Below are 80,758 nucleotides of genomic sequence, written 5' to 3'. Positions count from 1 at the left end.
CGTTTCGGTGAGGCGGTATCTAGGCCCCGCAGACAGAACCCGCAAGGGAAAAAATGAACTTCATGACGTTTTTTTGTCAGACGCCAATAAAATAAGGCCGCCACGCAAACACATGCTCAATCCAAAATCAGACTTATCCCCAGGACAGAACCCAAAATGGGGATAACTTCGGCAAATCAACCCCATCCGCATCAGAATCAAACAGCCGATTCCCAAAGATTCGCCCCCAAAGCGCCAGGAGAAGCGCCCAGATTCGGACGACCAGAGCCAGAATCGCGGCGTATCCCCTCATCTTCACTGCACTCTGCCAGGCGCGATGACACGCGAAGCGCATGGAGATTGCCAAGGCAAAAGGCCCGGGCGATGCCGGGCACAATCCGACAGGAGCAGAACCTCCCCGCTGGCGCCCCATTATATATACAGGACAACCTGCTCCATGACCCAGCCTCGCTGAAGATCCGGGCGCAACACCGCGTCGGCCTGTCGTCTGGGCAGCAGGCTGCCGCCCGCACCGCCATGAAAGTGCGCTCCTTAAGAATAGAAGCGCTACCTTATAGCCAGGTGCAGCCGCTTCACTGCCGGGACATAAGACCTGCCCTGCCAGCCCTGCGCCTGTTTGGCATTATAGTCAGGACAGACACGATCACGCCGCAGGATCTGCGGCAGGCGTCAGAACACCCTGCGGGCAGGCCGCTTTTGACTGAGCGGCAGGCTGCATCATCTGCTTATATATAGAGCGACTTCAGACCCCAGGGCGGCCCTGCTCGCCCTGAAGCGCTTTGCTGTCGGGCGAAGCAAGGCAGCGCCCCCTGGCTTCCGGCCCATCAGCCGCGCTGCGCCTGTCAGGCAAGATAGACAGCCAGAGGCGCGCATATTATCTATAGTTATGAGCACCCCAAAGAACACACTCGCCGAACAGATCAGCCGCGAACTTGCCAACCGGATCATCTCTGGAACCATCGGACCGGGCGAGCGGCTGCGGCAAGACCATATCGCCACCGAATTCGGGGCCAGTCATGTGCCCGTGCGCGAGGCCTTTCGCAGGCTGGAGGCACAGGGCCTTGCGATCAGCGAGCCGCGCAAGGGGGTGCGCGTGGCAGGCTTCAGCAAGGCCGAGGTCCGCGAGGTCGCCGGCATGCGCGCTGCACTGGAAACCCTTGCCCTGCGCAATGCCGCATCCCGCCTGACCCCTGCCATCCTTGATCGCGCCGAAGAGGCCATGAAAGCAGGCGACCATGCCAAAGATGTATGGGCATGGGAAGAAACCAACCGGGCCTTTCATCGCATCCTTCTTGAACCCTGCGCGATGCCACGGCTGATGCGCAGCATCGACGATCTTCACGCGGCCAGCGCCCGCTTTCTCTTCTCGGGCTGGCGCGCGGAATGGGAGGCGCCGACCGATCGCGACCACCGCGCGATCCTTTCAGCCCTGCGCGGCGGCGATATCATCAGCGCCTGTGCGGTCCTCGCCCGGCATGTTCAGTGGAGCGGGCCGAAAGGGGCCACCCTTGGCAACAAGAGCCGCGCGGGCCAGTCACCAGCAGATAATCTATAATATTTGATTGAAGGTTGCCAATTTTCCGCCCTGCACCATCAATGCCGGGACGGATTCGTCATATTATCTATAATATGGAGGCAGCCTTGATCCTGCAAACCTATCAAAGCACTCGCGCCGCTCGGGCTATACCCAATATCCTTGTGGTGATCATGGGCGTTGCGCTTATGACGCTGGCGGCCCGGACACAGGTGCCGTTCTGGCCAGTGCCAATGACGCTGCACACCCTGGCGGTGATGGGCTTCGCGGTGGCACTTGGGCCCCGCATGGCCGTGGCAATCGTCTCGGCCTATCTGGCAGCCGGGGCGATGGGGGTGCCGGTGTTCTCGGGCTCGCCCGAGCGCGGCATCGGCCTTGCCTATATGGTGGGCCCAACCGGCGGCTATCTGCTGGGCTATCTTCTGGCCGCAGGACTGACAGGTTATCTGGCCCGGGGGCGCGGCACTTTGGGCCGGTTTGGCGCGATGGGGCTGGGGCTGGTTGTGGTCTATGCGGCGGGGGCGGCCTGGCTTGCCACGCTGCTTCCGGCCAACCAGATCCTGGCGGTCGGGGTGCTGCCCTTTGTGATCGGCGATCTGGCGAAAATCGCGCTGGTGGCGATGGGGGCCGCATTGATCCCTGCGCTTATCACCCGACTGCGGGGGCGGATTTGATGGGAACGCCCAGGCTGCGGCATGACTGGAGCATTGCCGAAATCACCGACCTGCTGGAACTGCCGCTGCTGGAGCTGGTCAGCAAGGCCAATGCAGTCCACAGTGCCTTTCACGATCCGAACCGGCTGCAAAAAGCCAGCCTTCTGTCGATCAAGACCGGGGGCTGCCCGGAAAACTGCGCCTATTGCCCGCAATCCGCCCATCATAAAGAGGTAAAACTGTCGCGTGAGCGCCTGATGGACCCCGATAAGGTGATCGCCATGGCCGCGACCGCCAAAGCCGCCGGGGCCGAACGCTTTTGCATGGGCGCCGCCTGGCGGCAAGTGCGCGACGGGCAGGAATTCGACGCGGTACTGCGCATGATTGAGGGCGTTCGCGCCCTGGAGATGGAGGCCTGCGTTACGCTCGGCATGCTGAAACCCCATCAGGCGCAGCGCCTGGCCGAGGCCGGGCTGACCGCCTATAACCACAACCTCGACACCAGCCCCGAGTTCTACGACCAGATCATCACCACCCGCACCTATGCAGACCGCCTTGATACGCTGGCGACAGTGCGCGCCTTTGGCATAGAGCTGTGCTGCGGCGGCATCATCGGCATGGGGGAAACGATCAGGGACCGCGCCTCGATGCTGCAGGTGGTGGCGGCCATGACGCCCCATCCCGAAAGCTTTCCGATCAATGCGCTGGTTCCGGTCGCGGGCACGCCGCTTAGCCATCGGGACCGGATTGATCCGCTGGAGATGGTGCGGATGGTGGCGACCGCGCGCATCGTGCTGCCCGCCTCGATGGTGCGGCTTTCGGCGGGACGGTCCAGCCTGAACCGCGAGGCGCAGATCCTGTGCCTGATCGCCGGGGCCAACTCTATCTTCTATGGCGATACGCTGCTGACCACCCCGAATGCGGGGATCGGCGAGGATGCCGCGCTGCTTGATGCGCTGGCGGGGCAGTCATCCGCTTTCACCCAGGCGGGCGATGATCCTGCGCAAGCCCCTGTCAGCACGCCGGAGCTGGCACCCTTATGATGTGAAAACAGCGCCGCCCCAGGGAAAGGGGGCGGCGCTGCATCCTGTCGCGCAGAACCCGGCAAAACGCCGGATGCGCCTGGCGGCGCTTATTCCGCTTTCAGGCGGATGCGCCAGATATTGTCGCCGGTCGGGTCATCTTCGCCGCGGGCTTTGTTGACCGCCCAGACATTGCCCTCACCATCGGCACGCAGCTGGTTCGGCATATTGCCCGCATCCAGGTTTGCAACGATCTCACCGCTGGTATTGACCACCGTGATCGTGCCCGCACCGCGATTGGCAACATAGGCCAGGCGCGAAACCGGCTCGAAGGTCACGTTCAGCGGCTGTGCGCCAACGGGAACGTCATGCAGCACCTCGCCGCTTTCGGCGCTGACGATCAGCAGATTGTCGCTGCCCTGCGAGCCCACAAAAATCAGCCCGTCCTTCGCGTCATAGGCCACGCCCGAGGCAGCTTTCGCCCCCGGCAGCGCGATCACTTTCGTCTCATGGGTTTTCAGATCGATGACCGCCGCCTCATTGGTGCTCATCGAGACGTTGATCAGCCTGGAGCCGGTCGGGTCGATATCCAGCGCCATCGCCGACCATTCGCCGCCGCGCTGCGCCGAGGTCACCACGATCGGCTCCAGCTTTTCCAGCGTGGCGGTGTCAAAGACCTCGATATTGCCGGTGCGGGTGGCCGAGGCATAGGCGCGCCCGTTCACCTGGTCGATCACCACGTCGCGGGCATGGTTGACGGTGCCCGGCTCGAACTGCTTCACCAGCGACAGATCATCCTGCTTATAGACCGAGATGGTGTTCTGGCGGGTATTGGTGACCCAGACATTGCCATTGGCATCATCAACACCAACGCCATAGGCCGCGAAAACGCCACCATCCGAGCCATCCTCACGCGCCGGGGCCGCCTCTGGGGTGATCTGCGCCAGCGCATTCAGCGTATCGGCATCCAGTTTGGTCAGCGCCGATTGCGCAACCGGCGGCCGGCCCACGGCCGAGGTCACAAAGACCGCATTATTCGCCTTGCTATAGGCCACCTGATACAGACCCCGGGTGACCGGACCATTGACGATGTCGAATTTCTCAGCCCCCGACAGCGGCACATCGGGCGAGATCTTCAGCGTGACGATCTGCGCGCCTGCGGGCTTTTCGGCGATGACCAGGATCGGCTGCTGGCCAACTGCCGCATCGGCATCGACCGCGATCTCAAAGCTGAACTTGCCCTCGGCATCGACCACAATCGGGCCCTCTGCGTTCAGCACGTTCGGGCCGCGCATCAGGGTGATTTCCTGCCCCGGCACCAGATCCTGGCCCGAGATCACCGCTTTGCTGCCCTTCAGAACCGGGGCGCCGCGCTCGGCCGAGGCCGCGCTGACGCGACCGGCGAAATCAGCCGTCGGCGTGAATACGGTATCGGCATGGGCCGCAGCCGCGCTGATTGCCAGCGCCGCAACCGAGGCGGCAAGCGTCAGACGGATCGTTTTGAAAGCCATGTGTAACTCCTTCAGGCCTTTTCAGTCTCAGTTCTCACGGGCACGCAGATCGGCGCGGCCATGTTCTTTGTGGCGAAAGGCGATGCTCCATTCCCTGCGGTCGGCATCGCGTTTGACCTCGGCGCGGGCGGTGCTGCCATCGCTGCATTTCAGGCGCAGCGACGCGGCTTTGCCCGAGCCAGATTTGCCCCCGGACTTCCCCGCGCTTTTGCCGCCGGATTTCTTGCTCTGCTCGGGGATTTTTGCCCGGCCCGAGCAGACCCAGCCCGCCTGGCTGGTCACCTCGATCAGCGCGTTCTGGCCCTGATGGGTGACATCGGCACGAAGGCTGGATGAGATCTCGTCTTTCGGCCCGGCCTGCGCCAGCCCCGGGCTGAGGCAGCCAAGCACGAGACAGGCCAGCACGAGGCGGGCAATCGCGGTAAGATGTGTTTTCATATCTTCTCCTCATCACGCCGGCTGAGGAGAGTGGCTGCGTGTGTTTTCAGATGCCATTTGTGCAGCCGGCAAAAGAAGACCGGATGCAGCTTCTACGGTGGCGCCGGTGTTTTCCGGCGCTGCAAATGGGGGAAAAGCTGTCTTCTCCCCCAGATCACCCGCCCTTTGTCAGCCGGGCGGCAGGCTTTCGGCCAGGGCAAAGGCCGGGCCAAAGGATTCGACAAAGGTCTGGCCATGCCCAAGCCCTTCAAACACGGTGACGCTGACGCTGAGATCGTCGCGGGCTTTCAGGATCCCGGCCAGCTCCATCGTGCCGGGATTGGGGCGCGGTTCGGTCGGGGCATCGGTGCCGCGGCGATGCTCGCTGTCGCCCAGCATGATCAGAACCGGCGCATGATGGCGGCCATGGGGCGCGTGATCTGCCATCGCCCGCAGCACGCCGCCGCCAAACCCGGTCGAGGCGCTGACAGGGGCCCAGGCCGCGAAACTGTCAGGCTCGGCCAGAAGCGTATTCAGGGTAAAGAGCCCGCCATAGGAATGCCCCCAAAGCGTGCGACGGGCCGGATCCAATGCAGCGCGGGTGGAAACCGCCTCACGGATCGGCCCGGTCAGGCGGCTGCGAAAAGCCTCGGCGCCACCTGTGGGGCGCGCGGTCTCACGCGAGGGGGCCGCAGCCGGATCTGCGGATTCCAGCCGCACCGGCGTATAGTCAAGCGAGCGCGAGAGCGAGTCGATCGTCATATCGACCGGATAGCCAATCGCCACCACCGCAAGGCCGGGGTGCTGCTCCAGCAGGGCGGGGGTCAGGCGGTCAAAGACGGAATTCCCGTCCAGCATCCAGATTGAGGGCCAGCCGCTTGCCGGGGCCTCTGCCGTCGGGATGGCCAGAAAGGTGCGATAGCCACGCCCGTCAATATCCAGATCAAAGCGCGACAGGCTATGGCTGGCGGGCGGCGCGTCGAAGATCCGGTATTCCGGGACTTTGGCACCGCGTGCGGGGGGGGCCTGCTGGGCGACAAGCGCGGCAGGCATAAGCCATGCGAGGGCTGCACCCAACAATATCGTGCGGCGATTGGCGGTTGTCATAGGCAGATCCTTCGTTTCGGTATCAGGCCGGCGCAGAGGGGCCAGTTCAGACGGGGCAGTTCGGGCGGGCCAATTCGGGCGGACCAGCGCCAGATGCCCCCGCATATCGTCACTGACCGGAATCGGGGGCTGTTCCCCGGGCGGGCATCATGACCATTCGGCCAGCAAAGAGGCATTGGCGACTGAATTTAAGGGGATGGCGAACCAGAAATCCCGAAGGCTCTGATTGGGCTGATGTCTGAATAGTGATCCTGCCGCCACAGTCCAGAGAACTTCCCGGTCACGCGCCCGTGATGTCCGGCTTTGCGACAATTTGCGACACAATTTCCATCGCCGCCCAGAATGGACAGTGATTGATGAGCCGCAGAAGCGAGCGCCGGGCCAGCCAGAAACCCAAACCAAACATTGGGGACTGTCATGGCGCAATCCAGATCAGCACTCACTTCAGGGTCCGCACTCGGGCTGTTGCTCGCCGCCGGATTCCTTTCTTTTGCAGCTCAGGCACAGACAACTGAAGACGATACGACCGAGCAGGCCGAATCCGTCGCACTCGGCACGATAATTCTTTCGGCCGAGGATCAGATCAAACAGGCGCTTGGCGTGTCGAATATCTCGGCCGAGGACATCGCCAAACAGCCGATCGTCAATGACATCGCCCAGATCATCCGCAAGCAGCCGGGCGTCAACCTGACCGGCACCACCGCAAGCGGCGCTTATGGCAACAACCGCCAGATCGACATTCGCGGCATGGGGCCGGAAAACACCCTGATCCTGATCGACGGCAAGCCGGTGAACTCGCGCAGCTCGGCCATGATGGGCCGCTCGGGCGAGCGTGACACCAAAGGCGACAGCAACTGGGTGCCCGCCGAGCTGGTCGAGCGGATCGAGGTCATCCGTGGCCCGGCCGCCGCCCGCTATGGATCGGGCGCTTCGGGTGGTGTGGTCAATATCATCACCAAAAAGCCGACCGAGGCCACCGGCGCCATCAATCTGAACTACAATATCCCGCAGTCGAACAAAGAAGGCTCGGGCCAGCGCGCGAACTTCATGTATGCGACGCCCATCGGTGAGAATTTCGTGCTGCGGCTGAACGGCAACTACAACAAGACCGAGCCCGACGACCCCGATATCAACACCTCTGAGATCGACCCGAACGACCGCGCCACGAACCCGGCTGGCCGCTCTGGCACGATCAACAAGGATCTGGGCGTGCTTTTGTCCTGGACCCCGGTCGATGGCCATAAGATCGACTTTGATCTCGCCTTCTCGCGCCAGAGCACGATCTATACCGGCGAGGCCGAGAACTCGAACGCAGGCGTCTCGACGCCCGGCTCTGTGCCAGAGCAACTGCTGAACACCGAAAGCCGCGTCATCCACCGCCGCAACCTCGCCATCACCCATGAGGGCGAATATGATTTCGGGAAATCCTTCAGCTATCTGCAATGGGAAAGAACCCGGAACGCGACAGTTCCCGTGGGCCAGGCGGGCGCGGGCACGGGTCAGCCCAGCAGCACCGAAAAATACACAAACGAGCTGGACAGCATCAATCTGAAATCCGAATGGGTGCTGCCCTTCGCCGTTTACGGGCGCGACCAAAGCCTGACACTGGGGGCCGAATTCCGCTATGAAAAGCTGAGCGACCCGCGGAACTTCGGTCGGCCTGGCGATGGCAGCCTGCCCAATGTTGACCCCAACAACCTGACCGATCAGCTGTCGCAAAAGACCTACAGCCTTTATGCGGAAAGCAATCTCTACTGGACGGAAAAGCTGACGCTGACGCCTGCGGTTCGCTATGATTACAACTCGAATTTCGGCGGCGGCTTCTCGCCCAGCCTGAATGCGACCTATGATTTCACCGATGAATGGCAGATGAAAGTGGGGATCGGCCGGGCCTTCAAAGCGCCGAACCTTTATCAGCTGAACCCGACCTACTACTGGAACACGATGGGCAATGGCTGCCCGATCGATCCCGCAACCGGCGTTCGGATCCCCGGCCCCTGCTATGTGGTCGGCAACCCCGATCTGCAGGCCGAATATTCGATCAACAAAGAGATCGGCTTTGCCTATACCAATGACAGCGGCCTGACCGGCAGCCTGACCTGGTTCCGCAACGACTATAAGAACCGGATCGCGCAAAGCCGCTTCCCGATCACGGCACCGGGCGTGCGTCCTGCGGTTCTGGTCTGGGAAAACACCCCCAAAGCGCTGGTCGAGGGTCTTGAGGGCAATTTCGCAACCCCGCTGGGCGAGAGCTTCTTCTTCAACGCCAATGCGACCTATATGATCGAGTCGAAGGAAAAGCAGACCGGCCAGCCGCTCAGCCTGATCCCGGAATATACGATCAACGCCTCGCTGGACTGGTATGCCAATGATGATCTGACGGTCACGCTGTCTGCCACCCATTACGGCAAGATCGAAGCGCCAACCTTCAACACCTCGAACGGGGCGGCCTATGCCTATCCCGATGTCCGCGAGGCCTATACGCTTTTCGGGCTGAATGCGAACTGGCAGATCAACGATACCGTCACCCTGAATGGCGGCATCGACAACCTGTTCGACAAAAAACTGTTCCGCACCGGCCGCAGCGGTGACGCAAACAGCTATAACGAGCCGGGCCGCCAGTTCTACATCTCGCTGAACACCACGTTCTGAGTGTAGATCAGACCCGATCTCACCGTCCGGCGCAAAGGCTCCGGGCGGTGAATCCGCCCGAACCCGCCCGAACCCGGAGAGCGCCCGTGGCCACGTCCTACGACTACCCTGCCTTCTTCCACCCCGAGCAAAGCCCACTCTGGCTGGCCTCGGTGCTGGCCGCGCTTGGCCGCCCAGGCCCCGCCCCCGACAGCGCCATCTGCGAGATCGGCTGCGGCCAGGGTTTCGGGCTTTGCCTTCTCGCCGCCGCCAATCCGGGGCGGCAGTTCATCGGCATCGACCTGTCGGGGGCTGCAATCGCGCAGGCGCGCCACAGGGCCCGGGCCGCTGATCTGCAGAACATCGACTTTATCTGTGCCGACATCCGCGACAGTGCCGCCCTGCCCGACCAGGACTTCGGCATCATCCTGAACCACGGCATGCTGTCCTGGGTCGAGCCCCCGGCCCGCGAGGCGCTTTTCGCCTTCATCGGCACGCATCTGGCAGCGGGCGGCGTGGCACAGACCCAGTATATGAGCGCCCCTGGCGGCGAGGCCTTCCGCCCTTTCCGCCAGCTGTTCCAGACCCTGGCCGGACGCGCGGATCCGGTGGCGGACGGCCTTGCCCTGCTGCGCCAGCTGCGCGACGGGGGGGCCGGTTTTTTCCAGCTGCATCCCCATGCGTCCCAAACGCTGGACAATCTTCTGCGCGAGCCGGCGGGCTATGTGGCGCAGGAATATCTCAGCCCGGCCTTCGATCCTCTGCCCTTTGCCAGCCTGGCCGACTATGCCACACGCCACGGCCTGGAATTCGTCGGCAGCGCCACGCCCATGGAGAATATCGACGCGATCTCCCTGCCCGAGGGGCTGAAATCCGCGATTGCCGCCAGCGCGGATGACCTGATCCTGACCGAGACGCTGAAGGATCTCGTGCGCAATCAGGCGGCGCGCTATGATCTGTGGCAACGCCCCGCTGCGGCGCTGGCCCCGCAGGATCATATGCGGGCGCTGGCCGATATGTGGTGGGGCCTGCTGCCCGCTGCCCCGAAACTGGACGCAGCCTCAAAGGCGCTGGCCTTCCCCACCCGCATCGGCACGATTGAGGGCGATCCCGCCATTTTCCGCCCGCTGCTTGACCGACTGGGCGAAGGCCCGGCGCGGTTCGATCAGCTGATGGAGCTTGCGGTTTTCGACAAACGCCCGGGGCTTTTGAACCAGGTGCTGCAAATGGGGCTGCATGCCCGGATCCTGCATCCGGTACAGGGCTTTGACACCCCCGAAGCCGCCGCCCGGCTGAACCGGCATCTGCTGGCCGAGGCAAAGGCGGGGCTGGAGATCCCCGCCCTGGCTGCACCGCCGCTGGGATCTGGCCTTGTGGTGGCGGGCGGCGATTTACAGACACTGGCAGCGGGAACCGCCCCGGCCTGGCTGCGCGGCCTCTTCGCGCTTGGCAGCACCTGAAAGCAGCGCGTCGGGGCATTTGGCACGGAGCGTTTCGCATGGGACTTTTGGCACGGGGCGTTTGACACGGGTCGCGCGACCCCGAAGCGGTTCCGCCCCGCGGGGGCTGCGGCATAAGATGTGCCAGACGACCTCTTTCGGCGTCTGGCCATAGAAGGCCGCAGCCCCGGCATCGGTCAAACCCCTGCCCTGGTTCGTCGTGCCGAAGGGCAGATCAGGGTGCGACAGAAAGAGCGATACTTGTATCCAGTGCCTCAAACGCGTTCAGGCCAATGGTGTCGTAAAGCTCGGTCCGGGTCTGCATTTCGGGGATCATGGCGGTGGTCGCGCCGTCACGCGCCAGCGTGGCGTAAAGCTTCGCCTGCGCCTTATTGGCAACCCTGAGCGAAGAGACCGGCCAGATCACCATATCATAGCCGAGATCCTGAAACTCCTGCGCGGTCAGCGCGGGCGTCCGGCCGAACTCGGTCATATTGGCCAGCAGCCTGACGCCCGGCAGCGCAGCGCGGACCTCTTTGAACATCTCAACGGATGTCAGCGCCTCGGGGAAAATCGCATCGGCCCCGGCCTCGACATAGAGTTTCGCGCGGGCAACCGCCCCTTCGATCCCTTCGGAGGCTGCCGCATCGGTGCGGGCGATGATCACCATATCGCGGCGTGCGCGGGCGGCCGCGGCAACCCTGGCCGCCATATCCTGCGGCGAGGCCAGCTTTTTGTCGTTCAGATGGCCGCATTTCTTGGGCAAAAGCTGGTCTTCCAGATGCACGGCCCCCGCTCCGGCCTCTTCGAAGGTGCGAACCATATGCATGACATTCAGCGCCTCGCCATAGCCGGTATCGCCATCAACCAGCAGCGGCAGCCCCGATGCCCGCGCGATCTGGCGGATGAAGAAGGCGACCTCATCGACGGTGATGATGCCAAGGTCGGGCAGGCCCATGCTGGCCGTCATCGCAGCCCCCGACAGGTAAAGCGCATCAAACCCCGCAGCCCTGGCCTGCAGCGCGGCCTGGCCGTTATGGGCACCAGGCAGGCGCAGAATGCCAGGGCGCGAAAGAGCCGCACGGAAGCGTTGTCCCGCCGGGGCCAGCGGCAGGTCGTCTGCGATAAGATAGGGCATGGATCAGGCCTCCGCCTGCTGATTTGGTTTAGGCGGCGCCAGCAGACCGCGCTTTTCAATAGGGGTGAAGGCGCGGTTATCCGGGCCGGTGTAATGCGCCGAGGGGCGGATGATCCTGTTGTCCTGACGCTGTTCCACCACATGCGCCCCCCAGCCAGAGGTGCGCGAGATGACAAAAATCGGCGTGAACATCGCGGTCGGCACGCCCAGCAGGTGATAGGAAACGGCGGAATACCAGTCGAGGTTCGGGAACATCCGTTTTTCCTCCATCATCACCGCCTCGATCCGTTCGGCGATGTCGAACATTTTCGGGCTGCCCGCCGCATCAGACAGCTGTTTCGCCACCCGTTTGATCACCACATTGCGCGGATCGGCGATGGTATAGACCGGATGGCCAAAACCGATGATGACCTCGCGTGCCGCCATCCGGGCACGGATATCGGCTTCGGCCTCATCAGGGTCGGCGTAGCGCTTCTGGATTTCAAACGCGGCTTCATTGGCCCCGCCATGTTTTGGCCCGCGCAGGGCACCGATGGCGCCCGCGATGGCGGAATAGACATCCGAGCCAGTCCCCGCGATGGTGCGGGCCGTGAAGGTCGAGGCGTTGAACTCATGCTCGGCATAGAGGTTCAGCGTGGTCTGCATCGCCCTGATCTCGACCTCGCTGGGCGCGATCCCGTGCAAAAGGTGCAGGAAGTGTCCCGCGATGGTGTCATCGTCAGACACGACCTCGATCCGGCGGCCGTTTTGCGCAAAGTGATGCCAGTAAAGCAGCATCGAGCCCTGAACAGCCAACAGCCGGTCGATAATATCCCGCGCACCGGGGATGTTGTGGTCATGCGCCTCGGGCAGCACACAGCCAAGCGCCGAGACGCCCGAGCGCAGCACATCCATCGGATGGGCGGCGGCGGGGATCGCCTCAAGCGTCTCTAAGACAGCTTTCGGCAGGCCCCGCAGCGCCTTCAGCTTCGCCTTATAGGCCCGCAGCTCCGGCGCGGTCGGCAGGCTGCCATGCACCAGCAGATGCGCGACCTCTTCAAAGGTGCAGGCCTCGGCCAGATCGAGGATGTCATAGCCGCGATAATGCAGATCATTGCCCGACTGCCCCACAGAACAAAGGGCGGTATTCCCGGCCACCACACCGGAAAGAGCCACGGATTTCTTGGGTTTAAGAACTGTGCCGCTCATCCTTGCCTCCTTATGCCCAGTCGAAAATGCCGCTCGGGCGGGGGGCGCCCAGGCGATCCGCGCCGACCGCAAAGTTCAGCGCCGCCAGATCGCCCGCCTTCAGCGTGGCCAGCGCCTCTGCCGCCTGCAGGAAGCGGGTCTGCTCCGCAGTTGCGATGATGCCATCCGAGAGGGTCAGGAATTTTTTGACGTAATTCTCGCGGCCAAACGGACGAGCACCGTCGGGATGCGCATCGGCCAGCGCCAGCTCATCGGTGATCACCGTGCCGTTCTTCAGCCTGACCTCGACCCGACCGCCAAAGGCTTTCACCTTCGGATCCTGCGCATGATAGCGCCGCGTCCACTCGGGGTCTTCGAGGGTGCTGATCTTATGCCAAAGCGCCACGGTTCCGGGGCGACTGGCCCGCGCTGGCGCATAGGACGTCTCATGGTGCCAGCCGCCGTCCTCCAGCGCGACCGCAAAGATATACATGATCGAGTGATCCAGCGTTTCGCGGCTGGCCTTCGGGTCCATCTTTTGCGGGTCATTCGCGCCGGTGCCGATCACGTAATGGGTGTGATGGCTGGTGTGGATGACAATGCTCTCGACCTGGCTCAGATCACCGATCTGCGGCCTCATGCGGCGGGCAAGGTCGATCAGCGCCTGGCTTTGGTATTCCGCCGAATGCTCTTTGGTATAGGTGCCAAGGATGGCCCGCTTGGCCTCGCCCGGACCGGGCAGCGGCACCTGGTAGCGGGCGTTCGGACCAGAGAGCAGCCAGGCGATAAAGCCGTCCTCGCCTTCCCAGGCCGGGCTGGGGGCCCCTTCGCCACGCATCACCCGGTCAACCGCCTCGATCGCCATTTTCCCGGCAAAACCGGGGGCAAAGGCCTTCCAGCTGGAAATCTCTCCCTTGCGGCTTTGGCGGGTGGTGGTGGTGACATGCAGCGCCTGCTGCACCGCCTGATAGATCACCTCGGTGGGCAGGTTCAGCAGCGTGCCGATCCCGGCGGCAGCCGATGGCCCCAGATGGGCGATATGGTCGATCTTATGCTCATGCAGGCAGATGCCGCGCACAAGGTTCACCTGGATCTCATAGCCCGTGGCCAGCCCCCGGATCAGATCGACACCGGATTTGCCGGTATGCTGCGCCACCGCCAGGATCGGCGGGATATTGTCGCCCGGATGCGAGTAATCGGCGGCAAGGAAAGTGTCGTGGAAATCCAGCTCACGCACCGCCGCGCCATTGGCCCAGGCGGCCCATTCCGGGCTGACACGGTCATTGGCCAGGCCGAAAACCGTGGCGCCGGGCCGCATCGGATGGGCCAGCGCCTGCGCCCGTGCCGAGGCCACAGGGCGCCGCGCGACCGAAGCCGCCGCCACGGCGGCATTGTCGATGATCCGGTTGATGATCATCTCGGTCACTTCCGGCAGCACCGCGACCGGATCGGCGGCCACCTCGGCGATCTTCCAGGCCAGCTGATCCTCGCGCGGCAGATGTTCGGCGGATTTCCAGGTCCGCAGGTCGTGGGTGATCATGTCTTTTCCCTTTTCATGAAACGTCCGGTCCAACGGGCCGGGGGCGACCGCCCCCATCGACCGCGACCATCTCGAAAGCGCCCGAAAGCGCACAGCGTTCGCGGGCACCGCCGATCGAGCGGGCGGAGCCCTTCACCTCGACCGTCATCGAGGATCGCCCGGTGCGGCTGACGCGGGCCACCAGTTCAAGCATCTCGCCCACTTTGATCGGCGTGGTGAAATCCACCCGCTCGGACCGCGCCATGACGACGGCGGCCCCCGCGTGGCGGCTGGCGGCGACGAAGGCCGCCTTCGCCATCAGCGCCAGCGCATTGCCGCCAAACAGCGTCCCGTAATGGTTCGCCTGCTCGGGAAAGATCATCTCGATCATGCGGATTTCAGACTCGGGCGTCATGGCGGGCCTTTACAAGATTGGCAAAGGCATCTTTCCACACCGGACATTCACCGATAAACTACTGAAAATGCGATGATTTGCGAACGAATAGCCTGCCAATTGCGAAGGTTGCGAATATGAGCAAGACCTATCTCGGTGTCCGCTTGCGGCGCCTGCGTGAAGAACGCGGCCTGACCCAGGCCGCGCTGGCCCGCGCGCTGGAGATCAGTCCCAGCTATCTGAACCAGATCGAGCAGAATGCGCGCCCCCTGACCGTGCCGGTGCTTTTGAAGCTGAACGCGGCCTTTGGCCTTGATGTGCAGCTTTTCTCGGATGAGGGCGAGGCGCGGCTGATCACCGATCTGCGTGCAGCGCTTGCCGATCAGGGGGCGGGGATCTCGCTGGCCGAGGTCCGCGAACTGGCCGCCAATATGCCCGAGGTCGCGCGCTCAATCGTTGCGATGCAGGCCCGGCTGCGCGAAACCACCGAACGGGCTGATCTTTTCGCGGGGCAGATCACCGGCGGCCCCGGCCATTCCCCGGCGGCCTTTGAGGCGGTCCGCGACTGGTTCTATACGCGGCGCAACCATGTGCCCGAACTGGATATGGCAGCCGAGGCCATCGGCGACAGCCTGCCCCTGGGCCGGATGGCGGCCGGGCTGACCGACAGGCTGGCCGGGCGGCACGGGATCCGCATCGCGCAAAGCACGGGCGATATGCTGCGCCATTATGATCCGGCCGGGCGCATCCTGGCGCTTGCCGCCCATCTCAACCCGGGCCAGATCGCCTTTCAGATCGCAACGCAGCTGGCCTTTCTGGAGCAGGGCGAGACCATCGCCCGCCTGTCCGATGACCCGGCGCTTGGGCCCGACGCCCGCAGCCTGCTGCGGATCGGGCTGGCAAACTACTTTGCCGGGGCCCTGATCCTGCCCTATCGCGCCTTCCTCGCCACCGCCGAGGCCACGCGGTATGACATAGACCTGATCGCCCGCCGCTTTGGCGTGGGGTTTGAGACCACCTGCCACCGCCTCTCGACGCTGCAGCGGCCAGACGCGCGGGGGGTGCCATTCTTCTTCATCCGGGTCGATCGGGCCGGCAATATCTCGAAACGGCAATCGGCGACGGATTTCCATTTCTCGCGCATCGGTGGCTCTTGCCCGCTTTGGAACATCTACGAGGCCTTTGCCCGCCCCGGCGAGATCATCCGCCAGGTGGCGCAGATGCCCGATGGGCGCAGCTATCTGTGGATCGCGCGGATGGTCACAAGTGGTCAGGGCGGCTTTGGTGCCCCGGTCAAGACCTTCGCGGTCGCGCTTGGCTGCGACCTCGCGCATGCAGAGCGGCTGGTCTATGCCAAAGGGATGGATCTGAAAAACCCGGATATGGCCACAAGGATCGGCCCGGGATGCAAGATCTGCGAGCGCCCGAACTGTCCGCAACGGGCGTTTCCGATGGTAGGGCGCGCCCCTGGCACCAGCACGACCGGGGCCCGCTTTGCCCCCTATTCGGGAAGTGCAGAGGCGGGCTGAAATCCCCCCATGATCCGGGCCATTGATGGGGGCCGCAGGAAAGCGGCCACCCGGTTTTCCCCGATCTCAGGGCAGGGGAACCGCCGGGTCGATCAGGCCTTCGCTGCGCAGATCCGACCAGAAGGCTGCGGGGATATCCGCCGCGAAATGGGCGATATTCGCCCGCACCTCTTCTGGCGTGACCGCGCCGAAAACCACTGCGCAGACCTCAGGCGCGGCCAGCGGGAACTGCAACGCCGCCGCGGCCAGCGCCACGCCATGCGACTGCGCCACCCGTGTCAGATGCTGCACCCTGGCGATCACCTCTGGCGGTGCGGCGCCATATTCATATTTCGCGTCCCCGGTGATGCCGGTGGCCAGAATGCCGGAATTGAACGCCCCACCGACAACGACCGAGGCCCCGCGTTGCCCCGCCAGCGCGATCTCATCGGCATAGATGCCATGCTCAAGCAGCGTATAGCGCGAGGCGACAAGGAAAAGATCCAGATCGGTTGCCTCCAGGAAACGGCGGATCATGCCGCGCTCATTGATCCCGGCACCGATGGCGCTGATCTCGCCCGCGCTTTTCAGCTCTGCAAGGGCGCGATAGCCGCCGCCCTGATCCAGCTCGCGCAGTTTGGCATCCAGCGCCTCGGGGGTGCGGAAATAGCCGCTGTCGAGATCATGGATATAAAGCGCATCGACCCTGTTGATCCCCAGGCGCTGCAGGCTGTCTTCATAAGAGCGCATCACCGCATCATAGGTGAAAACATGATGCGCCTCGAAGGAAAGCGGGCCTTTCCAGGCGGGGGGCACAAAGGTGGCCCGGTCGCGGGGGGCCCGCAGCACCCGGCCGACCTTGGTGGTCAGGGTAAAGCTGTCACGCGGCAGATCATAAAGCGCCCGGCCCGTGCGGTGTTCGGCCTGGCCCAGCCCATACCAGGGCGCGGTGTCGTAAAAGCGGATCCCGCCCTCCCAGGCGGCGCTGTAGGTGGCGCGGGCCTGGGCCTCGTCGATTGCGACATAGACGCCGCCAAGCGGGCAGGTGCCAAGGCCCAGGATCGGGATTTGCAGATCGGTCCGCCCGACGGGGCGCAGCGTTTGCGCGTGCATCTCAGATATCCTTCAGCAGATCAGCGGTTTTCACCACCGCACCAGAGGCGGCAGAGCGATAGGCGGCCTCGGCCAGGGCATAGGTCTGCAGGCTGTCCCGGGCCGAGGTCTCAAAGGCGGTTCCCGCCCTGAGCGCGTCGATGAAATGCTGCTGGGTGCGTGGCACTGAATCCTGGATCTGCGTCCAGGGGGCCGAGGTCCAGCTGCGCTGATCGGGGGCAATCACCTCATCGCGCAGCCCTGCGGGGCTATGGATGCGCAGCACCTGGCCGTCGAGGATCTGCACCGTGCCAAGGCGCCCCTCAATCTCGCCCAGGGTCTGGGGGAAGGTGTTCGGGGTCTTATGCGTCGCATAGCTGATATCGACCACCGAGACCGCGCGATTGTCGTGGCGCAGCATCAGCGTGGCCGCATCCTCGCCCGCCAGCCCCTCTTTGACGGATTGGTTGAAGCAACTGACGGCATGGGCATCGCCCAGCAAAAACCGCGCCAGATCAAGCATATGGATGCCGACATCCATGATCATGAAACGCTCGGTTTTCAAAAGGTAGGGCTGGTTCGTATAGACGTCGATGTCATTGCGCCAGTTCAGCCGCCCGAAGGTGACCTCGCCGATCTCGCCCGCATCAAGGATCTCGCGCAAGCGGCGGAAGATCTTCTGGAAGCGGAAATTCTCATGCAGCATAACCGGAACCCCGGCGGCGCGGGCACCCGCCTCGATGCGCAGGCAGGTGGCGATATCGGGGGCGAAGGGCTTTTGCACGATCACCGGAACCCGCGCCGCCACGGCCAGGGCGACCAGCTCTTCGTGGGTTTCCATCGTGGTGCAGATATCAACGAAATCGAACCGCCCGGAATGCAGGACCGCAGCGTCGGTATGCCATTCACCGATGCCGAATTCCTTCGCCGCAGCCTCGGCGCGGGCGGGATCGCGGTCGCAGATGGCGGTGATCTCTGCGCCCCTGACCTCGGCCCAGGCGTGAAGATGGTTGCGCGAGAAAAACCCCGCGCCGATGAAAAGCCCTTTCAGCGGTTGGCTCATGCTGCGCCCTCCTCTTCGCTTTGAAAGATCACCGCCCAGGCATCAAGCGTCGCAGGCCGTGCATGAATGGGGACAGGTGCCGTGATGTGATCGGCATCAAGCAGCCAGCCCGTGCCTGGGGCAGATGCAGGCGCAGACTGAAACAGCGACTGTGACAAAGGCTGTGACAAAGGCTGGGGCCCGGCAGTCAGATTGGCCGCCAACAGATGCCTGCGACCGTCCTTGCGCCATGACAGATACGCGATGCCCGCCCTGGTTTCGGCCTGCACCAGACTGCCGCCCGCCGCCAGGGCCAGCACATGGGCGATATGCCAAAGCGGATAGGGCGTGCCGTCAGGCTGATCTTCCCACCAGGGGCGCGGGTAATCGGTGCCCTCTGAGACCAGACCGAAAGGCCCTGTCGCGCCGCCAAAGGCAAAGCGCAGCGGCGCAAAGGGCGCGATCCGCACCAGATAGCCCACCGTCCAGGCGGCGGCATAAAGCCCGCGCTGACGCGGATCACGCGCGGCCATGCCCTCACGCGCCTCGGGCGCATTTTGCACCGGCCCCGTGCCATAGGGGTTGATCCGCGCCCCGATCCCGGTCGGCCCGATCAACAGCGGCAGCCCGGCCGCCAGGGCGGTGGCCGAGGTCAGGATATGCGGCAACGCCTGCAGCGTCTCCATCACCGAGGCGTCATCGGCGGCGTGAACCACCGGAGTCGTTGCAAAGCTCAGCCCCCGCCACAGCGCCGGATCGGGGCGTTTGCGGTTGAACTCGGTGAAAAAGGCGGGCGAGCCGCCGATATGTGCGGCCTGGGGGAAGTGCTGCGCAAGGCTTTGCGCCAGAGCGGCCTCGGCGGGATGGGGCGGACGGGGCTGACCGGGCTGAAAACTTTGCTCGTCGATCTTTGCAAAAGCGCTGATCCGCGCGGGCGTGATCCCGGCGCGGGCCAGATGCGCGGCCAAAGCGGCAAGCTGCGCCGCCCCTGCCGCATCAGAGGCCGCGTCCAGAATGGCCTGGACTTCCAGCCGCGCCCCCGTTTGCGACAAAAGCCGGGCCATCGGGGCAAAATCGGGATCGCTGGCCTCGTTCGCGGTGTCATAGCGCAAAAGAAACCAGCCCGGTTTCAGCGCGGCGATGGCCTTGCTTTGCAGCGCCGCCCCGGCATCGGCCAGCCGATCCAGCGGCAGGGCATAATCAGGCAGGCGCTGGCCCGCGATCTCTGGCACCGCAACCGCAGACCCCACCGCGCCCCCGTGACCATCATCGGTCAGGGCAACCGTCACGGCCTGAAAAAGGGGCTGGGCGGGCTGCAACAGATAGGGGAAAGGCAGAGCGATCGGGCGGCTATAGGTCTTGAACGAGGCATCAGACCAGTTGCGATGATCCTCCATCTCGAAGATATCGCCCTCAAACCGGGTCTCGACATGCAGGCCGGGCGCGGGATGATGGGTGATGGCGCGGATATCCATCACCGGCTGGCCGGGCGAAATCTGTGCCGGGATCACCAGATCGCGGGTTGAACCAGAGGCATGATCCACCCGCACCTCTGTGCCCGCAAACCCATCCAGGGGATGCAGGATCACAAATCCGGTGCGATTGGTTTCAAACGGGGCCTCAGCAGTGATATGGGCCTCGGCCCGGATCTGGCCGCCGCCTTTCCCCATAGACGCGCCGCTCAGGCGGATGGCGACCTGGACGCCGGCCCCCGGCGCCCCGTAATGCGCGAGGTAGCTGACGGTAAAACCATCTGCCCGGCTGTCAACCGAAAGCCCGCTTACTTTGGGAAAGGGCGTGCCCCAGCCCGGGGTGCGCAGCAGGAAAAGGACGCCGCGCAGCACCTCGACCCCGTTCCAGCGGATCCAGCGCAGGGCGCCTGAATCAAGCGTGGCCTCCAGCGCGCCTGCCCGCAAAACACGGCTGGCGGTTTCGGTGACGGGGGTGCCGGTCAGCAGGATGTCGGTCAGCAGGATGTCACGGCTCATCGGCTTTGCCTCTTGATGAAATGGTCAAAGGCCACGGCGGCCACGATGATCAGCCCAACAAGAACCTGCTGGGTGTAGGGCGAGACGTTCAGAATGACGAGGCCATTGAGCAAAACACCCGTCAGCAGCGCCCCGATCACCGTGCCGCCGACGCCGCCGGTGCCGCCTTGCAGGCTGGTGCCGCCGATCACCACCGCCGCGATGGCGGTCAGCTCATATCCGGTGCCCGCCACCGCCTCGGCCGAGTTCAGCCGCGAGGCCAGCACAAAGCCGCCAAGGCCAGAGCAAAAGCCGATCAGCCCGTAAACCGCGATGGTGACACCGCTGACATTGATGCCGGAAAGCCGGGCGGCCTCGGGGTTTGAACCCACCGCATAGACCGCGCGGCCAAAGCGGGTCTGGGTCAGCACCACCCAGGCAATGGCGGCCACGGCGGCGAAAATCAGCACCGGAACCGGGACCGGGCCAATCATACCGCGCCCCCACCAGCCGAAAGCCTCGTCAAAGCCGGAAATCGGCCCGCCATTGCCGATGCTGAGGGCAAGGCCACGAAACACCGTCATGCCGCCCAGGGTGACGACAAAGGCCGGCACTGAAAGCCAGGCCACCGCCATGCCCTGCAAAAGCCCGGCGGCGCTGCCCGCCAGAATGGCCGCCAGCGCCGCCAGCTGCCAGGAAAAGCCGCTGCCATCAGCGCTGAGCACCAGCCGCCCCTCGATGCCGCCCCTGGCGATCACCGCCGCGCAAAGCCCCGACATTGCAACCAGCGCCCCGACCGACAGGTCGATGCCCCGGATCAGGATCACGAAGGTCATCCCCACCGCGATAATGCCATAGATCGAGACCTGGCGCAGGATATTGAACAGGTTCAGCGGCATCAGAAAACGCGGCTGCAGGCTGGCGAAGATGATCACCAGCGCCAGCAGAAAAATCAGCGGGGCCAGCCTGCCCAGCAGGGCAAAAAGACGGGCGCGATCAGGGGGGGTGGTGGCACTCATGGTCGTATATCCTGGATTCGGTCGCGTATCGGCATGTCAGGCGTGCCGGGTCATATGGGTCATCAGCGCCTCGGCGGTGATGCCTGCTGCAGGCTGGTCAGAGGATGTCACCCCTTCGCGCAGGGTGATAATGCGGTGGGACAGGCTCATCACTTCGGGCAGGTCGGATGAGATGAGCAGGACGGCGACGCCACTTGCTGCAATCTCGCGGATCAGCGCGTGGACATCCTCTTTGGCGCCGACATCGATGCCGCGCGTCGGCTCGTCGATGATCAGCAGCTTTGGCTTCAGCGCGATCCAGCGGGCCAGGATCACCTTTTGCTGATTGCCGCCCGAAAGGGTTGTGATCGCCGCCCCGGGGCTGGCGGCCCGGATGCCCAGCTTCTGCCAGAACCCGGCCAACAGCCGCGCCTCTGCACGCCGGTCATTGCGGCCAAAGCGGGCGGGAACCGCCCCGGTCAGGGCAAAATTCTCATGGACCGAGCGGCCCGGCAGCAGGGAAAGGCCCTTGCGGTCCTCGGGGACATAGCCGATGCCCGCCGCGATCGCCGCTGCGGGCGAGGCAAAGCGGACAGGCTGACCAAAAAGCCGGATCTCACCCTGGCCAACCGGGTCAAGGCCGAAGATCATCCGGGCCGTCTCGGTGCGCCCGGCACCAACGATACCTGCAAGGCCAAGGATCTCGCCCTGGCGCAGCGCAAACGAGACATCCTTCACCCGCTGTCCGCCCCGCAACCCCTGAGGTGATGCCAGATGGCGGATCTGCAGCAGCGGCTCGCCCGTGCCCTGGTCCGCGACGGGGGCAGGCGGCGCCTTCTGTGCGGCCGCAATCTCGCGCCCTGCCATGGCGCGGATCAGCGCGGGAATATCGGTGTCTGCGACCCGCCCCCCGGCCACGGCCTTGCCGTCGCGCAGCACGGTATAGGTCTGGCAAAAGGCCCGTATCTCATCGAGCCGATGGCTGACATAAAGCACCGCCACCCCCTCCCGTGAGAGATCGGCGATGATACGGCCCAGATGTGCCACCTCATTTGGCGACAGCGAGGCGGTCGGCTCATCCATGATGACAACCCGCGCCTTGCGGGTCAGGGCGCGGGCGATCTCGACCATCTGCTGCCGGGCAATCGACAGGCTGGCGACCGGCGCATTGATGTCGATATCCGGGGCCAGCTGGCTGAGCGCGGCGCTTGCCGCCCGGCGCATCCGGGGCCAGTCGACCAGCCCAAACCTGTTCAGCGGCAGATGCCCGGCAAAGATCGCCTCGGCCACCGAAAGATCGGGAAAAAGCGAAAGCTCCTGCCGGATGACGCTGATCCCGGCGTGATCCGCATCCAGCGGCCGGGCAAACCGCACCGGGCTGCCATCAAGGCGCAGCTGCCCGCCATCGGGCTGATGCACCCCCGACAGCAGGTTGATCATGGTTGATTTCCCCGCCCCGTTTTCACCCAGCAGGGCCCGCACCTCGCCCGCCGCCAGCGAAAGCGAGACGCCATCCAGAACGGTGACGCCGAAGAAACGCCTGACCAGACCCTCTGCCTCAAGAATGACAGGGCCGAAAGCGGGCGCGGGGGCAGAGCCTGCGGGCTCATGCGGAGCGGGGACGAAAAATTCGTGGGCGGGGCCGTTGTCTGGCCCCGCCCCGGCTTGCGCCACCCCCCCGAGGGAGGAGGCAGATGTCATTCGCCGATCAACCCCACGCGCTCTGCCTGGTCGAGAGTGTCGGCAGTGATGGCAACCGGGGCCACCAGAACCTCAGACGAGGCAGGGCGGGTGCCCTCGCGGACATAGTCGACCAGGGTTTTGACGGCGGTGCGGCCCTGCAGACCCGGGAACTGGTCAACGGTTGCGGCCAGCGTGCCCGATTTCACCGCCTTAAGCGCCTCTTCCGAACCGTCATAGCCATAGATCGCAACCTTGCCCGCAAGCCCCCGCGCCTCAACGGCCTGGGCGGCCCCAAGCGCCATATCGTCATTGCCGGCGATGATGACCTGCGGCACCTCGGCAAGGCCGGTGAGGATGTTCTCGGTCACCTCAAGCCCCTTGTCGCGCGAGAAATTGCCCGCCTGCTCGGCCACGAAAACATATTTCCCGCCGGCCGCATCCAGCACCTTATGGGCGCCGCCGCTGCGGTCATTGGCGGTTTTGTCGCCCGGGATGCCCTGCAGGTTCACGATGGTCGCCCCATCGGGAAAGGCGCGGACAACCGCTTCGCCCTGGGCCTCGGCCCCTTTGAAATTATCGGCGCTGACATTGGCCAGCACATCGGGCACGCCATTCACGGGGCGGTCGATGGTAACCACGGTGATCCCCGCATCAATCGCCTGCTGCACCACCGGGGCCAGGGCATCGGCCTCGACCGGGGCGAGAATGATCCCGTCCACGCCCTGAACAATCGCGGCCTCGATATCGGCGATTTGCTTGGGCGCCGAAAGCTGACCATCGGCCACATTGATCGTGACCCCGCCAAGCGCCTCGGCCTCGGCCTTCAGCTCATCGGTAAGGAACACGAAATGCGGGAAGGCAAAGGTCAGCGGCGACACGAGGATGGTAACCTCGGCATCCTTGCCCTTTGGTTCGGCCAGGGCGGGCAGCCCGAATGCGCCCGACAGCGCAATCGCCGAGGCCGCAAGAAGGAAGGAACGTTTCAGCATTTGTCTGATTCCTGATCTGCAAAACTGTATGCAGTTTGCGCCATGCTGCAGCGCAGTAAAGTGGAAGAAATTGTTTCTTTTACACGCAGCGGGAGAAGGAAAATACTGCAGGGCCACGGGGCAATAGCATAATAATTTCCTTTAATTTTCAGTCTGGAAGGCGCTAATCTGTGGACAGCGTGGCAAAAGGCCTGCTGCGGTCTGCCAGAAGTGGATTTCCGCTTTGCAATGCAGCACAGAAAGCAAATCCTGCCTTTCTGTATCCTGAAACAAGATAACTTCACCCCGCTTTCTGCTTCGGGCAGAGCGGGGCAACAGCCGGGAAAGACCCAGACATGTCCGCCTATCTTTCAGATCTTTTTTCGCTGGCGGGCAAAACCGCTCTTGTTGCCGGGGGGGCGGGGGCCATCGGCTCTGCGGTTTCCGAGGGGCTGGCCCGTGCGGGTGCGCAGGTCATCGTCCATGATCTGGCGCAGGACAGGCTGGATCGGCTGGCCCAGGATTTCACCGCCAAAGGGCTGGAGTTCGTCGGGCTGCAGGCCGATCTTAGCAGCGCCGGGGCCGCCGCCGACCTGGTTGCCCGCGCGAAGGCGATCACCGGGCGGATCGACATTCTGGTCAACCTGCAGGGCGCCAACCGTCGCAAGCCGATCACCGAGGTCACGCCGGAAGACTTCGATCTGATCACCTCGGTCAATCTGCGTTCGGTCTATTTCCTGTCGCAGGCGGTGCATCCGGTGATGAAGGCGCAAGGCGGCGGCAAGATCCTGCATTTCAGCTCGCTTTCGGCGAGTATCTCTTTCGACACGATCTCGGTCTATGCGGCGACCAAGGCGGCGGTGACCTCGCTGACGCGCAGCCAAGCGCATGAATGGGCGGGTGACAATATCCAGGTGAACGCGATCGAGCCGGGCTTTGTGCAGACCGAATTCACCCGCCCGCTGTGGGATGACGACTATCGCGCAGAGTGGTTTGCGAATTTCATCCCCCAGGCGCGGCTGGCGGTGCCCGAAGATCTGGTCACGACCGCGCTTTACCTGGTCGCCCCCGCCACCCGCTATGTCACCGGGCAAAACCTGGTGATTGATGGCGGCGTCCTGAGCGGCGCAAGCTGGGTCGAAGCCCCGCGCCGCCCTGGCATTCAGCGCTGAGGGATGAAATCATGAGTAAATGGCTGATTGAGACGGATGAGCTGGCGGCGCTGCCTGAGGGCGGCGACCATGTGGTGCTGGATTGTTCCTGGTATGTGCCCGATGCCGGGCGCGATGCGCATGATGAGTTTCGGGCAGGCCATATTCCCGGTGCCCGTTTTCTGGATCTGAATGCGGTCTCGGATCCGGATTCGCCCTATGTGAACATGCTGCCAAAGGCAGAGGTTTTTGCGCGGGTGATCGGCGGGCTGGGCATCGGGGCTGAAACCGAAGTGATCCTTTATGATGCGGGCTATGTCTCGGCCCGGCTGTGGTGGATGTTGCGCACCTTCGGGCATGATCGGGTCAGGATCCTGAACGGCGGCTGGCGCAAATGGCTGGCCGAGGGCCGCGCCGTTGAGACCGGCGATTTCGCCGCGCCCGCCCCCCGCGTCTTCCCGGCCCGCCTGACCGAAGGCCGCGTCGTCGCATTGCCAGAGATGCGCCGCCTGGTCGCCGACGGGGCCAGCATCATCGACGCCCGCACCGCCGCCCGCTTTGACGGGCATGAGGGCTCGGGCTATCCCGGCGTTGCCTCGGGCTATATGCCGGGCGCGATCAATACCCCCTGGGCGCTGTTTTATGAGCCAGCCCCCTCTTACCGCTTCGTCAGCCCCGAACGCGCGGCGCAGATCTTTGTCGCCAATGGCGTCGATCTGTCGGGCCAGGTGATCACCACCTGCGGCTCTGGCGTCACCGCCTCGATCCTTGGCTTCATGCTTGAGGCCATCGGCCATTCCGACTGGCGTCTTTATGACGGGTCATGGCATGAATGGGGTCAGCAGGCCGATACGCCAAAAGAGATCAAGCCGCTGTGAGCCGCCAGGCACCACGCCCCGCGCGCGGGTCTGGCCCATCATCCCTGCCAACAAAGGGGGCCAGCTGATGCCAGACCCGGTTTCACCGCAGACGAACCAGGCAGATACGCTGCCCGAGGCCGCGCCCGGCATCCGCATGACGGATGCCTATCTGCGCATTCGCCAGGCGATACTGGAGGGCGAGCTGCCGCCCGGCGGCCGCCTTAGCCAGGTCAGGATCGCCGACCGGCTTGGCCTCAGCCGCACCCCCGTGCGCGAGGCTTTGCGGCTGATCGAGAAAGAGGGGCTGATCACCTCAGAACGCGGGCGTCAGGTGGTGATCTCGCCAACCTCGATGGATGATCTGGATGAGCTTTACGCCCTGAGGATCAAGCTGGACACCACCACAGTTCGCAGCACCGTGCCCGATCTGACCGAGGCTGACATTGCCGGCATGCGTGACTGCCTCGCGCAGATGAAGGCCAGCGCCGACCCCGCACATTTCGCCGAATTTGATGCCGCGCACCGGGCCTTCCACATGATCCCGATCCGGCTGGCCGGGGCGCGCCATGTCGATTTCTCGACCCGCCTCAACGAGCATGCCGGGCGCTATCGGCGGCTTTATCTGACCCAGCCCCGCTCTTATCAGCAGTCTGGCGAAGAGCATGAGGCGATCATGGAGGCCTGCGCCGCGCGTGACGGCGAAAGGGTGGCGCTTTTGCTGGCCGATCACTTTGCCCGCATCGCCCTGACGATCATCGCCCAGATCGACCCCGCCTTCGAGCCGCGCCAGGTTCGCTCGGCGCTGCGGGTGGCGCGGGGGGGGACTGCTGGGCCAAGATCCGCGCCGGAAAAACCCGCAGCCGGGCTGGCTGCCCCGCTCTGGCCGCCGCTTTGATCCCGGATCCGGGCCAGCGCCCCGATCTCATGCCGCATACCAAAGGAACCACCATGTCTGTCACCGTCAATCACACCGGCATCACCGTAAAGGATCTTGACCGCGCCGAGGCGCTGTTTCGGGATCTCTTTGGCTTTGAGCGTTTCTCGCGGGCGCCGCGCGATCCTGAGATAATCGAGGCGGTGACAGGGGTTCCGGGCGCCGAGGTCGAGATTGTCTATATGCGCAACGGCCCCGCCAATATCGAACTGCTGTGCTATTCCGGCCCGGCGGATCGCCAGGATTACAGGCCCCGCCCCGTGGATCTGGGGTCTTTGCATATGGCGATGAATGTCAGCGATATGGACAGCATGCTGACCCGCGCCCGCGCCTGGCCGCTGGAACAGGTCGGCGAGGTCATCGTCATCGACCAGGGGCCGAATACCGGCCTGCGCATCGTCTACTTCCGCAGCCCGGAAGAGGGGCTGATCATCGAGCTGATCGAAATGCGGGGCGGCTGATAAGGGGCCTGTTCAGCCCCGGATCAGCAAAAACAGGCTGTAACACAGCGCGGTAAGCAGCGCCGAAAGCAGCATGCCGCAGCTGGCCAGCGACAGCGCCCGGGGCGAGACAGACAGCGCCCTGGCAATCCCCATGGCATGCGAGGTGACGCCCAGGGCAAAAGCGCGCTCTTCAGGCCCGGTGCGCCCGGCCCCCAGCCGGAAGGCCAGATCCGAAATCAGCATGCCGCCGATCCCGTTGAACATCACCGCAGCCATTGCCAGCGCGTCAATGCCACCTGTCGCCTGCGACAAAGGCAGCGCCACGGCCAGCGTGGTGGCCTTTGGCCCGGCACTTGCGATCAGCGCCGGGTCAATCTGCAGCAGCCAGCCGCCCAGCAGCACCGTCCCGATCCCGGTCACGGCCGAGGCCAGACAGGCCAGCGACATCGCCGCCGCATTGGCCTGGATCAGCCGTCTTTGCTCCCACAAAGGCAGGGCCAGGGCGACGGTCGCAATCGGGATGAAAATCGTCAGCGCCCTGACATTGGCCAGATAGGCCCCGGGCGCGATACGTGCAGCGCTTAGCCCAAGGCACAGCAGGATGCCGCCGATCACCAGCGGATTGCTGAAAGGCGCCACCGGGATACGCGCTGCGATCGCCCTGGCCACGACCCAGAGCATAAGGGTCGCCAGAACTGTGCCGGCCTGAAGGGCAAGATCAGCGATCATCACGGCTCATCATGTGAAAAATACGCACACAAACAAGCATCGACACGATCAGCGAGGCGCAAAGCACCAGCAGCAGCTTCAGCAGATCTGCAAAGCCGATCGGCGGCAGGGTCAGAAACCCCGCCGTTACCGGGTAAAGAAACAAAGGCAGCCTTTTCAAAAGCCCCTGTCCTGCGGGCCGGATGGCCAAAACCAGCGCCGGGCGCAGAACGATCATCATGAAAAGCAGCCCCATACCGACAATCGCCGGCGGCAGCGGCAGGCCGGTTGCGCTGACCAGCGCCTCGGCTGCCGCCCAGGCGATGACGATCAGGCAGGCCCCGCCTGCGGCATGAATCCAGCCCGCCAGGGACAGGCTTTCAGGCCCGGCCTCTTCAACACCGCGCCTGGTTGTCGACGGACGATCATCTTGCGCCAAGTTCCACCCCTCCGGGGGTTTGTATTGCAGCCGGGGCCTAGCAGGTCACCCGGCCAAAGCGCAAGATCTGTCATAATTCGATGCAAATACCGCCCCCCTGGCGGGGGCACAGGGCAGAAAAACCCCCGGCGGGCTGTCGCGCCGCCGGGGGTTTTTGTTCAGACGATCCGGTCAAGGTCTGGGCAGGTGCCCGCCCTACGCCTCAGCCCTTTTCTTCCGTGCTGCGGATCATCTTTTCATCCTCTTTCAGCTCCAGCCACATTGCGTTCATCACCGCGAAAATCGCGGCCAGCGGCAGGCCGAGCATCCAGGCAAAATACCACATTTGCAGTCCTTTCCGTCAGTAAAGAGAGTGAGAGTTTTCAGCCACGTCTTTCTCGGTCACCTTGCCCCACAGGACTTTGTAAACCCAGGCGGTATAGGCCAGGATCAGCGGCATGAAGATCGCCGCACAGACCAGCATGATGAAAAGCGTCAGATGCGAGGAAGAGGCATTCCACACCAAAAGCGAGGATTGCGGATCAATCGACGAGGGCAGGATGAAAGGAAACATCATCAGCCCAACCGAGGAAATCACCCCAAGGATCGAGAGTTTCGAGAAGATCAGCGTCGAGACCTCGCGCCCGGCGCGCAGGCCAAGAAAGGTCAAAAGCCCGCCGATGATCCCCAGTGCCGGGGCAATCGTGATCCAGGGGCGTTCCGCATAGGCGGAAAGCCAGCTTGCGCTGCGCTCTACATTGAAATGCAACGGGTTCGAGGGGCCGCCGGTCACGTAATCACCAATGATCCGGTAGCCCTCAATCCCATAGGCCAGCCATAGCCCGGCCAGGATATAGCCCGCCACCGAGATCAGCGCGAAGACCGATCCGATCGCCCGCGCCCGCGCCTGAACCGCACCATCGGTCTTGACCGACAGCCAGGCCGCGCCATGGGTGACCAGCATCGCCAGCGAAACCAGCCCGGCAAGGATCGAGAACGGATCCAGCAGCCCGATGAATTTGGTGTACCAGGCGCCCTGATAGACCGAGTGCAGATCATCGGTAAAACTGAAGGGCACGCCCTGGATCACATTGCCCACCGCCACACCGAACAAAAGCGCAGGCGCCGCACCCGAGACGAAAAGCGCCCAGTCCCAGCGGCTGCGCCATTTCGGATCATCCTTTTTCGAGCGATATTTGAACGCCACCGGCCGCACGATAAAGCAGGCCAGCACCGCAAACATCGCCAGGTAAAACCCCGAGAAGCTGACCGCATAAAGCGGCGGCCAGGCGGCAAAGATCGCGCCGCCGCCCAGGATGAACCAGACCTGGTTGCCCTCCCATACCGGGCCTACGGTATTGATGACGACGCGGCGCTCCAGGTCGGTTTTGCCCGCGAAAGGCAAAAGCGCCGCGACCCCCATGTCGAAGCCATCCGTCATCGCAAAGCCGATCAGCAGGATGCCCAAAAGCCCCCACCAGATCACCCGCAGGATCTCATAGCTGAGAAGTTCATGCAAAATCATGGCTGTTCACTCCGCAGGCTGGGCAATGGCATCGGCATTCCGCCGGCCGACAAGACGGTTCTGATGGCGCTGCATCCAGGCCTCGGTCTCTTCGACATCCTGGAAGGGGCCTTTGCGGATATATTTCAGCATCAGCCCCATCTCGATGATGAAGAGAACCGTGTAAAAGGCGATGAACCCGGCCAGCGTCAGCGCGACCTCGGTGACCGACAGCGCCGAGACCGACATCGCGGTCGGCAGCACCCCATCCACCGTCCAGGGCTGGCGACCGAACTCGGCGACGATCCAGCCCATCTCGGCCGCGATCCAGGGCGCGGGGATCATCCAGACCGCCACATGCAGCGACCATCTGGGATAGCGCATGCCCCTGAAAGAAGTGCGCCAGAAGAAGTAGGCCATGGTCACGATGAAGCCCATCCCAAGCGCCACCATGATCCGGAACGCCCAGAACAGCGGCCAGACCGTCGGCACCGTATCATTGGCGGCGGCCCTGATCTGGTCCTCGCTGGCGGTGCGGGGGTCATCGACATATTTGCGCAACAGGAAGGCAAAGCCCAGATCGGCGGAATGCTCCTCGAACGTCGCCATGACGGCGGGATCGGTGGCCTCGCGCTGTTCACGCACCACCATCAGCGCATCATAGGCAATCAGCCCCGAGCGGATGCGCCCCTCGGCCTGTTCCACCAGCTGCGCGATGCCGGGGATTTCCTCGGTCAGGCTGCGGGTGCCGATCAGGCCCATGACATAGGGCACATGGATCGCCCATTTCGTCTCGCGGGCTTCCTGATCGGGGAAGCCGAACAGGGTAAAGCTGGCGGGCGCGGGCTCGGTCTCCCACATGGCCTCGATTGCGGCCATTTTCATCTTCTGGTTCAGCGAGGTGTCATAGCCCGACTCGTCGCCCAGCAGCACAACCGAGAAAGCCGAGGCCAGACCAAAGGCCGAAGCCACGGTGATCGAACGGCGCGCAAGTTCAGTATGGCGGCCGCGCAGCAGATACCAGGCCGAGACGCCGATCACAAAGACCGAGGCCGTCACATAGCCCGCCGAGACGGTATGCACGAACTTCGCCTGGGCGACCTCGTTGAACAGCACGGCGAAGAAATCGGTCATCTCCATCCGCATGGTCATCGGGTTGAATTCCGCGCCGACCGGATTTTGCATCCAGCCATTGGCGATCAGGATCCACAAAGCCGAGAAGTTCGAGCCGATCGCAACCAGCCAGGCCACAACCAGATGCGCGACTTTGGACAGGCGGTCCCAGCCAAAGAAGAACAGCCCGACGAAAGTGGCCTCAAGGAAGAAGGCCATCAGCCCCTCGATCGCCAGCGGCGCACCAAAGACGTCGCCGACATAATGGCTGTAATAGCTCCAGTTCATGCCGAACTGGAACTCCATGGTGATGCCGGTCGCCACGCCAAGCGCAAAGTTGATCCCGAACAGCATGCCCCAGAATTTTGTCATCTGTCGCCAGATCGGGCGATTGGTCATGACATAGACCGTCTCCATGATCGCAACCAGGATCGACAGACCCAGTGTCAGCGGCACGAAGAGAAAGTGGTACATCGCGGTCAGGGCAAATTGCAGCCGTGACAGCTCGACGATGCCGAATTCCATTTCTTCAGCTCCATAGATTCGGATCCCCGGTGCCGGGAATGATCCATCCAGGCGCGGTGTAATACCGACCGCACCGGGCCGGGATGATCTGGATCAATATTCGGCATTCAGAATATGACTTATTGGCGCAGTGCGACGATCTGCTGCGCCATTTCCCGCTCTGCCCCCCGATGCGAGGCCATCAGCACCGCCGTGCGGGGCAATCTGTCGCAGAGCGCCGCCAGCACCTGGCGGGCGGTTGCATCATCCAGCCCCTCGGTCGGCTCATCCAGCAGCAAAAGGCGCGGCTGGCGCAGAACGGCGCGGGCCAGCGCCAGCCGCCGCCCCTCGCCGCCCGAAAGCCCCGCGCCCCGGCTGCCCAGCCGATAGTCCAGCCCGCCGCGCCCCTGCAGCTGCGGCCAAAGCGCGACCGTCTGCAGCGCGGCCACCAGGGCGCTGTCAGGGGCCTCCGGTGCTGCCAGCCGCAGATTGTCGCGGATCGTGCCCGCCAGCAAAGCCGGGCGCTGCGGCACCAGCGTGACCAGCTGGCGCAGCGTGCTTTCCTCGTATGAGGCCAGCGGCTGACCCGCCAGCAGGATCTGGCCATGGAAAGGGTGCAGCCCCGCAATCGCCAGCAAAAGCGTCGATTTTCCCGATCCGCTGGCCCCGGTCAGAGCCATACGCGCCCCCGACATCAGGCGCAGATCAAAGCCCGAAAGCAGCTGTCGCCCCTGGCCATCTGCGGCCCGCAGCGCAAGGGCCCGGATCTCAAGCACCGGCTGGCCATCAGAGATCCCGGCCAGGGGCTTTCCGACATCAGGCCCCGCTTTCAGACAAGAGCGGGCCGAAGAAACCGCGCGGCCCGCCACCACCCGCCGCGCCGCGTCGCGCATCTGGCCGATATCGGCGCAAGCGCGGCGCAAAGGGTGCAGCGTCTCGGCCAGGGCCAGCGCGGCAAAAAACCCAAGCGCCGCCCGGGCTGGGCTGATCTGCCCCGCCTGCGCCAGATCCAGCCCCAGCCAAAGCGCCCCCGCCGCCGAGACCAGCGCGACCAGCGACAGCGCGGCCCCCGCATTGCGGCCCCTTTGCATCAGGATCTGCGCCAGATCGCGGCGGCGGGCCTCGGCCCGGGTCACCGCTTCGGCCTGGACGGGCAGCCGCCCGCTGACCGCCAGATCATCGCGGGCGCGGATCAGGTCGATCAGGCGCATCCGCATCGCCTCGGCCGCTGCCGCCATACGCCGCGACAGGGGCGCGGTGCGCCGGGCCTCGATGGCCACGATCAGCATGGCCCCCGCCAGCGCAGGCAGCACCACGACCAGCGCCATCCGCAGATCGACCAGCCACCAAAGCGCCAGAAAGGCCAGCGCCTGCGTCAGCAGCGCCGCCAGAACCGGCAGCAGCAGGCGCAAAACCAGCCCATCCAGCGCGTCAATATCGCCGATCAGCCGATGCACCGCACGACTGCTGCGCAGCCTGACAACCCGCGACCAGGGCGCAACCAGAAACCCCGCCAGCACCTCAAGCCGCAGGCTTTGCAGGGCGCGTAAAGTGGCGTCATGGGTCAGCATCCGCTCGCCATAGCGGGCGGCGGTGCGGCCAAGCGCCAGGAACCGCACCCCGGCCGAGGGGCGAAACACATCGAAAACCGCGCCTGCCCCCGCCAGCCCCGCCGCCGCTGCCGCCGTGATGAACCAGCCCGAAAGGCCCAAAAGCGCCACCCCCATCACCAGGACCAGCACCGAGAGCGCCGCGCCCCGCAACAGGCTGCGGCGCTGCCCGGCCTGCATCAGGCACAGGATCTGCCAAAGCGCCCTCATGCCGCACCCCCGATCCGGATGATCCGGTCCATCCGCGCGGCAAGCCCGGCATCATGGGTCGCCACCACCAGCGTCACATGCGGCCCCGCCGCCGCCAGCAGCCCCTTTGTCACCGCATCCGCTGTCTCAGCGTCCAGATCCGCCGTCGGCTCATCCGCAAGGATCACATCCGGTGCTCCGAAAAGCGCCCGCGCCAGGGTGAGCCGCCGCGCCTCGCCGCCCGAAAGCCCGGCGCCGTTTTCGCCAGGCCGGGTCAAAAGCCCGTCCGGCAGCCCCGCCACCACCTGATCCGCCGCCGCCAGCCGCAGCGCAGGCCAGGGATCGCCCTCGCGCCCCAGATGCAGATTGGCCGCAAGGCTTTCATTGGTGAAATGCACCGCCTGCGGCATCCAGCCGATCCGCGCCCGCCAGGCATCTGCGGTCGCATCGTTCAGCCTTTGCCCGGCGACCAGCACCTCGCCCAGAGCAATCGGGTCCAGCCCCGCCAGCTGCCGCAAGATCGTGGTTTTGCCCGCCCCCGATGGCCCGACCAGCGCCACTTTCTCGCCCGCCCTGATCCCGATATCGGGCAGCGCAGCGCCTTGCGGTGTCACACCGCCACGCAGCGACAGGGTGGCAGGCCCCGGCAAGGGCGCTACCCGCGCCCCCTGCCCCATGATGGCCGGGCCCTCATCCGTCTCTGCCAGCGCCAACTCTGCCGCCACCGCTTCGGCATCGGCGCGGTCATGCCAGGCCGCGGCCAGATCGCGCATCGGCTGATAGAAATCGGGGGCCAGCAGCAAAAGAAACATCCCCGCCGCCGGGCTGATCTGCCCCTCCCCCCAGCTGCCGAAACCGATCTGCCCCAGCAAAGAGAATCCGACCCAGACCGCCACCATCGCCACGCCAATGGCCGAGAACAGCTCAAGCACGGTCGAGGACAGGAAGGCGATCGCCAGCACCTTCATACTGCCTTTGCGCAGCCCCTCGGCCCCGGTGGCGAAATCATCCGCGACCCGGCCCGAGGCCCCCAAAAGCCGGATATCGGCCAGCGCAGCCAGCCGCTCGACCAGCGCCTCGCTCATGCTGCCCAGCTGGTTCAGCTGCGCCGCGCTGGCATCGCGGGCCGCCATGCCAACCAGCGCCATAAAGACCGGGATCAGCGGGCCTGAGATCAGAAAGATCAGCGCCACCGCCCAGGAAAACCACAGCGCAATCAGCAAGATGACCAGCGGCATCACCATCATCCGCGCCCGCGCAGGCGCATAGCGCAGGGTGAAAGCGCCCAGCCGCTCCAGCTTATCGCCGGCCAGTGAGGCCAGCGCACCCGCACCAGCAAAGGCCCCACCAGAGGCGCCGTGCCCCGCGCGCCGCGCCTCACGCGCCAGGATGCGGGCGCGGGCGGTGGCGATCACATTCAGCGCCGCCGCCTCGGCCGCACGCTCGCCCGCCCAGCCAAGGCCGATGCGCAACAGACCCAGGGCCAGAAAACCCGGCACGTAAAGCCAGCTGATACCGCCCCCTGCCAGCAGCTGCGCGAAGGCCAGCGCCACCAGCCCGGCCTGCAGCGGCCATAAAAGCGCCTGGCCACACGACAGCGCCGCCGCGATCCGCAAAGATGCAGCCCCCGGCAGCATCAGCCGCGACAGCGCCGCCCTGGCCGGTGCTTTTTCAGGTTCTGTCGCTGTCACATCGTCCTCAAACGCGAATCACAGATGCAGGTTAACGGCGCTTTCGCAGGCCCGATCTGATCTGGATCAGATATGACAGCCCCGACAGATGGCAAATTGCCCCGCCTCTTTGCTGATCCGCACTGTCTGCGCCGCAGTCAGGGGATGCCCTCAGCCGGTCTCGGCCAGCCGGAACCCCATTTCGACGCGCAGCCCATCGGGGGTGCTGTCAAACCGCAGACTGCCCTCATTGAGCGTGACAATCTCCTGGACCAGGGCAAGGCCCAGACCATCGCTGCCCGCCTCATCCCTGAGGCTGACCCCGCGTCTTGTGACCAGCGCAATCTGCGCATCGGGAATGCCCGGCCCGTCATCGGTGACCACCAGCAAAAGCATCGCCCCCGCTGGCTCTGACCGGATCGAGACGGTGCTTCGCGCATGGGCCAGCGCATTCTCGGCCAGAGCGCCAAGCGCTTCGGCCAGATCCTGGGCGTCGATGCGCAAGGGCCTCACGGCCACATCAACCGTGATTGCAACCTCTGCCCCCCTGGCGGTCCGGCGCAGCACATCGACCACGCCACGCGCCACGCGGGCGGGATCGCTGACGCCTTTACCGGCGATGCGGTCGCGGCCCAGCTCGTGATCGACGCGCTGGCGGATGGTGTGGGTGATCTGGGTAATCGCGCGGGCCGGGGCGCTTTGCCCGGCGGCCTCCAGCCGGCCGGCCTCGCCCATCAGCGCCTGCAGGGGAGTTTTCAGCGTATGGGCCAGATCTGCGGCGCGGTGGCGGGCGCGGGTGATACGGGCGTCGCGCTCGTCCAGCAGCGCGTCGATCTCGCGGGCCAGGGGCTCTACTTCCTGAGGCATGTCATAGCCCAGCCGCTGTTCTGTGCCCTGGCCCAGCCGCGTGACCTGCTGGCGGATGCGCCGGAACGGGCGCAGCCCGACCGCGATCTGGATCACCGAGGCCAGCAACAACAACGCCCCCAGCACCGCCAGAAACGGCACCAGATCGCGCTGGAACAGGCTCTGCGCCTCGATCTGGCTGCGCAGATCCAGCGCAACCGAGATCCGCACCGGAACAGCATCCGGCCCGACCAGGATCAGCCGGTCATGGATCATCAGCTGCTGCCCGTCAGGCCCAGGCCCGGTGGTGATCACCGCCTCGCCGGGCGCACCCTCGGGCGGCAGCGGCAGCACCGCATCCCACAGCGATTGCGCGCGATAGCTGCGCCCCCCGACCTCAAGCTGCCAGTAATAGCCCGAATAGGGCCGCAGATAGCGCGGATCGCCCCCGAGCCCGGGATCGGGCTCGGGCTCTGCCCCCGGATCAGCAACCAGCGGGCGCAGCCCCGCCATCAGCATGACCGAGCGTTCACCCAGATCAAGCCCAGCCAGGCGCTTGATCTGGCGGTCAAACATCGCCGAGAGCACCAGCCCGCCCACCACCAGCGCCAGCGTGATGGTCAGGACCGCCGCCAGCCCCAACCGCAGACGGATCGAGCGGCTGAACCTCATGCGGCGGCTTCCAGGAAATAGCCAAAGCCGCGCCGCGTGCCGATCACGCCCTGGCCGGTCTTGCGCCGCAGCCTTGCGATCAGCGCCTCAAGCGCGTTGACCTCGCGCGAGGCGTCATCGCCGTAAAGATGTTCCAGCAGCTCGCCGGGCGAGACCACCCGCCCCGCCTGCATCATCAGATAGGCCAGCAGCCGAAATTCCAGCGCCGTGACCGCCACCGCCCGCCCCGCCACCGCGGCCGTCTGGTGGTTGGTGTCCAGCGCCAGAAGCCCCATCTCCTGGACAGGGCCAGGCTTGCCGCCCGCACGACGCACCAGCGCCCGCGCCCGCGCCACCAGCTCTTCCATCCGAAACGGCTTTGGCAGGTAGTCATCGGCCCCCGAGTCGATCCCCTCGACCCGCTCATGCCAGCTGCCGCGCGCCGTCAGCACCAGCACCGGCATATCGCGCCCCTCGGCCCGCCAGCGTTTCAGCACGCTCAGCCCGTCAAGGCGCGGCAGCCCCAGATCCAGCACCACCAGATCATAATCCTCGGTGCCGCCGCGAAACCAGGCGGTTTCACCATCCCCGACATGCTCGGTCAGAAACCCGGCCCCGCCAAGCGCCGCCGCAAGATCACGCGCAATCGCGGGGTCATCCTCGACGATCAGACAGCGCATCTGCCGCCCCGCATGAAATCAAAGCCGCTGGCACCGGCACGGGCAGCATCAGTCATCATCATCGCCCTCTTCGATCTCGATCACCTGGCCGGTGGCTGCATCCAGCTCTACCTCAAAAAGGCGGCCATCGGGGCTGAGGATGTCAAACTCATAGACGAAACTGCCATCCTCCAGCTCCAGCTGGATTTCAATGATCTCACCGGGAAAGGCGGCGCGCAACTGCGCCAGGATGCGGTCCAGCGGCAGGATCTCGCCGCGCAGCATCGCGGCCCGCGCCACACCCGCATCCAGCCCGTCATCAAAGCCGATCTGCGGCAAAAAGCCGGGCGCCCGTGGCGTTTCGGCCAGGGCAGGCGTGCCCAGCGGCAGCCAGAGCAGCACAGAGAAAATGAGGGCGGGGCGGATCTGCATGGCCTTTCTTAGCTGCCCGTTCCTGACAATTCCCTGACAGAGCCTGTCAGCCAGGCGTCAGCGCGGTTGTGATCAAAGGGCCAGGCCACAGGGGTAAGCCCCCTGCTCGCTGACCCGATGAAAGGACATCTTACCATGTTTCGCCTGCCGCTTTTCGCCATCACCCTGACCCTTATCACCCCGATCAGTGCCAACGCGCAACAAAAGCCCATCCGCCCGCTGTCAGAGACCGTACTGGCCTTTGAGGCCCGCGGCTATGTCGTGCGCAGCGCCGAGGATGACGGGCGCACCCATGAAATCGAGGCGATCAACCCCCAGGGCCGCCGCATCGAAGCGCTGGTCGAGGCCGCCACCGGCGAAGTCCTCACCGAGCGCAATGACGACTGACCACAGACCCCCTGACCGAAAGGACCAACCCGGATGAGCTTCTATCTGCGTATCCCTGCCGCGCTTGCGGTGCTTTCTCTGATGACGGCCTGCTCTGGCGGCGGCGGCGATGACAGCCCGACGGTGGAATATGCCAGCGATGCGGCCAATGCCGCGCGGCTGGTTGCTGAGACCGCCAACCTCTCGCAGACCTCGGCCAGCTCGATGCCGGTCACGGGCCGTGCCGAATATGATGGCGTGGTCGGCATGGCCTTTGGCGGCGCGCCCGCCTCTATTGCCTCGGCGCAGATGCTGGGCGAGATGGATCTGACCGCGAATTTCGCCACCGGCCAGATCAGCGGCGAGTTTGACGACTTCAACACCGCCGCCGGACAAGAGCTGAATGGCGCATTGCGGGTGACCAATGGCCGGATCACCGGAAACGGCTTTGCCGCCGATATCAACGGCAATCTGACCGGGGCGGGCACCGCCCCCGGCGCGGTCACGGGCGCGATCAATGGCGATTTCCTCGGCACGAATGCTGCCGCTATTGAGGGCACCGGCTCTGCTACCAGCACCGCAGGCAATCTGGGCCTCGTCTTTGTCGGCACGCTGGATCGTGACTGAATTCGGAAAATGGGGGCGTCGCATCTGCGGCGCCCTTTGCGGCGGCCTGATGGGGCTGGCGGCAGGTCTGATGCCTCTGGCCGCTCAGGACCTGCGGCTGCCTTTGCAACAGGGCCAGCCCGACCTGGCGCTTTTCGCCCTCAGCCGCAGCGAGACGCAGATCTCGCAGCTGGGCCAGTTTCTGCTGGCCCGCCAGGGCTTTCGCCATCAGCCAGGCGGCCCTGCGCTGCAAACCCTCAGCCGCGGGCGGCTGCTGGTGCCAACCCTGCGCCATGATCCGAATATCAATGACGGCATCCCCGCCGACCGGATCACCCTGGGCGGGCTGGCCTTCATCGTCACACCGGAATCGCGGGCCAAAGAGGCGCTGCTGATCGGGGTGCAATATAGCGGCTGGCAAAGCTGGTCTTACGCGCCCGGTGCCAGGCTGCGCCTTTCGCAAAGCCTGAGCGCAGAGCTGGAACCCACCCATGGCTATCACCATGCGGGCGCGGGCCTGCGCCTTTGCGCAGAGCACCCCGTAGCCGCCTGGACCTGGACCGATGCCTGCCTTGCGGCCTCGGCGCAATATGACGGCCGCGATACCCAGGGCGCATTCACCGCCACCCTGGGCGCGCGTCACCTGTTTCAAAGCGGCGCGGGTTCGCACCAGATCGGGTTCAGCCTGGGCACAACTGCGACCGAGGGCTACCGCAAAGAGGTGGTGCAGCTTTCGCATCAGGTGCTGACCGATCACGCCGGAATGTGGAGCCTTGGCTATGCCTGGGGCGAAGAGATCCAGGGCGAGAATACCATGCGCCGCCGTCTCTCGCTTGACTGGACGGGCGAGGTCGCCGGACGGCTGGTCACGCTTTCACTCAGCGAGACCCACTTCGGCGGCGGGGCACTGTTTGGCATGGCCCGCGATGAGCGCCGCACCCGGGCCGGGGTAACGCTGCCCGTCGGTCCCCTTGATATCGGCAGCTGGATCGAGACCCGCGATGCAAGTATCGACGCCTGGCGCGGCACGGATATGGGGCTTTCGGTCAGCTTTCGGATGAACCTGCTATAGCGGGATCTGCAGCCCGGATCCGGACACTGACAGGCTGGCCGCTATTCGGCGGTCCAGCCCCCATCAAGCACGATCGAATTGCCGGTCATCAGCGACGAGGCCTCTGACGCCAGGTAAAGCGCCGCCCCGGTGATGTCCTCCACCTGACCCAGCCGCCCCAGCTTGATCATCCGCATCACATGCTGGCCAAATTCCGGCTTTTCGAAATAGGGTTTGGTCAGCGGCGTGTCGATGAAGGTCGGGCAGATCGTATTGACCCGGATCTGATGCGGGGCCAGCTCGATGGCGGTGGCTTTGGTCATGCCCTCGATCCCCCATTTCGTCGCGCAATAGACCGAGCGGTCCGCCGCGCCGATATGGCCCAGCATCGAGGACATATTGATCACCGAGCCGCCCTGCCCCAGCTCGATCATGCGCCGCGCCACGGCGGCCTGGGCAAAGAAAGCCGCCTTCAGGTTCAGCCCGACGATCAGGTCGAAATCCTCTTCGGTCACCTCAAGCTGCGGTTTCGGGCGGTTGGTGCCAGCGTTGTTGACGAAGATATCCAGCGCAGGCAGCGTGGATACCAGGGCCTCAAATCCCTGGCGGTCGGTGACATCCGCCGGGCGGGCCTCGGCGCTGTGGCCCGCCGCCGTCAGCCTGTCTGCGACCGCCGCAATCTCGGCCCCGGTGCGGGCGCAAAGCACGACATGCGCGCCCGCCTGGGCGAAAACCTCGGCAATCGCCTGGCCGATCCCGCGCCCGGCGCCGGTAATCAGGGCCGTGCGTCCGGCAAGCGAGAAACTGGGAAGCGGGCTGAGAGACATGATCAATCCTTGCAAAAGCGGGGCAGGTGAGAAAAGCGCCCCGCACCCTGGCAGGGCGCGGGGCGGAAAGAGAGAGGGGGCGTCAGAATGCGACGCGGTCTGCCCCTTTCAGCGCGAGGATCTCGCGGGCCTCATCCGGGGTTGCGACCTCAAGGCCCAGACCCTCGATGATCTGGCGGGCGGCGCGAACCTGCTGGGCATTGCTTTCGGCAAGGCGGCCCTTCCCGGCCCAGAGGTTGTCTTCCAGGCCCACGCGCACATGGCCGCCCATCGCCGCCGCCATCGCCGCGATATTCAGCTGATTGCGCCCCGCGCCCAGCACCGACCAGCGGTAATTGTCGCCAAACAGCCGGTCTGCGGTGCGCTTCATATGCAGGACATCGTCAGGATGCGCCCCGATCCCGCCCATCAGGCCAAAGACGGTCTGGATGAACAGCGGCCCCGTTACCAGCCCGCGATCATAGAAGTGCCTGAGGTTGTAAAGATGCGAGGTGTCATAGCATTCGAACTCGAACCGGGTGCCGCCTGCGCCCAGCGTCGTCATCACATGTTCCACATCGCCAAAGGTATTGCGGAAGATGATGTCTTTATTGCCCAGATAATCGCGTTCCCATTGATGTTTCAGCGCGGCGTCATAGCGGTTCAGCATCGGGAAAAGGCCGAAATTCATCGTGCCCATGTTCAGCGAGGCCAGCTCTGGCCTGTAATGCTGCGCGGGCTGGATGCGCTCGGCGATTGACATGGTGGGGGCGCCGCCGGTGGTGATGTTCAGAACCGCTGCGCTTTGCTGTTTGATCACGCCCAGGATCGGCGCGAATGCGGCCACCGACTGATCGGGGCGGCCATCGGATTCATCACGTGCATGCAGGTGGATGACCGCCGCGCCCGCCTCGGCAGCCCCAAGGGCGGCATCGACGATCTCAGCCGCCGAGACCGGCAGATACTGCGACATCGAGGGGGTATGGATCGCGCCCGTCACGGCGCAGGTGATAACGACTTTTCCCTGAAGGCTCATTGTCCTGTCCTTAATTGACCGATGGGGTGGCGCGCTGCGCCAGGTGTTGTGCCAGGGCGGCAAGCTCGCTGTCGCGCCAGTTCTGACGCGCCCGCACGGTTTCGGGGGTTGAGGTTTCGCTGAAGGCAGCCGCGACTTTGGCGGCGGCCTCGGGCGTGAAGGCCTCTTCGCGGCCAGAGGTGCGGGCCAGCGCGGCCATCATCGGCCCATAGCGGTTCAGATAATCCGCAGCCCCCCCCGGCGCGTTCAGGCTGATCGTCTCCATCGGGCCCATGAAGGCCCAGCGACGGCCCAGCCCGTGGCGGATGGTGTCATCAAGGCCCTGCACATCGACATAGCCCTCAGAGATCAGCCGCAGGCTTTCGGCCAGCACCACCGCCTGCAGACGGTTCAGGATAAAGCCGTCAATCTCTTTCGCCATCATCACCGGGACCTGGCCCGCCTGGGCATAGATCTCACGCGCCCGCGCCGTCACGGCCGGATCGGTAAAGGGCGCGGGCGAGATTTCAACCACCGGCACCAGATGCGGCGGGTTGACCGGATGGCCAACCAGACAGCGGGCCTGACCGGGCAGACCGCTGGCAAAGACCGAGGCCAGCAGCGCCGATGAGGACGAGGCCAGCACCGCCCCCGGATCCGCCAGAAGGTCAAGCTCGGCGAAAAGCGCGCGCTTGATTTCCAGCACTTCGGGGCCGCTTTCCTGCACAAGGCCCGCGCCCTGCAGCGCCAGCGCCAGATCGGGCACCGCGTGGATGCGGGCCCTGGTCGCCTCGGGGTCGGGGCCGGCCTGGCCGAAGGCCGCGGTCTGGGCGATCATGGCCGCCACATCCTCATCCAGCCGGGCCAGAACCGCCGGATCCTTGTCCCAGACCCTGACGCTGAACCCGGCGCGGGCAAAGACAAAGGCCCAGCCACGCCCGATCAGCCCGGCGCCGACAATTGCGATTTCTGTCATCGCGTTCTTCCTTACATCCAGAGCATTTCGCGCCGCAGATCCAGATCCTGCGCGATTTTCGCCGATTCCACCTGATGCAGCACCCGGCCCCGTTCCAGCACCACCGTCCGGTCAGACAGCGCCAGCGCCAGGTCTAGGTTGTGGTCAACAATCACAATCGCCAGGCGGTCGCGCAGACGGTCAAAGGTGCGGAAAAGCTGCTCGACCACCGCAGGGGCCAGGCCCTCGAATGGCTCATCCAGCAAAAGCACCCGGATATCGCCCGACAGCGCCCGCGCCACGGCGGCCATCTGCTGCTCGCCGCCCGACATGCGATCGGCGGGGGTATCCAGACGCTCGCCAAGGCGGGGGAAATATTCGAGGATTTCCTCAAGCGACCAATGGCTGCCCTCGCCGGTCTGGCGGCGGATGCGGCCCAGTTCCAGGTTTTCGCGCACGGTCATGCCCGCGAAAAGCCCGCGCCCCTGGGGCACATAGCCGATCCCCTTGCGCGAAATCTGCGCACTGGAAAGGCCGACCAGCTCTGTCCCCATCAGTTTGACAGAGCCGGACGAGGGCGTAACGATCCCCGTCACCCCCTTCAGCACCGAGGATTTCCCCGCCCCATTGCGCCCCAAGAGCGCAAGGATCTCGCCCTTGTGCAGATCAAAGGTCACATCATTGAGGATATGGCTTTTGCCATAATGCAGATTGACCCGGTCGAGGCTGAGGATCTTTTCGTCCGAGAACTGCCCCTGCCGCGCCGAGGCCGCAACCTCAGAGGTGCCCGAGCCGATATAGATCTCACGCACCTTTTCCGAATTGCGGGCATCATCGACAGTGCCATCAACCAGCACCTGGCCATCGGCCATGACGGTAACATGATCGGCCAGATCAAAGACCCGGTCGATATCATGTTCGACCAGCAAAACCGGGATCGCGGTCGAAACATCCTTGATCAAAAGGCCGACCCGCTCGCGTTCGGCGACCGACAGACCGGCCAGCGGCTCATCCGCCAGCAGGACTTTCGGCTCTGTCGCCAGCGCAAGGCCCAGATCCAGCAGCCGCTGCCCGCCATAGGACAGCGAGCTGGCCTTTGCCTCTTCCATGCCGGAAAGGCCAACCCAGTTCAGCATCTCGCCGACCTTTTCCTGCACCTCGGAAACGCTTTCGGTGCTGCGGAAGGCGGCGCTGCGGCTGTCATGCTGGGCCTGAACGGCCAGGCGGACATTCTCGCGCACGCTGAGGTCGGGGAAAAGGCTGGTGATCTGGAACGAGCGCCCCAGCCCAAGCCCGGCGATCCGGTCCGGCGTCTGGCCCGAAATCTCCTGGCCCAGGAAGGTCACGCGCCCCTCACTGGTCGGGATGATGCCCGACAAGAGGTTGAAGGCGGTGGTTTTCCCCGCGCCATTCGGCCCGATCAGCGCGTGAAGCGTCTTGTCCTTCACCCGGATCGAGACACCGCTGACCGCCTTCAGCGCCCCGAAATTGCGCGAGATGCCATCGGCCACCAGCACATCGCCGCCGCCCGCATCGCGGTTGGCAATCGCCGCCGGCAGCGGATGCTTTTCGGCCTTGCGGTCCTGCATCGCCGCCCCGGTGGTTTTGCCCGGGAACAGCTTTTGCGCGATCTGATTGCCGATGCCGATCATGCCCTGACGGGCGAAAAGCACGAAGCCAAGGAAGATCAGCCCGAACCAGAACAGCCAGTTCTCGGTATACATCGAGAGATATTCGCGGAAGAGGATATAGAACAGCGCGCCAAGGGCCGGGCCCAGATAGCCGCGCATCCCCCCGATCACCACCATGGCCAAAAGCTCGCCCGAGAAGATCAGCGACATCGGCTCGGCCGAGGTCAGGCGGTTCTTGTAAAGCAGCAGCGCCCCCGCCAGCGATGTGACCGAGGCCGAAAGCACAAAGGCCAGCAGCTTGTAGCGCTGGACGTGATAGCCAAGCGCCTGGGCGCGGCCCTCATTCTCGCGGATAGCGGCCAGCACGCTGCCCGCAGGCGATTTCAGCACCCGCAGCACCAGCGCCACCACCAGGAAAACAATCACCGAAACGGCGATGTAAAAGTTCATGTTGTTGTCAAGCAGCGCAGGGCGCTCGATGCCGCCCAGGCCGTTTTCGCCGCCGGTGACCTCGGTCCAGCGGAAGGCAAGCTGGAAGCCCATCGCCGACAGCGCCAGCGTCATCAGCGAGAAATAGACGCCGCGCCTGCGCAGCACCAGAAAGCCGATCCCGGTGGCGACAATCGCGGTGAAAACCACGCCTGCCACAACCGCAACCGTCATCGAGCCATTGCCAAGGCGCAGCGCCGTCAGCCCGGCCACATAGGCCCCCAGGCCAAACCAGGCGCCATGGCCGAAGGAAACAAGGCCGGTATAGCCTGCAAGGATATTCAGCCCGATTGCCGCCAGCGCGAAGATCACGACTTCGGCGGCACTGCTTGCCCCGAGCCCCAGAAAGGACAGCACGACCGGCAGAAGGACCAGGGCGGCTGCCGCCGCCGCGAGTGTTTTGACGTTCTGCATTTGAGACCTATTCGAAACGGGTGATGCGTTCGCCAAACAGGCCACGCGGGCGCAGCAGCAGGATCACGAACATCAGAAGATAGATGGCAAGCATCGAGAATTGTGACAGGCCGAGGCCGATCATGATGCCCTTCACAAGCCCGACCAGCAGCGCCGCAACCACAACGCCCCAGAAAGAGCCAAGGCCGCCGATCACCACGACCACAAAGGCGGCGGTGCCGACCTCAACCCCCATCAGGGGATGCACGGGCTGGATCGGCGCCATCAGCACCCCGGCAAGGGCCGCAATGCCAATGGCCAGCGCAACCACGGTGGACAGATAGGGCCTGAGCGAGATCCCCAGCGTACCAAGGATATCAGGGTTCTGGATGCCCGCTCGCACGATCCGGCCAAAGGGGGTGCGGTTCAGCAGATACCAGACCGCACCGACAGTCAGAACCGCGACCACGATCAGGAAGACCCGATAGCGCGAATAGACGAAATCGCCCAGGAAAACCTGGCCGCGCAGCGCGTCGGGCATCGCAAAGGCCCGTGGTGTCGCGCCGAAATACCAGCGCAGGCTTTGCTCGATGATCATGGCCAGCGCGAAGGTCAGCAGCAGCGAATAAAGCGGATCGACCCGGTAGAAACGGGTAAAGAGGAACCGCTCGACGATCACCGCCACCAGGGCCGCAATCAGCGGCGCGATGATCAATGCGCCGAAAAACCCGGTATGAGGCGCGATCACAAAGGCCAGATAGGCCCCCAGGGTGAAAAACGCCCCATGCGCCAGGTTGACGATACCGCCGAGCGAAAAGATCAGCGACAGGCCAAGCGCGATCAGCATGTAATAGAACCCGTCAAGCAGGCCGTTCAGAAGTTGAGACAGAAAGACGAATTCCATCAGAGTGTCCTGTCCGTGCGAATTGGGCCGGAGCACAGGGCATCTGTGCTCCGGGGTTGGCAGCTGGGACGGGGTCAGCCCCGCCTGCGGTTTTGGTCAGAAGTGGCGGGCGTGCTCAGAGCACGCAGGCGCCGCCGACCGCATCCTCGATCAGGATATCAAGCGGCTGATCGGGGCCGGGCAGCGGGCCGGATGTGGTGAAGATATCCCACTCGTTCTGCACCTCGGATTCGGGCAGGGCGGTGACGGCATAGGCCTCTTGCAGCAGCTGGTTGTTGACCGGACTGAAGCGGCCCTTGCGCTCTTTCAGGATCTCGAACTCGGTGGCCGGGTCGGTCATATAGTCGCGCAAAGCCGTGGTATCGGTGCCGCCGACCGCCGCGATGGCATCGGCCATGATCTTCAGCCCGACATAGTCAAGATAGGCCTGGTTGTCCGAGGGCTTGCCATATTTCTCAAGGAAAGCCTTCGCATAGGCCTGCGAGGCATCGGTCTGCACCTGATGGGTCCAGACGCAGGGCCAGGTGCCGCGGAAGTCGCGCGCGCCGATCGCCCAGGCGATGACGGTGTTATAGTCAAAGCCGCCCAGCGGGATCTCCATGCCGAACTCGGCATATTGCTTGAAGAAGCTGGCGGTCTGGGTGCCTGCAAGGTTCGAGATGACCAGATCGGGCTGCGCCGCCCGGATCGCCAGCAGATAAGACGAGAAATCGGTCGCATCGGTCGGGATCAGCTGATCGCCGACGGCGGTGCCGCCGTGGCGGTCCAGGAAGGCCAGCGCCCCGTGGCGCAGGTCATGACCAAAGGCGTAATCGGCCGAAAGGATGAACCATTTCTTGCCTTTGACCATGTCATTTTGCAGGAAATAGGCGCCTTCGGTGTTCACGATGATCGCGTTCTGCGCCTCGACATGGAACATATTGCGCTTGCAGTCAGAGCCGCGCAGCGTGTCGGAATTCGCGCCGGTATTGATGAAAAGCTTGTCGGCCCGCGTCGCAACCTGGGCAATCGACAGCGCCGAGGCGGAAGAAATCTCGCCCATCAAAAGCGCAACATCGCTGCGCTCGGCCAGGCGTTCGGCCTTGGTGGTGGCGGTTTGCGGGTTGACGGAATCCTCTTTGATCACCTGCAGCGGGCGGCCGTTTATGCCCCCTGCGGCATTGATATGCTCGACCGCGAGATCAACGCCCATGATCGCATATTCGCCCATCGGCCCCAAAAAGCCCGTCCGCGGCGTCAGATGCGCAATCACCACCGGATCGCTTGAGGCACGCACCAAAGACGGGGCCGCAAGGCCCGCCAGTCCGAATGCTGTGCCTGACTGCAGAAAACGGCGTCTGCCGATGTTCTTAAGCATATGATCTCCTCCCCGAGATACCGCTTGTGATTTTGGTCAATGTTGGGATTGACTTCGGATCACTGTCAGTGTGATCTCAGATCATACTGCAAAGTTTGCCCGACCTGTCAACGCTGGAATCGTATGAATGAGTGACTTGCATCTGCAACCTTTACCGGGCCAGGGCCCATCACTGACGGAACAGGTCTATAGCGCGGTGGCGCGAATGCTGCTGGACAGCACACTGAAACCCGACAGCCGAACCTCAATTCGTGAGCTGGCAGAAGAGCTTGGCGTCTCGACCATGCCCGTGCGTGAGGCGGTCGGCCGCCTGGTGGCGCAGGGGGCGCTGGCGATCCGCAAAAATCGCGCCGTCGAAGTGCCGCGCATGACCCCCGAAGACTTCCGCGAGCTGACCCGCACCCGCCTTTTGCTGGAATGCGAGGCCGCCCGCCTGGCCGTGGCCCGTATCACCGATCAAGAGGTCGAGCAGATCCGCGCCTTCCATTTCCGCTTTCGTGACGAGATGGAACAGGGCAATCGCGGCCCGGCGCTGATGCTGAACCGCCAGCTGCATTTCGCGCTTTATGACGCCGCCAAGGCCGCCACCATGTCGCAGATGATCGCCATGGCCTGGCTCAGGGCCGGGCCGCTGATTTCGCTGGATATAGAGCCCTCGGCCGGGGGCGGGCGCATCGCCCATTCGGTCACCGCACATGAACAGCTGGTCGCGGCGCTGGATCTGCGTGATGGCGAAGCCGCAGCGACGGCGATCCGCAGCGATATCTCGGGGGCGGCAAAGACCATCCTCGAGCAACGGAAATATTTCCGGGAATAGGGAGAGAGACATGGATCTGGGCCTCAGCGGAGCCAGGGTTCTGGTGACGGCAGGCGCGGCTGGCATAGGGCGCGCGATTGTCGATGGATTTCTTGCGCAAGGGGCCAGGGTCGCCACCTGCGACATCAGCGAAGAGGCGCTGGCCACCCTGCCGCCAGGGGTGCTGGCGCGGCGCGTCGATGTGGCTGATGCCACGGCGCTGGCCGCCTTTACCGATGAGGCCATCGACGGGCTGGGCGGGCTTGACTGTCTTGTGAACAATGCGGGCATTGCCGGGCCAACCGCCCCGGTCGAGCATGTCGATATCGCCGCCTGGCGTCAGACGCTGGATGTGGTGCTGACCAGCCAGTTCGTCACGGTCGGGCGGGCGGTTCCGGCGCTCAGGGCCAGCAAAAACCCCTCGATTGCCAATCTTTCCTCGCTGGCGGGGCGGATGGGCTTTGCCATGCGCACCCCCTATGCGGCGGCGAAATGGGGGGTGATCGGGCTGACCAAATCGCTGTCGATAGAACTTGGCCCCGATGGGATCCGGGTCAATGCGATCCTGCCCGGCCTTGTCGCGGGCGACCGCCAGCGCCGCGTTCTTGAGGCCCGCGCCCAGCGTCAGGGCATCAGCTTTGACGAGGCCGAGGCCGAGGCCTTCCGCTATACATCGCTGCGCGAATATGTGCCGCCAGAGGCGATTGCCTCGCAGATCCTTTATCTCGCCTCGCATCAGGGCCGCCATGTCTCGGGGCAAAGCCTGTCGGTCTGCGGCGACACCAGGATGCTGGGCTAACCCCATTTGCGACAAAAGACCGGGCAGCCGCGCGCGGCTGTCCCCAGTTCCGTTACGGAGGATTTCGGAATGGCCATTCACTATCTGAAAACCGGCAAGCCCGACACCGAGCGCTCGCAAGAGGATGCGAAGGTGCGGGCCACCGTCGAATCGATCCTGGGCGATATCGGGGCCAGGGGCGATGCGGCGGTGCGCGAGCTGTCAGAGAAATTCGACAGCTTCTCGCCCGCCTCTTTCCGCCTGTCCGCCGATGAGATCCAGGCGCTGATCGCCCGCGTGCCCGCACGCGACCTGGAGGATATCCGCTTCGCCCAGGATCAGGTGCGCAACTTCGCCCAGGCGCAGCGCGATTCCATGACCGATATCGAGGTCGAGACCCTGCCCGGCGTCTTTCTGGGCCATAAGAATATCCCGCTGCGCTCGGTCGGCTGCTATGTGCCCGGCGGCAAGTTTCCGATGGTGGCCTCGGCGCATATGTCGGTACTGACGGCGGCGGTGGCGGGTGTTGGCCGCATCATCGCCGCGACGCCGCCGTTCCGGGGGGCGCCCAATCCGGCGGTGATTGCTGCGATGCATATGGCCGGGGCGCATGAGATCTACGTCATGGGCGGCATCCAGGCGATTGGCGCGATGGCGCTTGGGACAGAGACGATTGCGCCCGTCGATATGCTGGTCGGCCCCGGCAATGCCTTTGTCGCCGAGGCCAAGCGTCAGCTTTATGGCCGGGTCGGCATCGACCTTTTCGCCGGCCCGACCGAGACGATGGTCATCGCCGATGACACCGTCGACGCCGAGCTTTGCGCCACCGATCTGCTGGGCCAGGCCGAACACGGCTATAACTCGCCCGCGGTTTTGCTGACCACCAGCCGCGCCCTGGCCGAAGCCACCCTGGCTGAGATTGCCCGCCTGCTGCAGATCCTGCCCACCGCCGAGACCGCCCGCAAAAGCTGGGAGGATTACGGCGAGGTGATCCTTTGCGACAGCCATGACGAGATGCTGGCCGTCGCCAATGACATCGCAAGCGAGCATGTCCAGGTCATGACCGACCGCGATGACTGGTATCTGGAAAACATGCACAGCTATGGGGCGCTGTTTCTGGGGCCGCGCACCAATGTGGCGAATGGCGACAAGGTGATCGGCACCAACCACACGCTGCCGACCAAAAAGGCCGGGCGTTATACCGGCGGGCTTTGGGTGGGCAAGTTCCTGAAAACGCATTCTTATCAGCGGATCACCACCGATGAGGCGGCAGCCCGGATCGGCGCCTATGGCTCGCGGCTTTGCATGCTGGAAGGCTTTGTCGGCCATGCCGAGCAATGCAATATCCGGGTGCGCCGCTATGGCAAACGCAACATCCCCTATGGCGAGGCCGCCGAATGACCGGAACCGAAATCTTCTCGCTTGCGGGCAAGCGGGCGCTGGTGACCGGGGCAGGCCGGGGGCTTGGCCTGGCGATTGCCCTGGGCATGGCAAAGGCGGGCGCGGCCCTGACCCTTTGCGCCCGCAGCGAAACCGAGCTTGAGGCCGCCGCCGGGGCGATCCGGGCAGCGGGCGGCCAGGCGGATACCCTTGCCTGCGATATCACCGATACCCAGGCTTTTGAGGCGGCGATCACCGCCCGCCCGGCCTATGACATCTTCGTCAACAATGCCGGAACCAACCGCCCCAAACCCCTCAGCGCGGTCAGCGAAGAGGATTATGACGCGGTGATGGGGCTGAACCTGCGGGCCGCGATCTTTGCCGCCCGCGCGGTAACGATGCGGATGGCGGCGGCGGGGGTTGCGGGCTCGGTGATCAATGTCTCATCGCAGATGGGGCATGTGGGGGCTGCGAACCGCACGCTGTACTGCGCCTCGAAATGGGCGCTGGAGGGGTTCACGAAGGCGCTGGCGGTAGAGCTGGGGCCGCAGCGGATCCGCGTCAACACGATCTGCCCGACCTTTATCGAGACGCCCCTGACCCGCCCGTTCTTTGAGGATGAAACCTTCCGCGAGCAGGTTCTGGCAAAGATCAAACTGGGGCGGATCGGTCAGCCCGATGATGTGGTGGGCGCCGCGATCTTTCTGGCCTCGGAGGCCTCTTCGCTGATGACGGGCAGCGCGCTGATGCTGGATGGCGGCTGGACCGCCGACTAGCAGCGCCGCGCTCAGGCCTGGGCCCGCGCCGTCAGAATGGCGCCAAGCGCGCGCATTTGCACAGATACGGCGGCCCAGGCGATACCGCTGCCTGCGGTGGCGGTCATCTCGGGCGCGGCAGGGGCAGAGCCGATCATCCGCGCCCGGCAGCTGGCGGCAAGGCTGCGCAGATCGGCATCCAGCCCGGCGGGGGGCGGGTCGCCCTCGCGTATCGCAACCAGCAGCGCATCGCCCAGCAAAAGCGCCGAGGCCCCCAGCCGGATCGCATCATGTTCGACCCGCTCGGCCTCGCGCCGGACCCGGTTGGCGGCGATACGGCCGCGCAACGACCAGCGCGCTTCATAGCGGGCGCTGTCGATGCCGTTTTGCAAGGCGCCAATGGTTTCCTGCACGCGCGACAGATGGCTTTGCGCAATTTCAGCGCGACGCGGGCTGGCCTCTTCGACGGCCTGGGCCGCCAGATCCAGCCCCGCGGCGATCCGGGTCAACAGCTCGCCCATGGCGCGGTCGATCAGGCGCAGAGGGTCGGGCGTCAGCAGGATCTGGCTGAAGAACAGCCCGACGCCCGCGCCGATGATCACATCCTGCATCCGGTGCCAGCCGGCGCTTTCGGCCCCCATGGCCAGCACCAGCACCGCCGAGACCCCGGCCTGAATCGGCACCACCGCAGGCAGGCCGAAAGAGGCCCCGACCATCATCGACAGCAAAATCGCGATGATCATGCGCAACAGCGCCATGCCAGGGCCGCCGGTCCCGATCAGCGGGAATTGCAGCGCCGCCTCGCCGACAAGAATGCCGATTGTGACGCCAAGGATGATCCCCATCGCCTGCCGCCCGTGATTGGGCAGACCCGGCGCAAGACAGACAATCGACGTCACCATCGCAAAGACCGGATGCGTATGGCCGAACAGCCAGCTGGCCAGGGCCCAGGCAATCGCCCCGGCGGTTGCAGCGGCAAGCGCGTCGCGCCCCGCCGCCATCATGCGCTGAAGCTGCAGAGGCAGTCGATCCATCGGCTATGCCTTTTCCTGTGACGGCAGAAAACGAAACGGCGCGCAGGTTGCCCTGCGCGCCAGTCATCATATCAGAGGGATCACTCCAGCGTATAGGCCAGCACAGAATCCCCCGGTGTGGTGCCAAGCGAGCCATGCCCCCCCGCCGCGACGACGATATATTGCTTACCGTCGGCGCCACGATAGGTCATCGGCGTGGCCTGGCCACCTGCGGGAAGTTTGACCTTCCAGAGCGTCTCGCCGGTCTGCATGTCATAGGCGCGCATGATGTCATCCAGCGCCGCTGCGGTGAAGGCCACGCCCCCCGCCGTCGTCAGCGTGCCGCCATGCGCCAGCATCCCCATCTCAAACGGGATCGGGAAGCTGACACCCATGAACTTTTGCCCGGCCACGGTGCCGTTGCGGTATTTCCAGGCGGTCTGGCCATTCGTCAGATCAACCCCAACCCGCACGCCCCAGGGCGGCGTATTGCAGGGCACCCCAAGCGCCGAACGGAAATGCTGGATCGAGACCGCATAGGGCCCGCCAAGGTTTTCGTTGCCCGGCTTCGATTCCCCGCCCGAATTGTCGCCACCAAACATCCGCTTGTTCAGATCCCCCTCGGGGCGCGGGTAAAGCTGGTAGAGATAGGGCAGATATTGCGGCGTGCCGATCAGCCATTTGTTGACCGGATCCACCGCGACCGAACCCCAGTTGAACAAGCCGATATTGCCCGGCCAGACCAGGCTGCCCGTCGTGGTCGGCGGCGTCCAGGGATTGCCGTCATAGCGGTTCGACACAAAGGTCGTGCGGCACTGGATCTGGTCGATCGGCGATGCCCCCCACATATCCGCCTCACGCAAAGGCGCGGGCGTGAAGGTCAGGGACGACATCGGCTGCACCGGCGAAAGCTTCTCGCCGGGGATATCACTGTCGGTCGAGACAGCCACCTCAGAGACCGGCAGGATCGGCGTGCCATCGCGGCGATCCAGCACCCAGAGATTGCCGATCTTCGTCGGGATGATGATCGCAGGCGTATCCACCCCATCCTTCGGCAGGTTCAGCAGAACCGGCTGCGAGGGGTTATCGCGGTCCCAGAGGTCATGATAGCTGGTCTGGAACTTCCAGATCAGGCGGCCCGTCTTCAGATCAAGCGCGGCCAGCGCATCGACGAAAGCCTCTTGCTCTGGCGTGCGGCTGACCCCCACCTGGTCGGGCGAGGCATTGCCGAAGGGGATATAGACCTGGCCCAGGGCCTCATCGGCGGCAAACTGCGTCCAGGCCACGTTCGAGTTCGGCACATAGGTCTCGCCGGGTTTCAGCGGTGCGGTCTCATCGGGCTTGCCCGCGTCGAACTTCCACACGACCTTGCCGGTGCGCACATCATAGGCGCGGATCACGCCCGAAGGGTTGTTCTCATAATAATTGTCGGCAATCGCCGAGCCCAGGATGATCAGATCTTTGGTCACCAGCGGCGCCGAGGTCTGCTGATAGGTCGCACGCTCGGTATCGGTCATGCCGTCCAGCAGGTTCACATAGCCATTCTCACCAAAGGTGGTGCAAAGCGCCCCGGTATCGGCATTGACCGTGTAAAGCCGCGCATCAACCGAAGAGGCCACGATGCGTTTCGGGCATTCGGCCACGGCTGCGGCAATCGCGGCCTGATCCTCGGGCGTATCCGAGGCAGGCGCGGCAAATCCCGTTGAGTCATTCCAGGACACACCGCGGCAGGTCTGGTGCTGGTAGAAAGGATCGCGCTGCATCATCGGGTCAAACGACCATTTCAGCGCGCCGGTCTCCGGCACCAGGGCCTGGATGATGTTATGCGGCGTGCAGAAATACAAAAGCCCGTTCACTTTGATCGGCGTCGCCTCGAAGGTATATTCCTTGGAATCTTCATCCGCCTTGCGCAGATCGCCGGTGTGATGCTCCCAGGCCAGTTTCAGCCCTTTGACATTCGCGGTGTCGATATCCTTCAGCGCCGAATAGCGCTGGCCCAGATTGGTGCCGCCGTAAGCGGTCCAGTCATCGGCCGGATAGGCCACGCCCGAGGGATCCACCAGCGCGTCACCGGCATTGGCCTGCTTCGTCAGCTCGCCCTTGATCTGGGCCGGGTCGATGAACCAGGAGACCAGCGCCAGCCCGATAATCACCACCATCGTGCCGCCCAGCAGCGGATAACCAGGCGTTGATTTGCCCGAGCTTGCGCGGATTTCGCGCGCGAAGATCGGGATGCACAGGATCAGGCCAAAGGCCACCAGCAGCGCCCCGCGCGGGATCCACTGCCATTTGTCAAAGCCCACCTCGTAAAGCGTCCAGATGAAGGTGACGATCAGCGTGACCGCATAGATCCCCAGACCCGTCTGATGCCGCCGCATCAGCCCGATCGCCGAAAGGATCAGCCCAAGCGCCATGACGATGTAAAACCAGCTGCCCCCGGCAGCCGCCAGCCCATAGCCCAGCCATAAGACCCACAGGCCAAAAAGCCCGCAGATCACGCCCATAATAGCAGAAAACACGACGCATCCCCCTGATTGATCGCAATCGGAAACCTGCGGAGCCGAACTGGCAGACAATCCCGGTATCAAAGGTAAGATGGTGCCGCTGCACCGAAGAAACCATTGCACCAAGAAAACCATTGCGCTGGCGGACCTCGCAAAACGGCAACGCAGCTGCAGCATAAATGGTTCCGTCAAAGAACGCAGTTTTGGTGATATTGTCCCGCGCAGCTGCAAAAAGACCATCTGCGCCCCCGGCCCAGTAAGGGTCGGCGCATGCTTTATCCCTGTACTGTTGAGACATGCAGACGCACGTCGATATTGTTGCGCCTGGCGCTGGAATAGGGACATACCCTGTGTGTCGCCTCAACCAGACCCTGCGCGGCGGCCTCATCCAGGCCCGCGATCTCGACACAGAGATCAATATCCAGCCTGAAACCACCATCAGGCAGCTGACCGATACCGATCTCTGCAGAGATTTCGCTGCTCTTCACATCCAGCTTCCTCAGCTGGATGATATGGCTCAGCGCACTGTCAAAACAGGCAGCATACCCCAGGGCGAACAATTGCTCGGGGTTGGTGTCGGTCTTGCCGGAATTCGACAGGGCCAGGTCGAAGGCCAGGGGCGCTTTGGCCGGGGCATCGCCTGCCCTATCTATACGCGGAAGCAAGCCGTCCTGAGGCGCAGCCAGCGCCTCGTGATGCATTGCACCGTTCTTCCCGGTCCGGTCTGCCTCGTGCCCTGCGCATCCAGTATCCAATTGATATCGCGATGCCAGGGCACACTCCGGCGCGGATAATCCCGGCACCCGCATCAGCCGCGATATATCGCCCCCCCCCGCGAAGCCCGCCGCAGCAGGGCCATCAGGCCCGCGCATCCACAATAGACTTCACGCCCGAGGACATGGCGGGCTTAGAATATAACGGCGGATTATACCGCTATAGATCAGTCTTTCCGCCGCAGCTTACGCTTTTAAAAAACATCCGATAATCTTGCATTATCAGACCTAATTGATTTCTTGCCACAACACGCCCAGAAAATCTGAATTATGCCTCACCACATCTGGCCGCAGACAGCTCAAGGCCCTGCAACGCCAATGCCAGCCGCCGCAGGTTTCAGATGATACCGTTGTGAGGAAGAGATACGCCTGCACTGATCCAGGCCAGGTGCCAGCGTAATGCAACCTGCAGCGGCAACCGCCGCCCTTGCCAGATGCCGGCGGCAGCCTGCACAGGCCACAGGTCTACAAGGTGGCGGCTGATCGCCTGGTTAAGAACGAAATCTATAACCGGGGTCTGCATCGGAAGGCGCCGGGGCAACCGATGCGAAGGGTCAGGCAGGTGCATGTGCCTCTCTGCCTGACCTGTCCGAAATACCTGCTTAGCCGAGACTTTCGATCAGGCGCAGCACCCCAGCCTCAAGCTTGCGGCGATCCTCGGCAGAGAAATCACGCTCCATCCGGATCTCCAGCCGCCCTGCCCCGGCCGTGCACTTCACGGCCCCCTGGGCGGTCGCCAGCTGGAACGTCGTTTTCGCTTTGCCTGCCGGACGCGCATCAGAACGGGAAACAGGCTCTGCCGTGGCGGCCGCCTCATCACCGCCCGCAAACCGGCGCAACAGCTCCAGCTCATCCGTCACCGAACGCGTGTCCCATCCGGCCAGCTGCTCGCGGATCTGCGTCACCAGATCGGGGCGCTCTTCGATCTGCGCCGCCAGCTTCAGCCCAAGTGCACGCGGAATGTGATGCGCATAAAGCAGATCCTTTTCCAGCCGCGACATCAGCCGAATGAACTGCCGGATATAGCTGCGCTTTTGATAGCCGGCAGAGCGGAACAGCTCTGCCACCACGCGGTCGGGGTCAACCTCTTTGGTACCCGGATCGCCGGCATAGCTGATCGCCAGCATCGCCATTTCGGCAAATGAGATGTCCTTACGGACCATATTCTCATCGACCATGCGGCGGTAAAGCCCTTCGAGGTCTTCCCCACGGGGAAGGATACCGGCGGGCACCCTACCCCATTTCTCGGCATCCCCCGTCTCTGCCAGCAGCGCCCGATAGGCCGAAAGCCTGCGATAGCCCTGAACCAGTTCATAGCGGCCATCGTCGCGCTGCTCGACCCGGATCGGGTTCGACAGCCCCAGATCGCGGATCGAGGCGATCAGCTCGGTCAGCTCCTGATCGTCGCCCTTCACACGGTCGCGCACCAGCTTCCATGTTTCAACCTGATCCAGCGGCACCATGTCGACGATCAGGCCAAGGCCCTTCATCCGCACATGTTCGGCGGCCAGAGCGTCATTCTCGGCGCGGATCCCGGCCTCAATGTCGCGGCGTTCACGCAGGGCTTCAGCAGTCTCGGTGATCGCCGCCGCCATGGGCGAGCGGCGCGACGGCTCTTTCCCGGCATCCTTCCCCGCGGGGAAGATTTCTTCGGCGTCGGCATCCGGCAGGTCAATATCGAAGGTGCGGCGCTTCTTCATTGCTCATCCTCCAGCTTGTCCCAGGCACTGAGTGCGGTGTCGCGGAACTCGATCCAGGCGCGGTCAAAAGAGGCACGCGCGCGGCGCCATGTCTCGCGCGTCATGCTGCGATAATCGATCTCATAGACCGAAGAGAGGAAGCGCCCGGATTGTTCAACCGCGCGGGTCATCTCGATCGGCTCATTCGCCACCCTGTCACCGAATACCTTTTTAAAGGCCTCAAACATCGCGCGGTGCAGGTCGTTGCCCGGCTCGTAACGGGTCATCAGGAAGCGCAGCTCAAGAAAGGTTTTTGGCAGCTTCATCTTCCCCGTGGGGAAGCTGTCGTCGAAACCGGCCGCCAGATCGCCAAGCGCCTCGGCCAGCTGACCGATGAAAGATGTGGTCGAATCATATTCCCAGTAGCCCGGGCCCGAGGGGATATAAAGCACGTCAGCCGCAAAGACCGCGTTCATCGACTGGTAACCGATGGCGGGCGGGCAGTCGAAAATGATCATGTCATAGGCGTCATTTTGCAGCCCATCGAGCCAGCGCGAGACGGCGGCAAAGAACGACCAGTCGGGATTCAGATGACGATACTGCGCCGAGGCGAATTCAACAAAGGCCGCATTGGCGCAAGACGGCACGATGTCGATGGTCGGCCAGGCGGTGGTCTTGATAAAGTCGGTATTGCGCAGATCACCCAGGCCCTGGTCGCGGATCGAGGCGGGCAGGCGCCGCTGGGGCAGGGCGGTGCCGCTTTCGGCGGCGCGCGGGGCCGCGTTCATCCGGTCGGTTTCGCGCACCAGATCGCGGGCGATGATACCCCAGACGGTCAGCTCTTCTGAAACGCTGTGAAGCCCCATCGAATGGGTCAGCGTCGCCTGCGGGTCAAAGTCGACCAGCAGCACGCGATAGCCGTCCAGCGCGGCGGCATGCGCCATATGCAGCGCGACGGTCGACTTGCCCGCGCCACCCTTGAAGTTCGAGATCGCAACCCGGATCGCCCGCTTGCCCGCCGGACGCTTTGGCATCAGCGAATGGCGGTTGATCTTCATCTTGCGCCGCAGCTCATTGATCTCGGTCAGCGAGAACCAGCGCTGGCGGCCGTCTTCCTCAACTTCCCCGCCGGGAAGGTCGGGGTCCTGGGCAAGGCGACCACGAAAGGTCGACTGGTTGATGCGGAAGATCAGCTCGGACACTTCCCAGCTGGAAAAGCGGCGCAGCGTCTTCTCATGTTCGGGCGAGAAGGTCTGCCGCCGGATGTGGTGCTGCATCTTAAGCGATTGCGCCTGGAGGTTTGCGAGATCTTCATGGGTAAACATCGGGTCTTTCCGTCTCGGGAACGCTAAATTTGTCTGACTTCGGATTTACGCCGTATTTGCCAAAGTTGCAAAAGCTAAAGTAGAGTAAAGAGCGAAAAGCACCGCCTGTCGCGGAAATCACTGAAACACCACCGTTTCCGGGCCAATCCCGGCGTCACAGCCCTGGAAATCAAGGGAAAAGTGATTCGCCCGCGGCCAGTGCCGGGCCACCGGACCGGGGCCGATGATGCCCACCGGGGCAGGGCGAAAAGACGGCATCCCGGCGATCCGGGGGCAGCCTTCCCCGCGGGGAAGCCACCTCTGATAGGGGGACATATCACCCCCCTCTACCAGATCATGAGGGGACAATACTGTCATTCCGGGGGACATCCTGGGTGTCCCCCATTACCATATCTACCGGATTCTTTTCTTGTGACTGGTTTTGGCACAGAGCCTGATGAGAGGTGATCGCCAGGCCTTCCCGGGGAAATTTCTGACGAAGACGGGACGGTGCATCTGCCCAGGGTCTTGACAGAATCGGAACTCAGGACGCAAATGGCATCAATCCGACGAAAAGCGTTGCAAAACCAGGCTGACAAGGCTGATCAAACGCAAATTCACAGGCGGTGCCATTTTGCGTTGATCGCCTGTCCGGGCTATCGCGTGACTGTCACCGAACAGGATGAGAGCGGGGCAAGGGCAGGGCAAAGGTGGAAAACCACCAGGGGGCAGGTGATGTTACAAAAGAAGGCCGTCGGTCGTGGCGGTGCGGCGCGAAAATATGATCTTCTGACCATTCTGGGCACCTATGCGCTGTCACAGGACCGTGGACTGCAGCGCCAGACCCTGCGGCTGATTTGCCTGATCACCGCCCGCTACAACTGGCAGCTGGATCAGCTTTCGGTTGGTCAGGAAGAGATCGCCCGGCTTTGGTCTGTCGATCCGCGCACCGTCAAACGCGAGATGGCGGCCTTTCGCAACCGCGCCTGGCTTGTCGAAAAACGGGCGGCGGCGCGTGGGCGGGTTACGCTTTATGGCCTGGGGATCGCTCGCATCCTTGAGGATACAAGGGCCTGCTGGGAGCGGGTCGGCCCCGACCTTGTCGAACGGCTGGCCCCTGATACGCCCGCCGCACAGACCGGGCCGTCGGATGCGAAAATCATCCCCTTTCCGCAAGGCGTCAATGAGGCGCCGCCCGCCGATGGCACGCTTTGGGGCGAGGTTTCGCGCCTGCTTTATGCCGAGGATGCCAGCATGTTCCGCGCCTGGCTTGCGGGGCTGCGGGCCGTCGGTGAGGGGGATCTGCTGGTCCTCGAGGCGGCGGGCAGCTTCCAGGCCCGCTATATTGAAACGCATATGAAGCGGCGGATCGAGCTGGCGCTGGCCCATGTCGCACCGGGGCTGGGGCTTGCAATCCGCGCCGCCACGCCGCGCTGAGGGGTGATGCTGCGCGGTCTACTCAAAGACCTGCTGTTGTTCGGTGGGATCAAGCAGCCTCCAGGACCCGGCTTGCAGATCCTTTGGCAGATGCAGACCGCCAAGGCGCAGCCGGTGCAAGGCCAGAACGTGATTGCCACAGGCCGCGAACATGCGCCGCACCTGATGGTAGCGGCCCTCGGTTATGGTCAGCAGCGCTTCGGTCGGGGATAAAACCTCAAGAGTGGCAGGTTCGAGCGGCTTCGTCTCATTGTTCAGAAGCAGACTGCCAGAGGCGAACAGCGCGGCCTCATCGCCAGTCAGCGGGCGGGCGAGGGTGGCATGATAGGTTTTGCTGATCATGCGGCGCGGGCTGATGATGCGGTGCAAAAGATCGCCATCATCGGTCAAAAGCAAAAGGCCCGAGGTTTCCTTGTCCAGCCGCCCGACGGTCGAGATTGCAGGCTCGCGCTGCCGCCAGCGCGGCGGCAAAAGCTCATAGACCAGCGGCCCGGCATCGCTGTGCGAACAGGTCACGCCCAGGGGCTTGTTCAGCAAGATCACCATGCCGGCGACCGGATCAAGCGGCCTGTCGTCTACGGCCATCCGCGCGGGCAGATCCGCCAGCACCGGAATGCGCCTTGTGACATCGCTTAGCCGTTCCCCGTCCAGGGTGATGCGATCCGCGCCTGCCATCCGGGCGATATCTTTGCGCGATCCATATCCCATCGAGGACAACAGCTTGTCTATTCGGGCGGTGACAGGACGGGCTGCTGCGGGTTTGGCCATCGTGCTTATCTGCCTCTGGTCGGATGCGGGATGGATCACCCGGCATCCGGCCGGACCATCGCCCGCCAGTTTAAGATTGATGCCGGTATCCCGCAAGGCGGCGGCGCGGATGCAGGCCGGGCGGCCAGCGGATCAGTGGCGGCGGCTTTCCCTGGCTGACCCGGCACCCGCCGGGCCTGGCCGGGGCGATCTGCCCATCAAAGGGGCTGGGCCGCGAACTGCACGCACATCGGCGTGCCAAGGGCGATAAAGCGCCCGGTCTCGCTGAGGGCGCCGGTCTCTGCATCCCGGGCAAAGATGGTGATGCGATCGGCATTCTGATTGGCCGAAAGCAGATGCCGCCCCGACGGGGTCAGCGCCATATGCCGCGGCGTGGCCCCGCCGCAGGGCACGAAACCCCCGGCGCTCAATGTGCCGGTCTCGGGATCGACGGCGAAAATGGCGATGCTGTCATGGCCCCGGTTCGCGCCATAGACAAAGCGGCCATCGGGTGAAATCTGGATATCCGAACAATGGTTCGTATTGCGGCTATCCTCTGGCACGGCGGGCAGGGTATTGATCGCCTGCAATGCCCCCGAGGCCGCATCCAGCCCATAGGCAGCGACAGACGAGCCAAGCTCATTCATCACATAGGCAAACCGCCCGTTCGGATGCAGGGCGACATGGCGCGGCCCGGCACCGGGCGCGGTCGCGGCTGCGCCGATACGCTGGGGCAGGCCATCGCTGGCGATGCGGTAGGCGACCAGTTGATCGAGGCCAAGATCGGCAACCAGCACCACCCCGCCTGCAACGGTTTCGGTTGCGCTATGGGCGTGGCTGCGGTCCTGGCGCGCGGTTACGGGGCCGCAGTCGCCCTGATGTGCGACCGAGGCAATGGCGGGCGACAGGCTGCCATCGGCCCGGATGTCAAAGATCACGAAGGACTGATCGGGCCCCTCGGACCAGACGGTGTAATTCGCCAGAAAGAGGCGCTTTCCGTCGCGCGAGATCATGTTTTGCGCCGGGATGCTGCCCAGCGTCGGCTGCGCGTTCAGATAGCGCAGCGCAGAGGTTTCGCGGTCAAAGCCAAAGGCGGTGACCAGGCCTTCGCGCCAGTCACTGACCTCGGAATTGACATAGATCCGGCTGCCATCGGCATTGCACGACAGGAAGGTCGGGTTCTCGACCTGGGGGAAATGGGCCAGGGGGCGGGCGCTCAGCGTGTTTTCGTCAAAGGCCAGCACATGCAGCCCGTCGCCGCGCGCGCCCTGAAAATAAGGCACCTCACGGTTCAGCGTGCCCACGAACATCAGAAATTCATTTGCCATAAGACCCCCCTCGCGGCGCCCCTGTTCCATATTTGAAACAGGGCGCCATAAGTAAATGCACCCATTCCGGCCCTGTCAATGCGCAAGCCCCTGATGGTCAAGAGCGTTTCCTTGTCGGCTATTTGCGCTGCGGCCGCCGGGGCCGGGAAAATTGCTTGCCCAAAGCTTCCATATCTGAAAGTAATATTTAAATGCAAAAGTTGGTGCCGGGCCGGGGAGGGTCTGCGCATCGCAGATCATCAGGGCCAAAGACTCGGGCAGGCCTTTTCGCCGCGGTCGCATTTTCGAACCAGAGCGTATCAGCCCGCTGCCTGATGATCGCAAAGACGGACCCCGCATGCCGGGATAACAGAGGGAGGATGTTATGAAGAGATTTCTCGGGGGGCTGATGGCCGCCACCATGCTTGTCAGTGCTGCACAGCTTGTCAGTGCTGAACAGGCCGATGAGGCGGTTGATGCCGCAATCGCCGCCCTGCCAGAGGTGCTGAAAGCGCAATATGAAGGCGCGCCGCAGGTGATCCTGGCGGGTCCGCTGACAGATTTCACGCCCGCCGCAAAGCCCTATCGCTGGTGTCATTCCGAAAGCTATCAGGGCAATCCCTGGCGGGTCAGCGTCACCAATGAGCTGCGTCGCCTGGTTGACGGGCTGATCGCCGAGGGCGTTGTCTCGGAATTCGAGGTCTCTGATTCCAATGGCGATGTCGGCCAGCAGATCAACCAGATCCGCGCCTTTATCGACAAGGGTTGCGGCATCATCACCTCGATCCCCGGCTCTGCCACCGGGCTGGATGAGGCGGTCGATGCGGCCTTTGCCGCCGGAATTCCCTTTGTCACCGCCGCCGGTTCGGTGACCTCGGCCAATGCGGTGAATGTTGACAGCAACTATACCCGCTGGGGCTATGAGATGATGGCGGCCATCGGCAAGGCGCTGCCCGAGGGTGGCAATGTGCTGATCGTCGAAGGGATCGCCGGGCATCCGATCGTCGCGCAGGAACGTGCGGGCGCCGATGCGGCGCTGGCCGAATATCCCGGGCTGAAAGTGTCGCGCGTGGTCAATGGCGACTGGACGGCGAATGTCACCAAAACCGTGGTGCTGCAGACGCTGGCGACCAATCCGGCGCCGATTGATGCCGTCTGGTCGGCGGGCTCGGAAAGCCGCGTCATCGCCGAGGCCTTTGCCGAGGCAGGCCGTCCGCTGCCGCTGATCACCGGCTCGATCACCGGGGATGCGCTTGGCTACTGGAAGGAAAACCCCGAGGGCTATCGCTTTGAGGGGCACGCCGTGCTGCCGCACTGGACCGCCCAGACGCTGTTCCGGGTGGGGGCGCGGATCATGGACGGGCAAAAGCCGACCGTGAACACCATCATGATCCCGCTGCCGCCGGTGCATGAGGCCGATCTGGCGAACTGGTACCAGCCCTGCATGACGCCGGATGCTGTTTCGGTTTTCCCGGTGCCGCCGGTGGATCCGATCGCGGAAGAGGCGCTTGATGCCTATTTCTCGAACCCCGCCGCCTCGCCTGGCTGGGACTATGCGGCCGCGCCGGGCGCCTGCGCCGACTGAGGGCGCCGGTTGAGGCTGTCTGACCCTGACTGCACCGCGCGGCCCCCGGGGTGGCGCGGTGAACCCTGACCGGAGTCCCGTCATGCTGACCATTCGCAATGTCTCAAAACATTATGGCGAAACCATTGCGCTGTCCGGGGTCTCGATCCCGTTTCGCAGCGGCACCATTCATACCGTGCTGGGCGAGAACGGCTCTGGCAAAAGCACGCTGGTCAAGATCCTTTCGGGGATCGTCACCCCCGACCAGGGCGAGATCCTGTTCGACGACAAACCGCTGCGCGCCCGCGGCCCCCGTGCCTTTCAGGAGGCGGGCTTTGCCACGGCGTTTCAGGAGGTGCTGATCGCGCCTGACCGCTCGGTCACCGACAATATCCTGCTGGGGCTGGACGGTATGTTCACCCGCCGCATCCCCCGCGCCGCGCGCGAGGATCGCGCCGCAGCCGTGCTGGCCCGTTTCGCCCGCACGCCGATTGATCTGAACGCGCCCGCAGGCAGCCTTGCGCTGGCGGCGCAGCAGCTGGTGGTGCTGGCCCGGGCCGTGGCCCGCGATCCGCGGGTGCTGATCCTGGATGAGATCACCGCCGCGCTGGATTTTGCCGACCGCGAGTCGGTTTTTGATTTCATGAAGGCCCAGGCCGCCGATGGCAGGCTGGTGATCTTCATCACCCACCGCATGGATGAGGTGATGGCGCTGTCTGACGACATCACCGTTTTGCGCAGCGGCCGGGTGGTGACGACCGGCCCGCGCGGCACGGCGACGCCGCAGCAGCTTTTGCAACTGATGGCGCCGCAGGGCGCCGCCACCCCCGAGGCGATCAGCGAGGAGGTCCGCCATGGCTGAGGCCCTGACATTCAACGCCGCCGATCTGGTGCTGCGTGAGGGCGCCGCGCCCTTTCGCCAGGTTTTCACCCCCGGCGAGATCGTTGGCCTTGCGGGGCTGGACGGGCATGGCCAGGACCGTTTCCTGCGGGTGATGGCGGGGCTGGATCAGGCCCCGGGCCGCGTCTCACTTGAGATGTCAGGCAAATCGCATCCGATTGCGGGCTTTCGGGATGCCGAGCGTCAGCGCATCGTCTATGTGCCGCGTGACCGGCGCAGCACCGGAATTTTCCCGGATCTGTCGATCCTCGACAATTTCGCCATTGCCACCCCCGAGGCGGATCGCCGTTTCGGGCTGATCAGCCGCAAGGCGCGGCTGGCGCGTTATATGCACTGGAAAGAGCGGCTGAAAATCGTTGCCCCCAGCCCCGATGCGCCGATCACGGCGCTGTCGGGGGGCAATCAGCAAAAGGTGCTGCTGGCGCGTGCCCTGGCCCGCAACCCGCGTGTGCTTTTGCTGAACGACCCGACGCGCGGCGTCGATGTCGCCACCCGCCATGTGCTTTACGATCTGTTCCGCGAGCTGGCCGCCGAGGGCATGGCGCTGGTCATCCTGTCATCAGAGATCGAAGAGGTTCTCTTGCTGTGCAATCGTCTGATCGTGTTCCGCGACCACCAGGTCTCGGCCGAGCTGAGCGGAGAGGCCATGCAAAGCGAGGCCGTAATCGCCGCCATGTTCGGGAGGGCCGCGTGATGTCTGGATCCATGACGCCCGCGCTGGCGCTTTCGCTTCGCCGTTATGGCTTTGGTCTGGCCATTCTGGTCGTGCTGCTGATCGCCAATGTGGTGATGAACCCGGCGCGGTTTCATCCGGCGGCCTGGGGCACGCTTTTGGGGATGGCGGCCCCGCTGATCGGGGCGGCGCTGGCCTCGGCCCCGGTGATCATGGCCGGGCGCGGTGGCATTGATATTTCGGTCGGCCCGGCAATGGGGCTGGTCAATGCGGTGGTGATCCTTTTGTTCGTGCATGGGGGCATTGCCTCGCCCTGGCTTTTGTGGCCGGTGGCGCTGCTGCTGGGGGCGGGCATCGGCGCGATCAACGGGTTTCTGGCGACGGTGGTCCGCATCCAGCCGATTGTCGCAACGCTGGGGACATATCTGATCCTGACCGGGCTGACGCTGACCATCCTGCCCGCACCGCTGGGGCCGGCGCCTGGCTGGCTGCGCTCGCTGTCGGGGGTTTGGTCTTTTGCACCGCTGGGCGTGATTGCGCTGTGCTGGTGGGGGCTGAGCCGGACGCCTTTCCTGGGCCAGCTGATGGCGGTGGGCAGCGATGACCGCGCCGCCTATACGGCAGGGGTCAATGTGACCGGGGTGCGCTTTCTGGCCTATGTGATCGGCGGTCTGCTGGTGGGGGCGGCGGCGATGATGCTGACCGCGCTGATCGGCTCGGCTGATCCCAAGGTTGGCACCAATTACACGATGATCGCCATTGCGGCCGTGGCGCTTGGCGGTGTCAGCCTGGCCGGAGGCCGTGGCGGTCTGATCGGGGCTGCCATCGGCGCGATTGATATCTTCCTGCTGCAAAGCCTGCTGACGGCTTTCAACGTCTCGACCTATGTGCTGCAGGTCGCCTATGGCGCGGTGCTGGTTCTGGCGGTGGTGCTGATGGCGCTGCAGGACCGACCCACAAAAAGGAGCCACGCATGACCGCGCGCCCTGCCTCTTTGCGCCCCGCCTTTCTGAAACCCGGTTTCGACCAGACGCGGATGCGCGTGATCGGAGCGTTTGCCGTCGCACTTGCGCTGCATGGGCTGGGGACGCTTTTGATCCCCGGCTATTCGGCCCCCTTTGCCATTCGCGCCATGCTGGTGCTGGCGGCGCTGCTGGCGGTGGCCTCGATCGGGCAGACGCTGGTGGTGATCCTGGGCGGGATCGACCTTTCGATCCCCTTCATCATCGGTTTCGCCAATGTGGTTGCGGCGCAGCTTTATGGCCAGGGCTGGAATTTCGCGCTGGTCTGCCTGCTGGTTGCGGTGATGGCCATTGCCATTGGTATGGTGAACGGGGCGCTGTCGCGCGGGCTGAACATCCATCCGCTGATCGTGACCCTGGGCATCGGCATGATCGTTCAGGGGCTGGTGCTGATCTGGACGCGCGGCTTCCCGACCGGATCGGCGCCAAAGGCGGTGTCGCAATTCGTCTCTATCGGGGGCACATTCGGGCCCTTGCCGGTGGCGGGGGTGATCCCGGCGCTTTTGGTGCTGACAGTGCTGATCGTTCTGGTGCTGGAGCGCACACCCTTTGGCCGCAGGCTTTATGCGCTTGGCTCTAACCCGGGTGCGGCCCCCTATGCGCTGATCCGGCCGCTTTGGGTCTGGATGGTGATCTTCGGGGCCTCGTCCTTCTTTGCGGCGGTGACGGGGGTGTTGCTGCTGGGCTTTACCGGCTCTGCCTATGGGGATGTCGGCCAGCCCTATCTGTTCCAGACCATCGCCGCCGTGGTTGTGGGCGGCGCGGCGCTGGTCGGCGGGCGGGGCAGCTATGTCGGCACGCTTGCGGGCGCGCTGGTGCTGACCGAGATCAACACCCTGCTGATCGGGCTGGGCTATCAGCCGGCGACGGTGCAGGCCGCCTTTGGTCTGGTGATCCTGCTGCTGGTCTCGCTTTACGGGCGCGAGCGGCATTTCAGCACCCTGGTTTAGCCAGGGGCATTGTTACAGCGCGACTGTGCCGCCCCCCACATGCCCGGCGGGGGGCGGCGTTTGCGGCCTATCGGCGGGCTGAGTAATAGAATTTCCTGACATTTTGCGCAGAGGACCAGTCCAGCTCTGCATCCTGGGGCACCAGCAGGAAGGCGCCCTCATCGAATTTCGTGACCAGGCCGTCCTTTGACGACAGGGCAACGCTGCCATTCAGCAGCAGCATGAACTCGCTTACCGCCGAGGGCACGTGGCGGCGCGTGTAGGGGGTTGCCGACCAGATGCCATAGCTGACCGAGGGTGATTTATAATGCTGGGCGGCGGCACACCAGGGCGGGGCCGTCAGCAAGACGGATGGATCCGGCGCGGCACTGGGTTGCAAGGCGCAATCGGCGTCGATCACCATCGCGCCCTGGGCATGCCGCAGCCGCGCATCCGAGATCAGCGCGACCTCGCAGCCCTCACTGGCCTGCCAGCTGATCGTGCGGCCGGGCCCGATGGCGGCAATGCGCTGGCGTCCTTCCAGCAGGCAGCCGCCGATGGTCAGACGCCCCGACAAAAGGACAACAATCATCCCATTGGCGGCCTGCGCCACCCCCTGCGTCACGCCCTGCGCCGTTCCGTCAGCCGAGATCCGGCAGCGCCCGAAGAAAAGCGCGGGATCAGCTGCGACATGCAGATGGTTTGACGGGTCGTGCAGCACAGACCCGAAATCAGCAGTGATCAGCGGCGTGGTGCCGATGTTGAGAGGCGCGTTCATTTGACAGGCTTTCCTGATGCTTGACTATTTGGAGGCCAGACCAAGACGGTCTTTCATCCAGTACCATCTGACACCGAGGCCCATTACCGGGCGTCGCAGGCTGTGCCAGACGATTGGTTTCACTTTGGTTTTCGGATAGATCGCCGGGCTGCGACTGACGATTTCATCGGCCAGCATTTTGCCAAAGCGCGTGGCCAGCGCGATGCCGCGCCCGTTATAGGCCTGCAGCGCATAAAGGCCCGGCGATGTTTCATGCAGATGCGGCAGCCCATCCAGCGACAGGCAGACATGACCCGACCAGCGGTGCAGAATTTGCGTGCCGCGCAGGTCCGGGAAAAGCTGCAGCATGCCGCGTTCCAGCGCGGTCATCAGGCCCGGGGCCTCGGTATTGCCGACCGCGCCGCGCCCGCCGATCATAAAACCACCGGCGGGGGTGCGGCGCATGTAAAAGGCCAGCTTGCGGGTCTGCGACAGCATTACGCCACCCGGCATGATCTTTTCTGACAGCGTCGCATCCAGGGGGGCGGTGGCCAGCTGCATGCTCTGAACCGGCAGAACGCTTTGCGCCAGCCCCGGCACCAGGCCCTTTGCGGGATAGCCATTGGTGCCGATCAGCACGGTGCGCGCCCTGACCCGGTGTTTGCCGACGCCCAGCTGCCAGCGCGCATTGGGGCCGTCGCTGGCGGGCTTCAGGCTCTGGACCTCGCTTTGCTCACAGATCTGCGCGCCCGCATCGGCGGCGGCATGCGCCAGCCCGCGCAGGAAATCCAGCGGCTGCACAGAGCCGGCCCGCGGATCCCGCCAGCCGCCGAAATGAGCCGCGGTGCCGGTTCTGGCGGCAACCTCGTCACGGTCGAGGATCTCGACGGCGACCCCTTCGGCCTGCCATTGCCTTGCGCGTTTCACCACCGGCTCAAGCGCAAGCGGCGAATGTGCGGCCTGGATCCAGCCCGCCCTGACCGGGCGGCACCGGATATTCAGGCGTTCAATCAGATCAAAGGTGAAATCGGCCGCCCCGCCTGCCAGCTGAACCAGCTGGCGGCCGTGTTCGGGGCCATATTTCGCAACCAGATCATCGGGATCATATTTCAGGCCGGGAATGATCTGCCCGCCATTGCGCCCCGAGGCCCCAAAGCCGATATGACGCGCCTCAAAGACCGCAACGCGGACCCCTGCCTCGGCCAGATGCAGCGCGGCGGAAAGCCCGGTATAGCCGCCGCCGACCACGGCCACGTCAATCTCGATATCGCTTTGCAGCGCATGGCCCGCCAGGGGCGGCACAAGGCTGTCATGCCACCACAGCGCGTTGGCATAGCTTTCCAGACTGCTGTTCACGAGAGTCTCCGTTCGGGGAAGGTCAGCCGGGTGCGATCAGCTGAGGCTGTTGATCCAGATGATTTCCGCCGGGGCGTCACCATCATTGTAAAAGCGGTGCATCAGCGAGCTGGGAAAGGCGAAACAGTCGCCCTCGCCAAGCACGAAGGTTTTGCTTTCGATCTCAAGGCTGAAGCTGCCGCGCAGCACATATCCGACCTCATCTCCGGCATGGATATAGGCATCCTCGCCCGAAGAGCCGCCGGGCTGCAGCGTCATCAGATAGGCCTTATAGCGCCCCTGGCCTGTCGGGCTGGCCAGGATCTTGCGCACCCCATTGGCGTCGATCAGCTGCGGCTGCGACGCCGCACGGGCGATATAGGGGCTTTCGGTGCCGACAGAGGCCGAATCCGGGTCGATCACCGCCGCGGGCGATACGCCAAGGGCGCTGGCAATGGCATAGACCGTGCGGATCGTGGGTGAGACCAGGCCGCGCTCGACCTGCGAAAGCGATCCGATCGACAGCCCGGTCGCCTCGGCGAGCTGACCGAGCGTCATGCCCATCCTCAGCCGGATTTCGCGGAGCCGTGAGCCGATTGCATCCGCGCCATCGGGGCCTTCGGTCGGGCTGCGCTTTGGTCTGGCATCAGTTTGGCTATTGGCTGGCATATGTGTCTTTCGTTGCAATGGGATCGGTTGGCATCAGAAATGAGAGCATTGCTTCACGCAAGAACAATGCCTTTCTCGATGATTGGTCCTGTCGTCTGAAAACGGTCAAGCGCAAAGGGTTTCATACGGCTGTCGATGTGCCCTTTGCCAATCGCCCCGGCCAGCAGGCGGCCCGCAGCAGGCGCGCCTGCAAAGCCGTAGGACCATCCGGCAGAAAACCACAGGCCCGGGCGTGCGGGGTGCTCGCCCAAAAGGGGCGCGTAATCGGTTGAGGCATGCAGCTGCCCCGCCCAGTGCCGCAAAATGCGCACCGGGCCAAGCTGGGGGAACATCTCAAGATAGATCCGCGCCATCTCGGCCATCACGGGCACATCGACACGCAGGGACATGCGGGGGCGTTCCGGCACCTCGGTGCCGCCAACCACCTCGCCGCGCGAGGTCTGGTGGAAATAGGCCAGGCTGTCGATCAGGGCGATGGCGGGTTTGATCAGCGGGCGGGTCGGCTCCAGCGCCATGGCCTCGATCTTCATGCCGAAGCCGTCAATTTCAACCCCGGCAAGGCGGGCCATATCGGGATTGTCGGGGCCCGCGCAGCTAAGGATATTCCCGGCATCGATCCGGTGATCGCCGATCCAGACCGCCGAGGCACGGCCATCTGTGACCTCGATCCCGGTGATCTTCGTGCGGTAATGCAGCGCCACGCCCCTGTGTTCGCAATAGGCGCGCAGGCCCTTCAGCGCCGCGTGATGGGGGGCGACGCCGCCCTCTTCCTGATGCTGAACGGCCAGCACGCGTTTTCGGTTGATCGCGGGCAGCAGGTCGCTGATCTCAGCCGATTTCAGCATGCGCGAGCGGATGCCGAGGTCGCGCTGCATTGCGGTTGCCTCTTCCAGCATGGCGGCGCTGGCGGCTTTTTCCGAGACGACGGAATAGCCGCGCTGCGTGAACATCACATTCTCGCCCAGCCGTTTCGACCAGGTTTTCCATTCAGCGACCGTCAGCATGAACAGCTCTGTCCAGGCGGTCGAGGCAAAGCCGGGGCGGATCAGGGTGCCGTTGCGCCCCGATGCGCCGCCCTGCCAATAGCCGGCGTCGATCACCACGATGCCGGTCTGGCCCATCTCGGCCAGGTTGAAGGCGGCAGAAAGACCCTGGACGCCGCCACCAATGATGACCGTCGATGCGGAACGGGGAAGCGGGGTCATTTGTCGGGCTCCACAAGTCCGGCAAGGCCTGCGGCCTGTGCGATGGTGATGGCCCGGCGCGGCGGGCGGTGGCTGGGCCTGGCGTGATCTTCGGGCCGGGTTCCGGTGCGGGCGGCAAGCACGGCCAGCATCGAATCCCAGCAGGGCCAGCCCTGGCAGGTGCCCATCCCGCAAGAGGTCAGGCGCTTCAGGATCTCGGGGTCATGCTCGCCTGCATCGATATGGCTGAGCAGCTCGCCCAGGGTGACATCCATGCAGGGGCAGATCAGGGCGCTTTTGTCGGGTTGCGCGGGGATATGGATCGGCTCTGGCGCAAGGGTTGCGGCGCCGATGCGGGTGACGCGGACGGGAAGGGCGGCGTCCAGCAGCTGGTAATGCCCCTCGGCCGCCAGCTGAAAACCAAGGTTCGGATCGGCCCGCCAGGGTCCGGCGTGAACCAGGGTGTCACAGAGGATCCGCCTGCCCGCGACGCGGATGGCCCGCACCCGCGCCCGGCCCTCGATCCGGTCCAGCCCGGCGGCAGGGCCGGTATGGACCACCTCATGCCCCAGATCACGCAGACGGGCGGCCAGCGCCACCTCATCCCCGGTGCCGATCACCGCGACGCGGCGGCCAAGGCGAACGCCATGTTCGGCGGCGAGGTTCAGGCCCGCATGGGCATCGAAGACGCCGGGAAGGTGGTTGCCCCGAACGACAGGCGGCATCGAGCGGCGGCCGGTGGCCAGGGTGATCTGGCCGGGGCGGAACACCACCGCCGCACCCGTGCCATTGACCGGCGCGGCCAGCACCAGATCACCGTCCCGATAGCCGCCAAAGGCCTCGGTCTCTTTGTGCAGATCGACGCGGGGATCGAGCACGGGGATCTCTTGCCCGGCATTGCGGGCAAATCGCGCGGGCGTGCGGCCACGGGTGACAAGCGCCACCGACAGACCCGCCGCTGCCACTGCATTGGCGGCGCGAATGCCTTCGGGCCCGCCGCCGATGATCAGATGATCGACCGTGATGTCACGGCCCGGAATGGCCGCGCCCTCCCATCCCGTCGGGGCGGTATCGGCAACCCCTGCCAGATAGGCCATCATGCGTTCCGCCAGGCGGTAAGAGAGGCCCGATGAGGGCATCAGATGCCCATGTTCGAAGCCGCCGTAAAGCAGCCGCTCGGGCAGGATCTGCATCAGGCGCAAAAGATCAAAGCCCGGGCCCGGCCAGCAGTTCTGCATCGAGACCACCGTGCCCGCGCGGGCGGGTGTCTGGTCCAGCCGGGTGTTCGGCAGCCCGTTGACTGCGGCCAGCGCCCCCACCGCATGCGCGCCGGTCCAGGCCAGCGGGCGGTGCAGCTTGCGCGAGCGCGCGAAGGTGGTCACGCCCGCACGCCAGAGCGCTGCGGCAAGGCTGTCGCCTTCGGTCACGGCAATGCTTTTGCCGTTCCAGCGGATCGTCGGTTGCACAGAAGTGGCACTCATCTTTTGCGTCTCTCGGAAAGGGCGGGGGCCATCGCGCGGCCCCCACCAAAGCAGTCGGGTCAGAGCAGTCTGGCTATGGCAATCAGGCGAGGTTGAACCAGGTGGTCTTCAGATCGGTATATTTATCAAAGGCATGGGCCGATTTGTCACGGCCAAAGCCGGATTGCTTGAACCCGCCAAAGGGCGTGGTGATATCGCCCGCGTCAAAAGCATTGACCCAGACCACGCCCGCCCGCAGCTCATTCGAGGCGCGGAAGGCGCTGTGCAGATCAGAGGTCCAGACCCCCGCACCCAGCCCGTAGATCGAGGCATTGCCCAGACGGATGCCCTCATCCAGGTCGCGGATGGTGATGACCGAGGCGACCGGGCCGAAGATTTCCTCCTGCGCGATGCGCATCTCGTTTTTCACATCCGAAAAGACGGTCGGCTGCACGAAACAGCCGCCATTATGGCCGCCGCCCTGCGCCAGCGTGGCCCCCTCGGCCTTGCCGATATCGATGTAGCTCAGCACCCGTTTGGTGTGGCTCTGATCGACCAGCGCGCCCATCTGGGTTTCGGGGTCCAGCGGATCACCCAGCTTCAGATTGGCGGCGAAGGCCGACAGCTTCTCGACGAAGGCATCTTTGATGCTGTCCTGGACCAGAATGCGCGAGCCTGCCGAGCAGGTCTCGCCCGCGTTGTAAAAGATCGCCCAGGCCGACCCCTCGACCGCCCTGTCCAGATCCGGGCAATCCGCCAGCACGATATTGGGGGATTTGCCGCCGCATTCCAGGCCAACCCGCTTCAGGTTCGACTGGCCGGAATATTGCATGAAATATTTGCCAACCTCGGTCGAGCCGGTGAAGGCAACCGCATCGACATCCATATGCAGACCGATGGCGCGGCCTGCCGTCTCGCCCATGCCCGGCACGACGTTCAGCACACCTTCGGGGATCCCGGCCTCGATGGCCAGCCTGCCGATAAAGATGCCGGTCAGCGGCGATTGTTCGGCCGGTTTCAGCACGCAGGAATTGCCCGCCGCCAGGATGGGTGCGATCTTCCAGGCGGTCATCAGCAGCGGATAATTCCAGGGCACCACCGCGCCGACAACGCCGATCGCCTCGCGCCGGATCATGGCAACCGTGCCGCCTGCGGTGGGCGCGACCTCATCATAGACCTTGTCGATCAGCTCGCCGAACCAGCGGATGCAATTCGCGGCACCGGGAATATCGTCGCCGTATGCGTTCGAGATGGTCTTGCCGGTATCAAGGCTTTCCAGAAGCGCCAGCTCGGTGCGATGTTCCAGGATCAGCTCGGCAAAGCGCATCAGGCGCAGCTTGCGCTCTTTCGGGGCCATGCGCGACCAGTGGCCTGCCTCAAACGCGGCGCGGGCGGCGGCGACGGCGCGGTTCACATCCTCGACATCGCAAGAGGCAACCTCGCCCAGCGATTGCAGGGTGGCCGGGTTGATCTTGGTGAATGTCTTGCCAGAGGCGGCAGCGACATAATCGCCCCCGATAAAGGCGCGGGTTTCGGGCTTAAGGGCGGCGGCGCGGGCGTGCCATTCGGCTTTGGTCAGCATGGTCGGTCCTGTAGGGTCTGAGATCCACCCACAAGGCGCGGGCGGGGTCGGGAAGGGAAAATCAGCCGGGGATGAGAACGATGTCCTCAGGGGCCCAGCCAAGGGTGATGGGGCTGCCGACCGGAAGATCGGCCAGCCGGGCCACATCGCGGCTGCGCAATTGCACCACCACCCCGTCGGGCAGGCGCACCAGCAGACGATATTCGACGCCGAGATAGATCTTTTCCTCGATCACACCCTGGGCGGTGTTCGGGCCGGACCCCGCCTCTGCAAGGCCGATGCGTTCGGGCCGCAGCACAAGGCAGGGGGCGGCACCCGCCGGGATCGCCGGGGCGGAAGCCGCAGGCAGCCTTGCCTGCCAGCCCGGGCCTTCCAGCACCAGATCGGCGCCATCCTGACGCAGCTGGCCGCGCAGAAGATTGGCCTCACCAATGAAATCCGCCACAAAGGCCGAGTTGGGCTGGCGGTAAAGATCCTGCGGCGTGCCGATCTGCGCCAGCCGCCCGTCTTTGAAGATGGCGATCCGGTCCGACATGACCAGCGCTTCTTCCTGGTCGTGGGTGACCGAGACCACGGTTGCGCCCACCTGGCGGGTGATATGCATGATTTCGATCTGCATCTGGCTGCGCAGTTTTTTGTCCAGCGCGGCCATCGGTTCGTCCAGCAAGACGATGTCGGGTCTGAAGACCAGCGCCCGCGCAAGGGCCACGCGTTGCTGCTGGCCGCCCGACATCTGCTTTGGATAGCGGGTGGCGCAATGGGCGAGGCCGACGATCTCCAGCATCTCCATCGCCCGCTTGCGCCGATCTGCCCGCGAAAGCCCGCGCACCTCAAGCGGATAGGCGACGTTTTCCACGACACTCATATGCGGGAAAAGCGCATAATCCTGGAACATCATGCCGATATTGCGCTTTTGCGGTGCCACCCCGGTCATGTCGCGCCCGTCAATGGTCAGCCGCCCCGAGGTTGGTTCCACAAAGCCCGCGATCACCCGCAGCGAGGTGGTCTTGCCAGAGCCGGACGGCCCCAGCATGGTCAGAAACTCGCCGCGGCGCAGCTCGAACGAGATGTCATCCAGCGCACGCACTTCGCCGTAATGTTTCGAGATCTGATCCAGCTGCAGGGCAATCGTATCAGAGGGGGCGGGGGATGGGGTCGCGCGCATCAGCGGGTCTCCTTGAACTTGTAGGACAGCATCACGCCGATGGCAGAAAGGACGATCAGCAGCGCACCGACGGCGGCGGTGGCGGGGTCAAGATTGGTGCGGACCTGGTTCCAGATCATGATCGGCACGGTCCGCGTCTCGGTATTGGCAACGAAAATCGCCACCACCACCTCATCCCAGGAGGTGATGAAGGCAAAGACCGCGCCCGAGGTCACGCCCGGCAGGATCAGCGGCAGGGTGACCCTGCGGAAGGTGAACCAGCGCCCCGCACCAAGACCGGCGCTGGCCATGGCGAGGTTTGCATTGACCATTTTCAGGCTGGCCATAACCGAGACCACGACGAAGGGAATGGCCAGAACCGTATGGGCCGCGACCATGCCGGGCAGGGTGCCCGAGAGGCCCCAGCGGGCAAAAACCATATAGATGCCGACGCCCAGCACGATGACGGGCGTCACCATCGGCGCCAGCAAAAGCGCAAGGATCACGCCTTTGCCGCGAAACTCGGCTGCAGACAGCGCCAGCGCGGCGGCTGTGCCAAGCGTGGTGGCCAGGATGGCGGTGGCGCTGCCGATCAGCAGGCTGTTCTTCAGCGCGGCCAGCCAGGCGGTATCGGTCAGGACTTTGCCATACCAGTCCAGGGTGAAGCCGACCGGCGGGAACTCCAGCTGCGGGGTGGTGCTGAAGGACATCGGCACGATGATCAGCGTGGGAACCAGCAGGAAAAGCGCGGTCAGGGTGACGAAGCCCCAGAACAGGATGCGGCGCAGGGCGGTGGTCATGCGGTTTGCTCCCGTTTGGCCTGGCGGCGGGCGAAGACCATCTGCAACAGGCCAAAAAGGCCAAAGGCGGTGGCGGTCAGAGCGATCAGCACCACCGCGAGGGCCGCGCCGAGGCCGAAGTTCAGCTGCTCCTGGATCTGTCCGGCGATCATCTGGGCGATCATCATGTCGCGCGGGCTGCCCAGCAAAGCCGGGGTGATGTAAAAGCCCAGCGACAGGGTGAAGGTCAGGATCGCGGCCGCAGCAATGCCGGGCAGGGTCATCGGCAGGTAGACGCGGCGAAAGCCATGGAACCACGAGGCGCCGCAGATCGAAGAGGCCTCCATCAGCCGCATGTCGATCTTTTTCAAAATCGTATAAAGCGGCAGCACCGCATAGGGCAGCAGCACATGCACCATGCCGATGGCCACGCCCAAAGGCGTACGGATCAGGCGCAGCGGGCGATCGATCAGGCCCAGCCCGCGCAGCATGTCATTCACCAGCCCGCTGTTTTGCAACAGAACGATCCAGGAAAAGCTGCGCAGCAGCAGGCTGACCCAGAAGGGGATCAGCAGCGCAATTGTCAGCAAAAGCAGCGTCGTGCGGCTGCAATTCGCCATGGCATAGGCATAGGGGAAGGCGATCAGCACCGTCACCAGCATCACCACCAGCGAGGTCTGAAAGGTCTCGCCGATGACGCGCAGAAAGACCGGAGAGGTCAGGATCTGTTCATAAAACTGAAAACTGCCACCTGGCACTGAGACCATCAGCAGCCGCAGCAGCGGGTAAAGGAAGAAGACAGCAACGAACAGCAGCACCGGGATCAGCAGCCAGAGTGCTGCCGGAACCCGTGAGAGCAGGGGGCGGGCTGAACGGTTGCCCATGGGCGTGACTGGGACAGAGGTCATCTGGCGTCTTTCGATGGCCCTCTTCGGCCACAGGCGGGGCCGAAGAGGGGGTGCTGCAGTCAGGAACGGATGGCCCTGGGGCCGGTTTGCTTATTGCAGCAGCCATTCCTGAAAGCGCTGATCGACGGCCGCGCCATTTTCTGCCCACCATTCGGCGTTGATCTGGATGCGGCCTTCCAGATGGTCGGTCGGCAGATTGCCTTTGAAGTTCGGCAGCACACCATCGACGGCGTTTTTGTTCGACGGGCCATAGGGCATGAATTCGGTAAAGGCGATTTGCTGGGCCGGTTCTGTAAAGAATTCAAGCGCTTTCATCGCGGCGTCTTTGTTCTTCGTGCCCTTCGGGACGACCCAATAGGCGGCCTGTGAGGTCCATTCGGTCCAGTCGATCTGAATGCCCTTATCCGCGCCCGACAGCGCGCGCGAGACCCAGACAAGGCCCATGCTGGCCTCGCCACTGGACAAAAGCTGCTCTGACTGGGCGCCGGTTTCCCACCAGACGATGTCATCCTTGATCGTGTCGAGTTTGGTCAGGGCACGCTCGACATCCAGCGGATAAAGCTGGTCCGCCGGAACGCCATCCGCCACCAGCGCCGTTTCCAGCAGGCCGCCGGGGGCATATTTCCAGGCGGCGCGCAGGCCCGGCCAGGTCTCGGTATCGAAGAAGGCGGCCAGCCCGTCCGGGGTCTGACCCGCGAAGTCTTCGGCATTATAGGCCAGCACAGTCGCCTCGATATCGGCGGCGATGCGGTAAGTGTCGGCGGTGCCCGGCAGGAATTTGTCGCGGTTCACGATTGTATAATCAATCGGCTCCAGCCAGGCGGCGTCGCTGTCCAGGCCGAAGGTGTCATCGGTGACCATGATGTCCCAGTCAACGGCACCGGCCTCGACCATCGCCTTCAGTTTCGCATTGCTGGAGGGGCTGTCCTCGCGGATCAGAACATCGGGATTTGCGCTGATAAAGGGGGAGAAATAGGCTTTCGACTGTGCCTCCTGATAGCCACCGCCATAGCTGGAGATGGTCAGAGTGGTCTCGGCGCTGCCGATGGAAGGCGCAAGCAGGCAAATGGTCAAGGCACCAGGAAGGGATCCAAGTTTCATAATTTCCTCCATGTTTTTTCATTTTTCAGAAAGAAACACCGACAGGCATGATTCTGTCAATGGTATTTCATTTTTCTAAAATAAGTGAGCTGCCGGCCTGGCCCCCAGAGCTTCAGGCCCCGCACAGTCAGGGGCCCCGGATCTTCCCGGGCCCATATCATCAGGGGCGGGCATCTGCGGAGCTTTGGCATTGCCTGCGCGATCAGGTGGGCTGTAGGATATATGTATCCCTTCCCTGGTGCTGTTCTGTCCTGCGGGTATTGTTCATGCGCATGAGTCACTGAGTGACCTGGCAAATCGACATCGGAACGCGCGAGGCGCTGAAACTGGCTGCTCTCGGGCCGGGGGCAGAGGATTTCCATGCAGCTTTGACGATCCGTTTCCTGATGATCACCGATCTCTCCTGGGAGGCGGCGCGTGATATGACGCGCGGGCAGGCCAATCTCAGGCGGGGCAGGGTTCGCTGGCTTCACCCCAGATCCGGCAGGAAGATCCGTTGTGAGATCCCGGCTGATCTGGCCGCAGACCTTCGCGGGCTGTCCTCATCGACCGAAGATTTTCTTATCCCCTTCATGCAGGAGGCGGATGCCAATGCGCGTGTGGCGGCGTTGTTTCTGACGCTTGCCGCGCCCTATGGTGTCACCGCGATGCCGGACTATCGTGAGCGCGCAGAGGATATCATGCGCGTTCCGGCGGGAATGACCCGGATGTGTCTGGACCCCTGGCTTAATCTGGACATCACCTCGGCTGGCGCGACACGGCCCTGTTGCAAGGTCGGCCGTCAGATTGATCCCGCCAGGCCGGATCGGCCGTTCCTTGACGATATGACCTCGGCCCGCCGCCGGGAAATGCAGCAGGGGCTGCTGTCCGGCGATCTGGGCAAGGCATGTCTGACCTGCAGCATCCGTAAGACGGTGCCGCTTAAATCCCTGCGCAAAGAGGTTGCGCAGCTGCCGCCTGCCGCGAATGCGGTCCCGCAGTTTTTGCGCATCGAGATGACGTCCAACTGCAACCTGCGCTGCACCTATTGCCCTGTGACGCATCCGAACTATCAGGGGCGTGATCTGGCACCTGATCGCTTTGCCTCTGTTCTTGATGTCGTCAGGCTGATGCCGAAGGGGGCGAATATCGATGTAAACGGACATGGTGAAACCACCTTCCATCCGAACTGGATGGATCTGTGCGGCCCGATTGTAGAGCAGGGTATGCGCCCTGTGATCATCTCGAATCTGGCCAAAATCTATACCGATGATGAAATTGCGTTGCTGTCGAAATTCGGCACGATCCAGGTCAGTCTGGATTCCAGCGACGCGGCCATGATGCGCCGGATCCGCAAGGCGGTTACACCGGATCGGATCCTTGCCAATATCAACCTTATCCGTGATGCGGCCGGGGGCGGGGCTGGGGCCGGGGAGCCGATTTTCAGCATCTCTTGCGGGCTTTACAATCCGTCGGTCTGGACCCTGCCCGATTTCGCGCAATGGATCATCGATGCGAAGATCGGGTCTGTGACCTTCTGGAACCTTGTCCCCTATGAGCACTCAAAGCTCACGACACCGTTGATTTCTCTTTATGGGGCAGAGCTTGAGCGCGCGCGCCGCAATATCTCTGCTGCGCGGGCCATGCTGGACGATGCAGGTATTGCCTGCCATTTTGCGGGCGATTTTTCGGGTTCGGATGGAAAGCCGCTGGTGGCCGCGACGTGACAGCGGCGGCGCCGGAATGCGGTCTGTTTCGCTGAAGCGCATCGGGTATCGGCAAGGCGGGGTCTGTCGTGCGGGCGCGCCACGAATCACCTGCGCACCGCCCTAAGCCCTTATGCCGTCTGCTGATCCGGGCGGCCTCGGCTGCAGGTTGAAGTCCTTATCTCTGCACAGCTTTTGGTAGAAGTCAACTGATCGCCCTGTCAGTTGCCCGCGCCCGCGCCCGCGTAATAGCAGGCGTGTTTGGGCCGGCGCAGAGTGTGGTCGGCTTTTGTGGGCGTGGCTGATGAGGGCCTGACCCCCGCTCGGACCGTTTGGGCCAGGGCGGGGTCAGCCATTCGCGGCCCGGCCTGGGATAAAAATGGCATGTGCCCTGACAAAGGGCCAGGAATACGATTGAGGGCTAAGATGCTGGGCGCGGTTGTTCTGAAGTCGAACGGGACGTTGGCGAATTTTGATGCGGGCACGCCCGTTGTTCTTGGCGAGCCCTCGGTGGTGCGGCTGGAAATCGGGCCAGAGCTGGTCCGCGAATTCCTGCGTGATGGCAATGATCTGCGGCTGGTGCTTGCCGATGGGCGCGTGCTGAAGATCGAAGGCTTCTTCATCGAGCATGACGGGCAGCGCAGCGAGCTGGTCTTTGAGGATGCGAATGGCGTGGTCTGGTGGGGGCAATATACCTCTCCCTGGAGCGGCTTTCATATCGCCGAGATCAATGAGACGGTGCTGTTGCCCTTCCCGATCAGCGGTGCGACGGCGGCGCTGCTTGGCGGTGCCCTGGCTGCGGTTGCGATCGGCAGCTCGGGCAGCGATGGGAAGCCGGACCCCGCACCAGCGGTCAATCCGCCCCAGGTCGTGGTCAGCCCGCCCGCCAATGCGGTTGATCCTTCGGCCCCCGGCAATACCACGCTGACCGGCACGGTCACCGATCCCAACGCCACTGTGACCGTCACGGTTGGCGGCACCGACTATTCGGCGACAGTCAATCCTGATGGCACCTGGACGGTGGTTGTTCCGAACACCAGCTTCGACGGCAGCCCCATCACCGCGACGGCCACCAATAGCGCCGGGTCAGATACCGATAACACTCCGGTTCCGGTTGTGCCTGCGCTGGATGTTACCATTGATGACGTCACCACTCCGGTTGATCCGGCGACGCCCGGCAACACGACGCTGACCGGGACGGTGACCGATCCGACTGGGACCGGCACCGTGACGGTGACCGTTGGCGGCACCGACTATCAGGCGACCATCAACCCCGATGGCACCTGGACGGTGGACGTTCCGAACGCCAGCTTTGACGGCAACCCGGTCGAGGCCACCGTCACCCGTGCCGGCGAGACCGCTTCGGACGAAACCACGGTTCCGGTGGTGCCCGCCGCGCCTGCGCTGGATGTCACCATTGATGACGTCACCACTCCGGTTGATCCGGCGACGCCCGGCAACACGACGCTGACCGGGACGGTGACCGATCCGACCGGGACCGGCACCGTGACGGTGACCGTTGGCGGCAGCGATTATC

Annotated in this window: 72 protein-coding genes; 25 read left to right on the top strand and 47 right to left on the bottom strand. The window is 64.2% G+C overall.

Going from position 1 to position 80,758, the window contains the following annotated elements; genetic code table 11:
• Positions 1 to 886 precede the first annotated feature (886 nt).
• From HOY34_RS16800 to bioB, 3 genes are all read left to right on the top strand, one after another.
• Positions 887 to 1,555: a GntR family transcriptional regulator gene (locus HOY34_RS16800; RefSeq protein WP_172364952.1), complete on the top strand. Its 669-nt coding sequence runs from the start codon at positions 887 to 889 to the stop codon at positions 1,553 to 1,555.
• Positions 1,556 to 1,641: 86 nt separating this feature from the next.
• Positions 1,642 to 2,208, top strand: a complete 567-nt coding sequence (locus tag HOY34_RS16795) for a biotin transporter BioY (protein WP_253944515.1) — start codon at positions 1,642 to 1,644, stop codon at positions 2,206 to 2,208.
• Positions 2,208 to 3,230, top strand: a complete 1,023-nt coding sequence (bioB, locus tag HOY34_RS16790) for a biotin synthase BioB (protein WP_172364948.1) — start codon at positions 2,208 to 2,210, stop codon at positions 3,228 to 3,230. The genes HOY34_RS16795 and bioB overlap by 1 nt, the downstream gene beginning before the upstream one ends.
• Positions 3,231 to 3,319: 89 nt before the next feature.
• On the opposite strand, the gene HOY34_RS16785 is transcribed toward bioB, so the two are convergent.
• From HOY34_RS16785 to HOY34_RS16775, 3 genes are all read right to left on the bottom strand, one after another.
• Positions 3,320 to 4,720, bottom strand: coding sequence for a YncE family protein (locus HOY34_RS16785; RefSeq protein WP_172364947.1), 1,401 nt, complete (start codon positions 4,718 to 4,720; stop codon positions 3,320 to 3,322).
• Between the two features lie 27 nt (positions 4,721 to 4,747).
• Positions 4,748 to 5,158 carry a hypothetical protein gene (locus HOY34_RS16780; RefSeq protein WP_172364945.1) on the bottom strand — a complete coding sequence of 137 codons (411 nt, stop codon included), beginning with the start codon at positions 5,156 to 5,158 and terminating at the stop codon, positions 4,748 to 4,750.
• Between the two features lie 168 nt (positions 5,159 to 5,326).
• Entirely contained in the window at positions 5,327 to 6,244 is a 918-nt protein-coding gene (locus tag HOY34_RS16775) for an alpha/beta hydrolase (protein WP_172364943.1), read from the bottom strand.
• Positions 6,245 to 6,661: 417 nt separating this feature from the next.
• Here HOY34_RS16775 and HOY34_RS16770 point away from each other — a divergent pair, with 417 nt between their 5' ends.
• Positions 6,662 to 8,896: a FepA family TonB-dependent siderophore receptor gene (locus tag HOY34_RS16770; RefSeq protein ID WP_172364941.1), complete on the top strand. Its 2,235-nt coding sequence runs from the start codon at positions 6,662 to 6,664 to the stop codon at positions 8,894 to 8,896.
• An 86-nt stretch (positions 8,897 to 8,982) separates the two neighbouring features.
• Positions 8,983 to 10,335 (top strand): class I SAM-dependent methyltransferase, encoded by a 1,353-nt coding sequence (locus HOY34_RS16765; protein ID WP_172364939.1) that lies wholly within the window; start codon positions 8,983 to 8,985, stop codon positions 10,333 to 10,335.
• A 214-nt stretch (positions 10,336 to 10,549) separates the two neighbouring features.
• Here HOY34_RS16765 and prpB read toward each other — a convergent pair whose 3' ends face one another.
• Genes prpB through HOY34_RS16745 form a run of 4 tightly spaced genes read right to left on the bottom strand, consistent with a single transcriptional unit; the run spans position 10,550 to position 14,553 of the window.
• On the bottom strand, positions 10,550 to 11,452 hold the full coding sequence (gene prpB / locus HOY34_RS16760; protein WP_172364937.1) for a methylisocitrate lyase: 903 nt from the start codon (positions 11,450 to 11,452) through the stop codon (positions 10,550 to 10,552).
• A gap of 3 nt (positions 11,453 to 11,455) precedes the next feature.
• Positions 11,456 to 12,640, bottom strand: coding sequence for a bifunctional 2-methylcitrate synthase/citrate synthase (gene prpC, locus HOY34_RS16755; RefSeq protein WP_172364935.1), 1,185 nt, complete (start codon positions 12,638 to 12,640; stop codon positions 11,456 to 11,458).
• Positions 12,641 to 12,650: 10 nt separating this feature from the next.
• Positions 12,651 to 14,159, bottom strand: a complete 1,509-nt coding sequence (locus HOY34_RS16750) for an MmgE/PrpD family protein (protein ID WP_172364933.1) — start codon at positions 14,157 to 14,159, stop codon at positions 12,651 to 12,653.
• A gap of 13 nt (positions 14,160 to 14,172) precedes the next feature.
• Positions 14,173 to 14,553: an acyl-CoA thioesterase gene (locus HOY34_RS16745; RefSeq protein ID WP_172364931.1), complete on the bottom strand. Its 381-nt coding sequence runs from the start codon at positions 14,551 to 14,553 to the stop codon at positions 14,173 to 14,175.
• A 116-nt stretch (positions 14,554 to 14,669) separates the two neighbouring features.
• On the opposite strand from HOY34_RS16745, the gene HOY34_RS16740 reads away from it, so the two are divergent.
• Entirely contained in the window at positions 14,670 to 16,061 is a 1,392-nt protein-coding gene (locus tag HOY34_RS16740) for a short-chain fatty acyl-CoA regulator family protein (RefSeq protein ID WP_172364930.1), read from the top strand.
• Positions 16,062 to 16,127: 66 nt separating this feature from the next.
• On the opposite strand, the gene HOY34_RS16735 is transcribed toward HOY34_RS16740, so the two are convergent.
• From HOY34_RS16735 to HOY34_RS16710, 6 genes are read right to left on the bottom strand one after another with little or no spacing between them, the layout of a single operon-like run.
• Positions 16,128 to 17,153 (bottom strand): aldo/keto reductase, encoded by a 1,026-nt coding sequence (locus HOY34_RS16735; protein WP_172364928.1) that lies wholly within the window; start codon positions 17,151 to 17,153, stop codon positions 16,128 to 16,130.
• 1 nt (position 17,154) lies between these two features.
• Positions 17,155 to 18,195 carry a Gfo/Idh/MocA family protein gene (locus HOY34_RS16730; protein ID WP_172364926.1) on the bottom strand — a complete coding sequence of 347 codons (1,041 nt, stop codon included), beginning with the start codon at positions 18,193 to 18,195 and terminating at the stop codon, positions 17,155 to 17,157.
• Positions 18,192 to 20,162, bottom strand: a complete 1,971-nt coding sequence (locus HOY34_RS16725) for a D-apionate lactonase family protein (protein ID WP_172364924.1) — start codon at positions 20,160 to 20,162, stop codon at positions 18,192 to 18,194. Before HOY34_RS16725 ends, HOY34_RS16730 begins: the two co-directional genes overlap by 4 nt.
• The gene (locus HOY34_RS16720) at positions 20,159 to 21,160 is read right to left on the bottom strand and encodes an ABC transporter permease (protein ID WP_172364922.1); all 1,002 of its coding nucleotides are present in this window, start codon (positions 21,158 to 21,160) and stop codon (positions 20,159 to 20,161) included. The genes HOY34_RS16725 and HOY34_RS16720 overlap by 4 nt, the downstream gene beginning before the upstream one ends.
• Before the next feature lie 36 nt (positions 21,161 to 21,196).
• Positions 21,197 to 22,840, bottom strand: a complete 1,644-nt coding sequence (locus HOY34_RS16715) for a sugar ABC transporter ATP-binding protein (protein WP_172364920.1) — start codon at positions 22,838 to 22,840, stop codon at positions 21,197 to 21,199.
• Positions 22,837 to 23,811 carry a substrate-binding domain-containing protein gene (locus HOY34_RS16710; protein WP_172364918.1) on the bottom strand — a complete coding sequence of 325 codons (975 nt, stop codon included), beginning with the start codon at positions 23,809 to 23,811 and terminating at the stop codon, positions 22,837 to 22,839. Before HOY34_RS16710 ends, HOY34_RS16715 begins: the two co-directional genes overlap by 4 nt.
• A gap of 335 nt (positions 23,812 to 24,146) precedes the next feature.
• Between HOY34_RS16710 and HOY34_RS16705 the strand changes: the two genes are divergently transcribed.
• The 4 genes from HOY34_RS16705 (at position 24,147) to HOY34_RS16690 (ending at position 27,196) form a co-directional block, all read left to right on the top strand.
• On the top strand, positions 24,147 to 24,962 hold the full coding sequence (locus HOY34_RS16705) for an SDR family NAD(P)-dependent oxidoreductase (RefSeq protein ID WP_172364916.1): 816 nt from the start codon (positions 24,147 to 24,149) through the stop codon (positions 24,960 to 24,962).
• Between the two features lie 11 nt (positions 24,963 to 24,973).
• Positions 24,974 to 25,819, top strand: coding sequence for a sulfurtransferase (locus HOY34_RS16700; protein WP_172364914.1), 846 nt, complete (start codon positions 24,974 to 24,976; stop codon positions 25,817 to 25,819).
• 67 nt (positions 25,820 to 25,886) lie between these two features.
• Positions 25,887 to 26,696, top strand: a complete 810-nt coding sequence (locus HOY34_RS16695; RefSeq protein WP_172364912.1) for a GntR family transcriptional regulator — start codon at positions 25,887 to 25,889, stop codon at positions 26,694 to 26,696.
• Between the two features lie 53 nt (positions 26,697 to 26,749).
• Entirely contained in the window at positions 26,750 to 27,196 is a 447-nt protein-coding gene (locus HOY34_RS16690; protein WP_172364910.1) for a VOC family protein, read from the top strand.
• A gap of 12 nt (positions 27,197 to 27,208) precedes the next feature.
• On the opposite strand, the gene HOY34_RS16685 is transcribed toward HOY34_RS16690, so the two are convergent.
• From HOY34_RS16685 to HOY34_RS16640, 10 genes are all read right to left on the bottom strand, one after another.
• Positions 27,209 to 27,907 carry an LrgB family protein gene (locus HOY34_RS16685; protein WP_172364908.1) on the bottom strand — a complete coding sequence of 233 codons (699 nt, stop codon included), beginning with the start codon at positions 27,905 to 27,907 and terminating at the stop codon, positions 27,209 to 27,211.
• Complete coding sequence (locus HOY34_RS16680; RefSeq protein ID WP_172364906.1) at positions 27,897 to 28,325, bottom strand: CidA/LrgA family protein; 429 nt, start codon at positions 28,323 to 28,325, stop codon at positions 27,897 to 27,899. Before HOY34_RS16680 ends, HOY34_RS16685 begins: the two co-directional genes overlap by 11 nt.
• Positions 28,326 to 28,527: 202 nt before the next feature.
• The gene (cydX, locus tag HOY34_RS16675; protein WP_172364904.1) at positions 28,528 to 28,650 is read right to left on the bottom strand and encodes a cytochrome bd-I oxidase subunit CydX; all 123 of its coding nucleotides are present in this window, start codon (positions 28,648 to 28,650) and stop codon (positions 28,528 to 28,530) included.
• A gap of 15 nt (positions 28,651 to 28,665) precedes the next feature.
• The gene (gene cydB, locus HOY34_RS16670) at positions 28,666 to 29,829 is read right to left on the bottom strand and encodes a cytochrome d ubiquinol oxidase subunit II (protein ID WP_172364902.1); all 1,164 of its coding nucleotides are present in this window, start codon (positions 29,827 to 29,829) and stop codon (positions 28,666 to 28,668) included.
• A 6-nt stretch (positions 29,830 to 29,835) separates the two neighbouring features.
• Positions 29,836 to 31,446 (bottom strand): cytochrome ubiquinol oxidase subunit I, encoded by a 1,611-nt coding sequence (locus HOY34_RS16665; protein WP_172364900.1) that lies wholly within the window; start codon positions 31,444 to 31,446, stop codon positions 29,836 to 29,838.
• Positions 31,447 to 31,565: 119 nt separating this feature from the next.
• Positions 31,566 to 33,245, bottom strand: a complete 1,680-nt coding sequence (locus HOY34_RS16660; RefSeq protein WP_172364898.1) for an amino acid ABC transporter ATP-binding/permease protein — start codon at positions 33,243 to 33,245, stop codon at positions 31,566 to 31,568.
• Positions 33,242 to 34,915 (bottom strand): ABC transporter ATP-binding protein/permease, encoded by a 1,674-nt coding sequence (locus HOY34_RS16655; RefSeq protein WP_366926975.1) that lies wholly within the window; start codon positions 34,913 to 34,915, stop codon positions 33,242 to 33,244. Before HOY34_RS16655 ends, HOY34_RS16660 begins: the two co-directional genes overlap by 4 nt.
• Positions 34,916 to 35,065: 150 nt before the next feature.
• Complete coding sequence (locus tag HOY34_RS16650; RefSeq protein ID WP_172364897.1) at positions 35,066 to 36,412, bottom strand: sensor histidine kinase; 1,347 nt, start codon at positions 36,410 to 36,412, stop codon at positions 35,066 to 35,068.
• Entirely contained in the window at positions 36,409 to 37,071 is a 663-nt protein-coding gene (locus HOY34_RS16645; RefSeq protein ID WP_172364895.1) for a response regulator transcription factor, read from the bottom strand. The genes HOY34_RS16650 and HOY34_RS16645 overlap by 4 nt, the downstream gene beginning before the upstream one ends.
• Positions 37,072 to 37,119: 48 nt before the next feature.
• Positions 37,120 to 37,482 (bottom strand): PepSY domain-containing protein, encoded by a 363-nt coding sequence (locus HOY34_RS16640; RefSeq protein ID WP_172364893.1) that lies wholly within the window; start codon positions 37,480 to 37,482, stop codon positions 37,120 to 37,122.
• A gap of 135 nt (positions 37,483 to 37,617) precedes the next feature.
• On the opposite strand from HOY34_RS16640, the gene HOY34_RS16635 reads away from it, so the two are divergent.
• From HOY34_RS16635 to HOY34_RS16625, 3 genes are read left to right on the top strand one after another with little or no spacing between them, the layout of a single operon-like run.
• A complete protein-coding gene (locus tag HOY34_RS16635; RefSeq protein ID WP_216654812.1) occupies positions 37,618 to 37,869 on the top strand; it encodes a PepSY domain-containing protein in 252 nt (83 codons plus the stop codon).
• Positions 37,870 to 37,902: 33 nt separating this feature from the next.
• Positions 37,903 to 38,475 (top strand): transferrin-binding protein-like solute binding protein, encoded by a 573-nt coding sequence (locus HOY34_RS16630; protein WP_172364889.1) that lies wholly within the window; start codon positions 37,903 to 37,905, stop codon positions 38,473 to 38,475.
• Positions 38,468 to 39,526, top strand: a complete 1,059-nt coding sequence (locus HOY34_RS16625) for a hypothetical protein (protein WP_172364887.1) — start codon at positions 38,468 to 38,470, stop codon at positions 39,524 to 39,526. The genes HOY34_RS16630 and HOY34_RS16625 overlap by 8 nt, the downstream gene beginning before the upstream one ends.
• 41 nt (positions 39,527 to 39,567) lie before the next feature.
• Here the strand turns inward: HOY34_RS16625 and HOY34_RS16620 are convergent, their stop codons facing one another.
• The 6 genes from HOY34_RS16620 to HOY34_RS16595 form a co-directional block, all read right to left on the bottom strand.
• The gene (locus tag HOY34_RS16620) at positions 39,568 to 40,332 is read right to left on the bottom strand and encodes an SDR family NAD(P)-dependent oxidoreductase (RefSeq protein ID WP_172364886.1); all 765 of its coding nucleotides are present in this window, start codon (positions 40,330 to 40,332) and stop codon (positions 39,568 to 39,570) included.
• An 82-nt stretch (positions 40,333 to 40,414) separates the two neighbouring features.
• Positions 40,415 to 41,347: a 3,5-dioxohexanoate:acetyl-CoA acetone transferase gene (gene kce / locus HOY34_RS16615; RefSeq protein ID WP_172364884.1), complete on the bottom strand. Its 933-nt coding sequence runs from the start codon at positions 41,345 to 41,347 to the stop codon at positions 40,415 to 40,417.
• 10 nt (positions 41,348 to 41,357) lie between these two features.
• Complete coding sequence (locus tag HOY34_RS16610) at positions 41,358 to 42,302, bottom strand: 3-hydroxyacyl-CoA dehydrogenase (protein ID WP_172364882.1); 945 nt, start codon at positions 42,300 to 42,302, stop codon at positions 41,358 to 41,360.
• 11 nt (positions 42,303 to 42,313) lie between these two features.
• Positions 42,314 to 44,815: a branched-chain amino acid ABC transporter ATP-binding protein/permease gene (locus HOY34_RS16605; RefSeq protein ID WP_172364859.1), complete on the bottom strand. Its 2,502-nt coding sequence runs from the start codon at positions 44,813 to 44,815 to the stop codon at positions 42,314 to 42,316.
• Between the two features lie 7 nt (positions 44,816 to 44,822).
• Positions 44,823 to 45,698 carry a branched-chain amino acid ABC transporter permease gene (locus HOY34_RS16600; RefSeq protein WP_172364857.1) on the bottom strand — a complete coding sequence of 292 codons (876 nt, stop codon included), beginning with the start codon at positions 45,696 to 45,698 and terminating at the stop codon, positions 44,823 to 44,825.
• A 115-nt stretch (positions 45,699 to 45,813) separates the two neighbouring features.
• Positions 45,814 to 47,055, bottom strand: coding sequence for an ABC transporter substrate-binding protein (locus HOY34_RS16595; protein WP_172364855.1), 1,242 nt, complete (start codon positions 47,053 to 47,055; stop codon positions 45,814 to 45,816).
• Between the two features lie 127 nt (positions 47,056 to 47,182).
• On the opposite strand from HOY34_RS16595, the gene HOY34_RS16590 reads away from it, so the two are divergent.
• The 4 genes from HOY34_RS16590 (at position 47,183) to HOY34_RS16575 (ending at position 50,785) form a co-directional block, all read left to right on the top strand.
• Positions 47,183 to 47,872: a GntR family transcriptional regulator gene (locus HOY34_RS16590; protein ID WP_172364853.1), complete on the top strand. Its 690-nt coding sequence runs from the start codon at positions 47,183 to 47,185 to the stop codon at positions 47,870 to 47,872.
• 10 nt (positions 47,873 to 47,882) lie between these two features.
• Positions 47,883 to 48,650 carry an SDR family oxidoreductase gene (locus tag HOY34_RS16585; protein WP_172364851.1) on the top strand — a complete coding sequence of 256 codons (768 nt, stop codon included), beginning with the start codon at positions 47,883 to 47,885 and terminating at the stop codon, positions 48,648 to 48,650.
• A gap of 69 nt (positions 48,651 to 48,719) precedes the next feature.
• Positions 48,720 to 50,030 (top strand): histidinol dehydrogenase, encoded by a 1,311-nt coding sequence (gene hisD, locus HOY34_RS16580; RefSeq protein ID WP_172364849.1) that lies wholly within the window; start codon positions 48,720 to 48,722, stop codon positions 50,028 to 50,030.
• Complete coding sequence (locus HOY34_RS16575) at positions 50,027 to 50,785, top strand: SDR family NAD(P)-dependent oxidoreductase (RefSeq protein WP_172364847.1); 759 nt, start codon at positions 50,027 to 50,029, stop codon at positions 50,783 to 50,785. Before hisD ends, HOY34_RS16575 begins: the two co-directional genes overlap by 4 nt.
• 11 nt (positions 50,786 to 50,796) lie before the next feature.
• Here the strand turns inward: HOY34_RS16575 and HOY34_RS16570 are convergent, their stop codons facing one another.
• The 6 genes from HOY34_RS16570 to HOY34_RS16545 all read right to left on the bottom strand — a co-directional run bounded on the left by HOY34_RS16570 (position 50,797) and on the right by HOY34_RS16545 (position 58,058).
• Positions 50,797 to 51,798, bottom strand: coding sequence for an FUSC family protein (locus HOY34_RS16570; RefSeq protein WP_172364845.1), 1,002 nt, complete (start codon positions 51,796 to 51,798; stop codon positions 50,797 to 50,799).
• Between the two features lie 80 nt (positions 51,799 to 51,878).
• A complete protein-coding gene (locus HOY34_RS16565) occupies positions 51,879 to 54,296 on the bottom strand; it encodes a membrane-bound PQQ-dependent dehydrogenase, glucose/quinate/shikimate family (protein WP_216654811.1) in 2,418 nt (805 codons plus the stop codon).
• Between the two features lie 260 nt (positions 54,297 to 54,556).
• Positions 54,557 to 54,982: an Ohr family peroxiredoxin gene (locus HOY34_RS16560; RefSeq protein WP_172364843.1), complete on the bottom strand. Its 426-nt coding sequence runs from the start codon at positions 54,980 to 54,982 to the stop codon at positions 54,557 to 54,559.
• Between the two features lie 409 nt (positions 54,983 to 55,391).
• Positions 55,392 to 55,577, bottom strand: coding sequence for a hypothetical protein (locus HOY34_RS16555; protein ID WP_172364841.1), 186 nt, complete (start codon positions 55,575 to 55,577; stop codon positions 55,392 to 55,394).
• Between the two features lie 79 nt (positions 55,578 to 55,656).
• On the bottom strand, positions 55,657 to 56,754 hold the full coding sequence (locus HOY34_RS16550; RefSeq protein ID WP_172364839.1) for a ParB/RepB/Spo0J family partition protein: 1,098 nt from the start codon (positions 56,752 to 56,754) through the stop codon (positions 55,657 to 55,659).
• Positions 56,751 to 58,058: an AAA family ATPase gene (locus tag HOY34_RS16545; RefSeq protein ID WP_172364837.1), complete on the bottom strand. Its 1,308-nt coding sequence runs from the start codon at positions 58,056 to 58,058 to the stop codon at positions 56,751 to 56,753. The genes HOY34_RS16550 and HOY34_RS16545 overlap by 4 nt, the downstream gene beginning before the upstream one ends.
• Positions 58,059 to 58,772: 714 nt before the next feature.
• Between HOY34_RS16545 and HOY34_RS16540 the strand changes: the two genes are divergently transcribed.
• Complete coding sequence (locus HOY34_RS16540) at positions 58,773 to 59,474, top strand: hypothetical protein (protein WP_172364835.1); 702 nt, start codon at positions 58,773 to 58,775, stop codon at positions 59,472 to 59,474.
• A gap of 18 nt (positions 59,475 to 59,492) precedes the next feature.
• On the opposite strand, the gene HOY34_RS16535 is transcribed toward HOY34_RS16540, so the two are convergent.
• Positions 59,493 to 60,242, bottom strand: a complete 750-nt coding sequence (locus tag HOY34_RS16535; RefSeq protein WP_172364833.1) for a pseudouridine synthase — start codon at positions 60,240 to 60,242, stop codon at positions 59,493 to 59,495.
• Positions 60,243 to 60,439: 197 nt separating this feature from the next.
• A complete protein-coding gene (locus tag HOY34_RS16530; protein ID WP_172364831.1) occupies positions 60,440 to 61,549 on the bottom strand; it encodes a lactonase family protein in 1,110 nt (369 codons plus the stop codon).
• 364 nt (positions 61,550 to 61,913) lie between these two features.
• Here HOY34_RS16530 and HOY34_RS16525 point away from each other — a divergent pair, with 364 nt between their 5' ends.
• From HOY34_RS16525 to HOY34_RS16505, 5 genes are all read left to right on the top strand, one after another.
• Complete coding sequence (locus HOY34_RS16525; RefSeq protein WP_172364829.1) at positions 61,914 to 63,113, top strand: substrate-binding domain-containing protein; 1,200 nt, start codon at positions 61,914 to 61,916, stop codon at positions 63,111 to 63,113.
• 82 nt (positions 63,114 to 63,195) lie between these two features.
• Positions 63,196 to 63,954: an ATP-binding cassette domain-containing protein gene (locus tag HOY34_RS16520; RefSeq protein ID WP_172364827.1), complete on the top strand. Its 759-nt coding sequence runs from the start codon at positions 63,196 to 63,198 to the stop codon at positions 63,952 to 63,954.
• Positions 63,947 to 64,687, top strand: coding sequence for an ATP-binding cassette domain-containing protein (locus HOY34_RS16515; RefSeq protein ID WP_172364825.1), 741 nt, complete (start codon positions 63,947 to 63,949; stop codon positions 64,685 to 64,687). The genes HOY34_RS16520 and HOY34_RS16515 overlap by 8 nt, the downstream gene beginning before the upstream one ends.
• Positions 64,687 to 65,643, top strand: a complete 957-nt coding sequence (locus tag HOY34_RS16510; protein ID WP_216654810.1) for an ABC transporter permease — start codon at positions 64,687 to 64,689, stop codon at positions 65,641 to 65,643. The genes HOY34_RS16515 and HOY34_RS16510 overlap by 1 nt, the downstream gene beginning before the upstream one ends.
• Positions 65,640 to 66,638 (top strand): ABC transporter permease, encoded by a 999-nt coding sequence (locus HOY34_RS16505; RefSeq protein WP_216654809.1) that lies wholly within the window; start codon positions 65,640 to 65,642, stop codon positions 66,636 to 66,638. Before HOY34_RS16510 ends, HOY34_RS16505 begins: the two co-directional genes overlap by 4 nt.
• 67 nt (positions 66,639 to 66,705) lie before the next feature.
• Here HOY34_RS16505 and HOY34_RS16500 read toward each other — a convergent pair whose 3' ends face one another.
• From HOY34_RS16500 to HOY34_RS16455, 10 genes are all read right to left on the bottom strand, one after another.
• Complete coding sequence (locus HOY34_RS16500; RefSeq protein ID WP_172364823.1) at positions 66,706 to 67,395, bottom strand: cupin domain-containing protein; 690 nt, start codon at positions 67,393 to 67,395, stop codon at positions 66,706 to 66,708.
• Between the two features lie 24 nt (positions 67,396 to 67,419).
• A complete protein-coding gene (locus HOY34_RS16495) occupies positions 67,420 to 68,730 on the bottom strand; it encodes an NAD(P)/FAD-dependent oxidoreductase (RefSeq protein WP_172364821.1) in 1,311 nt (436 codons plus the stop codon).
• Between the two features lie 36 nt (positions 68,731 to 68,766).
• Positions 68,767 to 69,378 (bottom strand): cupin domain-containing protein, encoded by a 612-nt coding sequence (locus HOY34_RS16490; RefSeq protein WP_172364819.1) that lies wholly within the window; start codon positions 69,376 to 69,378, stop codon positions 68,767 to 68,769.
• 53 nt (positions 69,379 to 69,431) lie between these two features.
• Positions 69,432 to 70,583: an NAD(P)/FAD-dependent oxidoreductase gene (locus HOY34_RS16485; RefSeq protein WP_172364817.1), complete on the bottom strand. Its 1,152-nt coding sequence runs from the start codon at positions 70,581 to 70,583 to the stop codon at positions 69,432 to 69,434.
• The gene (locus HOY34_RS16480) at positions 70,580 to 72,043 is read right to left on the bottom strand and encodes a 2Fe-2S iron-sulfur cluster-binding protein (RefSeq protein ID WP_172364815.1); all 1,464 of its coding nucleotides are present in this window, start codon (positions 72,041 to 72,043) and stop codon (positions 70,580 to 70,582) included. Before HOY34_RS16480 ends, HOY34_RS16485 begins: the two co-directional genes overlap by 4 nt.
• An 82-nt stretch (positions 72,044 to 72,125) precedes the next feature.
• The gene (locus tag HOY34_RS16475; protein ID WP_172364813.1) at positions 72,126 to 73,604 is read right to left on the bottom strand and encodes an aldehyde dehydrogenase; all 1,479 of its coding nucleotides are present in this window, start codon (positions 73,602 to 73,604) and stop codon (positions 72,126 to 72,128) included.
• Between the two features lie 61 nt (positions 73,605 to 73,665).
• A complete protein-coding gene (locus tag HOY34_RS16470; protein ID WP_172364811.1) occupies positions 73,666 to 74,769 on the bottom strand; it encodes an ABC transporter ATP-binding protein in 1,104 nt (367 codons plus the stop codon).
• The gene (locus tag HOY34_RS16465; protein ID WP_172364809.1) at positions 74,769 to 75,548 is read right to left on the bottom strand and encodes an ABC transporter permease; all 780 of its coding nucleotides are present in this window, start codon (positions 75,546 to 75,548) and stop codon (positions 74,769 to 74,771) included. Before HOY34_RS16465 ends, HOY34_RS16470 begins: the two co-directional genes overlap by 1 nt.
• A complete protein-coding gene (locus HOY34_RS16460) occupies positions 75,545 to 76,435 on the bottom strand; it encodes an ABC transporter permease (RefSeq protein WP_172364807.1) in 891 nt (296 codons plus the stop codon). Before HOY34_RS16460 ends, HOY34_RS16465 begins: the two co-directional genes overlap by 4 nt.
• A gap of 90 nt (positions 76,436 to 76,525) precedes the next feature.
• Positions 76,526 to 77,536, bottom strand: coding sequence for an ABC transporter substrate-binding protein (locus tag HOY34_RS16455; protein WP_172364805.1), 1,011 nt, complete (start codon positions 77,534 to 77,536; stop codon positions 76,526 to 76,528).
• Between the two features lie 284 nt (positions 77,537 to 77,820).
• Here HOY34_RS16455 and HOY34_RS22470 point away from each other — a divergent pair, with 284 nt between their 5' ends.
• Together HOY34_RS22470 and HOY34_RS16445 are read left to right on the top strand one after the other, a co-directional pair.
• The gene (locus tag HOY34_RS22470) at positions 77,821 to 79,242 is read left to right on the top strand and encodes a radical SAM protein (protein WP_172364803.1); all 1,422 of its coding nucleotides are present in this window, start codon (positions 77,821 to 77,823) and stop codon (positions 79,240 to 79,242) included.
• A 393-nt stretch (positions 79,243 to 79,635) separates the two neighbouring features.
• Positions 79,636 to 80,758: BapA/Bap/LapF family prefix-like domain-containing protein (locus tag HOY34_RS16445; RefSeq protein WP_172364801.1), on the top strand; the 1,123-nt coding region annotated here is incomplete at its 3' end.

Source organism: Pseudogemmobacter hezensis (assembly GCF_013155295.1).
Taxonomy (GTDB): Bacteria; Pseudomonadota; Alphaproteobacteria; order Rhodobacterales; family Rhodobacteraceae; genus Pseudogemmobacter; species Pseudogemmobacter hezensis.
This window is presented reverse-complemented; position numbering and strand designations above follow the sequence as displayed.

Bases quoted from the DNA above. Each gene is read 5' to 3' on its own strand.
- HOY34_RS16800 (WP_172364952.1), top strand. From the start codon at position 887: ATGAGCACCCCAAAGAACACACTCGCCGAACAGATCAGCCGCGAACTT.
- bioB (WP_172364948.1), top strand. From the start codon at position 2,208: ATGGGAACGCCCAGGCTGCGGCATGACTGGAGCATTGCCGAAATCACC.
- HOY34_RS16785 (WP_172364947.1), bottom strand. From the start codon at position 4,720: ATGGCTTTCAAAACGATCCGTCTGACGCTTGCCGCCTCGGTTGCGGCG.
- HOY34_RS16780 (WP_172364945.1), bottom strand. From the start codon at position 5,158: ATGAAAACACATCTTACCGCGATTGCCCGCCTCGTGCTGGCCTGTCTC.
- HOY34_RS16775 (WP_172364943.1), bottom strand. From the start codon at position 6,244: ATGACAACCGCCAATCGCCGCACGATATTGTTGGGTGCAGCCCTCGCA.
- HOY34_RS16770 (WP_172364941.1), top strand. From the start codon at position 6,662: ATGGCGCAATCCAGATCAGCACTCACTTCAGGGTCCGCACTCGGGCTG.
- prpB (WP_172364937.1), bottom strand. From the start codon at position 11,452: ATGCCCTATCTTATCGCAGACGACCTGCCGCTGGCCCCGGCGGGACAA.
- prpC (WP_172364935.1), bottom strand. From the start codon at position 12,640: ATGAGCGGCACAGTTCTTAAACCCAAGAAATCCGTGGCTCTTTCCGGT.
- HOY34_RS16750 (WP_172364933.1), bottom strand. From the start codon at position 14,159: ATGATCACCCACGACCTGCGGACCTGGAAATCCGCCGAACATCTGCCG.
- HOY34_RS16745 (WP_172364931.1), bottom strand. From the start codon at position 14,553: ATGACGCCCGAGTCTGAAATCCGCATGATCGAGATGATCTTTCCCGAG.
- HOY34_RS16740 (WP_172364930.1), top strand. From the start codon at position 14,670: ATGAGCAAGACCTATCTCGGTGTCCGCTTGCGGCGCCTGCGTGAAGAA.
- HOY34_RS16735 (WP_172364928.1), bottom strand. From the start codon at position 17,153: ATGCACGCGCAAACGCTGCGCCCCGTCGGGCGGACCGATCTGCAAATC.
- HOY34_RS16730 (WP_172364926.1), bottom strand. From the start codon at position 18,195: ATGAGCCAACCGCTGAAAGGGCTTTTCATCGGCGCGGGGTTTTTCTCG.
- HOY34_RS16725 (WP_172364924.1), bottom strand. From the start codon at position 20,162: ATGAGCCGTGACATCCTGCTGACCGACATCCTGCTGACCGGCACCCCC.
- HOY34_RS16720 (WP_172364922.1), bottom strand. From the start codon at position 21,160: ATGAGTGCCACCACCCCCCCTGATCGCGCCCGTCTTTTTGCCCTGCTG.
- HOY34_RS16715 (WP_172364920.1), bottom strand. From the start codon at position 22,840: ATGACATCTGCCTCCTCCCTCGGGGGGGTGGCGCAAGCCGGGGCGGGG.
- HOY34_RS16710 (WP_172364918.1), bottom strand. From the start codon at position 23,811: ATGCTGAAACGTTCCTTCCTTCTTGCGGCCTCGGCGATTGCGCTGTCG.
- HOY34_RS16705 (WP_172364916.1), top strand. From the start codon at position 24,147: ATGTCCGCCTATCTTTCAGATCTTTTTTCGCTGGCGGGCAAAACCGCT.
- HOY34_RS16700 (WP_172364914.1), top strand. From the start codon at position 24,974: ATGAGTAAATGGCTGATTGAGACGGATGAGCTGGCGGCGCTGCCTGAG.
- HOY34_RS16695 (WP_172364912.1), top strand. From the start codon at position 25,887: ATGCCAGACCCGGTTTCACCGCAGACGAACCAGGCAGATACGCTGCCC.
- HOY34_RS16690 (WP_172364910.1), top strand. From the start codon at position 26,750: ATGTCTGTCACCGTCAATCACACCGGCATCACCGTAAAGGATCTTGAC.
- HOY34_RS16685 (WP_172364908.1), bottom strand. From the start codon at position 27,907: ATGATCGCTGATCTTGCCCTTCAGGCCGGCACAGTTCTGGCGACCCTT.
- cydX (WP_172364904.1), bottom strand. From the start codon at position 28,650: ATGTGGTATTTTGCCTGGATGCTCGGCCTGCCGCTGGCCGCGATTTTC.
- cydB (WP_172364902.1), bottom strand. From the start codon at position 29,829: ATGATTTTGCATGAACTTCTCAGCTATGAGATCCTGCGGGTGATCTGG.
- HOY34_RS16665 (WP_172364900.1), bottom strand. From the start codon at position 31,446: ATGGAATTCGGCATCGTCGAGCTGTCACGGCTGCAATTTGCCCTGACC.
- HOY34_RS16660 (WP_172364898.1), bottom strand. From the start codon at position 33,245: ATGAGGGCGCTTTGGCAGATCCTGTGCCTGATGCAGGCCGGGCAGCGC.
- HOY34_RS16650 (WP_172364897.1), bottom strand. From the start codon at position 36,412: ATGAGGTTCAGCCGCTCGATCCGTCTGCGGTTGGGGCTGGCGGCGGTC.
- HOY34_RS16645 (WP_172364895.1), bottom strand. From the start codon at position 37,071: ATGCGCTGTCTGATCGTCGAGGATGACCCCGCGATTGCGCGTGATCTT.
- HOY34_RS16640 (WP_172364893.1), bottom strand. From the start codon at position 37,482: ATGCAGATCCGCCCCGCCCTCATTTTCTCTGTGCTGCTCTGGCTGCCG.
- HOY34_RS16635 (WP_216654812.1), top strand. From the start codon at position 37,618: ATGTTTCGCCTGCCGCTTTTCGCCATCACCCTGACCCTTATCACCCCG.
- HOY34_RS16630 (WP_172364889.1), top strand. From the start codon at position 37,903: ATGAGCTTCTATCTGCGTATCCCTGCCGCGCTTGCGGTGCTTTCTCTG.
- HOY34_RS16620 (WP_172364886.1), bottom strand. From the start codon at position 40,332: ATGTCTCTCAGCCCGCTTCCCAGTTTCTCGCTTGCCGGACGCACGGCC.
- kce (WP_172364884.1), bottom strand. From the start codon at position 41,347: ATGAGCCTTCAGGGAAAAGTCGTTATCACCTGCGCCGTGACGGGCGCG.
- HOY34_RS16610 (WP_172364882.1), bottom strand. From the start codon at position 42,302: ATGACAGAAATCGCAATTGTCGGCGCCGGGCTGATCGGGCGTGGCTGG.
- HOY34_RS16605 (WP_172364859.1), bottom strand. From the start codon at position 44,815: ATGCAGAACGTCAAAACACTCGCGGCGGCGGCAGCCGCCCTGGTCCTT.
- HOY34_RS16600 (WP_172364857.1), bottom strand. From the start codon at position 45,698: ATGGAATTCGTCTTTCTGTCTCAACTTCTGAACGGCCTGCTTGACGGG.
- HOY34_RS16595 (WP_172364855.1), bottom strand. From the start codon at position 47,055: ATGCTTAAGAACATCGGCAGACGCCGTTTTCTGCAGTCAGGCACAGCA.
- HOY34_RS16590 (WP_172364853.1), top strand. From the start codon at position 47,183: ATGAGTGACTTGCATCTGCAACCTTTACCGGGCCAGGGCCCATCACTG.
- HOY34_RS16585 (WP_172364851.1), top strand. From the start codon at position 47,883: ATGGATCTGGGCCTCAGCGGAGCCAGGGTTCTGGTGACGGCAGGCGCG.
- hisD (WP_172364849.1), top strand. From the start codon at position 48,720: ATGGCCATTCACTATCTGAAAACCGGCAAGCCCGACACCGAGCGCTCG.
- HOY34_RS16575 (WP_172364847.1), top strand. From the start codon at position 50,027: ATGACCGGAACCGAAATCTTCTCGCTTGCGGGCAAGCGGGCGCTGGTG.
- HOY34_RS16570 (WP_172364845.1), bottom strand. From the start codon at position 51,798: ATGGATCGACTGCCTCTGCAGCTTCAGCGCATGATGGCGGCGGGGCGC.
- HOY34_RS16560 (WP_172364843.1), bottom strand. From the start codon at position 54,982: ATGCATCACGAGGCGCTGGCTGCGCCTCAGGACGGCTTGCTTCCGCGT.
- HOY34_RS16555 (WP_172364841.1), bottom strand. From the start codon at position 55,577: ATGCAGACCCCGGTTATAGATTTCGTTCTTAACCAGGCGATCAGCCGC.
- HOY34_RS16550 (WP_172364839.1), bottom strand. From the start codon at position 56,754: ATGAAGAAGCGCCGCACCTTCGATATTGACCTGCCGGATGCCGACGCC.
- HOY34_RS16545 (WP_172364837.1), bottom strand. From the start codon at position 58,058: ATGTTTACCCATGAAGATCTCGCAAACCTCCAGGCGCAATCGCTTAAG.
- HOY34_RS16540 (WP_172364835.1), top strand. From the start codon at position 58,773: ATGTTACAAAAGAAGGCCGTCGGTCGTGGCGGTGCGGCGCGAAAATAT.
- HOY34_RS16535 (WP_172364833.1), bottom strand. From the start codon at position 60,242: ATGGCCAAACCCGCAGCAGCCCGTCCTGTCACCGCCCGAATAGACAAG.
- HOY34_RS16530 (WP_172364831.1), bottom strand. From the start codon at position 61,549: ATGGCAAATGAATTTCTGATGTTCGTGGGCACGCTGAACCGTGAGGTG.
- HOY34_RS16525 (WP_172364829.1), top strand. From the start codon at position 61,914: ATGAAGAGATTTCTCGGGGGGCTGATGGCCGCCACCATGCTTGTCAGT.
- HOY34_RS16520 (WP_172364827.1), top strand. From the start codon at position 63,196: ATGCTGACCATTCGCAATGTCTCAAAACATTATGGCGAAACCATTGCG.
- HOY34_RS16515 (WP_172364825.1), top strand. From the start codon at position 63,947: ATGGCTGAGGCCCTGACATTCAACGCCGCCGATCTGGTGCTGCGTGAG.
- HOY34_RS16510 (WP_216654810.1), top strand. From the start codon at position 64,687: ATGTCTGGATCCATGACGCCCGCGCTGGCGCTTTCGCTTCGCCGTTAT.
- HOY34_RS16505 (WP_216654809.1), top strand. From the start codon at position 65,640: ATGACCGCGCGCCCTGCCTCTTTGCGCCCCGCCTTTCTGAAACCCGGT.
- HOY34_RS16500 (WP_172364823.1), bottom strand. From the start codon at position 67,395: ATGAACGCGCCTCTCAACATCGGCACCACGCCGCTGATCACTGCTGAT.
- HOY34_RS16490 (WP_172364819.1), bottom strand. From the start codon at position 69,378: ATGCCAGCCAATAGCCAAACTGATGCCAGACCAAAGCGCAGCCCGACC.
- HOY34_RS16485 (WP_172364817.1), bottom strand. From the start codon at position 70,583: ATGACCCCGCTTCCCCGTTCCGCATCGACGGTCATCATTGGTGGCGGC.
- HOY34_RS16480 (WP_172364815.1), bottom strand. From the start codon at position 72,043: ATGAGTGCCACTTCTGTGCAACCGACGATCCGCTGGAACGGCAAAAGC.
- HOY34_RS16475 (WP_172364813.1), bottom strand. From the start codon at position 73,604: ATGCTGACCAAAGCCGAATGGCACGCCCGCGCCGCCGCCCTTAAGCCC.
- HOY34_RS16470 (WP_172364811.1), bottom strand. From the start codon at position 74,769: ATGCGCGCGACCCCATCCCCCGCCCCCTCTGATACGATTGCCCTGCAG.
- HOY34_RS16465 (WP_172364809.1), bottom strand. From the start codon at position 75,548: ATGACCACCGCCCTGCGCCGCATCCTGTTCTGGGGCTTCGTCACCCTG.
- HOY34_RS16460 (WP_172364807.1), bottom strand. From the start codon at position 76,435: ATGACCTCTGTCCCAGTCACGCCCATGGGCAACCGTTCAGCCCGCCCC.
- HOY34_RS16455 (WP_172364805.1), bottom strand. From the start codon at position 77,536: ATGAAACTTGGATCCCTTCCTGGTGCCTTGACCATTTGCCTGCTTGCG.